Raw genomic sequence first — 112,526 nt, 5'->3', positions numbered from 1 at the left:
GCAGCGCGGCGACGGCGTGGAAGGCGCGCGGCAGCTTGTAGCGGGCGAGGCGCGCCGCGCAGTGGGCGGCGAGCGCCTCGGGCGGGACGGGCGCGCCGGCGGGGACGTAGAAGGCGGCGATGATCGAGACGCCGTCGCGGAGGGCGATCTCGGCGACGGCGGCCTCGGCGACGCCGGGGTGGAGCGCGAGGGCGGCCTCGACCTCGGCCGGGCTGACGCGGTAGCCGCCGGCGTTCATCAGTTCGCCGGCGCGGCCGAGATGGGCGATGGTGCCGGAGGGGTCCATGCGGGCGCGGTCGCCGGTGAGGAACCATTCGCCGCGCATGGCCGCCGCGGTCTCCTCCGGCCGCCGCCAGTAGCCGAGCATCAGGCCGGGGTCGCGGCGGGAGACGGCGAGGAGGCCCTCCGCGCCGCGGGGGACGGGCGTCTCGCCCGTCCCGGGCGAGGCGGAGGCGCCGCCCGTCCCGGGAGAGGCAGGTGTTCCGCCCGTCCCTGGCCAGACCGGCGTGTCGTCCCCGGGCGATGCGGGCGTCCTACCCGCGCCGGGAGAGATGGAGGCGCGGCGCGTCCGGGGAGAGGTGGGTGTGTCGCCCGTCCCGGGCGAGCCGAGGGAGCCGCCCGTCCCGGGCGTTTCGTCGTCCTCGGGGAGGATCGCCACGCGGCGGCCTTGCTGGGGGCGGCCGACGTGGCCGGGGAGGGGGGGCGAGGTGGGGGAGAAGGAGACGTAGGTGGAGATCTCGGTCATGCCGATCGCCTCGTAGACCGGCTTGCCGGTCGCGGCGGTCCAGGCGGCGGCGACGGAGGCGGGGAGCGCCTCGCCGGCGCTGAGGCCGTGGCGGAGGCGGGCGAAGCCCGCGCGCAGGGCGGGCGCGTCGAGCATCTGGCGGTAGACGCCGGGGACGGCGGCGAAGAGGGTGGCGCGGTGCGCCGCGGCGAGCGCCGGCCAGACGTGGCGGGAGGGCGGGCCGGCGTGGATCAGCGCCGTCGCGCCGGCCGCCCAGGGGTCCATCAGGCCGGCGCCGAGGGTATAGGCCCAGTTGAAGGCGCCGGCGTGCAGGACGCGGTCCTCCGCGGTCAGGCCATACCAGCCGTCCCACATCATGCGGCGGGCCCAGGCGGCGCGCTGGGCGTGGAGCACGCCCTTCGGCCGGCTGGCGCTGCCGGAGGTGTAGAGGATGTAGGCCGGGTCGTCGGGGTCGGTGGCGGCGAAGCCGGCGACCGGGGCGGCGGCGCGCAGGCGGGCGAGGTCGGGGGCGAGGAGGAGGTCGGCGCGGCCCGGGTCGGGCGGCGGGGCGACGCCGGCGCCGACGAGGATGGCGCGGGGGTCGAGGTCGTCGACGAGGGTCGCGACCTCGGGCGCGGTGAGCAGCGTGGAGGTCGGGACGGGGATGGCGCCGAGCGCGTTGGCGGCGAGGAAGAGCACGGGGAAGTCCGAGGAGTTGCCGATCCGCAGCAGCACCCGGTCGCCGGGCGCGACCCCGCGCGCCGCGAGGCCGCCGGCGGCGCGCAGCACGGCGTCGCGGAGGCGGGCGTAGCTCCAGGCCTCGGCGACCTCGCCGGGGGCGGCGAGGATCTCGAGGGCGGTCTTGCCGGGGGTCCGGTCCGCGGCCGCGAGGGCGTGGGCGGCGAGGTTGAAGGGGCGCGGGACCGGCGCGAAGGGGCCCTCGTCGTAGAGGGAGGGCAGGGTCATCGCCGGCGTCGCCGGAGGCGATCCGCGTGCGGTCGGGGGCGGCCCTGCCGCGGGTCGCCGGCAACCCGATGCATCCTCCGCCGCAGGCCCGGGCTCATCGCGCCAGCGTCCGGATGCCGGCGTCGAGGCCGGCGAGGGTGAGGGGGAACATGCGGCCGCCGAAGATGCGGGCGATCAGCTCGGTCGACTGGCTGTAGCGCCAGTGCGCCTCCGGCGTCGGGTTGAGCCAGACGGCGCGCGGCCAGGCCTCGAGCGCGCGGGCGAGCCAGACGGCGCCGGGCTCGGCGTTCCAGTGCTCGTTGGCCCCGCCCGGCTGGAGGATCTCGTAGGGACTCATCGCGGCGTCGCCGACGAAGACGGCGCGGTGGTCGGGGCCAAAGGTGCGGATCACCTCGGCCGTGGGGGTCTGCGCGTCCCAGCGGCGGCGGTTGTCGCGCCACACCCCCTCGTAGAGGCAGTTGTGGAAATAGAACGGCTCGAGGTGGCGGAACTCGGCGCGGGCGGCGGAGAAGAGCTCGGCGACCATGCGCACGTGCTCGTCCATCGAGCCGCCCACGTCGAGGAAGAGCAGGACCTTGACGGCGTTGTGCCGCTCCGGGCGGGTGACGACGTCGAGCCAGCCCTGCTCGGCGGTGCGGCGGATCGTCGTCGGCAGGTCGAGCTCGTCCGCGGCGCCCTCGCGGGCCCAGCGGCGCAGGCGGCGGAGCGCGAGCTTGATGGTGCGCGAGCCGATCTCGACGTCGTCGTCGAAGTTGCGGAACTCGCGGCGGTCCCAGACCTTGACGGCGCGGCGGTGGCGGCTGCCGTCCTGGCCGATGCGCACGCCCTCGGGGTTGTAGCCGTAGGCGCCGAAGGGCGAGGTTCCCGCGGTGCCGATCCATTTCGAGCCGCCCTGGTGGCGGCCCTGCTGCTCGGCGAGGCGCTTCCTCAGCGTCTCCATCAGCGCGTCGAAGCCGCCGAGCGCCTCGATCTCGGCCTTCTCCGCCTCGGTCAGGTGCTTCTCGGCGAGCTTGCGCAGCCATTCGGCGGGCAGCTCGATGCGGGCGACCAGCTCCTCGGCGGTCAGCTCGCCGAGGCCGGCGAAGCAGCGGGCGAAGACGCGGTCGAAGCGGTCGATGCGGCGCTCGTCCTTGACCAGGGTGGCGCGGGCGAGGTGGTAGAAGCCCTCCGGGTCGTAGAGCACCACCTCGGCCTGAAGTGCCTCGAGGAAGGCGAGATATTCACGCAGCGAGGTTCCGACGCCCTCGCCGCGCAGCTCGGCGAAGAAGCGGGTGAACATGCGCCTCAGCCCGCGCCGAGCTGGCCGAGGACGACGAGGGCGATGGTCGTCGCGAGGCCGAGCGCGATGGCGTGGACGGCGGCGTATTGCAGCTGGTCGAGCCGGTCGCCGCCGCGGACGGCGGCGCGCCGCCAGCCGAGGAGGGCGCCGAGGACGATGGCGAGGAGGATCAGCATGGGCTCAGTCCCGGTCGAGGCGCAGCGCGGCGAGCGCGGCCTGCTCGCGGGCGAGGGTGCCGTCGTCGTCGCCGAAGCCGTAGCGGGCCCAGCTCAGGCTGTCGATGCGGGTCTTGCGCGCCTCCTCGGTGCGGCCGAGCGCGAGCAGCGCCTCCGACTTGAGCGAGAGCAGGCCGGCTAGGAGGATGGCGTTCTGGCCTTGCCGCGCCGCCGGGATGTGGCGGTCGGCCAGCGTGATCGTGGTCTCGTACCTGCCGGCCGCCAGCGCCACCGCGGCGACGTGGACGCCGGCATGGGCGGTGCGCAGGTCGCCGGTCCCGAGGCGGCGGCGCGAGACGTCGTAGGCCTCGGCGAAGTAGCGCGCCGCCTCGCCCGGATCGCGACGCAGGGTCAGCCGGCCGAGGGTCAGCAGCGACACCGCGAGGCGATGGTCGGTCGGGCGCATCTCGGCGGCGATGCGGGTGGCCTGCCGCGCGGCCGAGAGCCGGTCCTCGCGGGAGGCGCGCGGGGCCTGCGCCACCTCGATCGCGCTGGCCCAGGCGCGGGATTCCGGGTGGCGGGCCTGGCGGGGGACGCCGCGGCCCTTCGGATTCTCGCGGGCGAGGATGGCGGGCAGGCGCGCGGCGACCTCGTCGCGGGTCATGCCGCTCGCCAGCTCCGGCTGGTAGAGCGCGCGCAGGACCAGCATGTCGAAGGGCGTGGCGATCGAGTGCAGGTTGTCGTCGTTCCAGATCGAGTCCGGCAGGCGGTAGAGGTCGTTGGCCGGGCCGAGCGCCTGGGTGATCTCCTCGTGCAGGCAGTCGCGGACGTCCTGGGGGATGCCGTCGTAGGGCACGAAGATCGCGGCGACGCCGAGCTCCCTCTGGTCGCCCCAGCGCAGCCGGGTCTCGCCGCGCCGGCGCAGGAAGGCGCGCCAGTTGGTCTCGCCCGGGACGATGAAGCAGGCGGCCGTCGGGAAGACGCGGGCGAGGCCGGCGGCGGTGACGCCCTCGACATGGATCTGCGCGGCCTTCGGGTCGGAGGTGAGCGCGATGTCGACGCCGGCCTCGTCGCGGAGCCGGGCGAGCAGCGCCTGGAGGTCGGGGATATAGGGGTCGAGCCCGGTGACGGAGACGCGGACCGGCGCCTCGTAGCGCAGGAGCCGGTCGAGCTTCTCGCCGCTCTCGAGCGCGAAGGTGAGGTCGAGGAAGTCCTGGGCGAGGTCGGCGTTGGAGCGGGCGACGCCGCGGGGCAGGCCGACCGGGGCGAAGCGGACCGCGGCGGGGGGCGGGCCCTCGGCGCCCGGCGTCTGCGCGCAGGCGGCCAGCGCCGCGAGGCAGGCGGCGGCGAGCAGGGATCGGACGCGGCCTCCGCGCATCGGCCGGTCCGGTCTCAGCGGCGGTACTTCACGAAGGGCGTGACGACGGCCAGGCGGTCGTAGAGGCGGCGGGCGGTGGCGTTGAAGTCCTGGGTGAGCCAGTAGACGTTGGGCTTTCCGGCGGCGTCGGCCTCGGCGTAGACCGCCTCGATCAGCTTGCGGCCGGCCCCGGTCCCGCGCGCCCCGGGGACGACGTAGAGGTCCTGGAGGTAGGTCACGTCGGCGATCTGCCAGCCATGGCGGTGGAAGATGTAGTGGACGAGGCCGACCGGCCGGTCGCCGTCGAAGGCGATCAGGCCGTGGTAGTCGGTCACCGCCGGGTCGGTCAGCCGGGCGAAGGTGGTCCGGTAGACGTCGTCGGGCAGCTCGGTCTCGTAGAAGGCGAGGTAGGCGCGCCAGAGATCGCGCCAGACGGCCTCGTCGGCGGGCGTGAGCGGGCGGATCGCGGCGGTCATGGCCGCGGTCCGGCGGCGGCGGGCGGGGCTACTTGCGCAGCCGGCGGACGTTCGAGCGGGTCTTGACGCCGTAGGGTCGCAGCGCCGCCGAGGCGATCCGCGCCGCGTCGCCGCCGCGCGCCGCCGCGACCGCGGCCTTCTCCGCCGCCGTGGCGAAGGCGGCCGGCTTCTCCATGAACATCGCCACCGCCTCGTGCGGCGTCATCGTGCCGCTGGCCATGGCCATTGTGCGGCGCAATATGACCTCGCTGGCCGCCAGGACCATGCGGGTGTAGGCTTGGCTGAAGTGGCCCCAGGCCATCAATGCGGACAGGGGATTTTGTGAACGCGACATCACCGGACTCCTTTTGCTGCGCTGCAACATAGGTACGGCGGAAGGGGATGTCATCACGCCGCGGACGCGAAAGCGGCGAAAGATCGCCGACGGGCTCTGCCATCATGACCGCTTGCTCCTTGCGAGGAAGGCGAGGCGCTCGAAGAGGTGGACGTCCTGCTCGTTCTTGAGGAGCGCGCCGTGGAGGCGAGGCAGGTTGGAGGCGGGGTCCGTGCGCAGGTCGGCGGCGTCGAGATCCTCGGCGAGGAGGAGCTTCAGCCAGTCGAGCGCCTCGGAGGTCGAGGGCTTCTTCTTCAGCCCCGGCGTCTCGCGGATCTCGAAGAAGCGGGTGAGCGCGGCGCGGACGAGGCCCGGCTTGATGCCGGGGAAGTGGACGTCGACGATGCGGGCGAGCGTCTCGGGGTCGGGGAAGCGGATGTAGTGGAAGAAGCAGCGGCGCAGGAAGGCGTCGGGCAGCTCCTTCTCGTTGTTCGAGGTGATGACCACGATCGGACGGCGTTTCGCGACGATGGTCTCGCCGGTCTCGTAGACGAAGAACTCCATCCGGTCGAGCTCCTGGAGGAGGTCGTTCGGGAACTCGATGTCGGCCTTGTCGATCTCGTCGATGAGCAGGACGACCTTCTCCCCGGCGTCGAAGGCGCGCCAGAGCGGGCCCTTGCGGATGTAGTTCGCCACGTCGTGGACGCGCGCGTCGCCGAGCTGGCTGTCGCGGAGCCGGCTGACGGCGTCGTACTCGTAGAGGCCCTGCGCGGCGCGGGTGGTGGATTTCACCGACCACTCGATCAGCGGCAGGCCGAGGGCGCGGGCGATCTGGCGGGCGAGCTCGGTCTTGCCGGTGCCCGGCTCGCCCTTGACGAGCAGCGGCCGCTCCAGCGTGATGGACGCGTTGACGGCGACGGCGAGGTCGGGGGTGGCGACATAGTCGGCGCTTCCGGCGAATCTCATTCCTTTTCCGCCCGTTGCCCCCGGTTGCTCCCGGCAGCCTAGCAGGCGCGGGGCGTTAGGCAACATCACAGATGTTCCACGTGACAACGCCGGGGAATCCCTATAACGGGTGCGCAGCCAGATCGGGGCCAGCCATTCGCCGGGTCGTGCCGGCGACGCGGGCCGGGCTCTGATTGACCAGAGGTGGCGTAACGAATGAAGCCCGAGACCAAGTTCGACGTCGAGTACCATCCCAGCGAAGACGAACCTTTCATGAATTCGCGGCAGCTGGATTACTTTCGGCGCAAGCTGCTGGCGTGGAAGGCCTCGATCCTTGCCGAGAGCAAGGGCACCATCGAGCACATGCAGGCCGGGACCCGCAACATCCCCGACATCGCCGACCGCGCCAGCGAGGAGAGCGACCGGGCGCTCGAGCTCCGGACCCGGGACCGGCAGCGCAAGGTGGTCTCGAAGATCGACGCGGCGCTGCGGCGGATCGAGGACGGCAGCTACGGCTACTGCGAGGAGACGGGCGAGCCGATCTCGCTGAAGCGCCTCGACGCCCGCCCGATCGCCACGCTGAGCCTCGAGGCGCAGGAGCGCCACGAGCGCAAGGAGAAGGTCCACCGCGACGACTGACGGCGCTTCGTCCCGAGGGGCGGCGGTCAGACGGACCAGTCCTCGACGTGGACGCCCGGCGCACGCCCGAACTCGCGCCGGTTGTTGGTGACGACCGCGAGGCCGCGGCTCGTCGCATGGGCGGCGATCAGCAGATCATAGGGCCCGATCGGGCGGCCGTCGCGCTCCAGCCCGGCGCGTAGTGCGCCGTAGGCCGCCGCTGCGGCGCAATCGAAGTCGAGCACGGCGAGGCGGGCGGCGAAAGCGTCGAGCGCGCCGCGGTTTCGCGACCGCGCCTCGGACTTCTCCACGCCGTAGTCGAGCTCGGCGAGCGTGATGCTGGAGATGCAGAGATGGGCGGCCTCGCGCTCGAACCGCGCGGCGAGCCCCGGTCCGCGGCCCTTCATGACGAAGATGCAGATATTGGTGTCGAGCATGTAGCGCAGCGTCACAGCGCGTCGCGCTCCTGCGGTCCGGGCTGGGCACGTTCGTCCATGAAGTCCGCCGCGGTGAACGGACCCTCGGCGAAGTAGCTCCGCCACCGGCGGCCCTTCGGCACGATGAGCCGCGCCTCGCCGACCACGAGGACCTCGACCTGATCGACGCCGTCGGGGAAGGCGACGGATTTCGGCAGCCGGACGGCCTGGGTGCGGTTGCTGAGGAACAGGCGGGTCAGGGCGGACAACGGGCGGCGCTCCAAGGGATATACCTTTGGTATATACGCCAGTTCTCCGTGGTCGGCAAGAAGGATGGCCCGAAACGAATTGCGCCCCCTCCGGGGGAAGAGGGGGCGCGTATCCAGACGAGAAGGTCTGAGGGTTTGCAAGCAGCCGTCCCGTCTGTGGGACGCCTCCTTCTTAACGAGTCGGTGGTTACCGAAAGCTTAACGGCATGGCGTTAACTCGCCTAAAAGGAGAAAAATCCGTGACCGGGCTCAACCGCCGCCGCCGGCGGGGCGGGTCATCGGAAAGGTCTCGCGCACGGCGGCGTAGTCGCGGTAGCCGAGGCGGGCCAGCGGCGCGTAAAGGGTGACGTCGACCATGCCGTCGACGAGGACGGCGTCGTCGATATGGACGCCCACCACCTCGCCGATGACCAGCGTGTTGCCCGCGCCGGGCAGGTCGAGGATCTTCCAGGCGCGGCATTCGAGCGACGCCGGGGCCTCGGCGACGCGGGGCGCGGCGACGACGCGGCAGGGCGCCGGCGTCAGGCCGGCATGGGCGAACTCGTCGACCCCGGCGGCGAGGCTCGCCGAGCTCGCGTTCATCGCCTCGCGCAGGCCCCAGGGCACGATGTTGGCCACGAACTCGCCGGTGGCGCGGATGTTGGTCACGGTGTCCTTGGCCTCGTCGCGGCCGGCCTTCCGTCCGGTGGACGCGTACATGACCATCGGCGGCGTCTCGGCGATGGCGTTGAAGAAGCTGTAGGGCGCGAGGTTCGCCCGGCCCCGGGCGTCGAGCGTCGAGATCCAGCCGATCGGGCGCGGCGCGACCAGCGCCTTGAACGGGTTGTGGGGCAGCCCGTGCGGGTCGAGGCCGGGGCGGTAGAACATGGGCGGGCTCGCGTCGTTTCGCGTTGGCCGGACCTTAGGGGCGTGCTAGGGGCGTGTCGAGCCGCCCCCCCTTGTCGCCCGCTCCCGCCGTTCCCCGCCATGCTCCGCATCCATACCGAGACGCCGCAGGACGGCGCCGATGTCGAGACGCTCTACGACCTCGCCTTCGCGCCGGGGCGGACGGCGCTGTCGTCCTACCGGCTGCGCGAGGGGATGCCGCACGAGGCCGGGCTGTCGCTGGTGGCGCGGGACGAGTGGGACGCGGTGGCCGGCGCGATCCGCTACTGGCGGGTCCGGGTCGGCGAGGCCGGCGCGCCGGCGCTGCTGCTCGGGCCGGTGGCGGTGCATCCGACCCGGCAGGGCGAGGGGCTCGGCGGACTGCTGATCGCCGACAGCCTGGAGCTGGCCGCCGCGCATGGCTGGTTGCGGGTGATCCTCGTCGGCGACGAGCCCTATTACCGGCGCTTCGGCTTCACCCGCGACGCGGGGCGGGCGCTGGAATATCCGCCGCCGACCAACCCCGACCGGCTGCTGGCGCGCGCGCTCGCCCCCGGCGGCCTCGACGGGGTCTCGGGCATGGTGCGGCGCTGGACGGACGAGGGCGATCGCTTTCCGCCTAGGTGAGCGAAGGACGGCGTGGTATCCTGACGGCGAATTTATCGGGGCGCATTCCCGCCCTCGGCTTTTTCGCGGTGACGCGCGCGTTCCGATGTCCGGGCTCAACCACGGGGGGCGAGTATGCATTTCCTGGATCCGCGGCCTCTGCCGACGTTCGTCTGCCTGATCGCGCTCGCGGGGTGCGGGGGCACGCCGACGCCGCGCGCGGGCGGCGCGCCGCCCGGGACGGCGATGATCGGGCTCGAATACGCGAGCACCAGCCTCGGCTTCCGCAACTCCGGCGATCTCGCGCCGGGGCGGCTCTATCTCTGGGATCTGGCGGGGGGCGATCTCGTCGATATCGAGGCCGGGATCCCGCTGAAGGTGCTGTCCTCGTCGCCGCCGGCGGACCGGGTGGCGAGCCAGGTCGAGGGGTTCACGCTCGCCGCCGGCGCGGACGTCGCCGGGCAGGCGCGCGGCGAGGTTCGCGCGGCGGTGTCGCGCGACCTGCGCCTCGACGTGACGCAGGCGAGCCGCGACGAGAACGCCGATCCGCGCGGGGCGATCTCCGCCGTCTATCGCGCCCGGCAGGCGGCCGGCGAGGATGCGTTCACCGGGTGGCGGGTGCGGGACGCGACGGGCAACCCGGATCGCTACCGCTACGTGCTGCTGGTCGATCCGGTCCGCGCCGCCAGCGAGTCGGTGCGGTTCGCCTCGCAGTCGGGCGGCTCGGCCGGGGTCGGCGTCGTCGACACGGTGGTGGGCTCGGTGGAGGTCAGCGTGCCCGCCGAGACGGCGGCGTCCTGCCGCCAGTCGACCGGCGAGCGCCCGATCTGCTTCCTCAACGCCCGGGTGCTGCGGCCCTTCCTGAACGCGGCCAACAACCTCGACTACGAGCCGGTCGCCTACTCGAAGGAGGCGCTGTCGGGCGCGTTCCGCAAGCCGTAAGCCGCCGGCGCCCCGCTCACACCACGAAGCCCATGCGCCCGAGGAGCGCCTCGAGCGCGGGGCGGGCGGTGGTGGCGCCCTCGAAGCGGGCGGCCTCGATGGCGCCGCGGGCCTCGGCGAGGTCGACCTGGCGCAGGAGCGCCTTGACCGGCCCGATCGAGGCCGGGCGCATCGAGAGCTGGCGGAAGCCGACCGCGGCGAAGGCGAGCGCCTCCAGCGGCCGGCCCGCGTCCTCGCCGCAGAACGAGACCGGCGTGCCGTGGCCGGCGCAGCGGGCGACGATGCCCTCGAGGAAGCCGAGATAACTGAGCGACAGCGCGTCGTAGCGCCGGCGCACCAGCTCGTTCTCGCGGTCGGCGGCGAAGAAGAACTGCTTGAGGTCGTTGCCGCCGACCGACAGGAAGTCCGCCATCTCGAAGAACCGCGCCGAGGCGAAGGCGAGGCTCGGGGTCTCCAGCATCGCGCCGATCTTGACGTCGGCCGAGACGGGACGCCCGAGCGCCAGCTCGCGGGCGATCTCCTTCATGACGATCTCGCGGCCGAGCTCGAACTCCACCGCCTCGGCGACGAAGGGGAACATGATGCGGAGCGGCCGGCCATGGGCGCCGCGCAGGAGCGCCTGCACCTGCATCCGCATGATCCCCGGCCGGTCGAGCCCGACGCGGATCGCCCGCCAGCCGAGCGCCGGGTTCGGCTCGTCCTGGCGCTTCATGTAGGGCAGCACCTTGTCCGAGCCGATGTCGAGCGTGCGGAAGGTGACCGGCTTCTCGCCGGCGCTGTCGAGCACGCGGGCGTAGAGCGCCGCGAGGTCGGCGCGCTTCGGCACCGTCGAGCGGATCAGGAATTGCAGTTCGGTGCGGAAGAGCCCGACCCCGAGCGCCCCGCATTTCGGCAGCGACGGCAGGTCCGCCATCAGCCCGGCGTTCATGTAGAGCTGGAGCGTCACCCCGTCGCGGGTGGTCGCCGGCCGGTCGCGCAGCGCGGCGTAGGCCTGCTGCGCGCCCGCGAGCATCTCGATCTTGTCGCGGAACGCCCGTGCCACCCCGTCCTCGGGCCGCAGGTGAACCACCGCCTGGTCGCCGTCGACGAGGATCGGGTCGCCGTTCTGCGCCTCGCGGGTGATGCGCTCGGCGTGGATGACGAGCGGGATGGCCAGCGCCCGGGCGACGATGGCGGCATGGCTGCCGACCGAGCCCTCCTCCAGCACCACGCCCTTGAGCTTGCGCCCGTAGTCGAGCAGCTCCGCCGGCCCGATGTTGCGCGCGACGAGGATGGCGTCGTCCGGGATCTCCCGCCCGGCCGCCGCGTCCATGCCCCCGAGCAGACGCAGCAGCCGGTTCGACAGATCGTCGAGGTCGTGCAGCCGCTCGCGGAGATAGGGGTCGGCGATGCGGCTCATCCGGGCGCGGGTCGCCGACTGCTCCTTCTCGACCGCGACCTCCGCCGCCAGGCCCGAGTCGATCGAGGCCTCCATCCGCCGCACCCAGCCCTTGTCGTGGGCGAACATCCGGTAGGCCTGCAACACGTCGCGGTGCTCGCCGGACTTGGTCAGGTAGTCGGCCGCCAGCATCTCGTCGACCTCCTCGCGGAGGCGCTCGATGGCGGCGTGGAGGCGGGCGTATTCCCGCGTCGGGTCGTCGCTGACGGGATTCGAGACGACGATCTGCGGCTCGTGCAGCAGCACCCGCCCCTCGGCCACGCCCTCCTGCCCGACGAGGCCGCGCACGAAGAACGGCAGCTTGTGCTGGGCGGCGATCTCCATCGCCCCCGGCCCGACGAAGGCGCCGAGCTCGGCCATCTCGGCCAGCACCATGGCGATGACCTCGAGCGCGTAGATCTCGTCGTCGGTGTATTCGCGCGCCTCGCGGTTCTGCACGACGAGGACGCCCAGCACCTCGCCGAGGCGCTGGATCGGCACGCCGAGGAACGAGGAGAACAGCTCCTCGCCGGTCTCCGGCATGTAGCGGAAGCCGCGGGTGGCCGGCGCGTCGCGGGTGTTGATCGGCTCGGCGCTGTCGGCGATGCGGCCGACGAGGCCCTGGCCGACCTTGAGCCGCGTCAGGTGGACCGACTCCGCCTTGAGCCCGAAGGTGGCGCAGAGCTCCAGCCAGTTCTCCTCGCGGCGCAGATAGACCGAGCAGACGTCGGCGACGAGGCCGTCGGCGATCAGCCGGACGATGCTGTCGAGTCGCTCCTGCCCGCCGCCCGATTCGGCCAGCGTGTCGCGCAGGCGGCGCAGCAGCACGCGGCTGTCCACGGCCTCGGAATAGGGCATCGGGCAGCGCCCCCCGTCATCACCTCGGTTCAGCTGGCCTTGTCGAGCTCGAAGGCATCATGCAGCGCCTGCACGGCCAGTTCCAGATATTTGCGGTCGATCAGCACCGAGACCTTGATCTCGGAGGTGGTGATCGCCTTGATGTTGACGCCCTCGGCGGCCAGCGCCGCGAACATGCGGTGCGCCACGCCGGAATGGCTGCGCATCCCCACGCCCACGATGGAGACCTTGGCGACGTTGTCGTTGGTCTCGATCCGCGCGAAGCCGAGCCCGGCGCTCTCGCGCGCCGCCTCGAGCGCGCGGGTGGCTCGCGGGATGTCGTCGGCCGGCACGGTGAAGGTCATGTCGGTGACCCCCTCGGCCGAGACGTTCTGCACGATCATGTCGACGTTGACGCCCGCCTCGGAGAGCGGGCCGAAGATGCCGGCGGCGATGCCGGGGCGGTCCTGCACGCCGGAGACGGTGACCTGCGCCTCGTCGCGCGCGAAGGCGATGCCGCTGACGACCCTGCTTTCCATGATCTCCTCCTCCTCGCAGACGAGCGTTCCCGGCTCGTCGCTGAAGCTCGACAGGACCTGAAGCGGCACCTTGTAGCGCATGGCGAGCTCTACCGAGCGGGTCTGCAGCACCTTGGCCCCGGCCCCGGCGAGCTCCAGCATCTCCTCGTAGGAGACGCGGGCGAGCTTCTTCGCCTTCTTGGTGATGCGCGGGTCGGTGGTGTAGACGCCGTCCACGTCGGTGTAGATGTCGCAGCGCTCCGCCTCGAGCGCCGCGGCGAAGGCGACGGCCGAGGTGTCGGAGCCGCCGCGGCCGAGGGTGGTGACGCGGCCCTCGGGCGAGATGCCCTGGAAGCCGGCGATCACCGCGTGCAGGCCCTCGCCGAACTTCTGGATGAGCCGGCCGGTCTCGATCGACTCGATGCGCGCCGCGCCATGGGCGGAGTTGGTGCGCAGCGGCACCTGCCAGCCCTGCCAGCTCCGCGCCGGGACGCCCATCTCCTGGAGCGTCAGCGCCATCAGCCCGGCGGTGACGTTCTCGCCCGAGGCGACGACGGCGTCGTACTCGCGCGCGTCGTAGAGCGTGTGGGTGTCGCGCACCCAGGCGACGAGCTCGTTGGTCTTGCCCGCCATCGCCGAGACCACGACGGCGACGTCGTAGCCGCGCTCCACCTCGCGCCGGACCTTCTCGGCGGCGCCGCGGATCCGCGCGAGATCGGCGACGGAGGTGCCGCCGAACTTCATGACGAGACGAGGCATTCCGGCGCGCCCCTCCCCGGGCAGCCTTGGGACGCGCCCCCTTTAGCGGCGCGGCGGGGGGGCCGCAAGGCGGGGGCGCCGCCGCGTAGCGCCGCCAGGGCGGCGACGCCCGCGACCGCGAGCGGGAGGCCGGCCGGAAGGGGTACCGGGGCAGGCGGCTCGGACACGAAGCCCGGGTCGGTGAAGTGCGCCGTCACGCCGGGTCCTCCGGCGATACGAAAGACGCTGTCCATCCGGATGGAGCCGTCAATCCCCGCGCCCGCCAACGTCGCCAGCGTCCCGCTGCCAGACCAGACGTAGTAGTAGGAGACGTCGTTGACCGCGACGTCGAAGACCAGCGTTCCCGAGGTCCTGCCCTGCATCCTGCGCCGGACGGGGTTCTCCGCCAGGATGTCGTAGTCGAACTGCCGGTCGTCGTAGTCGGCCAGCAGCGAGCCGGAGGCGCGGGCCGTCTTGCCGGCGCCGTTCCCGTCGGTCCGCAGGTCCCAGGTGATGACGTAGTCGAGGAGCATCCGCAGGTTGCCCGTCCCCGTGGTGAAGATCATCTCGTCGGTGCCGGCGTTGCTCATGATGCTGCCGGAGCCGGGGTCGCTCTTCGTCACGGTCGCTCGCGCCTGCCCGGATCGTCCCCGGCTCCAGGCACGGCCCGTGAGGATGAGGCCGGGATCCGTCACGCGCAGGCGGGCCGCGGCGTCGTAGTCACCCGTCGAAGAATCCGCAAACTCGGCGTCCCCGTGCGAGCCGGATGCGCTCTCGGCATAGACGCCGGCGTTGATGCTCGCCGCCAGAGCGGGCGGCGCGCCGAGGCGCGCGAAGGCGAGAAGGAAAAGCGTCGTGGCGAACATATTGGTTCTCCCGCTGAAAATAACCGGACGTTACCGCGAATCGCCGGCTTCGTGAACCGCTTGGCCCGGGGTCGCGGCCGTGGCAGGCTCGCGGAAAGACCGGGAGGGTGAGCGATGCGAGGATCGTGCGGGGCCGCCTGGCCGGCGGGGGCGGGGCGATGACCGCGGATGTAGGGGCGGCGCTGCGGGCGCTGCATCGGCCGGGGGATCCGTTCGTGCTGGCGAACGCCTGGGACCGCGGCTCGGCGCGGGTGCTTGCGGCGCTGGGGGCGCAGGCGATCGGCACGACCTCGGCCGGGTTCGCCTTCACCCGCGGGCTGCCGGACGGGGCGCGGGTGACGCTCGACGAGACGCTCGCGCATTGCGCCGAGATCGTCGCCGCGACGTCCTTGCCGGTCAGCGGCGATCTGGAGAACGGCTTCGCCGAGGCGCCGGACGGGGTGGCCGCGACGGTGCGGCGGGCGGCGGAGGCGGGGCTCGCGGGGTGCTCGATCGAGGACACCGACCTGCCGGGCGACGGGGCCTATGCGTTCTTCCTCGCCGTCGAGCGGGTCCGAGCGGCGGCGGCCGCGGCGCGGGCGCTGCCGCGCGACTTCGTGCTGGTGGCCCGCGCCGACGGGCTGATGACCGGGGCCTATGCGCTCAAGGAGGCGGTGTCGCGGGCGCGGGCCTTCACCGAGGCGGGCGCGGATTGCGTCTACGTGCCGATGCTGCCGGACCTCGCGGCGGTGGCCACGTTCTGCACGAAGGCCGGCGTTCCGGTGAACGTGCTCACCGCCGGCCCGCTCGCCGCGGCGACCCGGGCCGAGCTGGCGCAGGCCGGCGCGGCGCGGATCAGCCTCGGCTCCGGGCTGGCGCGGGTCGCCCAGGCGGCCTTCGTCGCCGCGGCCCGCGAGGTCCTCGACGAGGGCCGCTTCACTGCCCTCGCCCGGGGCGCGAAGGGCGCCGAGATCGACGCGCTGCTGGCCCGCGGGGCGGGGGAGGCGGCCGATCCGGAGTAGCGCGGGAGCGTCCCGTCGGCCCGGTACCGGAGTCAAAGGTTGCGATGTTATGAATTCGCAATGATATCAATCATATGTCCCCTTCGCGCATGCGCGGAGCTCACGTCTCAGGCGTCGTCGGCCCACAGCCCGGCGTCGAGGCCGATCGCCTCGGCGACGGAGGCGAGCCCGTCGGCGGCGAGGCGGGCGTCGAGGCCGCGGAGGATCTCGCCGACGAGCCTCAGCCCGCCATAGACGAGCCCGGTATAGAGCTGCACCGCCGTGGCGCCGGCGCGGATCTTGGCGTAGGCCTCCGCCGCCGAGGCGACCCCGCCGACGCCGACCAGCGGCAGCCGCCCCTCGGTCAGCCGGTGGACGCGGGCGAGGACCGCGGTCGACCGGGCGAAGAGCGGCGCCCCGGAGAGCCCGCCCGCCTCGCCGGCGTGCCGGCTCCGCAGCCCGTCGCGGGCGAGCGTGGTGTTGGTCGCGACGATGCCGGAGACCCCCCGCTCCAGCGCCACGGCGACGAGGTCGACGAGCTCGCCCTCGCCGAGATCCGGGGCGATCTTCAGCAGGACCGGGATCGGCCGGGGAAGGGCGGCGTTCGCCGCCATCACCCCGCCGAGGAGCGCGTCGAGCGCCTCCGCCCCCTGCAGGTCCCGCAGCCGCTCGGTGTTCGGCGAGGAGACGTTGACGGTGGCGAAGTCGACGAGCCCCCCCGCGGCGGCGAGCACCTCGGCGAAGTCGGCCGCCCGGTCGGCGCTCGCCTTGTTGGCCCCGAGGTTGAGCCCCACCACGCTCGGCGGCCGCGGCGCCGCGAGCCGGCCGGCGATGGCCGCCGCCCCGTCGTTGTTGAAGCCGAAGCGGTTGATGGCGGCGCGATCCTCGGCGAGCCGGAAGAGCCGCGGGCGCGGGTTCCCCGGCTGCGGCCTCGGCGTCGCCGCGCCGACCTCGACGAAACCGAACCCGGCGGCGAGGAGCGCGGGCAAGGCGGTCGCGTTCTTGTCGAACCCGGCGGCGAGGCCGAGCGGGTTCGGCAGCGCCATGCCGGCGAGGCTGACCGCGAGCCTCGGCGTCGTGACCGGCCCGCCCTGCGGGCCGAGTCCCGCACGCAGGGCGGCGAGCGCCAGCCCGTGCGCGCGCTCGGGGTCGAGGCGGCGCAGCCCGGCGAGCGCGACCCGCTCCAGCGCGTCCCTCACCGCAGGTCGTCCGGGAACACGTGCCCGCCGGTCCCGAGCGCCAGCGGCCGCGCCCAGACGACGTCGGCCCGCCCGAGCGCCCGGTAGAGGTGCGGGAAGAGCTGGCCGCCCCGCGAGGGCTCCCAGCGGATGGCGTTCCCCATCGCCGCCTCGTCGCAGGCGAGGAGCCAGAGCCCGTCCTCCCGGGCGAAGTGCCGCGCCGCGGTCTCGGCGACCTGCGCGGCGGTCGAGAGATGGACGTAGCCGTCGGCCCGGTCGACCGGCGCGCCCCGGGTTGCGCCCGCGGCGGCGAGCTCGGCCATCTCGGCGGCGCGGAAGAGCTTGTAGATCATAGGCTCACCCCTGCGGCGTGATCACCTTGCGCGCGTTCGCCCGCTCGATGCCGAGCCGGCGCTCGCGCCAGATGATGAAGAGCCCGGCCGCGACGATCAGCGCCGCGCCCCCGAGCGTGGCGGCGGTCGGCGTCTCCTCGAAGATCAGGTAGCCGAAGCCGAGCGCCAGCACCATGGAGACGTACTCGAACGGCGCGATCACCGAGACGTCGGCGTGCCGGTAGCTCTCGGTCAGCAGGATCTGCCCCACCCCGCCGAGAAGGCCTGCGGCGACGAGCAGCGCCGCCGCGCCGGCGTCCGGCGCCGCCCAGCCGAAGGGCAGCGTTGCGAGCGAGAGCACCGTCGCGGTCAGCGAGAAGTAGAAGACGATGGCCGAGGTCTGCTCGGTATGGACGAGCCTCCGCACGAAGACCTGGGCGAGCGCTGCGAAGACGGCCCCGAGCAGCGCCGCCATCGCGCCGACGGTCTGGAGCTTCGAGGCGCCCTCGACGTCGAGGATGGTCAGCCTCGGCGCGAGCACGATCATCACGCCGGCGAGCCCGACGAAGACCGCGGTGAGGCGGAAGGCCCGCACCGCCTCGCCGAGGAACATCGCCGCGAAGATCACGGTGAGGAGGGGCGCCGCGTAGCCGAGCGCGGTGACCTCGGGCAGCGGCAGGAGCCCGAGCGCGGTGAACCCGAGCCCCATGGCGGTGGCCCCGACGAGGCCGCGCCAGAGGTGGCCCATCGGGTTCGTGGTGTCGAGCCCGGTGCCGAGCCGCCGCGCCCAGACCAGCCAGGCGAGGATCACCGGGATCGCGAAGATCGAGCGGAAGAACACCGCCTGCCCCGGCGGCACCGCGACCGCGGAGGCCTTGATGCACATCGCCATGATGGTGAAGACGGTGACGGACAGGATCTTGAGGCCGATCCCGCGAAGGGGGTTCATCTTTGCGCTTCCGGATTGCGGCCCTACCCTAGCGGCGGGGCGGCCCTGCGCAAGGGCGCCCGCTCGGCAGCTCGACAGCGCGTCGCGGGCCGCGTCGTCACCGGGTCGGGCGGCGTGCATGCGGCAAGCAGGAGCTCGCCCAGGCAAGCGGATGCAGGCGCGGCGCACGGCAGGGATCCCGATGTCGCAGGGCGCGGACACTGCGCCGCCGCCTGGGTCTCTTCGACGCGGCCGGGGGCGGAGAGACGGCGCCGCCCGCGCAGCGGCGCCGCGCGCCGCGGGCGGAACGGTCGAGCCGGCGCGACGTCGACGCGGCGCCAGGGTCCGGCGGCTGGCGGCGGCCGTCAGGCCGGCGGCGGGCGCCGGAAACCCCCGCGTCAGACGAGGCAGCCCTCGGCCTTCGCCCAGTCGAGGGTGGCGTCGAGCGCGGCCTCCATCGGGGCGAACATCTCGTCGAGCTCGTCCTCGGTGATGATCATCGGCGGGCAGAAGGCGAGCGAGTCGAGGATCGCCCGGGTGATCACCCCGCGCTGCAGCAGCTCCGCCGCGGCGCGCGCCGCGACGCGGCCGGTCTCCGCGAAGCCGCGCGGCGACTTGTCGGGCGAGAGCTCGAGCGCGCCGATCAGCCCGAGGTGGCGCGCCTCGCCGACGAGCGGGTGCTGCGCCAGCCGGTCGAGATGCGCGGCGAAGCGCGGCGCGAGCGCGCGGACGCGGGCCGGCGCGTCGATGCGCTCGTAGATCTCGAGGGCCTTCACCCCGACGGCGCAGCCGACCGGGTGGCCGCCATAGGTGAAGCCGTGGCCGAAGGTGCCGATCCGGCCGGAGTTCGCCTCGATCGTCTCGGCCATGTCGCGGTCGATCGCCACCGCGGAGAGCGGGAAGTAGCTGCCGGTCAGCTGCTTGGCCATCGACATCGAGGTCGGCTGGTAGCCGAGCGCCTGGCAGCCGAACCACTCGCCGGTGCGGGCGAAGCCGCAGATCACCTCGTCGGAGATCATCAGCATCTCGTGCTTGCGGCAGACCTCGGCCATCGCCGGGAAGTAGCCCTTCGGCGGCACGATCACCCCGCCCGCGCCCATCACCGGCTCGGCGATGAAGGCGGCGACGGTCTCGGGGCCCTCGGTCTCCACCAGCGCGTCGAGGGCGGCGGCGAGGCGGGCGACGAAGGCCTCCTCGCTCTCGCCCGGCTCGGCCTCGCGCCAGAAATGCGGGGTGGCGGTGTGGCGGATGCGGTCGACGGGCAGGTCGAAGTCGCGGTGGTTGTTGGCGAGCCCGGTCAGCGAGGCCGAGACGATGGTGACGCCGTGGTAGGCCTTGCGGCGGGAGACGATCTTCTTCTTCTCCGGCCGGCCTCGGGCGTTGTTGTAGTACCAGGCCATCTTCACCTGGGTCTCGTTCGCCTCGGAGCCCGAGGACTGGTAGAACACCCGCGTCATTCCGGGCGCGAGCGCCTTGATCTTCTCGGCGAGCTCCACCGCCGGCTCGTGGCTCTTGCCGGTGAAGAGGTGGTAGTAGGGCAGCTTCTCCATCTGCTGGCGCGCCGTCTCGATCAGCTCGGCGTTGCCGAAGCCGAGCCCGGCGCACCAGAGGCCGGAGAGCCCCTCGATGTAGGAGCGGCCGGTCTGGTCGTAGACCCGCACCCCCTCGCCGCGCTCGATGATCTGCACCCCGGTCTCGCGGAGCGCGACGGCGTTGGCGTAGGGGTGGAGCAGCGCCTCGGCGTCGCGCATCTGGGAGTTCGACAGGGGTTTCGTCATCGCGGGCCTCGGATGCGGGTGGGGCGCCCAGCCTATCGGAGCGCCGCGGGGAGGGCAATCGAGGCGCCTGCGGCCAGGGCGATCGCTTGAAGGCCCGGCGCGTCGCGGGAGAAGGACGGAGCGCCTTTGCGCCTGTCGCTCCTCCCCGGGTGCGTCCCGCAGATTGGCGTGTCCCGGGGCGAGGGAGATGCTTGACGAGGGGCGGGCGGCGCAGGAACGTTCGCGCGCAAGCCGCAGGGGGACGAGATGAGGAAGCGCCAGTTCGGGCGGCTCGGGGATCGCGAGGTGAGCGAGGTCACGCTGGAGAGCGCCGACGCCGCGGTGGCGATCCTGAGCTATGGCTGCGTCATCCGCGACTGGCGGGTCGACGGGCCTGCCGGGACGCTGCCGATGACGCTCGGGTTTCCGACGCTCGCCGACTACGAGACGGCCTCGCGCTCGCATGGCGCCATCGTCGGGCGGATCGCCAACCGGACGAAGGACGCGACCTTCGGGCTCGACGGCAAGGTCTGGCGGCTGACGCCGAACCACGGGCCGGGAAACCGCCACCACATCCATGGCGGCGCGACCGGGCTCGGGCGCCGGGTGTGGGACATGGAGACGGAGGCGGGCGCCGAGGCGGTGCATCTGCGCTACGTGAGCCCGGACGGCGAGGAGGGCTATCCGGGGCGGGTGGAGTTCGACGTCACCTACCGGCTGGAGGGGCCGCGGCTCGTCTGCGAGATGCGCGGGCTGCCCGACCGGCCGACGCCGATCAACCTCGCGCAGCACGCCTATTTCAACCTCGGCGGCGGCGGGACGGTGCGCGACCATACGTTGTGGATCGACGCCTCCGAGTACACGCCGCTCGACGCGGAGCTGATCCCGACGGGGGAGATCGCCAGCGTGGAGGGGACGCATCTCGACTTCCGCGAGCCGCGGACGATCGAGGACTCCGATCCCGGACGGATGGGGATCGACAACAACTACGTGCTGCGCGCGGACCGCGACGCGGCGCAGCCGGCGGCCTGGGCGACGTGCCCGCGGACCGGGCGGCGGATCGAGATCCGCACCGACCAGCCGGGGCTGCAGATCTTCAACGCGGCGACCATGGTCGTGGCGGCGCCGGGACATGGCGGCGAGAAATACGGGCATTTCGCCGGGCTCTGCTTCGAGGCGCAGCATTTCCCGGACAGCCTGAACCACCCGGACTGGCCGAGCGTGATCCGCACCCCGGAGCGGCCCTACTTCCAGAGCTACGTCGTGGACATCCTGCGGCCGTGAGTTCGGCGGCATGAGCGCGGGGGCGGCTTTTTGGCGCATGAGGCGAAGCGGCGACGGGGCGAAGGCGGTATGCACCGCGGCGAGGCGGCGCGGCGCAAGGTCGGGCTGCGGGCGCATCGGAACGACGGCCGGAGCGGCCGCGGGAGCAGCGGGATGAGGACGATTGCGGCGGCCGCGCTGGCGGCGACGGCGCTCGGCGCGGGATCCGCGGCGACGGCGCAGGAGGCGGCCGGCGGCTGGCGGCTGGCGGCGACCGTCTACGCCTGGCTGCCGGCGCTCTCGAGCTCGCTCGACACCGAGGTCGGGACGCTCGACGGCGACGTCAGCTCCGGTGACGTGATCTCCAACCTCGACTTCGCCTTCATGGGCGCGCTGGAGGCGCGGACCGGCCGCTGGGGCCTGATCGGCGACCTGATCTACAGCGACATCTCCGCGGACGGCTCGACGCCGCGCGGGCTCCTGTTCACCAAGGGCGTCGCGCAATCCGAGATGACGGTGTTCTCCGGCTACGCCACCTACCGCCTGCACGAGGACGAGCGGGTGGCCTTCGACGCCGGCGTCGGTCTGCGCGGCTTCTCGGTGGACCTCGACTTCACGCTCAAGGGCAACCTCGCGCGGACGCGCAGCTTCGGCGACGACCAGAGCTGGGTGGTGCCGCTGGTCGCCGCGCGCGCCATCGTGACGTTCTCGGACCACTGGGCCGGCGAGATCATGGCCGACCTCGGCGGCACAGGGAGCGACGAGACCACGTGGCAGGCGCTGGCGATCCTGCGCTACGACATCAACGATCGCTGGTCGGCCGTCGCGGCCTATCGCTACATGGATATCGAGTACCAGATCGACGACAAGGACGCGTCGATCGAGCTCTACGGGCCGGCCATCGGCGTCACCTACCGGTTCTGAACCGGGGGCGGCCCGGGCCTTCCCCCTCCACATACCGCGTTCCACCTCGACAACGGAGATTCGAGATGCGTCTCGCTGCAATCGCGCTCGCGCTCGCGCTTGCCCCCGGGCTGACGCTCGCGCAGGACCCGCCGCCTCCGCCGCACGTGCCGCTGCAGAAGACGATCGGCGTCGGGCGGCCCGAGGTCGTGCCTTCGCTGATCGTGATGAATTCCGCCGGGGCGAGCCTCGAGGGCGGGGTGCTGACGCTGAAGGGCGTGGCGGGGAACTCGATCGTCTTCGCCGATCGGCCGGTGCGCGCCGCGGGCCATGCGACCACGGCGTCGCTGCTCGACGAGTGGAACGAGGCCTATCCGGACAGCTTCCACGTCGATCCGCCCAACGCGACGGTCTCGGTGTTCGGCGAGCGCGAGGACGCGGTCTACGACGCCGTGGTGACGCTGAAGAACCCGCGGATGGCGGGGGCGGACCTGCTCTTCGACGTCGACCTGCTCGAGGGCTCGATCGCCGGGGCCTCGGGAGCGGCCGCGGTGTTCATCGACATCATCGGCCGGCCGCTGACGCCGCTCTCCTATGCCGGCGTGGCGCGGCGGACCGGGCGGCGGGCGGCCTGGTACGGCGCGGCAGCGGCCGACGCCTCCCGCCCGGCCTGCGGCTATCCGCCGTATCCGCCCTGCTATTGACCGGAGTCGCCCCGGCCGTGAGGCGGCGCGCTCCACCCTATTCCAGCCGGGACAGGCGGGAGGCCGTGTCCGGCATCCGGTCGAGCGACGCCGCGAGGCGGCGTCGCCAGGCGGGTCCATTCTCCCGCGCGGTCGCGTAGGCCTCGGCGAGGTCATCGGGCCGTTCCTCGCCGAGCGCCTCGACGAGGAACGCCGCCTGGGCGCGGTCCTTGCGCGCGGCGAGCGCGTCGGGCCCCTCCCGGCGGCGGTCGGCCACGATGAGCTTGTGGATCGCGTATCGTTCGGGGCGCGGTATCTGCACGAGGACGCCGGCCCGGTACAGCAGCGGCGCCTGGATGGGCTCGGCGATGAGGAAGTTGAGGAAATGGAGGCTCTGGGCGCTCACGCCCAGTGCGGGCAGCGACCGGATGCCTTCCTCCTCACTGAACGAAGGAGTCAGGAACTCCACCAGTGTGGTGCGGTCGGTCTGACGCCACCGCCAGACCTTGCCGTGCTCCATCGAAGGCGCGGGCTCGAACTTGAGCTGGGAGAAGACCTGCTGGAGGGAATCGCTCACGCTGTCCCCGATGGCGACGGAGAGGCGCTCGAAGCTCGCGATGTCGATGTCGTCAGTCACCGCCGACTGGTCCAGTCCGATCCTGAGGCCAAGCTCGCCCTCGTAGAGCCGGAAGGCCTGCGTTCCGACCAGCGTGCCTCCGAGCCGGAACACGCCGGCGCGGGCCAGCGCCGAGATCGCCTGGCCGGTTCCCGCGTCCGCCATCAGGTAGCCTTCGGCGCGGAGGATGCGCATCAGGCGGGAGCGTCGCCGCTCGTTCTCCTTGAGGTCCGCGGCGAGCTCCGCGTGGCGGGCGAGGCGGGCGCGCAGGTCGGGGGCGTCCTCGCCGATGTAGCGGTCCACCACCTCGGTCCCGAGGCGGTACTGGTCGTACCAGTAGCGGCGGCTGCCGATCTGCTTCAGCTTCGGCGTTCCGCGCAGGTCGGAGACGCCGCTGTCCTTCAGCATGCGCAGCAGGTCGGTCCAGGCGGCGGCGCCCGTGGCGCTGTGGGGGCGGATCATGGGCCTTACCCTACAGGAATTTGTTTGTAGGGTAAGTCTGGCGGTGCTGTTACCCTACAAAATATCTTTCGTCGGGTAAGCACGTCAGCTCCGCCGCATGGCGCGGGGTGGGCGGCCGGTCCAGCGGCGGACGGCGCGGGTGAAGCTCGAGGCGGAGCCGTAGCCGAGCTGGACGGAGATTTCCTCGATCGGGGCGGCGGAGGCGGCGAGGCGGCGGAGCGCCAGCTCGCGGCGGGCCTCGTCGATCAGGCCGGAGACGTGGACGCCCTCGGCGGCGAGGCGGCGTTGCAGGGTGCGCGTCGACATGAAGGCGAGGTCGGCGAGGGTGGCGGTGGTGCAGTCGCCGCCCTCGAGCAGACCGGGCAGGATGGCCCGGATCGAGCCGGCGAGCGTGCCGTCGCCGCGGATGAGCGCCGGCTCGACCTGCGTGGGCGCCGGGTCGGTCGGGCGGTGGGCGCGGGCGTAGGCGGCGTCGAGCGTGGCGTCGGGCAGGACGAGCTCGACCGCCGGGCCGAGGTTCGCGACCAGCGTGGCCCTGCAATGCGGCTCGAGATGCGCGAGGCCGTGGACCGGGTGCGGTCGCATCCGGATCTCGCTCACCCGCGGGCCGCGCGCGGCGAGGCCGGCGGTGACGCTGCGCACCAGCGCCGCGACGTATTGCTGGCAGAGGTGCAGGCCCTCCTCGTCGAGGGGGGCGTGGAACACGTAGCGGACGACGGAGCCGCCTGGCGCGCGCGACAGGCTCAGCGTCTCGTGGCTGCCGTGGAGCGACATGGCGCGGGCGGCGCGGCCGAGCGCCTCGCGGGGGGTCGCCGCCTGAAGCATCGCCGCGCCGAGCAGGCCGAGGTCGAAGGCGGCGCTGTCGTCGACCACCCGCCACGGCAGGTCGGGGCCCCGCGTGCGCGCCGCCGCGACCAGCAGGCGGACCCCGGCGCGCAGGCCGATCGGGCGGCCGGGCTGGGCGATCAGGTCCGGGGGCAGGCCGGCGGCGCGGAGCCGCGCCTCGACGGCGTCGCCCTGGGCGCGCAGCCAGGCCAGGAGCGGCCTGATCGCGCCGGCGCGCACCAGCGGAAGGGTCGTGGTCACGGCGCTTTCCCGTCGGCTGCGGAAGGGACCCGCGCCCGACATGCCGGGGCGCGCCGGCCCTGTCAACGCGCCGGCGCCGCCGCCATGGGCCGAGCGGCGCGTCAGACGGCGACCAGCGCCCCCGGATGACGGCAGACATGGCCGGCGAGGCGCGCGCCGGCCTCGACAGCAGCGGCGAGCGGCGATCCGCCGAGCCGGGCGGCGAGGAGGCCCGCGTTGAACGAATCGCCGGCGGCGGTGGTGTCGCGGGCCTCGACCGGGGCGGGGCGGAAGGTGATCCGGCCCTCGGCCGCGTCCCAGGCGACGACCTCGCCGGGGCCGTTCTTGACCACCACGGTCGTCGCGCCGGCGGCGCGGAAGCGGGCGAGGGTGGCGTCGGGGTCGGCGTCGCCGAAATGCGTGGCCTCGTCCTCGAAGGAGGGCAGGAGGATGTCCGCCCCGGCGGCGGCGCGGTCCAGCGCGGCGCGCATGGCGGCGGGGTCCGGCCAGAGCCGGGGACGGATGTTCGGGTCGAAGGCGATGCGGCCGCCGGCCTTGCGCACCGCGTCGAGGGCGGCGAAGAGGGCGGGGCGGTCCGCCTCGGGGACGATCGCCACGGTGATGCCGGAGAGCAGCACCAGCGCCGCGCCGTCGAGCGCGGCGGCGAGCCGGGCGGGGTCGGCGGCGAGGCGGCGCGCCGCGGCGGCGCTGCGCCAGTAGCTGAAGCTGCGCTCGCCGTCCTTCAGGTCGATCATGTAGAGGCCGACGGTGTGGTCCGGCAGGCGGGCGACGCCCGCCGTGCCGACCCCCGCCGCCGCCATGAAGGCGAGCATCGCGTCGGAGACCGCGTCGACGCCGACGCAGGTGACGTAGTCGACCGGCCGCTCCGCCGGGAGAAGCCGGCGCAGGTACCAGGCGGTGTTGAAGGTGTCGCCGGCGAAGCCGCGGCGGTAGACGCCCTCGCCCACCGGGGCGAACTCCACCATGCATTCGCCGAGGCAGACGATGCGCTCCGTCATGCGCCCCGTCATGCGCGCTGCTCCACAAGCATTCCCGGATTCTCCTTTCGGATCTGTGCGATCGTGTCGAGTATTCGCCCGAGATGCGAGCGCATCTCCGCCGCGGCGCGCTCGGCGTCGCGGTCGGCGAGCGCCGCGAAGATGCGCAGGTGGTCGCAGTGCGCGATCCCGGCCCCCGTGGCGAGGCTCAGCCAGCGCACCCGGTCCATGTGCGCCTTGTTCTCGCGGATCAGCGCCCAGGCGAAGGCGTGGCCGGAGGCGGCGGCGATGATCTGGTGGAAGCCGTCATCGAGCGCGTGGAAGCCGATCCGGTCGTCGTCGGCCACCGCGCGCTCCTGGGCGGCGAGGTTCGCCTCCAGCGCCGTCATGATCTCCGCGTCCATCCGCCGCGCCGCGCCGCGGATCGTCTCGGTCTCGAGCGCGGTGCGGACGAAGCGCGCCTGCAGCACCGCCTCCTCGGAGACGAGGGTGACGGTGGTGGCGCGCTGCGGCTGGATCTGCACGAGGCCGATCTGGGACAGTCGGTAGAAGGCGTCGCGCACGGGCTGGCGCGAGACGCCCATCGCCCGCGACACGTCCTGCTCGGAGAGCCGCGCGCCCGGCGGCAGGTCGAGCTCGACGATGCGCCGGTAGAGCTGGTCGAAGACGAGCTCGGTGGTCGAGGGACCGCGCAGCGCCTCGATCGAGCGGAGGGACGATCCGGCCAAGAGCGACTCCCGTGTTGACGTGTGCCGACTAGCATATTAGAAGATCAGGCAACGAAGCGCAACGGGAGGGAGTCGCTTGGACGGGATCACGAAAGCCGGGCTGCTCGATCCGGATCGATTGTTTCCCGTCGGCGAGCGCGAGCGCGGAATCGCCCGTGCCCTCTACGCCGAGGTGGCCGGCCTGCCGATCGTCAGCCCGCACGGCCACACCGATCCGCGCTGGTATGCCGAGGACGAGGCCTTCCCCGATCCCGCCCAGCTTTTCGTCACGCCGGACCACTACGTGTTCCGGATGCTGTGCTCGCAGGGCGTCGCGCTCGAGGACCTGGGCGTGCCGCGGGTCGATGGCGGCCGGACCGAGACGGACGGGCGGACGATCTGGCGGCGGCTCGCCGAAAGCTACCACCTGCTGCGCGGCACGCCGTCGCGGCTCTGGCTCGACCATACCTTCGAGACGGTGTTCGGCCTCGACCGCCGCCTGTCGGCCGCGACCGCGGACCACTGCTACGACCACATCGCCGATTGCCTCGCCCGGCCGGAGTTCCGCCCCCGGGCGTTGTTCGAGCGGTTCGGGATCGAGGTCATCGCCACCACGGAGAGCGCGCTCGACGACCTGCGCTGGCACCGCCAGATTCGCGCCTCCGGCTGGAAGGGCCGGGTGGTGACCGCCTATCGCCCCGACGCGGTGGTGGACCCGGAATTCGCCGGCTTCGCGCAGAACGTCGAGCGGATGGGCGCGCTCGCCGGCGTCGACGCCACGACCTGGGCGGGCTACCTCGAAGCGCACCGCATCCGGCGGGCATACTTCAAGGCCGAGGGCGGGGCGACCAGCTCGGACCATGGCCACGCCACGGCGCGGACCGAGGACCTGCCGCAGGCCGAGGCGGCGGCGCTGTTCGCGAAGGCCCTCGCCGGCAAGGCGAGCCCGGAGGAGGCCGACGCCTTCCGCGGCCACATGCTGACCGAGATGGCGCGGATGAGCCTCGAGGACGGGCTGGTGCTGCAGATCCACCCCGGATCGGTGCGCAACCACTCGCCGGAGGTTCTCGCGAAGTTCGGCCGCGACAAGGGCTTCGACATCCCGAGCCGCACCGACTACGTGCGCGCGCTCAGGCCGCTGCTCGACGCGGTGGGGATGCGGCCCGACCTGACGGTGATCCTGTTCACGCTCGACGAATCGACCTGCGCCCGCGAGCTCGCGCCGCTCGCCGGGGTCTATCCCGCGCTGCGGCTCGGGCCGGCCTGGTGGTTCTTCGACAGCCCGGAGGGGATGCGCCGCTACCGCGAGCTGACCACCGAGACCGCGGGCTTCTACAACACCGTCGGCTTCAACGACGACACCCGCGCCTTCTGCTCGATCCCGGCCCGCCACGACATGGCCCGGCGGGTCGACTGCGCCTACCTCGCCACGCTGGTCGCCACGGGGCGGCTCGCCGAGGACGAGGCCCCCGAGGTCGCCCGCGACCTCGCCTACAACCTGGCCAGAAAGGCCTATCGACTCTAACAGGGAGAGAGAGAATGAAGCTTGCCGCATCCATCGCCGCGCTCCTCGCCGGGGCGGCCTTCGCCGGCGCCGCGGGCGCCTGCGAGGTCACGCTGCGCTCGTCGGACACCCACCCGGACGGCTACCCGACCGTCGCGGCGGTGCAGGAGATGGGCCGTCTGTTGGAGGAGAAGACCGGCGGCCGGCTCTGCGTCGAGGTGTTCCACTCCGCCCAGCTCGGCGAGGAGAAGGACACGATCGAGCAGACCCGCTTCGGCGTGATCGACCTCAACCGCATCTCGATGGCGCCGTTCAACGGCCTGATCCCCGAGACGGCGATCCTGTCGCTGCCCTACCTCTTCCGCGACGTCGACCACCTGCATGCGGTGCTGGACGGGCCGATCGGCGAGCAGATCCTCGATCTCTTCACCGCGCAGGACCTGATCGCGCTCGCCTATTACGATCCGGGCGCGCGGTCGTTCTACAACCGCGTGAAGCCGATCAAGTCGATCGACGACATGAAGGGCATGAAGTTCCGCGTCATCCAGTCCGACGTCTTCGTCGACATGGTCGCCGCCCTCGGGGCCAACGCGGTGCCGATGCCCTACGGCGAGGTCTACTCGGCGATCGAGACCGGAGTGATCGACGGGGCGGAGAACAACTGGCCGTCCTACGAGTCCTCCGGCCACTACGAGGTGGCGAAGCACTACACCCTGGACGAGCACACGATGGTGCCCGAGGTGCTCGTCATGTCCAAGGCGAGCTGGGACAAGCTCTCGCCGGAGGACCAGGAGGCCGTCCGCGCCGCGGCGAAGGAGTCGATCCCCTTCAACCGCGAGAAGTGGGCCGCCCGCGAGAAGGAGTCCGAGGAGAAGGTGCTCGCCGCCGGCGTCGAGGTGGTGCGCGACATCGACAAGGCGCCGTTCCAGGCCGCCATGGGCCCGGTCTACGAGAAGTACGCCGCGACCCCCGAGATGAAGAAGCTCGTCGAGGACATCCAGGCGACCCAGTGACGCGATCCGCGGGGGGCCGGAGGCCCCCCGCTTCCCCGGGGAGGTAGTCAATGCAGCAGCAACGCCTGCAAGGGCTGGCGCGCGCGCTCGGCGCGCTGTCGCAAGCCGCGCTCTGGATCGCGGCCGGGGGGATGATCGCCATGACGGCGATGGTCGCCTGGCAGGTCTTCGCCCGCTACGTGCTGAACGCGAGCCCGTCCTGGACCGAGCCCGCCTCGGTCATGGTGATGAGCTGGTTCATCTTCCTCGGCGCCGCCGTCGGCGTGCGCGAGAACTTCCACATGGGCTTCGACGTGCTGGTGCATTTCCTGCCGGAGAGCGCCGGCCCGTGGATGCGGGCGATCTCCGACCTCTCGGTGGTGGTGTTCGGCCTCGGCATGGTGGTCTACGGCCTCCAGCTGACCATCGACACCTGGACCGCGATCATCCCGGTGCTGCACCTGCCGGGCGGGTTCACCTACATGCCGATCGTCGCGGGAGGCGCCCTCATGGTGCTCTTCGCGCTCGAGCGGCTCGTGCTCCGCGCCGCCGGCGTGACGGTCGACCACGACCCGAACGTCGAGGACGCGCTCATCAGCGATTCGTGACGCCATGGACCTGACCATCCTCTTCGGGGTCTTCACGATCCTCATGCTCGTCGGCACGCCGATCGCGTTCTGCCTCGGCATCGCCAGCTTCGCGACCATCCTCTACCTCGGGCTGCCGCCGCTCGTGGTGTTCCAGCGCGTCGCCTCCGGCGTCTCGATCTTCACGCTGATGGCGATCCCGTTCTTCATCTTCGCCGGCGACCTGATGGTGCGCGGCGGCATCGCCTCTCGGATCGTCGCCTTCGCGGGCTCGCTGATCGGGCATGTCCGCGGCGGGCTCGGGCAGGTCAACATCGCCGCCTGCACGCTCTTCGGCGGCATCTCCGGCTCGGCGGTGGCCGAGGCGGCGGCGGTGGGCGGCATCATGATCCCGCAGATGAAGGCCCGCGGCTACGGCGCCGACTACGCGGTGAACGTCACCTCGATGGCGGCGCTGATCGCGCTCCTGCTGCCGCCGTCGCACAACATGATCATCTACTCGATCTCCGGCGGCGGGAAGATCTCCATCGCCGACCTCTTCACCGCCGGCATCATCCCCGGCCTGCTGCTGGCGCTCTCGCTCTCCGTCACCGCCTGGTTCGTCGCGGTGCGGCGTGGCTACCCCACGGAGCCCTTCCCCGGATTCCGGCGCGCCGGCGAGATGTTCGTGAGCTCGGTCCCGGGGCTCCTGCTCATCGCCATCATCTTCGGCGGCGTCCGCTCCGGCATCTTCACCGCCACCGAGAGCTCCTGCGTCGCGGTGATCTACGCGCTGCTCGTCACCGCCTTCGTCTACAAGGCGCTGTCGTGGACCGACTTCGTCCATGCCACCATGCAGGCGGTGCGCACCACGTCGATGGTGCTCCTCATCATCGGCATGGCGGGGGCCTTCGGCTGGCTGATGGCCTACCTCAAGGTCGCCCAGCTCACCGTGGCGATGATGGGGGCGATCAGCGAGGACCCGCTGATGATCCTCCTGATGATCAACGTCATCCTGCTGGTGCTCGGCACCTTCATGGACATGGCGCCGCTCATCATCATCACCACGCCGATCTTCCTGCCGGTGGTGATGAAGTTCGGCGTCGATCCCGTCCACTTCGGCGTCATCATGATCCTCAACCTCGGGATCGGGCTCAACACCCCGCCGCTCGGGCCGGTGCAGTTCGTCGCCGCCGCGGTGGGCAAGATCACCATCTGGGACGCGATGAGGTCGATCTGGCCGTTCTACGCCGCGGGCCTCGTCGTGCTGCTGATCGTGACGTATGTACCGGCCGTCAGCCTGTGGCTGCCGTCCCTGTTCCACTGAAAGGCGCATCCGATGTCCAATCCCTCCAGCGCGTATCCGGTCGTTCCCGTCGAGGGCAAGGCGACCCGCCAGGTCCTCGTGCAGAACGAGCAGCTGATGATCGTCGAGTTCAACTTCGAGGAGGGCGGCGTCGGCGCGCTGCACAGCCATCCGCACGTGCAGAGCACCTTCGTGAAGTCCGGCCGCTTCGAGTTCACCTGCGACGGCGAGACCCGCATCCTCAGCGCCGGCGACGCGCTGCTCATTCCCTCGGGCGCCGTCCATGGCTGCCGCCCGCTCGACGGGCCGGGGACGCTGGTCGACAGCTTCACGCCCCGCCGCGACGACTTCCTCTAGGCGGCGGGTCAAAGGTTTCCAGAGAGTTAGCGGGACGATGATGCCAAGCGAAAACAGATACTTGACCAAGCTAACACGTGTGTTAGCAGCGTCGTCGCGGGCCCTTTCCGGGACCTCCCGATGCTGACCGTCGAGACCCGCCGGGCCATCGACCCCGAAGCCGCCAAGGGCTTCGACACCGAGGCCCTGCGCCGCAACTTTCACGTGGGCGGCCTGTTCCGCGACGGCGAGATCCGTCTCGTCTACACCCACTACGACCGGATGATCGTCGGCGGCGCCGTTCCCGCCGGGGGCGAGCTGACGCTCGACCGCGTGGCCGAATGCGGCACGCCGTCGATCCTCGACCGCCGCGAGATGGCGGTGGTCAACATCGGCGGCCCCGGCCGCGTCACCGCCGGCGAGAGCTGGGACATGGCGCGCGGCGACGTGCTCTATCTCGGCCGCGGCGCCGGGCCGGTCACCTTCACGGGCGAGGGGCGGTTCTACATCCTGTCCGCGCCCGCCCACGCCACGCACCCGGCGCGGCTCCTGAAGCTCGCCGAGGCGACGCCGGTGCGGCTCGGCTCGGCCGAGACCTCGAACCTCAGGACGATCTTCCAGTTCGTGCATCCCGACGTCATGCCGTCGTGCCAGCTCGTCGTCGGCTACACCCGGCTGGAGCCCGGCTCGGTCTGGAACACCATGCCGGCGCATGTCCACGACCGGCGAATGGAGGCCTATCTCTACTTCGACCTCGCGCCGGAGGCGCGGGTGATGCACCTGATGGGCGAGCCCTCCGAGACCCGCTCGATGATCCTCGCCAACGAGGAGGGCGCGCTCTCCCCGCCCTGGTCGATCCATTGCGGGGCCGGGACGTCGAACTACACCTTCATCTGGGCGATGGCCGGCGACAACGTCGACTACAAGGACGTCGAGGTGGTCGGCATGGGCGATCTCCGATGAGCGATCCGTTCCGCCTCGACGGGCGCCGCGCCCTCGTCACGGGGGCCAATACCGGGATCGGCCAGGCGATCGCCCTCGGCCTCGCGCGCTCCGGCGCGACGGTGGTGGCGGCGGGGCGCTCGTCGGTCGACGAGACCCTCGGGCTGATCGCCGCCGAGGGGCTCAGCGGCGAGGGCTTCAGGCTCGCGCTCGACGATCCGGCCGCCGCGGCGGCGCGGCTCGGCGAGGCGGGCCCGGTCGACATCCTCGTCAACAACGCCGGCATCATCCGCCGCGCCGACTCGGTCGACTTCAGCGAGGCCGACTGGGACGACGTCATCGACGTCAACCTGAAGGGGGTGTTCTTCCTCTCGCAGGCCTTCGCCCGGTCGGTCTTCGTCCGCGGGGCGACGGGAGCGATCGTCAACATCGCCTCGCTGCTCTCCTTCCAGGGCGGCATCCGGGTGCCTTCCTACACCGCGGCCAAGCACGGCGTGGCGGGGCTGACCAAGCTCCTCGCCAACGAGTGGGCGGCGAAGGGGATCAACGTCAACGCCGTGGCGCCGGGCTATATCGCCACCAACAACACCGAGGCGCTTCGGGCCGATGCGGCGCGCAACCAGGCCATCCTCGACCGCATCCCGGCGGGGCGCTGGGGCGAGGCCTCGGACATCGCCGGGGCGGTGGCCTTCCTCGCCTCTCCCGCGGCCCGCTACATCCATGGAGCGATCCTCAATGTCGACGGCGGCTGGCTCGCGCGCTGAGCTTCCCCTCCTCGCCCCCCCGGCCGCGCGGCCGGCCCCGGGCGTCGTGCATCTCGGGCTGGGGGCGTTCTTCCGCGCCCATGGTGCGATCTATCTCGAGGAGGCGATGGCCGCCTCGGGCGGCGACTGGGGGGTGACCGGGGTCAGCCTGGTGCGGCCCGACCAGCGCGACCGGCTGGCGCCGCAGGGCTGCGCCTATACCGCGGTCGAGCTCGGGCCCGAGGGCGAGGCGATCCGGGTCGTCGGCGTGGTGCGCGAGGTGCTGGTCGCCCGCGAGGATCCGGAGGCGGTGCTGGCGCGGATGGCCGATCCGGCGACGCGGATCGTCACGCTGACCGTCACCGAGAAGGGCTATTGCCACGAGCCCTCGACCGGGGCGCTGAACCGCGCCCATCCCGACATCGTCCACGACCTCGCCCACCCCGAGGCGCCGCGCTCGGCGCCGGGGTTCCTCGTCCGCGCGCTGGGGCGGCGGCGGGGCGCGGGGGGGCGGCCGTTCACGGTGCTCTGCTGCGACAACCTGCCGGAGAACGGGCGTGTGGTGCGGGGCGTCGTGCTGGAGCTCGCCGGGGCCGTCGATCCGGGGCTCGCCGGGTGGATCGCGGCGGAGGGCGCCTTCCCCTCGACCATGGTCGACCGGATCGTGCCGGCGACCCGGGAGGAGGACATCGAGCGGCTGGCGGAGCGGACGGGCGTGCTCGACCGGGCGCCGGTGATGCACGAGCCGTTCCGGCAGTGGGTGGTCGAGGACCGCTTCGTCGACGGCGACCGGCCGGACCTCGGCGCGGTCGGGGTCGAGTTGGTCGGGGACGTGACGCCCTACGAGCACATGAAGCTCCGGATGCTGAACGGCACGCATTCCTCGCTCGCCTATCTCGGCTACCTCGCCGGGCACGAGACCATCGCGGAGACGGTGGCGGACCCGGTCTTCGCCGGCTTCGTCCGCGGGCTCTGGGCCGGGGAGATCATTCCGGCGCTGACGCCGCCGCCGGGGGTGGACCTCGGGGGCTATGCGGCGGCGCTGTTCGAGCGCTACGCCAATCCGGCGATCCGGCACCGGACGTGGCAGATCGCCATGGACGGCAGCCAGAAGCTGCCGCAGCGCATCCTCGGGACCATCGCCGAGAGCCTGGCGGCGGGCAGGCCGGCGCCGGGCCTGATCCTCGCGGTGGCGGCGTGGATGCGCTACGTCGGCGGGGTCGACGAGAAGGGGGCGCCGATCGAGGTGAGGGATCCGCTGGCCGAGCGGCTGCGCGCCCTCTCGGACGGGGCCGAGTGGCCGGAAGCCAAGGTCGCGGCGCTGCTCGGGGTCCGCGAGGTGTTCGACCCGGCGCTTGCCGGGAACCCGGCCTTCCGCGCTGCCCTGACCGAGGCCTATGCAACCCTGGTCTCCCGCGGCGCCCGCGCCGCCGCGGAGGCGGCGACCCGCCCGGCCTGAGGGCCGGGCGTGGCGTGAGGGGGCTGTCTGCGCCACGTGTTCACGCGTGAACACTGACTAAGCCATTGATTTCACATAGTTAGTTACATTATATTATAACGAAATTACGCTGCATGACGCCTGTCTTGTCCTGCTGACTCCACGAGGCCCCGAGCGACCGAAGCGGGCTTGCCCGCGAGGCCACGGCGCGACAGGCGAAAGCATTGCTTTCGCCGCGCCGACGGCTGGAGCGCGGTTGCGCGCGGAAGCCGTGAGGGGCGCAGATTTCTCCGGAAGCGCGCAATCCGTCCGTGAGCGCCCCGGCGAGCGCGGAATCGCGCTCGCCCCCCGAGGGGCGATCGCGGACGGATTTGCCACGGGTCAAATCCGTCTGGCATCGGCGTCGCGACCTGCTTCCGGCCGGGCTTCGGCTCTACTGTCGTGCAGTGTGTAACGAAATATAGGCACCCTCATGGCCAATCGCCCGCGACACTGCCGGACGAGCCCGAGCGGAGGTGAACGGGCGACATCTCGCGTGGCGATGCGTCGCCGCCGGTCGACCCTGGCCGCCGCCATCGTGGAGCGTGACCGCGCCTGCGGGAGGCGGCGGGCGTCGCTCTTGCGCCGGCCTCGCCTTATATTACGCCTTCCCGAACACGAAGGCGGCCCAGAGCAGGGCGATGACCAGGGCGCCCCAGACCGGGGTGGAGAAGAAGAACAGCCAGGCGAGGAAGATCCAGCCGGCGCCGAGGAGCGAGATGAACAGGCGGTCGCCGCGGGTGGTGTCGAGGCCGAGGGCGCCGTGGCGGGGCGCGCCGCCCGGGTTGCGCCATTCGAGGAGGCCCATCAGGGCGACGAGCGCGAACACGCCGCAGAAGAAGGCGAGGGTCGCCGGGGTCCATGCCATCCAGAACCCGTCGAAGAGCGGGCGCGTCCAGAACGGCGGCTCCGGCTGCGCCTTGCCGACGTTGCCCCAGCCGGACTTGACCTGGGCGAGCGCGGCGCCGGGCAGCGCGGCGAGGAGCGCGGGCAGGAGGGCGGCGCGGCGGCGGGCCATCACACCCGCCCCAGGGCGAAGCCCTTGGCGATGTAGTTGCGCACGAACCAGATGACGATCGCGCCGGGGATGATCGTCAGCACCCCGGCGGCGGCGAGGAGGCCGAGCTCGTAGCCGGAGGTCGAGGCGGTGCGGGTCATCACCGCGGCGATCGGCTTCGCCTGCACCGAGGTGAGCGTCTTGGAGAGCAGCATCTCCACCCAGGAGAACATGAAGCAGAAGAACGCCGCGACGCCGATCCCCGCCTTGATGTTCGGGATGAAGATCGTGAGGAAGAAGCGCGGGAAGGAGTAGCCGTCGACATAGGCGGTCTCGTCGAGCTCCTTCGGCACGCCCGACATGAAGCCCTCGAGGATCCAGACGGCGAGCGGGATATTGAAGAGGCAATGCGCCAGCGCCACGCCGAGATGCGTGTCGAAGAGCCCGATCGCGTAGTAGAGCTGGAGGAAGGGGAGCGCGAACACCGCGGCGGGGGCCATGCGGTTGGTGAAGAGCCAGAAGAACAGGTGCTTGTCGCCGAGGAAGCGGTAGCGCGAGAAGGCGTAGGCGGCGGGCAGCGCCGCCGCCACCGAGATGACGGTGTTGATGGTGACGTAGCTGATCGAGTTGATGTAGCCCGAGTACCAGGTCGGGTCGGTGAAGATCGTGCGGTAGGAGGCCGTCGTCCAGACCTGCGGCCAGGGCGAGAAGCCGGAGAGGATCTCGTTCGTCGTCTTGAACGACATGATGACCAGCCAGTAGATCGGCAGCATCAGGAACAGGATGTAGGCGGTCACGGCGAGGGCGCGGAGCTTCATCGGCCTGCCTCAGTTCGGCTCGTCGCGCGTCATCACGGCGTAGAAGATCCATGAGACGAGGAGGGTGATCAGGAAGTAGATGAGTGACATCGCGGCGGCGCGGCCGAGGTCGAACTGGCCGAGCGCGATCTTGACGAGGTCGATCGAGAGCAGCGTCGTCGAGTTGCCCGGGCCGCCGCCGGTCAGCACCGAGACCTCGGTGTAGATGTTGAACGAGTCCATGAAGCGGAGCAGCACGGCGATGGTCAGCACGCGCTTCATCTTCGGCAGCTGGATGTGGCGGAACACCGCCCAGGGCCGCGCGCCGTCGATCTTGGCCGCCTGGTAGTAGGCGTCGGGGATCGAGACGAGGCCGGCATAGGCGAGGAGCACGACCAGCGAGGTCCAGTGCCAGACGTCCATCAGGATGATGGTGAACCAGGCGGCGAGCGGGTTCTGGGTGTAGTTGTAGGGGATGCCGAGCCAGTTGTTGATCCCGTAGCCGAGGAGGCCGATGTCGGGCAGGGCGAAGATGTTCCACATCGCGCCGACGACGTTCCACGGGATGAGGAGCGGCAGCGCCATCAGGACGAGGCAGACGGAGACCCAAGGGCCGCTGCGCGGCATGGCGAGCGCGATGGCGACGCCGAGCGGCACCTCGATCGCGAGGATCAGGCCGGTGAACAGGAGCTGGCGGCCGAGGGCGGCGTGGAAGCGCGGCGAGGTCATCACGTCCTCGAACCAGCGCAGGCCGGACCAGAAGAACACGTTGTTGCCGAAGGTCTCCTGCACCGAGTAGTTCACCACCGTCATCAGCGGCACGAGCGCGTTGAAGGCGACGAGGAGCAGGACGGGCAGGACGAACCACCAAGCGTGCTGGTTGATGGTCTTCATCGTGCCTCTCCCGCCAGCCAGCCGTCGACGTAGATGCGGGTCTGGTCCGGACGGAAGGCGAGCCGGGCCGGTCCGGGCGCGATGCGGCGGTCCTCGTCGACGATGGCGTTGACGCGCATGTCGCCGGCGACCGCCTCGACGATGCGGCGGCGGCCGATGTCGGCGACCCGCAGGATCTCGGCCGGGAGGCCGGGGGCGCCGGGGTCGCCGACGGCGACGAACTCGGGGCGGACGCCGATCTCGGTGCGCCCCGAGGGGCTGCCGGCGACGCGGTTGGCGGTGGCGACCGGGTGGCCCATCAACGTCGCCGCGCCGCCGGCGACGGCGCAGGGCAGCACGTTCATGCCGGGCGAGCCGATGAAGTGGCCGACGAAGGTGTGGGCGGGGCGCTCGAAGAGGTCGACGGGAGAGCCGACCTGCACGACCTCGCCGTCCTGCATGACGACGACCTGATCGGCGAAGGTCAGCGCCTCGGTCTGGTCGTGGGTGACGTAGATCATCGTCGCGCCGACGCGCTGGTGCAGCTCCTTGAGCTTGGAGCGGAGCTGCCATTTCAGGTGGGGGTCGATGACGGTGAGCGGCTCGTCGAACATGATGACGTTGACGTCCTCGCGGACGAGGCCGCGGCCCATGGAGATCTTCTGCTTGTTGTCGGGCGAGAGGCCGGCGGCGCGGCGGGAGAGCATCGGCCCGAGCTCGAGCAGCTCGGCGATGGCGCGGACGCGGGCGTCGACGGTCGCCTGCGGCACGCCGCGGTTGCGCAGCGGGAAGGCGAGATTGTCGTAGACGGTCATCGTGTCGTAGATGACCGGGAACTGGAACACCTGGGCGATGTTGCGCTCGGTCGGCGGCGCGTGGGTGACGTCGCGGCCGTCGAAGAGGACGCGGCCCTCGGAGGGGATGACGAGGCCGGAGATGATGTTGAGGAGCGTCGTCTTGCCGCAGCCCGAGGGGCCGAGCAGCGCATAGGCGCCGCCGTCGCGCCAGGCGAGGTCGATCTCCTTCAGCGCGTAGTCCTGCGGGCCCTTCGGGTGCGGCCCGTAGGCGTGGCGCAGGGCCTCGAGGCGGATCTCGGCCATCAGGCGACCCTTCTGCCGTCGGGGGCGAAGTAGAGCCCGTGGCGGACGTCGAGCCAGAAGCGGTGCGGCTCGCCGACGCGGTAGGGGTGGACGCCGTCGGACTGGGCGACCCAGACGCCGTCGCCGGCCTGGAAATGTGCGACGGATTCGGAGCCGGAGAGCTCGGTGATGCGGACGGTTCCGGTCAGCGGGGCCTGCGTCTCGGCGGTGCGGGCGGGGGCGACGAAGTGCGGGCGCAGGCCGAAGGTGTAGCTGCCGTCGGCGAGGGCGGCGGCGGGGCCCTCGGCGGGCCAGCGCACGTCGTCGAGGAGGACGATCTCGCCGCCGCGCTTGGTCACTGGCGCGGCGTTGATCGGCGGGTCGGAGAAGACGCGGGCGGTGACGAGGTCGCGGGGCGCGCGGTAGGTCTCGGCGGTGGGGCCGAACTGGGTGACGCGGCCCTCGTGCATCGTGGCGGTGTGGCCGCCGAGCATGAGGGCCTCGGAGGGTTCGGAGGTGGCGTAGACGACGATGGCGCCGCGGCCGGCGAAGAGGCGGGGCAGCTGGTCGCGCAGCTCCTCGCGGAGCTTGTAGTCGAGGTTGGCGAGCGGCTCGTCGAGGAGGACGAGGGCGCTGTCCTTGACGATGGCGCGGGCGAGCGCGGTGCGCTGCTGCTGGCCGCCGGAGAGCTCGTGCGGGCGGCGGGCGAGCATCGGGCCGAGATGCAGCAGCTCGGCGGTCTCTCGGACGCGGCGGTCTACCTCGGCGCGGGGGACGCCGGCGACGCGCAGCGGCGAGGCGATGTTCTCGAACACCGTCATGTTCGGGTAGTTGATGAAGAACTGGTGGACGAGGCTGACGTTGCGCTTGCGGGGCGTGACGCCGGTCACGTCGCGGCCATCGAAGCGGATCGTGCCGGTCGTGGGCGTCTCGAGCCCGGCCATCAGCTTGATGAGCGTGGTCTTGCCGGCGCCGGTCGCGCCGAGGAGCACGTTGAAGCCGCCGGGGGCGAGGGTCAGCGTGGTCTCGTGGATATGCGTCTCGGCGCCGACGCGCCGGGCGACGCCGACGAGCTCAAGCGTCATGGCAGCCGCGCCGGGACGGGGGCGCCGTGCAGGGGGCGCGCCGGGGCCGTGCGGGGAGGGCTGATGACCGGCATGGCGCGGGGGCCTCGCGTGAGGGGCGGCCGCCGGGAGGTCCGGCGGCCGCGGGTCGCTGTCAGTTGGCCTTGGGCTCGGCCTCGGCCCAGATCTTGACCATCTCTTCGTAGCTGATGGTCTCGCCCACGGGCTTCTCGTTCTCGAGCTTGGCCTTCGGGCCGTCGGGCTTGCCGATCCACTCGGCCGGGTCGACCTCCGGGTTGAGCCGCGGGCCGCAGCCGCCGTAGACGCCCGACGCCTCGTCGGCCTGCTGCATGCGGGCCATGGTGTCGTCCATCTCCTGCGCCAGCGCGTCCATCGCCTCCTGCGGCGTGGCCGAGCCCGAGTTCACGTTGCCGATCTGCTGCCACCAGATCTGCGCGAGCTTCGGGTAGTCGGGGACGTTGATGCCGGTCGGCGACCAGCGCACCCGGTCGGGCGAGCGGTAGAACTCGACGACGCCGCCGAGCTTGGGCGCGCGCTCGGTGAAGCTCTCGTCGCGGATCGTGCTGTCGCGGGCGAAGGTCAGGCCGACATGGCTCTTCTTGGTGTCGACGGTCTTCGAGGTGACGAACTGCGCGTAGAGCCAGGCGGCCTTTGCGCGGTCGTCGGGGGTCGAGCGCAGGATCGTCCACGAGCCGACGTCCTGGTAGCCGACCTTCTGGCCTTCCTGCCAGTAGGGGCCGTGCGGCGAGGGCGCGGCGCGCCAGAGCGGGTTGCCGTCGGCGTCGACGGTGTTGTTGCCCTCGGACTGCGGCTTGACCATGTCGGCGAGGAAGGCGGTGTACCAGAAGATCTGCTGGGCGACGTTGCCGACGGCCAGCGCGGGCAGCGACTGGTAGAAGTCGTAGGACGCGGCGCCCGGAGGCGCGTACTTGCGCAGCCACTCGTCCCACTTGGCGATGGCGAAGACCGCCGCCGGGCCGTTGGCCTCGCCGCCGCGCGAGGTCTTGGACCCCTCGGGGTTGCAGGAGCCCGCCTCCATGCGGATGCCCCATTCGTCGATCGGGATGCCGTTCGGCTCGCCCTTGGAGCCGACGCCCGCCATGGAGAGCCAGGCGTCCGTCATGCGCCAGCCGAGGTCGGGCGCGCGCTTGCCGTAGTCCATGTGGCCGAAGATCTGCGTGCCGTTGATCTCCTTCACGTCATTCGTGAAGAACTCGGCGATGTCCTCGTAGGCCGACCAGTTGATCGGCACGCCGAGGTCGTAGCCGTACTTTTCCTTGAACTGCGCCTGGTACTCGGGGTTGTCGAACCAGTCCTTGCGGAACCAGTAGAGGTTCGCGAACTGCTGGTCGGGCAGCTGGTAGAGGTTGCCGTCCGGTCCGGTGGTGAAGCTCTTGCCGATGAAGTCGTCGAGGTCGAGCGTCGGCGAGGTGACGTCCTTCCACGGGCCGGCCATCTGCTCGGTCAGGTTGTAGGTCTGCTGAAGGCGCGAATGCGTGCCGATCAGGTCGCTGTCGTTGACGTAGCCGTCGTAAAGGTTGCGGTTCGTCTGCATCTGCGTCTGGACCGCCTGCACCACCTCGCCCTCGCCGAGCAGCTGGTGGTTCACCTTGATGCCGGTGATCTCCTCGAAGGCCTTGGTCAGCACGGTCGATTCGTAGCTGTGCGTCGGGATCGTCTCCGACAGGACGTTGATCTCCATGCCCGCCATCGGCTTGGCCGCGTCGATGAACCACTGCATCTCGGCGACCTGCTCGTCGCGGCTGAGCGACGACGGCTGGAACTCGCTGTCGATCCACTTCTCGGCCGCCGCCATGTCCGCGAGGGCCGCCGGCGCGCCGGCGATCAGGGCGATCGCAGCCACGGCCGACATCAGAGGCTTTCGCATTCTCTCCTCCCAGTGAGCACGGGCGCCGGTGTGCTCCGACATCTCCGTGCCGGCAGTTCATTCGAAACCGCTTGACCGGTCAAGTGAAAAGTTTGACTTTCAGTCGCGCCCATCGCGAGAGCATTCAAGCATGCAGCTGAGCGAACGCCAGACGGAGATCCTCCAGCGCGCCCGCGCGCAGGGCCGCGTCGAGGTCGAGGCGCTCGCCGCCGATTTCGCCGTGACCACGCAGACGATACGGCGCGACCTCAACGAGCTGAGCCAGAGCGGGCTCCTCGCCCGGGTCCACGGCGGCGCGGTGTCGAACGCCCGCGTCTCCAACGTCGGCTATGCCGAGCGCCGGGTCGTGTCGGCGCCGGAGAAGCGGCGGATCGGCGAGCGCTGCGCCGGGATGATCCCGGACGGCTGCTCGGTGATCCTCAACATCGGGACGACGACGGAGGAGGTGGCGCGCGCGCTGACCGGCCACCGCGACCTCGTCGTCATCACCAACAACCTCAACGTGGTGCAGATCCTCTCCGGCACGCCGGCCAAGGACATCATCCTGACGGGCGGCATCGTGCGCCAGCAGGACGGGGCGATCGTCGGCGACGAGGCGGTGGAGTTCATCCGCAAGTTCAAGGCGGATTTCGCGGTGATCGGCTGCTCGGCGCTCGACGAGGACGGGGCGATCATGGACTACGACCTGCGCGAGGTGGCGGTCAGCCGCGCCATCGTCGAGAACGCGCGGCGCACCATCCTCGTCTGCGACCGGCTGAAGTTCGAGCGCACCGCGCCGATCCGCATCTGCTCCGCCGCGGACATCCACGCCTTCGTCACCGACGCCGCCCCGCCGCCCGCCTTCGCCGAGGTGTGCCGCAACGCCGGCGTGGCGATCGAGGTGGCCGACGAGGCCGGGGGCGAGGGCGAGGCGGCGTGATGCGGGTGGACCTCCTCGTCGTCGGCGGCGGCGTCAACGGCTGCGCCATCGCCCGCGACGCGGCCGGGCGCGGCCTCGCCGTGGCGCTGGTCGAGCAGGGCGACCTGGCGCAGGCGACCTCCTCGGCGTCGACCAAGCTGTTCCACGGGGGGCTGCGCTATCTCGAGCACTACGAGTTCCGGCTGGTGCGCGAATCGCTGATGGAGCGCGAGGTGCTGCTGCGGGCGATGCCGCACATCTCGCGGCCGCTGCGCTTCGTGCTGCCGCACCATGCCGGGCTGCGTCCGGCATGGCTCCTGCGGCTCGGGCTCTTTCTCTACGACCATCTCGGGGGCCGGCGGATCCTGCCGCCGACGCGCACGCTCGATCTGCGGGCCGACGCGGCGGGCGCGCCGTTGCGCCCGGAGTTCGTGCGGGGGTTCGAGTATTCCGATTGCTGGGTCGATGACGCGCGGCTGGTAGTGCTGCTCGCCCGGGACGCCGCCGTGCGCGGAGCCGTCATCCGGACCCGCACGCCGTTCCTGCGGGCGCGCCGCGAGGGCGGGGGGTGGCGGGCCGAGATCGCGGGGCCGGCCGGGACGGAGACGATCGCCGCGGCCGCCATCGCCAACGCCGCCGGGCCCTGGGTGGAGGACGTGGCGCGCGACGGGCTCGGGATCGCGCCGCGGCGAGCGGTGCGGCTGGTGCGCGGCAGCCATATCGTCGTGCGGCGGCTGTTCGAGCACGACCGCGCCTACATCTTCCAGCAGGCGGACGGGCGGATCGTCTTCGCCATCCCCTACGAGGGCGATTTCACCCTCATCGGCACCACCGACGTGGAGCATGACGGGGCCCCGGGGGAGCCGTTCTGCACCGGGGCGGAGCGCGACTACCTGCTGGCGGCCGCCTCGGGGTATTTCGCCGCGCCGGTGACGGCGGCGGACGTGGCCTGGAGCTATTCCGGGGTGCGGCCGCTCCTCGACGACGGGGCGGCCTCGGCGAGCGCGGCGACGCGCGACTACGTGCTGGAGATCGACGGCGGCGAGGGGCGGGCGCCGGCGCTGAGCGTGTTCGGGGGCAAGATCACCACGCATCGAAGGCTGGCGGAGGCGGCGATGGCGCGGCTGCGCCCGCATTTCCCGGCGATGGGGGCGGACTGGACCGCCGCCGCGGCGTTGCCGGGCGGGGATTTCCCGTGGGACGGCGGGGCGGCGCTCGTGGCGGGGCTGCGCGCGGCGCATCCGTTCCTCGGGGCGGCGGAGGCTGCGCGGCTGGCGCGGCTCTACGGGACCGAGGCGGCGGTCCTGCTCGGGGGCGCGCGGGCGGCGGCGGAGCTCGGCGAGGACTTCGGCGGCGGGCTGACCGAGCGCGAGCTCGACTGGCTGGTCGAGCGGGAATGGGCGGCGACCGCCGAGGACGTGCTGTGGCGGCGGACGAAGCTCGGGCTGCGGCTCGACGCGGGGCAGGCGGAGCGGGTCGGCTCGTGGCTGGCCGCGCGGCTCGCGGGCGGTGTCGAGGCGCGGGCGGCGCGGCAGGGCTGACGCGCGCGGCGATCCCTCGCAGGCCGGACGCCGGCTCCCTCGGCGCGCGTTCCTTTCTTCCTTCCTCCCTTGACCTATCGTGCAGGTTCCCCCGCCCGGAGGGCGGGGGGAAGGGGGGTGGGCGAACGGCGCGCAACGGCGCGCAGGGGCCCCGCGCGCGCTTGCGCGCGTGGGGAGACTGACTCCGGGGCGCAAAGGCGCCCCGGCGATCCTCGAGGACCATCCGCCGGCCCGACGAGGGCCCGGCGCGCGCGCAGGGTTGACGGGGCGGCGGGAATCGTGCTCCCGACAGCCGACAGCGCGGCTTGGGGGACATGCCGATGAGCGCCGAGGGGCCGAGACGGGCGATGACGCCGGCGGCGGTCCGCGCCCGCAAGGGGGGCGAGCCGCTGGTCTGCCTGACCGCCTACACCACGCCGATGGCGCGCATCGTCGACGCCCATGCCGACGTGATCCTGGTGGGCGACAGCCTCGGGATGGTGGTGCATGGGCTGCCCTCGACGCTCGGGGTGACGCTCGAGATGATGGTCCTGCACGGACGGGCGGTGATGCGGGCGGCGCCGAAGGCGCTGGTCGTCGTCGACCTGCCGTTCGGCGCCTACGAGGCCGGGCCGGCGCAGGCCTTCGCCGCCGCGGCGCGGGTGATGGGCGAGACCGGCTGCGCGGCGGTGAAGCTCGAGGGCGGCGTGGCGATGGCGGAGACGATCGGCTTCCTCGTCGCCCGCGGCGTGCCGGTGATGGCGCATGTCGGGCTGATGCCGCAGCAGGTGAACGCCGTGGGCGGCTACCGGGTGCAGGGCCGCGGCGCCGACGCCGAGCGGGTGCTGGCCGACGCGCGCGCGGCGGCGGAGGCGGGGGCCTTCGCGGTGGTGCTGGAGAAGGTGGCCGAGCCGCTCGCCCGGCGGATCACCGAAGCGGTGGCGGTTCCGACGATCGGGATCGGGGCCTCGGCGGCCTGCGACGGGCAGATCCTGGTGGTCGACGACATGCTCGGGATCTTCACGGCGTTCCGCCCCTCGTTCGTGCGCCGCTATGCGGAGCTCGGGGCGGCGGCGGAGGCGGCGGTGGCGGCCTATGCCGCCGACGTGCGGGCGCGGGCGTTTCCCGGGCCCGAGCACGTGTTTCCCGACGCATGAGCGCGCCGCCGCCGATCGTGCGCACGGTCGCCGCGTTGCGCGCGACGGTCGCGGCGTGGAAGGCGGGGGGCGCGCGGGTGGGGGTCGTCCCGACCATGGGCGCGCTGCACGAGGGGCACATGAGCCTCGTGCGCGCGGCGAAGGCGGGGGCGGACCGGGTGATCGTGACGCTGTTCGTCAACCCGCGGCAGTTCAACAGCCCGTCCGACCTCGCCGCCTATCCGCGGACCGAGGCGGCGGACGCGGAGAAGCTCGCGCCGCTGGCGGTGGACATGCTCTATGCGCCGGAGCCGGGGGAGATGTACCCGGAGGGGTTCGCGACCGCGGTCTCGGTCGCGGGGGTGTCGGAGGGGCTGTGCGGCGCCGCCCGGCCGGGGCATTTCGACGGGGTCGCCACGGTGGTGGCGAAGCTCCTGATCCAGACCGGGGCCGACCGCGCCTTCTTCGGCGAGAAGGACTACCAGCAACTGCTCGTGGTGCGGCGGATGGCGCGGGACCTCGACCTGCCGGTCGAGATCGTCGGCTGCCCGACGGTGCGCGAGGCGGACGGGCTGGCGCTCTCCTCCCGCAACGTCCGCCTCTCCGAGGCGGGCCGCCGGAAGGCGCCGGCGCTCGCCCGCGCGCTCCACGACGCCGGGATGAGGATGCGCACGGTCGGGATGGCGGAGCAGGCGCTGCCCGAGGCCGAGGCGGCGATCCTCGCGGCGGGGTTCGAGAAGGTGGAGTATCTCGAGCTGCGGCGGGCCGACGACCTCGGCCCGCTCGGCGAGGGGACCTCGGGGCGCCTGCTCGTCGCCGCGTGGCTCGACGGGGTCCGGCTCATCGACAACATGCCGGTGGCGATCATGCCGGCGCGGCTCCTGCGGGAGCGCGCCAGGAGGGGCCGGTAGCGCCGCGCCAGGGCCGTGGAGCCTTGGGTGTTCACGCGTGAATATTCATCAAGCCATTGATTTTATTGAATCGGGTTTGTGAACAGCGCGCCCGGCCCACACTGCACGACACCTGTCTGCTCTGCCGGATCCACGGGGCGCGCGCGCCGAGCGACCGAAGCGGGCTTGCCCGCGAGGCCCGGCGCGACAAGCGAAAGCACGGCTTTCGCCGCGCCGACGGCTGGAGCGCGTTGGCGCGGAGGCCGTGGGGGGTGAAGATTTCTCCGTCGCGCGCAATCCGTCCGTGATTGCCCCGGCGAGCGCGGAATCGCGCTCGCCCCCCGAGGGGCGATCGCGGACGGATTTGCCACGGGTCAAATCCGTCTGGCGTCACCGTCGCGGCCTGCTTCCGGCCGGGCTTCCCCTCCACTGTCGTGCAGTGTGAGCCCGGCCACATTGCACGACGCTTGTCTTGTCCCGCACGATACGGCGCCATGGCCGTGCGCCCTCATGGACAAGCCCGAGCAGATGCGAGCGGGCAGCATCTCGGTCATGTTGGCGGCGCCGTATTCTGCGGCGCCGTTCGACTCACTTCCGCCTTCCTACCCCAACCGCTCCGTGTCGAGCCGGCGGGAGCCGCCGAACCTGCACGCAGCGATCAGGCGAACCTCGTGTCAGGCCTCGGCGTGCTCCCTCGCGCCGTTCTCCTGCGCGAGCCGGGCGGGAAGGGCGTTGGCCCAGGCGCTGATCGTGCCGGCGCCGAGGCAGACCAGCATGTCGCCGGGACGGCACTCGGCCTTGACGAAATCGACGAGCGCCGCCTCGCCGGCAAGCGGCAGGGCGCGGCGGTGGCCGTGGGCGATCAGGCCGCCGACCAGGGTGTCGCGGCTGACGCCCTCGATCGGGGCCTCGCCGGCCGAGTAGACGTCGGTGATCGCCACCACGTCGGCGTCGTTGAAGGCGGCGCAGAACTGGGTGAAGAGGTCGCGCAGCCGGGTGTAGCGGTGCGGCTGGTGGACGCAGACCACCCGCCCCTTGGTCGCCTGCCGCGCCGCCTTGAGCACCGCGGCGATCTCGACCGGGTGGTGGCCGTAGTCGTCGATGATGGCGACGCCGTGCCACTCGCCGACGCGGGTGAAGCGGCGGCTGACCCCCTCGAACCCGGCCAGCGCCTCGCGGATCGCGTCCTTGGAGATGCCGAGGTGGCGGGCGACGGCGATGGCGGCGAGCGCGTTCGAGACGTTGTGGTCGCCGGTCATCGGCAGGATCACGCCCTCGATCACGGCGCCTTCCGCGTTCAGCGCCACGTCGAAGCGGGCGGAGCCGTTCTCGAAGGTGAGGTTGCGCGCCTGCACGCCGGCCTGCGGGTTGAAGCCGTAGGTGACGATCCGCCGGTCGGAGATGCGGCCGACCAGCGCCTGCACCTCGGGGTGGTCGATGCAGCAGACGCCGAGCCCGTAGAACGGCACCGAGGACACGAAGGCGTCGAAGGCGGCCTTGACCTTCTCGAAGTCGCCCCAGTGGTCGAGATGCTCGGGGTCGATGTTGGTCACGATGGCGATCTCGGCCGGCAGGCGGTTGAAGCTGCCGTCGCTCTCGTCGGCCTCGACCACCATCCAGTCGCCGGCGCCGATGCGGGCGTTCGAGCCGTAGGCGCGGATGACGCCGCCGTTGATGACGGTCGGGTCCATGCCGCCGCCGTCGAGGAGGGCGGCGACCATCGAGGTCGTGGTGGTCTTGCCGTGGGTGCCGGCGACCGCGACGCAGGACTTGAGCCGCATCAGCTCGGCCAGCATCTCGGCCCGGCGCACCACGGGCAGGTTGCGGGCGCGGGCGGCGTCGAGCTCGGGGTTGCCGGGCTTGATGGCGGTGGAGATGACGACGACCCTGGCGTCGCCGAGGTTCTCGGCGCGCTGGCCGATGAAGATGCGCGCGCCCTTCTCCGCGAGGCGGTCGGTGATCGGCGAGGCCCTGGAGTCGGAGCCCTGCACGTCGAAGCCGTGGTTCAGCAGCACCTCGGCGATGCCGGACATGCCGATGCCGCCGATCCCGGTGAAGTGGATCGCGCCGATGTCGTGGGGCAGGCGGGTCTGTCCGTTCATGCTCGGTCCTCTCCTGGGCCTCTTGCGGGGCGCCTGCTTGTCACGCGCGCGCCGGTCAGGCGCGCTTCTCCCGCGGCGCGCCGAGCCGCGCCCGGCCGGCGGCGAGGCGCTCGACCAGCTCGGCGAGCTCCAGCGTCGCGTCGGGGCGGCCGCGGCCGCGGCTGGCCTCGGCCATCGCCGTGGCCCCCTCCGGGTCGGAGAGGATCGCCGAGATGTGGCCGGCGAGCAGCTCCGGGGTCAGCGCGTCCTCGCGGATCATGAAGGCGCCGCCGGCCTGCACCAGCCCGGCGGCGTTGGCCGCCTGGTGGTCGTCGGCGGCGAAGGGGTAGGGGATCAGGATCGCCGGCCGGCCGATCACGGTGATGTCGGCGATCGAGCCCGCGCCGGCGCGCGAGATCACCAGCGTCGCCTCGGCGAGCCGCTGCGGCACGTCCTCGAAGAAGCCGCGCAGGTCGGCGGCGACGCCGAGCCCGGCATAGGCGTCCTGCGCGCGGGCCATGTCCTCGGGGCGCACCTGCTGGGAGATGCGCAGCCGGGCGCGCAGCTCCTCCGGCAGGAGGGCGACGGCGGCGGGCACGACGCGGGCGAAGGCGCCGGCGCCCTGGCTGCCGCCGATGACCAGCATCCCCATCGGGTGCGGGCCGGGCGGCAGGTAGGGGGCCTCGGCCTGGGCCAGCACGTCCTCGCGCACCGGGTTGCCGAGGTGGAAGGCGCGTGCGTCCTCCGGCAGCGGCGTCGGCCAGACCCCGCAGACCACGGCGTCGACCCGGGTGGCGAAGCTGCGGTTGACGCGGCCGAGGACGCCGTTCTGCTCGTGGATCAGCCGCGGCGCGCCGAGGATCGTCGCGGCGATCATCGCGGGGAGCGCCGGGTAGCCGCCGAAGCCGGCGACGCAGGCGGGGCGGTCGCGGCGCATCGACCAGAGCGTCGAGAGCGTGCCCCAGGCGATGGCGAAGGGGGCGGCGATCCTCGCGAGGAGGCCGCCCTGGGCGAAGGTGGCGGCGGCGGTGACCTGGCGCTCGACGGCCGGGGGGAAGCCGCCGGCGTAGCGGGCGCCGCGGGCGTCGGTGGCGAGCTTCACCCGCCAGCCGCGCGCCAGCATCTCCTCGGCGAGCGCCTGGGCGGGGAACATGTGGCCCCCGGTGCCTCCGGCGGCGATGACGAGGAGCGGCGCGGCCACGTCAGCGGGTCCCGAGGATGTCGTCGATGTCGTGCTGCGGCCGCTTGCGCGTCAGCGCCAGCAGCACGCCGAGGCCGAGGCCGGCGGCGATCAGCGACGAGCCGCCGTAGGAGATGAGCGGCAGGGTCATGCCCTTGGCGGGCAGGAGGCGGACCGCGACGCCCATGTTGATGAGCGACTGCATGCCGAGGAGCACGGCGAGGCCGGTGCCGGCGAGGCGGATGAACGGGTCGCGCTCGCCGACGAGGCGCAGCAGCGAGCGGACGACGACGGTGAGGTAGAGCGCCATGATGACGACGCAGAGGATGAGGCCGAACTCCTCGGCGGCGACGGCGATGATGAAGTCGGTATGGGCGTCCGGCAGGATCCACTTCACCTGGCCGTTGCCGGGGCCGACGCCGAGGAAGCCGCCCTCCTGGATGGCGTTGGTGGCGTAGCCGATCTGGGTGCGCGGATCGACCTCGGAGGCGAGGAAGCCGTCGATGCGGCGGGCGACGTGCTCGGAATTGTGGTAGGCGAACCAGCCCGCGCCGATCACCCCCGCGCCGACGCCGCCGAGCAGGAGGACCGGCGCGCCGGCGGCGAAGTACATGAGCCCCCAGGTGGCGATGATCAGGCCGGCCTGGCCGAAGTCGGGCTGGAGGGCCAGCGTCGCGGTCAGCGCCACGGCGACGACGAAGGAGAGGAGGCGTCCCGGCGGGCCGGAGACGTCGTAGGAGGCGGCCATCAGCCAGGCGGCGAAGATGGCGAAGGAGGGCTTCAGGAACTCCGAGGGCTGCACGGAGACGAAGCCGAGCGAGTACCAGCGGATCGCGCCCTTGCCGAAGTCGGTGCCGAGCGCCGGCAGGAGCGCGAGCGCGACGACGGAGCCGGCGAAGGCGAGGACGCCGAGCCGGCGCAGGGTGGCCGGCGACAGCATCGAGACGACGACCATCGTGGCCAGCGCCATGGCGCCGAAGGCGGCCTGGCGGGTGACGTAGTGGAAGGCGGGGAGGCCGTTCTTCACCGCGAGCGGCGGCGAGGCGGCGAGGCCGAGCAGCATCCCGGCGAGGAAGAGGCCGAGGATGGCGGCGAGCGACCAGCGGTCGACGGTGCGCCACCAGTGCGGCAGGATCGGCTCGCCCGGCTTCGCCGGGGCCGCGCCATAGACCATCTCGGTCAAGGGAGCCTGCCCTCCATTCCGCCTGCACCGCCTCTCGCCGGCCGGATTGTCTCCGGTCCGGGCTCGTTGCGGCGCAGTCTAGTCGGAATGCGCGGGAAAGGCCAGCCTTTCGCGAATCGGTCGGGGGCGCGGGGTCAGAAGACGTTCATCAGGTAGAGGATGATGATTATGGGGATCGGGATGCCGATCATCCAGGCCAGGACGCCCTTCATGTCAGACCTCTTGGGTTGCCGATTGGTTGCAGATCGGCGGGACAACGCCGATCCGGCGCGCCGGGTTCCATCGCTGCGCCGCCGGGCGCCGCGGCGGCGGGTTCAGGGGGGGCAGGGGGTCTGCGCCGCCTCAGAAGCCGTGGTTGACGGCCTCGACGTTGTTGCCGTCCGGGTCGAGGACGAAGGCGCCGTAATAGGTCGGGTGGTAGTCGGGCCGCAGGCCGGGCGCGCCGTTGTCGGTCCCGCCGGCGGCGAGGGCGGCGGCGTGGAAGGCCCGCACGGCGGCCTGGTCGGCGGCGGCGAAGGCGACGTGGATCGGCCCGGAGCGCGGGCCATGCGCGCCGACCCAGAAGAACGGCTTGCCGTTCGCGCCGTAGCCGACGCCGACGGGCTCGCCCTCGTCCGGGAAGGCCATCACCCGGCCGATCCCGAGCGGGGCGAGCGCCGCGTCGTAGAAGGCGAGCGAGCGCTTGAGGTCGGCGACGCTGATTCCGGTGTGGTCGATCATGGCGGGAGCCTAGACCCGCCGGCGCCCGCGGGGAAGGGGACGGGCTTTCGCGCGGGGGCCGGCGGACCTATCCTCGGGGGAGCGGAGGACGAAGATGGCAAGGCTGACCTGCCTCGACTGCGGCCAGGCGAACCGCGTGCCGGACGACCGGCTGGGCGCCTGGCCGAAATGCGGGGTCTGCGGCGCGCCGCTCGTCGACGGGCGGGTGCGGGCGATCGACCCGGGCGTCCTCGACAAGGCGATGCGCGACGACCTGCCGCTCGTCGTCGACTTCTGGGCGGCGTGGTGCGGCCCGTGCCGGATGATGGCCCCCGAGTTCGCCAAGGCCGCGGCCGCGCTGCGCCCGCGCGTCCGCTTCGCCAAGCTCGACACCGAGGCGCACCCGGCGGTCTCGGCCCGCTTCGCCATCCGCGGCATCCCGCTGCTGATCGCCTTCCGCGCCGGCCGCGAGCTCGCCCGCCAGGCCGGCGCCCAACCCGCCGCCGCCATCGAGGCCTGGGCGAGAGGCCTCGCCGAGGCGCCCCGTTCCTAGCCAGGCAGGGCGGTCAGCAGTGATAGCGGCATTGCGCGACCTCGATCGCCATGGTGGTGATGCGGCGGGACCCGGAAGCCGGCGAGATCGCCCCGGAGCGGCTCCGGCTTGCCGGTTCGCTCGAAGGGATGGCGCAGGGAGCCTGCCGCCTCGCCGGCCGGCGCCGGCGCGCTACGTCGGAAGGGGTCGGAAGGGGTCGGACGGGGGAGACGATGAGCGAGAGGTTCAGGATCGGCGACCATGTCGCGTGGAACTCCGAGGCGGGCCGGGTGTCGGGGACGGTCATCGCCATCCATACCAGCGACTTCGACTACAAGGGCCATGTCCGCCACGCCTCGGAGGACGAGCCGCAGTATGAGATCAGGAGCGACCGGACCGACCATGTCGCCGCCCACAAGGGCGGGGCTCTGACGCTGATCCGCTGACGCCGGGGCGTGGCGCTCCCGTTCTTCACCATCGGCCATTCCAACCGCAGCCTCGCGGACTTCGTCGATCTCCTCGAGGCCGCCGGGGTCGGGTTCGTCGCGGATGTGCGGACGGTGCCGCGGTCGCGCGCCAATCCGCAGTTCAACCGGGACAGCCTCCCCGGGTCGCTGGCCGCCGTCGGCCTCGGCTACGAGCACATGGCGGCGCTCGGCGGCCTCCGCGGCAAGGCGGCGACGCCGCCGGAGGTCAACGGCCTCTGGCTCAACCAGAGCTTCCACAACTATGCCGACTATGCGCTGACGGCGCCGTTCGCGGTCGGACTCGACGCGCTGATCGCCTGCGGCCGCGAGCGCCGCACGGCGGTGATGTGTGCCGAGGCCGTCTGGTGGCGCTGCCACCGCCGCATCGTCGCCGATCATCTGATCGCCCGCGGCGAGACGGTGTTCCACATCCTCGGCGAGGGCGGGCCGGAGGCCGCCCGGCTGACGCCGGGGGCGGTGATCCGGCCGGACGGGACCGTCGTCTACCCCCCCGGTTGAATCCTACTGGTCGAGGAAGCTCCTGAGCTTCCGGCTCCTGCTCGGGTGCTTCAGCTTCCGGAGCGCCTTCGCCTCGATCTGGCGGATGCGCTCGCGGGTGACGCTGAACTGCTGGCCGACCTCCTCCAGCGTGTGGTCGGTGTTCATGCCGATGCCGAAGCGCATCCGCAGGACGCGCTCCTCGCGGGGGGTGAGGGAGGCGAGGACGCGGGTGGTGGTCTCCTTCAGGTTGCCCTGGATGGCGCTGTCGAGCGGCAGGATGGCGTTCTTGTCCTCGATGAAGTCGCCGAGCTGCGAATCCTCCTCGTCGCCGATGGGCGTCTCGAGGCTGATCGGCTCCTTGGCGATCTTCATCACCTTGCGGACCTTCTCGAGCGGCATCTGCAGCTTCTCGGCCAGCTCCTCGGGCGTCGGCTCGCGGCCGATCTCGTGCAGCATCTGGCGGCCGGTGCGGACCAGCTTGTTGATCGTCTCGATCATGTGGACCGGGATGCGGATCGTGCGGGCCTGGTCCGCGATCGAGCGGGTGATCGCCTGGCGAATCCACCACGTCGCGTAGGTCGAGAACTTGTAGCCGCGGCGGTACTCGAACTTGTCGACGGCCTTCATCAGGCCGATGTTGCCTTCCTGGATCAGGTCGAGGAACTGCAACCCGCGGTTCGTGTACTTCTTGGCGATGGAGATCACGAGGCGGAGGTTCGCCTCGACCATCTCCTTCTTGGCCTGCCGGGCCTCCTTCTCGCCCTTCTGCACCTGCGCGACGATGCGGCGGAACTCGGAGATGTCGAGGCCGACATACTGGCCGACCTCGGCCATCTCGTGGCGGATCTCCTCGACCTTGTCGCGGTAGCGGGAGGCGAGCTGGTCCCAGCCGCGCGAGCGCAGCCGGCCGACGCGCTCCAGCCAGCCGGGCTCCAGCTCGGCGCCGCGGTATTCCTGCAGGAACTCCTGCCGGCTGACCCGGGCCTGGTCGGCGAGCTTCACCATGCCGCCGTCGAGCGACATGATCTTGCGGTTGATGCCGTAGATCTGGTCGACGAGCTGGTCGATGCGGTTGTTGTGCAGGTGCATCGAGTTGACGAGCTCGACGATCTCGCCGCGCAGGCGCTGGTACTCGCGCTCCTGGGTGGAGGTGAAGCTCTCGTCCTGGTTCAGGGTCGCCGACATGCGGCTGTCCTGCATCTCGGCGAGGCGGGAATAGTCGGAGGCGATGCGGTCGAGCGTCTCCAGCACCTGCGGCTTCAGCGCCGCCTCCATGGCGGCGAGCGACAGGGCGCCGGCCTCCTCGTCCTCGTCGGGCTCCTCCTCGCGCACGGGAGCGCCGCCGACGTCGGTGATGTCGAGGTCGGGGTCGTCCTCGTCCTGCGCCTGCGCGGCGCGGGCGGGCTCGGGGCGGGCCGAGGGCTGGGGCCGCGGCGCCTCGGCGCGCGGCTCGGCGGGCTCCGCGCCCGGCAGCACGACCTCGACGTCGTCGGCCTCCATCGACTGGCCGAAGGTGGTCTCGAGGTCGATCACGTCGCGCAGCATGATCGCCTCGTCGAGGAGCTCGTCGCGCCACACCGTGATCGCCTGGAAGGTGAGCGGGCTCTCGCAGAGCCCGGCGATCATGGTGTTGCGCCCCGCCTCGATGCGCTTGGCGATGGCGATCTCGCCCTCGCGGGACAGGAGCTCGACCGAGCCCATCTCGCGCAGGTACATGCGGACGGGATCGTCGGTGCGGTCGAGCGCCTCGCCGGCGACGGCGGGCATGGCGAGCTCGCGGGAGCCCGATTCCGGCTCGGCCTCGGCGGCGGCGGGCCGCTCCTCCTCCTCGCCCTCCTCGGCGTCGATGACGTTGATGCCCATCTCGTTGAGCATCGCCATCACGTCCTCGATCTGCTCCGAGTTCACCTGGTCCTGGGGCATGACCTCGTTGAACTCGTCGAGCGTGATGTAGCCGCGCGCCTTCGCTGTCGCGATCATCTTCTTGACCGCGGCCTGGCTCATGTCGAGCATCGAGCCCGGGGGCTCGGCCCCTTCCTCAGGCTTCTTGCCGTCGTCTTTTCCGGCCATGGGGAGGCTCCTGATGCACGCCTAGGTTGCGCAAGCCCGGGCGGCTTTCGTTTTCGCGGACGAATCAGTGATTCGCAATGCGGTTCAGGGGTGACGCTTTCTCCAGATCTGTCCGTCGATCATGTTTTGCAACCCCTGGCTCAGCGCGGATTCGTCCTCCGATTCGGAAACAGCCTCCGCGAGGGGACGGGTGACGGCCGCGTGGGCGGCCTCGGCGGCCTCGCGCAGGCGCCACGTGACGCCCTCGTCGGCGGTCCCCGCGACGGCGCGCTCGGCGTCGCGGGTCTCGGCGGCCCGGCCCCCGGCGGCGGCGTGGCGGTCGAGCGCCTCGGCGACGGCGCGCTCGGCGAGGGCCGGGTCGGCGAGGTGGCGCGCCGCGGGCAGCGTGCCGGTGGCGCGGAGCCGCGGGCGCGGGTCGAAGCCGAGGCGCGCCGCCACGGCGGCGGCGGGGTCGTCGGGCGCGCGGGCGAGGGCGGCGAGGAGCGCGTCGCGGATGCCGGCGAGATCGGCGCAGAGGAACTCGATGCGGTCGAGGGCGTGCTCGAAGCGCGCCGCGATCGCCGGGTGGGCGAGGCAGCCGGCGAGGATCAGCGTCTCCTGCATCCGCGCCTCGGCCTCGGCGGCGGCCTCCGGGCGGGCGAGCAGCGAGGCGCGCGTCGTCGGCCCGGCCCCGACCGGCGGCGGGGGCGGCGCGCCGCGCTTGCCGCCGGGGCCGCGAGGCGCGCGCGCCGCGCGGGCCGACGCAGGGCGCGGGGCAGGGGCGAAGAGCGCGGCGCGGCGGGCGCGGATCTCGGCCTGCCAGTGGGCGCGGAGCGAGGGGTCGGCGATGCGGGCGAGGTGGGCGCGCAGGCGGGCGTCGAGCGCGGCGCGGCGCTCGGGGCTGTCGAGCGCCCCCGCCTCGGCGGTCTCGCGCTCCCAGAGCAGGTCGACCATGGGGCGCGACGCGGCGAGCAGCGCCTCGACCGCGGCGGCGCCCCCGGCGCGGGCGACGTCGTCGGGGTCCTGCCCCGGCGGCATCAGCGCGAAGCGCAGGCCCTTGCCGGCGGCGAGGAGCGGCAGCGCGAGGTCGACGAGGCGCTGCGCCGCGCCCTGCCCGGCGGCGTCGCCGTCGAGGGCCACCACCGGCTCGTCGGCGACCCGCCACATCAGCTGGAGCTGGTCGGCGGTGATCGCGGTGCCGAGCGGCGCGACGACATGGCCGATCCCCGCCTGCGTGAGCGCGATCGCGTCCATGTAGCCCTCGACGACCACGAGCCCGCCCGCCTTGCCGGCGGCGGCGCGGGCGGGGCCGAGGTTGTAGAGGTTGCGCCCCTTGTCGAAGAGCGGCGTCTCCGGGCTGTTGAGGTACTTGGCGCGGGCGTCGGCGGCCATGGCGCGGCCGCCGAAGGCGATGGCGCGGCCGCGGCCGTCGCGGATCGGGAAGAGGATGCGGTCGCGGAAGAGGTCGTAGGGCTCGCCGCCCTCCTCGGGCCGGCGGCAGAGCCCGGCCTCGACCAGCACGGCCGGCGTGAAGCCCTTGCCGGTCAGCGCGCGGAAGAGCGCGTGGCGGTCGCGGCCGGCATAGCCGAGCTCGAAGCGGCCCTGCGTCTCCGCCGTGACGCCGCGGCGCTCGAGATAGGCGCGCGCCTCGCCTGCGGCGGCGGCGGCGAGGCTCATCCGGTAGAAGCGGACCGCGGCCTCCATCGCCTCGGCGAGCCCGGCGCGGACCGTCTCGCGGGCGGCGGCCGCGGGGTCGCGGGCGGGCATCGCCATGCCGGCCTCGGCCGCGAGGCGCTCGACGGCCGCCATGAAGTCGAGGTTCTCGCTCTCGCGCAGGAAGGTGACCGCGTCGCCCTTCGCGTGGCAGCCGAAGCAGTAGTAGAACCCCTTGGCGTCGTCGACGTGGAACGAGGCCGACTTCTCCTGGTGGAACGGGCAGGCGGCCCAGAAATCCCCCTTGGCGGCGTTGGTCTTGCGCGGCTCCCAGGAGACCTTCCGCCCGATCACCCGCGCCAACGAGACGCGGCCTCGGAGCTCGTCGAGGAAGCCGGGCGGGAGGGACATCGCCGCAATATCGGGTCGGGGGCGGCGCTTGGCAAGGATTCGTCAGGGCGCGCCCGGGCCGATTTCCAGCGCGGCGATCTCCGCGCCGCCGCCGGCGTCGAAGACGCGGATGCGCTCGCGGCGCCCGGCGTCCACCGTCACCACCGCGACCCAGCCGGCGCCGAAGGTCACCGCCTGGGCGCTCTCGCCGGCGGGCAGCGACAGCGCGGGCGGCAGCAGCGGCTGCGCGGGGGAGAGCGCCGACAGGCGGATGACAAGGAGCGCGACCACCGTTATGACGCCCAGGATCAGGGTCAGGGTGAGCCCGGTCACCAGCCGGCGCAGCCGGCGCAGGCCCGGGGGCTCGGCGCCGCCGTCGTCGCTGCCGGAGGTCGAAGCCGACATGTCGCTGCCTTCCCAAACGCTGCGCATCGTCGTGCCGGATCTGCCCGGCGAAAGGCTTGATAAGGCCTTGGCGGCCGGGGCGCCAGACGGGCTGGGGCTGAGCCGCACCCGGCTGCAGCGGCTGATCGAGGAGGGGGCCGTGCGCGCCGCCGACACCGGCGCGCCGCTCCGCGACCCCAAGCTGCGCGTGGCGGGCGGCGAGGCGGTCGACGTGGCGCTGCCGCCGCCTGCCCCGACGCTCGCCGAGGCCGAGGACATCCCCGTCGCCGTCGCCTACGAGGACGAGGACCTGATCGTGATCGACAAGCCCGCCGGGCTCGTCGTCCATCCCGCGCCGGGGGCCGAGGCCGGCACGCTCGTCAACGCGCTCCTGCACCATTGCGGCGCCAGCCTCTCCGGCGTCGGGGGGCGCATCCGTCCGGGCATCGTCCACCGCATCGACAAGGACACCTCCGGCCTCCTCGTCGCCGCCAAGAACGACGCCGCCCATCAGGGGCTCGCCGCGCAGTTCGCCGCCCACACGCTGGAGCGGCGCTACCTGGCGGTCACCTGGGGCGCCCCCGACCCGGCCGACCCGCGGCTCGCCGGCCTGCCCGGGATCGCCTGGGAGCCGGGCGGCGTCCTGAGGCTCGATACCCGCGTCGGCCGGAACCCGGCCGACCGCAAGCGCATGGCGGTGCTCGCCGAGGGCGGCAAGCACGCCGTGACGCGCGCCCGCGTGCTGGAGCGCTTCGGCCCGCCCGGCGCGCCGCAGGCCGCGCTGGTCGAGTGCCGGCTGGAGACCGGCCGCACCCACCAGATCCGCGTGCATCTCTCGTATGCCGGGCACCCGCTCGTCGGCGACGCCGTCTATGCGCGGCGGCGCAGCTCGTCCGATCCGGTGCTGGCGGGCTTCCCGCGGCAGGCGCTGCACGCCGCCTCGCTGGGATTCCGCCATCCGCGAACCGGCGCAGATATGCGCTTCGAGGCCGATCCGCCCGCGGATCTCGCGGAACTGTTAACGCATTTGCGACGGAACGGGGGCCCTGGGGCGTTTAAGGTTTCGTAGAGAGACCTATACTATGCGTTAAGAGGCGGGGGGTCCGAGCCCGCCCGGAGGGAGTTCCGTGAGCTACGCCAAGTTGCCGGCGCCGTCGCCCGAGCAGGGGCTGTCGCGCTATCTGTCCGAGATCCGCAAGTTTCCGATGCTCGAGCCCGAGCAGGAATACATGCTCGCCAAGGCCTGGGTCGACCACGGCGACAAGGAGGCCGCGCACCAGCTGGTGACGAGCCACCTGCGCCTCGCCGCCAAGATCGCCATGGGCTATCGCGGCTACGGCCTGCCGACGGCCGAGGTGATCTCCGAGGCCAATGTCGGGCTGATGCAGGCGGTCAAGCGCTTCGACCCGGAGAAGGGCTTCCGCCTCGCCACCTACGCGATGTGGTGGATCCGCGCCTCGATCCAGGAGTACATCCTGCGGTCGTGGAGCCTCGTGAAGATGGGCACCACCGCGGCGCAGAAGAAGCTCTTCTTCAACCTGCGCAAGGCCAAGAACAAGATCGGCGCCATCGAGGAGGGCGAGCTGCGCCCCGAGAACGTGGCGCGGATCGCCCACGACCTCAACGTCTCCGAGGACGAGGTCATCTCGATGAACCGCCGGATGTCCGGCGGCGACAGCTCGCTCAACGCCCAGATCAAGGGCGACGGCGAGGGCACGGCCGAGTGGCAGGACTGGCTCGAGGACGAGGACGCCGACCAGGCGATGGCCTATGCCGAGCGCGACGAGCTGGAGAACCGGCAGGCGCTGCTCCTCGAGGCGATGGCCGGCCTCAACGAGCGCGAGCGCCACATCCTGACCGAGCGCCGGCTCAAGGACGAGCCGGTGACGCTGGAGGACCTCAGCAAGGAATACGACGTCAGCCGCGAGCGCATCCGCCAGATCGAGGTGCGCGCCTTCGAGAAGCTGCAGAAGCGCATGCGCGAGCTCGCGGCCGAGCGCGGCATGGTGCCGACGGTGAACTGACGCCTGCGCCTGCGCGCGCCTTGGGCCGATGCGCCGGCGCTCGTAGCGTCGCGTGTCCTTGGGCGGGGGTGCGCCGAGAAGCAGGCCGACACGTTCTGGCGCGTGGCGCGCTGCACCCTCGACGGTGGCGAGGAGAGCGACCTCCAGCTCCTGCTTCCGCCAGCGGGCGCCCCGGCGATGGTCTACGGCGACCGGGAGGCGGGCACACGCACGGTCCCAAACGTCCAGGTGCGCCTCGGCGCGATCCAGGCCCTCGAACGGATCGCGCAGGACAGCGACCGCGACCACATCCGGGGGACAGAGATCCCCTGCGCCTATCTCCGCGAGAACGCGCCGGAGCGCGCCGCCCGCGGATTTTGACGCTGCGGCGTCCGAGCTGGCGTCGATAGAGGAGGTTCGCGCCGAACTTCCCTGCGGCGCCGGCAATCCCCCCCGCGAGACCGGCACGTCGTGACCGATCGACAAGCCGCGGCCGGAGGGACATCCGCCCGGGCCGCGAGCGGCTCGCCGGCGTCCCGCCGCCGCATCGGTCTTGCGCCCGGGCCGCGGCTTCGCCTAAGACCGAGCCGGATCCCCGAGTAGAAGAGGCGCGGCGTAGATGAGCGAGACGGATGTGATCTTCGCGGACCGGATGCTGTCGCTCGGCCTCGCGCGCGTGTCCGAGCAGGCCGCGATCGCCGCGGCCAAGCTGATCGGGCGCGGCGACGAGAAGGCCGCCGACCAGGCCGCGGTCGACGCGATGCGGACGCAGCTGAACCTCCTCGACATCCAGGGCGTCGTCGTCATCGGCGAGGGCGAGCGCGACGAGGCGCCGATGCTCTTCATCGGCGAGGAGGTCGGCTCGGGCAAGGGGCCGGCGGTCGACATCGCGCTCGACCCGCTCGAGGGCACCACGCTCACCGCCAAGGACATGCCGAACGCGCTCGCGGTGATCGCCATGGGCCCGCGCGGCTCGATGCTGCATGCGCCCGACGTCTATATGGAGAAGCTCGCGGTCGGGCCCGGCTACGCCGTCGACGTCGTCAGCCTCGACATGACCCCCACCGAGCGGATCGCGGCGCTGGCGAAGGCCAAGGGCGTCGACGCCAGCGGGATCATGGTCTGCGTGCTGGAGCGGCCGCGGCACGAGAAGCTCGTCGCCGAGATCCGCGCCACCGGCGCGCGCATCCGCCTGATCACCGACGGCGACGTCGCCGGCGTCATCCACTGCGCCGAGCCGGAGACGACCGGCATCGACATGTACATGGGCTCCGGCGGCGCCCCCGAGGGCGTGCTGGCCGCCGCGGCGCTCAAGTGCATGGGCGGGCAGATGTGGGGCAAGCTCCTGTTCCGCAACGACGCCGAGCGCGAGCGCGCCCGCAAGGCCGGGATCGAGGATCTCGACCGCATCTACACCCGCGACGAGATGGTGACCCAGGACGTCATCTTCGCCGCGACCGGGGTGACCGACGGCTCGGTGGTCAAGGGCGCCAGCCGCGACGGCGAGTGGCTGGAGACCGAGACCATCCTGATGCGCTCCAAGACCGGGTCGCTGCGCCGGATCATCTACCGCCAGCGCAACCAGTGACCGAAGGGCGGTCCCGGCGGGGGCCGATCGTCTTCATGGCGGTCTGGCTCGTGCTCTGGACCGCAGCGATCCTGATCGTGCTGTGGATGCTCGGGGGCGCCCTTCTCTCGGGCGACCTCGGGCTGGCGCCGTTCCTGCTGATCTGGCTCGGCGTCGCCGCGATCGGCCTCTGGTCCGGCGTCCGCCGCCTGCAGCGGCTGATGCGGATCCTGCCGGAGCCCGGCCCCGCCCCGGTCCCCGACCGCCACGTCTGGCGCGACGATCTGCCGCAGGGCCCCCGGGAAAAGTGACGGCCGCCCCGAGGGGCAGCCGCCTTCGGCCCGAAGGGCGCGCCCGCGGTCAGACCAGCGTGTCGCCGTCCCAGAACCTCACGGTCGCGAAGTCGATGATCGAGAAGTCCAGCTCGTTGAAGGTCCAGTCGTTGTTGTCGTTGGCGCCCACGGCTTTGAACGCCTGGATCTCGGTCAGAACGTCGGCATCGTCCGCCTGAGCTTCCGTCAGGTAGAAGTTCAGGACGTCGCCGGCGTTTCCGCCGCCGTCGTAGGTGACATGGCCCTTGCCGGCGCTGTTCGTATGCACCGTATCGCGGTTCACGCTCCCGACCGTCCTCACCGTGTCGATGCCGATCAGCAAGGTGTCCTGCAGGAAGAATTCGTCGCCCGACGCCGACCCGCGGAGCTCCACGCCCGCGAAGCCGTTGGCGTTAATCTCCTCGATGCCTTTCAGCAATCCGCTGACCGCGAGATGACCGTCCCTGACCGCGAGGATGCGGTCGTGGTCGCCGGCGCCGCCGGTGTCCTCGATCCGGGCGCCCTGCTGCGCCAGCAGATAGGTGTCGCTGCCGTTCTGGCCGTCCAGCCGGGCGAGGCCCACCGAGCCGAATCCCGAGAAGCCGACGATCAGGTCGTCGCCATCCCCGCCGTTGAAGGTGCTCTGGTTGGCTCCCCGAAGCCAGATGTCGTTGCCGGCGGTCCCGTCCTTGGTGTCGTTGCCGGAGACGGTCGCGAAGATCACGTTGGCGGCCGTCGGCGCGACCTGGACAAGCTCCCCGTCATGCCCGATGTAGCCGAGCTTCACGGCGTTGGCGTCGAGCTTCACCGGCGAGCGGTTGTCGCCGATGTTCTGGATACGCAGGCCGAAACCATCGAAGGCCGTGTCAAAAGTGAAGCCGTTGATGGAGACGTTGTTCGGCGCCGAGAGAAGCTGCTCGAGGTCGGTCCGCAGGCCGTTGCCGGCGCCGAGCTGGGTGAAGTCGCCGAGGCTGACGGTGATCCTGTCATACGGGACGGAGTTGCCGCCGTCGTAGGTGATCACGCCGCCGCCGACGTCGTGATGCTCCCTGGCGGTGATGAAGATGTCGCTGTTGTTGGCCCCCTTCACGAGGTTTACGCCGACGAGCGTGGTGTGGGTGAAGTCGGGCTGGATGCCCGTGCCGTTCGTCGCGATCTCGCCGGCGCCGGCCGCGTCGAGGAACTCGATGTGCTCGATGCCGCGCAGGTGGCCGCCGAGGCTGAACCTGGTCCCGTCGACGACGAACATCTGGTCGAGCCCCGTATCGGGGGTCGCGGTGTCGGCCGTGTCGTTGATCCGTCCGCCGCGGTCGCCGACCACGACGATGGTGTCGTCGCCGGCGCCGGTGACGAAGCGGTCCACGCCGCCGGTCGCATGGACGATGAGGTCGTCGCCCGCCCCGGCGAGGTAGGTGTCGAGGTTGTTGGTCGTGCTGATCAGCACGTCGTTTCCGGCCGTGCCGGAGATCGTGCCGATCGCGAGCTTGACGTTGGCGAGCGGCGCCGTGGCCAGCGCGCCGGCCAGGGTGAACCAGCCGTAGCTCAGCCCCTGCTCGAAGTCCTCGACCCTCAGCCCGAGGCTGTCGTCGAAGGTGAAGCCGCTGTCGAAATCCGCCGTGCGCGACTCGCTGATGTCCTTGATCAGTCCCCTCGTGGGACCGAAGCCCGAACCGGAGAAGTCGTCCGGCGCGAGGGTCACGGTCACCTTGTCGTTGCCGCCGCCGCCGTCATAGACGAGGCCGTCGATGCGCGACAGCGAGGTGACGATGGTGTTGTGGCCCACGCCCTGCCCGGCCACATCGTTGTCGCCCCGCACGAGCGTCACATCCTCGAAGGCCGTGCGGCTGAAGTCGAGGACGGTGGAGGCGTAGCCCCGGATCGCATCGGCCTTGATGACCTCGATGCTGTTGGCGGGGCCGAAGCTGTTCATCAGGCCGAGCTCGCCGGCCCACTCGATCCTGTCCGTGCCCTCGCCGCCGTGGAACTGGTCGAAGCCGTCGCCGCTCTGGCCCACGAAGCGGTCGTCGCCGCCTGCGCCGTGGAGGGTGTCGTTGCCGCCGCCGCCGCGGACGATGTCGGCCGCGCTCGTGCCGATGACGGTGTTGTGCCCGGCGCCGCCGTTGATCTCGCCTGCGGGGCCGAGATCCAGCGTGACGCCGGTGAAGTCGAGGATATTGTTCGAGCCGTTGCCCAGGATCCCGCTCGCGGTGATCTTCTCGACGCCGTTGGCGGGGCCGAAGCTGGCGGCGAAGCCGACGATGCCGTTCCAGCGGATCTCGTCGAACCCGTCGCCGCCGAAGAACTGGTCGAACCCGTCGCCGGCGTCGCCGACGAAGAGGTCGCCGCCGCCCTCGCCGCGGAGGGTGTCGTTGCCGCCGCCGCCGCGGATGATGTCAGCCGCGCTCGAGCCGATGATGGTGTTGTGCCCGGCGCCGCCGTTGATCTCGCCTGCGGGGCCGAGATCCAGCGTGACGCCGGTGAAGTCGAGGATATTGTTCGAGCCGTTGCCCAGGATCCCGCTCGCGGTGATCTTCTCGACGCCGTTGGCGGGGCCGAAGCTGGCGGCGAAGCCGACGATGCCGTTCCAGCGGATCTCGTCGAACCCGTCGCCGCCGAAGAACTGGTCGAACCCGTCGCCGGCGTCGCCGACGAAGACGTCGTCGCCGCCCTCGCCATTGAGCGTGTCGTTCCCGGTTCCCCCGCGAACCTCGTCGGCGCCGTCGCCGGCGTTTACCGTGTCGTGACCGCCCTTCGCGTCGATGATGTCATCGCCCGAAACGTCGACGTTGAAAATGGGTCCGGGTATCTGGTCGTTCCCGTTGGTCCCGTTGATTGTAGCCATAGTCCACCCCTTCGGTCTTCAAGAATGCATTGCGCAACTATCCACAACCATGCGCACGGCGAAATCCGCTGCGCATTGGTCATGGCGACGACCCTTCTCGTCGCATTAACTCGATATTAGGATACTCGCGTTGGTGTCAACGGAATTAAAGATGGAGTAAATTTCCACGAGAGCGAAAAATCCTCGCAACCACGATCCGATCAAATGCGTTCCCGAAGAAGTCCAACATCTTGGCGAGCGGAGCGCATCCCGCCGCCACTCGGCGCTGGCCTCCGGCGTCCGGTGCGGGCATGACGGCGCCATGTCCGATCCCGCCTTCCTGCATGTCGATCGCTCCGCAACCGGCCGCCGCTGGGAGGGCCCCGACCCGCGGACCGAGCGTCTCGGCGCCGCGATCGCGCAGGCGGCCAGCCTGCCGGAGATCGTCGGCCGGGTGCTGGCGGCCCGCGGCGTCGCGCCGCACGAGGCGCAGGCGCATCTCGCCCCCACCCTGCGCGACCTGATGCCCGACCCGTCGCGCCTCCGCGATATGGACGCGGCGGCGGCGCGCATCCACCGGGCGGCGCGCCGGGGCGAGCGGATCGCGGTCTTCGCCGACTACGACGTCGACGGCGGGGCCTCGGCGGCGCTGATCCTGACCTGGCTGCGGGCGCAGGGCCGCGACGCGACGCTCTACGTCCCCGACCGCATCGACGAGGGCTACGGGCCGAACGTCCCCGCGATGGCCGCGCTCGGCCGGGCGCACGACCTGATAATCTGCGTCGACTGCGGCACGCTCAGCCACGAGCCGGTGGCCGCCGCGGCCTGCGACGTGATCGTCCTCGATCACCACCAGGCCGCCGCGACGCTGCCGGCGGCGCTCGCCGTGGTGAACCCCAACCGCCAGGACGAGACGGGCGAGCTCGGCCATCTCTGCGCCGCCGGCGTGGTGTTCCTGACCCTCGTCGCGGTCAACCGGCTGATGCGGGCCGAGGGCGCGCCGGGGCCCGACCTCATGCCGCTCCTCGACCTCGTGGCGCTGGCGACGGTCGCCGACGTGGCCCCCCTCGTCGGCCTCAACCGCGCCTTCGTCCGCCAGGGCCTCGCACTGATGCGCGGCCGGCTGCGCCCGGGCGTCGCCGCGCTCGCCGAGGCGGCGGGGCTCGTCACGGCGCCCGGCGTGCATTCGCTCGGCTTCGTGCTCGGGCCGCGGGTCAACGCCGGCGGCCGCGTCGGCGCGGCCGACCTCGGCGCGCGGCTCCTCGCCACCGCCGATCCGCACGAGGCCGCGGCGCTCGCCGAGCGGCTCGACCAGCTGAACCTGGAGCGCAAGGCGATCGAGGCCGAGGTGCTGGCCCGCGCCCTGGCGGCGGCCGAGGCGAACGGCGTCGACGGCCCGCTGGTCTGGGCCGCCGGCGACGGCTGGCACCCCGGCGTCGTCGGCATCGTCGCGGCGCGGCTCAAGGAGGCCTTCGGCCGCCCGGCGCTGGTCGTCGGCTTCGCCGGCGAGGCCGGCAAGGGCTCGGGCCGCTCGATCGCCGGCGTCGACCTCGGCGCCGCGGTGGCCCGGCTCGCCGCCGAGGGGCTGATCGAGAAGGGCGGCGGGCACCGCATGGCGGCCGGCGTCAGCCTCGCCCGCGGCCAGCTCGCCCCGGCGATGGAGCGGCTCGCCGCGCTCGTCGCCCGCGCCGCCGCGGCCCCGGAGACCGGCCGGCCGCTGCGGGTGACCGGGCTCGTCCCCCCCGCCGCCGACCTCGCGCTCGCCGAGGCGATCCTCGCCGCCGGCCCCTACGGCGCCGAGGCCCCGGCCCCGCGCGTCGTCGTCGCCGAGGCGCGGCTCGCCGGGCTGCGCCGCATGGCCGGGGGGCATCTCGGCCTCACGCTCGCCGACGGCGCGGCGCGGCTCGACGCGGTGGCGTTCCGCGCCGCCGAAGGCCCGCTCGGCGCCTTCCTCGCCGCCGCCGTCGGCGCCCGCGTCCACCTCGCGGGGCGCCTCGAGCTCGACGACTGGGGCGGCCGCCGCCGGGTGAAGCTGCATATCGAGGACGCCGCGCCGGCAGGCGGCGCCGCGGCGTGAGCCGCCCCGAGAATGCCCTTGATCGACCGGGAGGCCCGCCTTACACAGCGCGCCAGCGCCTCCGGTCCCTTCGTCTATCGGTTAGGACGTCAGATTTTCAATCTGAAAAGACGGGTTCGACTCCCGTAGGGACTGCCACTTGCCCCTGCCGGGGAGAGGCGCTATGTGAGCGCGGCCGTGGCCCCTTCGTCTATCGGTTAGGACGCCAGATTCTCAATCTGGAAAGACGGGTTCGACTCCCGTAGGGGCTGCCACCCGCCGCGCGCGCCTCGGCCGCGGCGCCCTCCACCCCCTGCCGGACCCCGTCCCGCCGCCCGGCGCGGCCCTTCCGCCGTCATTGACAGGCTTCCGGCCTGTGGTAACGATTTAACTGCCAGGGGGTGGGCGCAAACCCAAGCCCGAGAGACGGGCGACGGCCGGTCGGCGGCCACCCTCCCACGGCGGGGAAAGCGGCGGAAAAGCCGCGATTGGGAGGACAAACCATGACAGCATCCGGCGCCCGCAGGCGTCTTCTCGGCGTATGCATCTCCACCGCCGTCCTCTCGGCCATCGCCGGCGCGGCGGCGGCCGCCCCCGAGGTCGTGGCCGGTCCCGCCTCGGACCCGGAATGCATGGTGCCCTGGGCCAGCGACACGCAGTTCTTCCAGTTCCCGAAGAAGGAAGGCCCGTACCGGGTGGCGCTCGCCAACGGCTACATCGCCAACACCTGGCGCATCCAGATGATCCAGACCGCCAAGGCCTACGCGGCGCAGCCCGAGGTCGCGGCGCAGCTCAAGGAGTTCAAGGTCGTCTCCACCGGCGAGGACGTGCCGGCGCAGATCTCGGCGATCAACAACTTCATCGACTCGGGCTACGACGCCATCGTCGTCAACGCCCAGAACCCGACCGCCTTCGGCCCGGTCATCAAGCGCGCCAAGGAGGCGGGCGTCGTCCTCGTCGCCTTCGACAACATCCTCGACACCACCGACGCGATCAACGTCAACGTCGACCAGAAGGGCCTCGGGCAGCTCTGGGGCGCCTGGCTCGCGACCCACATCCCCGAGGGCGGCAAGGTGCTCGAGGTCCGCGGCGTCGCGGGAACCTCGGTCGACACCGACCGCCACGACGGCGTCCACGAGGCGCTCGCCGCCACCGGCAAGACCTGGGAGGTGACCGAGGTCATGGGCAAGTGGGACGACCCCACCGCCCAGAAGGCCACCGCCGACGCCATCGCCACCAACGGCCCCTTCGTCGGGATCACCGGCCAGGGCGGCGACACCGGCATCGTGCAGGCGATGCTCGACGCCAAGCACCCGATGGTGCCCTTCGGGGGCGAGACCGAGAACGGCTTCCGCAAGTTCTGCGCCCAGTACGCCGCCGACGGGCTGAAATGCTCCTCGGCCGGCACCGGCCCGGCGCAGGTGGCGGTGGCGATCAAGGTCGCGCTCGCGGCGCTCGACGGCCAGGTGGTGCCGCAGTCGGTCCGCCTGCCCACCGCCATCGTCGAGGACCCGAACTTCGTCGAGAACCAGGACTACTACCCGGCGGAATCGGACAACTTCTTCGTCGGCAACTCCTTCCCGACCTGCGACATCAACTTCACTGCGCAGGAGATCATGGGCCAGACCAAGGAGAACCAGTAGCCGCCCCCGGGGCCGCCGCCCGGCGGCCCCGCCGGCAACCCCGCCGGCAACCCCGAGGGTCGCCCGCGGGGCGGCCCGACCAGCAGTCCCGAGGGCCGCCTCCGTCGCGGTCCCTCCTCCGCCCGCCCGAGGGGAGCGAGCCCATGCCCGACCAGCCGCTCCTTCGCATGGAGGGCGTGTCCCGGCGCTACGGCGGCGTCGTGGCGCTCGCCGACGCCGAGCTCGCCGTCCGCGCCGGGGCGATCCACGCCGTCCTCGGCGAGAACGGCGCCGGCAAGTCGACGCTGATCAAGATCATGTCCGGCGTCGTGCAGCCCGACGCCGGCACGATGACGCTCGACGGCCGCGCCGTCTCCTTCCCCTCGCCGGCCGCGGCCAGCGACGCCGGCATCGTCTGCGTCTTCCAGGAGCTGTCGCTGATCCCCGACCTGTCGGTCGCCGACAACATCGTCATCCGCCGCCCGCCCACCCGCCTCGGCATGATCGACCGCCGCGCCCAGCGCCGGCTGGCCGAGGCGGCGCTCGCGAGCGCCGGCGCCGCCGACATCCACCCGCTGGCGCTGGTCAAGGACCTGCCGCTGTCGCGCCGGCAGATGGTCGAGATCGCCAAGGCGCTCGCGCAGCGCCCGCGCATCCTCATCCTCGACGAGGCCACCTCGGCGCTGACCGCGGCGGACGTCGACAAGGTGTTCGGCGTGCTGAAGCGGCTCCGCGACGCGGGGCTGGCGCTCGTCTACATCTCGCACCGGATGCACGAGATCGAGGCGCTGGCCGACGAATGCACCGTGTTCCGCAACGGCCGCAACGTCGCCACCTACGCCGCCGGCGCGCGCACCGACCAGGAGGTGGTCGAGATGATGATCGGCCGCGAGTACAGCCACGTCTTCCCGCCGCGCCGGCCGCGCGTCGGCCTGCCGGAGACCGTGCTCGCCGCGCGCGGGCTCGCCACCGACCGGCTGCGCGACGTCTCCTTCGAGGTGGGCCGCGGCGAGGTCGTCGGCCTCGGCGGGCTCGACGGGCAGGGCCAGCGCGAGCTGCTGCTCGGGCTCTTCGGGGTGCTGCGCGACCTCCGCGGCGGCGTCGAGGTCGAGGGCCGCCCCGAGCGCATCGCGAGCCCGGTCCGCGCCCGCGGCCTCGGCATGGCGCTGATCCCCGAGGACCGCAAGACCGAGGGCCTGATGCTGCCGATGACGGTCGGCGAGAACCTCGGCTTCGCCGCCTTCGATCGCATCGCGCCGCGCGGGATCGTCGACCGCGCCGCCGAGGCCGGGCTGATCGACGAGATGACGAAGCTCCTCGCCATCAAGGCCGCGAGCCCCGACGTGCCCGTAGGCGCGCTCTCCGGCGGCAACCAGCAGAAGGTGGTGATCGCCAAGTGGCTGGCGAACCGCCCGCGCATCATCCTGCTCAACGACCCGACCCGCGGCATCGACGTCGGCACCAAGCAGGAGATCTACCAGCTCCTCCGCCGCCTCGCCGACGCGGGCGCGGCGATCCTCTTCTACTCGACCGACTACGCCGAGCTGATCGGCTGCTGCGACCGCGTGCTCGTCATGTACGACGGCGCGGTGATCCGCGAGCTCGCCGGCCACGAGATCACCGAGCGCGCCCTGATCGCCAGCGCCCTCAACATCCCGGAGACCGCGGCATGACCCCTGCGCCTGCTCCCCTCGCCCAGAGGTCGCGCCCGGCGGCCCGGCGCGCCAGCATCGCCGGCGCCTGCCTGCCCGTGCCGGATGAAGCCGGCATCCAGCCGACCGAAGCGGGCTCTGCCCGCGAGGCCACGGCGCGACAAGCGAAAGCACGGCTTTCGCCGCGCCGACGGCTGGAGCGCGTTGGCGCGGAGGCCGTGGGGGGTGAAGATTTCCCCGTCGCGCGCCATCCGTCCGTGATCGCCCCGGCGAGCGCGGCGACGCGCTCGCCCCCCGCAGGGGCGATCGCGGACGGATTTGCCACGGGTCAAATCCGTCGGGCTTCGAGGTCACGCCCTGTTCCGACCCGATCCGCCGTTTCAGCCGGGATCTGCGATCGCCCCGAGTCCGGCGCGCCGATGCCCTCCGCAGACCCCGGCGGCTCCGGCCTCCGGCGCCCGAGCCCGGCCCGGCCGGGCGCCTCCGGCGACCGGACGGCCCCTAGACCTGCCCGGAAGCTCGAAATGGCAAGCCGGATTCCAGCCGCATTCCAGCCCGTTTCCAGCTCCGAAAAACCCAAGCCTTCCCGCTACTTCTCCCCCAAACCCAAGACAGCGCCAATTCCACCGGGAGTCGCCCCGTGAGGGACTGGCGCTACTGGCTCGCCGAGAGCCGCGGCGCGCTGATGGCGGTCGCCATCTTCGCCGTCATGTTCGTGATCTACGTCTCCAACCACCCCGCCGGCTTCACCGCCAACGTGGTGCAGACCGCCTCGAACAAGGCCACCCTCCTCGCCTTCGTCGCCGTCGCCCAGGCCCTCGTCGTCATCACCGCCGGCATCGACCTCTCCGTCGGCATGGTCCTCGTGCTGACAAACTGCCTCGCCTCCTGGCTCGTCGTCGGAACCCCGTTCCAGACCGGCCTGGGCGTTCTCGCCGTCCTCGGCGCCGGCCTCGCCTGCGGCGCGCTCAACGGCCTGATCGTCATCTACGGCCGGCTCCAGCCGATCGTCACCACCATCGCCACCAGCGCGATCTTCTACGGCCTCGCGCTGCTGCTGCGCCCCTTCCCCGGCGGCTCGGTCAACGAGGGCCTCGCCGACGCGCTCACCGGCCGCGTCCTCGGCGTCGTCCCCGCGGCGCTCGTCGGGCTCGGGCTCGCCACCCTGGCGATCTGGGTCCCGTTCAGCCGCTCCGTCCTCGGCCGCGCCGCCTACGCCGCCGGCTCCTCCGAGGTCGCCGCCTACATGTCCGGGATGCCGATCCGCCGGGCGAAGTTCGCCGCCTACACCCTCGCCGGCCTCTTCGCCTCGCTCGGCGGGCTCTTCCTCACCTTCTACTCCTACACCGGCGAGGCCGCCTACGCCTCCGGCAACGCCTATACCCTCTACTCGATCGCCGCGGTGGTCCTCGGCGGCGTCGCCCTCTCCGGCGGCCGCGGCAGCGCCGTGGGCGCGATCTTCGGCGCGCTCGCCTTCCGCACCATCGGCGATCTGCTCTTCGTCTTCGACCTCGACCCGCTCTGGCAGCCGCTCTTCCAGGGCGTCGTGCTGGCGCTCGCGGTCAGCCTCGGCGCCTTCGGCCTCCTCCGCGTCCGCAACCGTCTGGACTGGTTCGAATAATGCGCGACGCCGCCCCCGCCGGCCTGCGCGCCCGCCTGCCCGGTCCGCTCCGCCGGGCCGATCCCGCGGTGCTGATCTCGTTCGGCTGCATCCTGCTCCTGCTGCTCCTCGGCAGCCTCTACTCCCCGAACTTCCTCTCTTTCCCCTACCTGATGCAGCAGCTGAAGGTCGCCTCCTTCCTCGGCGTCATCGCCACCGGCACGATGCTCGTCATCCTGCTCGGCCATATCGACCTCTCGGTGCCCTGGGTGGTCTCCACCGGCGCGATGATGGCGAGCGCGGCCGCCGCCTACGGGCTCACCGGCGAGATCCTCTCCGTGCCGTTCGGCGTCCTCTGCGGCGCGCTGATCGGCCTCGTGAACGGCCTCGGGGTGGCCTACCTGCGCATCCCCTCGATGATCGTGACGCTCGCCACCAACGCCGTCGCGCAAGGCCTGATGGTCGTCTACACCGGCGGGTTCTCGCCGCAGGACAGCGCCTCGCCGGCGATGCGCTGGCTCGCCACGGGCTTCCTCGTCCCCGGCGTCCCCAACTCGGTGCTCGTCTGGATCCTGATCGGAGCGGGCGCGGTCTTCGTGCTGACCCGGACCACCTTCGGCCGCGCCGTCTACGGCATCGGCAACCGCGAGCGCGCCGTCTATCTCTCCGGCGTTGACACCCGCCGCGTGGTGCTCCTCGCCTTCGTGATCGCCGGCGCCCTCAGCGCCTTCGGCGGCGTGCTCCTCGCCGGCTACGCCTCCAAGGCGGCGCAGTCGATGGGCGACGCCTACCTGCTGCCCGCCATCGCCGCGGTCGTCCTTGGCGGCACGCACGTCCTCGGCGGCCGCGGCTCGTACCTCGGCACCGTGGCCGGCGTCATCCTGATCACGCTCCTGCAATCCATCCTCTCGGTGATGCAGATCGAGGAAGCCGGCCGGCAGTTGATCTACGGCGCCGTGATCATCGGGATGCTCCTCCTCTACGGCCGTCAGCCCGCCTGATCCCGGCCGCGAGGCCACCAAATTTTCATTCCTGATTGAATCCAGCGTCTTGACCCCTGTCGCACCGTGCGACATTTCTCCGCGCCGGTCAGCGGCGCCGGGAGGGCTTCGCGGCGTTGAGGGCGACGGCGGCGCGGATCAGGGCGCGGAAGGCCTCCGGGTCGGGGTCGTCGCCCTCGCGGAGGTCGATGGCGCGGCGGACGGAGCCGTCGAGGCTGGCGTTGAAGAGCCCGGACGGGTCGGGCAGCGCCGCTCCCTTCGCGAAGGTGAGCTTGACGACCGCCTTGTAGGTCTCGCCGGTGCAGAGGATGCCGTCGTGCGACCAGACCGGCACGCCGCGCCACTTCCATTCCTCTACCACCTCGGGGTCAGCTTCCCGGATCAGCGCCCGGACACGCGCGAGCATGGCGCCCCGCCAGTCCGCCAGCCCGGCGATGCGGGCGTCGATGCGCTCCGAGGCGGTGGGCTCCCCCGCCATCGTCACATCCGCTCGCCAGGGAGGCGGCTCGCCTGCCGGACCCAGTCACCGAGCTGGCCCGCGTCGATCTCCTCGCCCTCGTGGATGTGGAGGTAGCGGACCTCCGGGTGCTTCGAGGCGACCGGCGGCGGCGGGTCCAGGCGCGCGCCGCGGTGGAAGGCGACCTTCACGTAGCGCTCGAAGCAGTGGAAGCTCAGGAACCAGGTCTCGCCGTCCATGCCGTAAAGCGGCGAGTTCCACTTCACCGCCTTGCGGACGCCGGGGACGGCGGCGACGATGAGCGCATCGAGCCGGCGGCCCACCGTCTGCTTCCAGCCCGGCATGGCGGCGATGTAGGCCTGCACCGGGGCGTCGCCGTGGCCCTTCGGGATCTGCGGGTTGCCGCCGGAGAGGAGGCGCGGCCCGGCCATCAGAACCGGTAGAACTGCGAGGCGTAGGGCGCGACGAAGCCCGCCTCGGCGGCGAGCCGGATCGCCTCGCCGACCGCGCCCTGGCTGCGGAACGGGCCGATGAACACCCGCCGGCCGAGGCCCGGGGCCCCGATGCTGGTCGCGCGGATCCCGAGCCCCTCGAAGAAGGCGACGGCGCGCGCCGCCTCGGCGTCGCTCGTCACCGTGCCGGCATGGACGCTGCCCGGATAGGGCGCCGGCGGGCCGCTGTCGGCGAGCCGCCAGCCCGCCGCCTTGCGGGCGGCGGCGACGGCGTCGAGGCGGGCGAGGTCGTCCGGCCGGGTCGTGCAGCCGTTCTGCACGAGGAGCTGGCGGTACTGGAAGAGCGGCCACGGCGTGCGCTCGCGTCCCGTCCAGGGGTCGCGCGCCTCGTTGGGCATGGCGTTGGCGTAGATGTCGAACTGCCGGAACAGCCCGACGCAGGCCGAGCGGTCGCGGCTCTGCGGCGGGATGCCGCCGGCGCAACCGGCCAGCGTCAGGGCCGCCAGCGCGAGGGCGGCGGCGCGGCGCATCAGAAGAGCTTCGGGTAGGGCCCGACGAAGCCGGCCTCGACCGCGACCGCCAGCGCCTCGGCGAGGCCGCCCTCGGTGGCGAACGGCCCGATGAAGATGCGCCGGCCGAGATAGGGCGCGCCCTGGCTGCGGACCCGGTAGCCGAGGGCGGAGAAGAACTGCCGCGCCTGCAGCTCCTCGGAGAAGCCGCCGACGATGCCGACCATCACCGCGATCGGGCGGATCGGCGCGCCGTGCTCGCCCTTGAGCTTGCCCCGGAGCTCGCGCTCGACGGTCGGCATCAGCGCGACGTCGTCCCAGTTCGTGATGCAGTTTCCGGCGCGCAGGCGCTGGATGGCGCGGCTGATCGCCGGCGCGATCGAGCCGTAGCGGCCCCAGTCGGTGTTGGAGAAGGTGGTGGTGGCGGTGTCGTAGGCGCGGAAGCGGTTCACGCAGGTCTGGTCGACGCCCGGCGAGGCCGCGGCCGCGGCGCCGGCGGCCAGCGCGGCGAGAAGGGTGAGGACGGCCTTGCGCATGCGCGGCGACTCCTTGTCGAGCCCGGGCGCCGAGTGTAAGCCCCGCGCCGACCCCGGACAACGACCTCTGCGCAGGAGCGTTCCCCCCATGGAGAAGTCATCCGCCCAGACGCGCGACTGGATCGCGACCGCGCGCACGCTGAGCGAGGCGCTGCCGTATCTCCAGCGCTACGACGGCGCGACGATCGTCATCAAGCTCGGCGGCCACGCCATGGGCTCGGCCGCGGCGATGGACGAGTTCGCCCGCGACGTGGTGCTGATGAAGCAGTGCAACGTCCATCCGGTCGTTGTCCATGGCGGCGGGCCGATGATCAACGACATGCTGAAGCGGCTGGCGATCTCGTCGAGCTTCGTCGACGGCAAGCGGGTGACCGACGAGGCCACCGTCGAGGTGGTCGAGATGGTCCTGTCGGGCCGGATCAACAAGGGGATCGTCGCGGCGATCAACCGGCAGGGCGGCAAGGCGGTCGGGCTCTCGGGCAAGGATGCGAGCCTGATGGTCTGCGAGAAGGACCTCGGCGGCGGCGGGGTGGACCTTGGCTTCGTGGGCAAGCCGGTGGAGATGCACCCGGAGGTGCTGCGGATCTTCCTCGGCTCGGACTTCATCCCGGTGGTGGCGCCGCTCGGGGTGGGGCGGCGGGGCGAGACCTACAACGTCAACGGCGACACCGCGGCCGGGGCGATCGCGGCGGCGATGAAGGCGGACCGGCTGCTGCTGCTGACCGACGTCGCCGGAGTGAAGGACGCCGCGGGGGTGGTGCTGACCGACCTGACCGCCGAGGAGGCGCGCGGGCTGATCGCCTCCGGGGTGATCTCGGGGGGGATGATCCCGAAGACCGAGACGGCGCTCGCCGCCGTGGAAGGGGGCGTGACCGCGGCGGTGATCCTCGACGGGCGGGCGCCGCATGCGGTGCTGCTCGAGCTCTTCACCGCCCATGGCGCGGGCACGCTGATCCGGAGCTGAGGCGGTTGCGCTGGGCCGGGGTGGCCGGGGCGGCGGCGGCCGAGGGGCTGGTCGCCGGCGGCGGGCTGCATCCCGGGCCGGAGGACGGGGCGCCGGAGGGGACGGGGACGATCGTGCTCCTCTGCCCGGACGGGCGGGGGTTCTGGGACCGCTTCCGCGCCGGGCCGGAATTCGGGGATGGGCGGCCGGATCCGCTGGACCGCTGGTCGCGCCGGGTGATCGGGGGGCTCGCGGCGCGGCTGGGGGCGACGGCGCTCTTTCCGTTCGGCGGGCCGCCCTGGCGGCCGTTCACCCGCTGGGCGCGGGCGAGCGGGATGGCCTGGGAGGCGCCGGTGGGCCTGCTGGTCCATGCCCGGCTCGGGCTCTTCGTCTCGTATCGCGGGGCGCTCGCCTTCGCGGCGCGGCTCGACTTGCCGGCCCCGGCGGCGCGGCCCTGCGACGCCTGCGCGCGGCCCTGCCTGACCGCCTGCCCGGCGGGGGCGATGACCGGGGCGGGCTACGACATCGCCGCCTGCCACGGGTTTCTGGACGGGGCGGAGGGGGCGGACTGCCTCGGGCGGGGTTGCGCGGTGCGGCGCGCCTGCCCGGTGGGGGCGGGGCTGCGGGCGGCGGAGCAGTCGGCGTTCCACATGGCTTCGTTCCACCGGGGGTGAGCGGTTTTGGGGCGTCCCACAGTGTGACACGGATCAAATGTTTGAAATGTATCGTTTTTTCGCGCGCTGCACGACGGTGGAGAGGGTCCCGGCCCGAAGGTTGGCCGCAACGCCCGAAGCCAGACGGATTTGACCCGCGGCAAATCCGTCCGCGATCGCCCCGCGGGGGGCGAGCGCGATCCCGCGCTCGCCGGGCGCTCACGGACGGATTGCGTGGTTCGGTGAAATCGGCGCCCCTCACGGCTTCCGCGCCACCGCGCTCCAGCCGTCGGCGCGGCGAAAGCCTTGCTTTCGCTTGTCGCGCCGTGGCCTCGCGGGCAAGCCCGCTTCGGTCGGTCGACGGTTCTTTGTCCTGCGGGCGGGCAGAGTCGTGAAGTTGGCCGGTCCGGCGGTGACGCCAAGGCCCTCCTGGCGATTGTCCTTGCATCCCGCCGCGCGCGGGCCTATATCGCCCTCATCAGCGGCAGGTTGATCCTCTCGGGTCCCTTCCACCGGAAAGTTCAACGGGCCGCGCGCCCGTTTTTTCGTTCCGGAGTCCGCCTTGGCCGACCTGATCGCCAAAGCCGCCATCGACAAGCGCCTCGCCGGCATCGTCCAGCCCACCATCGAGGGCATGGGCTTCGAGCTGGTGCGGCTGCGGCTGATGGGCGGCAAGCGCAGCACGGTGCAGATCATGGCCGAGCGGCCCGAGGGCTGGATCGAGGTCGACGACTGCGCGCGGATCAGCCGGGCGGTGTCCGCCGTGCTCGACGTCGAGGATCCGATCAGCGGCGAGTACGTGCTGGAGGTGTCCTCGCCCGGCATCGACCGGCCGCTGACCCGGCTCAAGGACTTCGAGCGCTACGAGGGCTACGAGGTCAAGATCGAGACCGCGGAGGCCATCGACGGGCGGAAGCGCTTCAAGGGCGTGCTGGCGGGGGTGCAGGACGGCGAGGTGCTGGTGGAGATCCCGGAGGGGACCATCGGCCTCTCCTTCGACCTCCTCGCCGACGCGAAGCTGGTGCTGACGGATGCGCTGATCGCCGAGAGCCTCGCGGGGCGCAAGGCGGCCGGGTTCGAGCCCGGAGAGATAGACGAGAGCCAGTTCGACGAGATCGAAGTGGACGACGAGGAGACAACCCGTGACGAGGACGAGGAAGTGAAATGAGCGTGACCTCCGCCAACCGGCTCGAGCTCCTGCAGATCGCCGATGCGGTCGCCCGGGAGAAGATGATCGACCCGGCGCTCGTCATCGAGGCGATGGAAGACAGCCTCGGCAAGGCCGCGCGGTCGCGCTACGGCGCCGAGTACGACATCCGCGCGAAGATCGACCCGAAGTCGGGCGAGCTGCACATGACGCGGTATCGCCACGTGGTCGAGGAGGTGGAGAACTTCTTCACCGAGATCACGCTGGAGGACGCGAAGGCGATCAAGCCGGACGCCGGGATCGGCGACTACCTGACCGACAGCCTGCCCCCGATGGATTTCGGCCGCATCGCCGCGCAGTCGGCGAAGCAGGTGATCATGCAGAAGGTCCGCGAGGCCGAGCGGCTGCGCCAGTACGAGGAGTTCAAGGACCGCGCCGGGACGATCATCAACGGCATCGTCAAGCGGACGGAATACGGCAACGTCATCGTCGACGTGGGCCGGGGCGAGGCGATCCTGCGCCGCGACCAGCTGATCCAGCGCGAGGCCTTCCGCAACGGCGACCGGGTGCGGGCCCTGGTGCGCGACGTGCGGCACGAGACGCGGGGGCCGCAGATCTTCCTGAGCCGGACGGCGCCGGAGTTCCTGGCGGAGCTCTTCAAGATGGAGGTGCCGGAGATCTACGACGGCGTCATCGAGATCAAGGCGGTCGCCCGCGACCCGGGCAGCCGGGCGAAGATGGGCGTCATCTCCTACGACAACTCGATCGACCCGGTCGGCGCCTGCGTCGGCATGAGGGGCTCCCGCGTGCAGGCGGTGGTGGCCGAGCTCCAGGGCGAGAAGATCGACATCATCCCGTGGAACCAGGACCCGGCGACGTTCCTCGTGAACGCGCTGCAGCCGGCCGAGGTGTCCAAGGTCGTGTTCGACGAGGACAGCGAGCGCATCGAGGTGGTGGTGCCCGACGAGCAGCTGTCGCTGGCGATCGGGCGGCGCGGGCAGAACGTGCGGCTGGCGAGCCAGCTCACCGGGTTCGACATCGACATCCTGACCGAGGCGCAGGAGAGCGAGCGGCGGCAGGCGGAGTTCGCCGAGCGCACGCAGCTCTTCATGGAGACGATGAACGTCGACGAGATGGTGGCGCAGCTGCTCGTGGCCGAGGGCTTCGCCAACCTGGAGGAGATCGCCTATGTCGATCTCGACGAGCTGACCTCGATCGACGGCTTCGACGAGACCACGGCCGAGGAGTTGCAGGCCCGGGCGCGGGAGAGCCTCGACGAGATCAACGCGCGCGCCATCGAGCGGGCGAAGGAGCTCGGGGTGCAGCAGGACCTGTTCGACTTCGAGGGGCTGACCCCGCAGATGATCGAGCGGCTGGCCGAGGACGGCGTCCTCAACCTCGAGGAGTTCGCGCGCTGCGCCGACTGGGAGCTCGCGGGCGGGTTCACCACGAACGCCGAGGGCAAGCGGGTGAAGGACGAGGGCCTGCTCGAGAAGTTCGACATGAGCCTCGAGGAGGCGCAGACGCTGATCATGAACGCCCGCGTGCAGCTCGGCTGGGTCGATCCGTCCGAGCTGGAGGCGGAGGCGGAGGCCGCCGAGGGCGAGGCGGCGGAAGGCGAAGAGGAGAAGGACGCCTGAGGGACGACGACGTGACGCGCGGCGGCCGGCCGAAGGACCGCGAGGCGCCCGAGCGGCGCTGCATCGTGACGCGCGCGAGCGCGCCGCAGGCCGGGCTCGTGCGTTTCGTGATCGCGCCGGACGGCGCGGTCGTGCCGGACCTCGCCGGAAAGTTGCCCGGCCGTGGCCTCTATGTCACGGCCGACGCGAAGGCCCTTGCGGCGGCGGCGGCGAAGGGCCATTTCGCCAAGGCGGCGCGCCGGCAGGTCTCGGCGCCCGCGGATCTCGCGGCCCTGGTCGAGGACGGCCTGGCGCGGCGGGTGGTCGAGTTGATCGCGCTGGCCCGCAAGGCGGGGCAGGCGGTCGCGGGGCTCGAGAAGGTCAAGGAGGCGCTGGTCGGGGGCAAGGCCGCGCTCCTCGTTCAGGCGTCGGACGGATCAGCGCGCGGCAAGGCCGCGCTGCGGCCGCCGGCGGGCGGGAGCAGCCATGTGACCTGCCTCACCGCGGACGAATTGGGTTTGGCATTCGCCCGCGATAGTGTGATACATGCCGCCGTGCTCGAGGGGGGCCTCGCGAAACGCATCGGCGACGAGGCCCGACGGCTTGCAGGCGTCAGGGGCAGCCTCTACTACGACGCGCCGTCGGCGGACGGCGCCATGGACGATTCGGCGGACGATCGAACGGCGGGGGAACGCCTCCGCGCGGAAAGGCAGACGACGGAATGACGGACATCAAGGACAGCGACCGCAGCCGGGGCAAGCCGCTCGGACTGCGCGGCGCCGGCGGAACGGAGACCCACCACGTGAAGCAGAGCTTCAGCCACGGCCGCACCAAGTCGGTGACGGTCGAGACGAAGCGCAAGCGGGTCGTCGTGCCGAAGCCGGGCGCCGCCCAGGCCACGGCCGCCAATCCGCGCGGCGCCGTCGCCCAGAACCTGTCCGAGGCCGAGTTCGAGCGGCGGCTGAAGGCCGTCGAGGCCGCCAAGGCCGCCGAGGCCGAGCGCGTCCGCAAGGAGCGCGAGGCGACCGCGGCCCGCGACGCCGAGCTGGCGCGGCTGCGCGCCGAGAAGGACGCCGCCGAGCGCGAGGAGCGCGAGCGCGAGATCCGCGAGCAGCGCGCCGCCGCCGCCGCCGAGGAGGCCGCGGCCGCCGCGGCGAAGGCCGCCGCCAGCGCCGCCGCGCGGCCCGCCCCCGCGGCGGCGCGCGGCGCGGCCCCGGCGCCCGTCGACACCGCCGCGGCGCAGGCGCAGGCCGCCCGCGCCGAGGCCGGACGTGCGCCGGGCGGCGGCGGGGCCAAGAAGGCGACGCTGAAGGCCGTCGTCGACGAGAAGAAGCCGACGCGCGCCAAGGACGACGAGCGCCGCCGCGCCGGCAAGCTCACCATCGCCAACGCCACCGACGAGGAGGGCCGCCAGCGCTCGCTCGCCGCGATGCGCCGCCGCCAGGAGCGCGACAAGCGCCGGATGACGGGCGGCCACGGCGAGCGCGAGAAGGTGGTGCGCGAGGTGCAGGTGCCGGACGCGATCACGGTGCAGGAGCTCGCCAACCGCATGGCGGAGCGGGTCGCCGCCGTGGTGAAGGCGCTGATGCAGAACGGCATCATGGCGACGCAGAACCAGACCATCGACGCGGACACCGCGACGCTGATCGTCGAGGATTTCGGCCACAAGGTGGTGCGCCGGTCGGAATCGGACGTCGAGGACGTGATCGTCCAGGCCTCCGGCGACGACGAGGCGAACCAGCAGCCGCGCGCCCCGATCGTGACGATCATGGGCCATGTCGACCACGGCAAGACCTCGCTCCTCGACGCGATCCGCAAGACCAACGTGGTCTCGGGCGAGGCGGGCGGCATCACCCAGCACATCGGCGCCTATCAGGTGCGGACCGAGGGCGGGCAGCTGATCACCTTCCTCGACACGCCGGGCCACGCCGCGTTCACCTCGATGCGCGCCCGCGGCGCGCAGGTGACGGACATCGTCATCCTGGTCGTGGCGGCCGACGACAGCGTCATGCCGCAGACGATCGAGGCGATCAGCCACGCCCGCGCCGCCGGCGTGCCGATGATCATCGCGATCAACAAGATCGACCGCCCGGCCGCCGATCCGCGCAAGGTGCGCACCCAGCTCCTCCAGCACGAGGTGGTGGTCGAGGAGATGGGCGGCGAGACGCTCGACGTCGAGGTCTCGGCCGTCACCGGCAAGGGGCTCGACACGCTGCTCGAGGACATCGCGCTGCAGGCCGAGCTGCTCGACCTCAAGGCGAACCCGGACCGTCTGGCCGAGGGCGCCGTCATCGAGGCGAAGCTCGACGTCGGCCGCGGGCCCGTGGCCACGGTGCTGGTGCAGAAGGGCACGCTCAGGCGCGGCGACATCTTCGTCGTCGGCGAGCAGTGGGGCAAGGTGCGCGCGCTCATCAACGACAAGGGCGAGCGCGTCGACGCGGCCGGCCCCTCGGTTCCGGTCGAGGTGCTCGGCCTCAACGGCACGCCTGAGGCGGGCGACGTGCTGAACGTCGTCGCCGACGAGGCGAAGGCCCGCGAGATCGCCGACTACCGCGCCCGCCTCGCCCGCGACAAGCGCGCGGCGGCCGGCTCGGCGACGACGCTCGACCAGCTCCTGGCGAAGGCCAAGGCCGACAAGGACGTCAAGGAGCTGCCTGTCGTCGTGAAGTCCGACGTGCAGGGCTCCGCCGAGGCGATCGTGCAGGCGCTGGAGAAGATCTCCACCGACGAGGTGCGCATCCGCGTGCTGCATTCGGGCGTGGGCGCGATCACCGAGTCGGACGTGACGCTGGCCGAGGCCTCGGGCGCGCCGATCATCGGCTTCAACGTCCGCGCCAACGCGCCGGCGCGCGAGAGCGCGAACCAGAAGGGCGTCGAGATCCGCTACTATTCGATCATCTACGACCTCGTGGACGACGTGAAGAAGGCGGCCTCGGGCCTGCTCAGCCCGGAGATCCGCGAGAAGTTCGTCGGCTATGCGCGGATCAAGGAGGTCTTCAAGATCACCGGCGTCGGCAAGGTCGCGGGTTGCGTGGTCACCGAGGGCGTGGCGCGCCGGGCCGCGGGCGTCCGCCTGCTGCGCGACAACGTGGTGATCCACGAGGGCAAGCTGAAGACGCTGAAGCGCTTCAAGGACGAAGTGCGCGAGGTGCTGGCCGGGCAGGAATGCGGCATGGCCTTCGAGAACTACGACGACATCCGCGAGGCGGACGTCATCGAGATCTTCGAGACCGAGAAGGTCGAGCGCACGCTCGCCTGACGCGGTCTGGCCTGACGATCCGGATGACCGGCAGCCCATCGGGCTGCCGGTTTTCGTTTCGGCGGTCCCGCCGCGCGTGGGTGTTCACGCGTTAAGATCACCCAAGTCATATGGAGCCGGCAAGCCCGCCCGGCCACCACGACCCTTCGGCCTCGGCGTCGTCGAACTTGGGCTGAAGTTCGGGCGGCCGGCCGAAGGGGGTAGTCGGAGGGCGATCTTGCGGAGGCGGCGCGCGCCGGGACGGCGCCGCAGCGGAGTTTTTTGCGCTGCGGCGCGCTCGGCTTCGCTTTGTGTCGCAAATTGGTCGCAAACCCGCACCGGCGCGGGGCGCGATGGGCGCAGTCTGGGCGCGGTCCGTCCGGCCGCCCATGCCAAGGCCGGGCCGCCATTCTCCACCCCAGCAGCCAGGGAACGATTGCATGAACAAGCCCAAGCGCCTTGCCGACATCGACCCGCTGGTGTTCTGGCCATCGGTCGCGATCGCCGGCAGCTTCGTTCTCTGGGGCACGCTCGGCCCCGACAGCCTCGCCACCGTCGCCGGCGCCGTCCTGTCGTTCATCATCGACGGGTTTGGATGGACCTTCGTGGTCTCGACCGCGGTCTTCCTCGCCTTCGCGGTGTTCCTCGCCGCCAGCCGCTTCGGCAATGTCAAGCTCGGGCGCGACGACGAGGAGCCGGAGTTCACTACCGTCTCCTGGGTCTGCATGATGTTCAGCGTGGGCATGGGCATCGGGCTGATGTTCTGGGGCGTCGCCGAGCCGATCTCGCACTTCGCCAAGCCCCCGCACGGCCTCGCGGCGCCTCAGAGCCGCGAGGCCGCGCTCCTCGCCATGCAGTATTCCTACTTCCACTGGGCGCTGCACCCTTGGGCGATCTACGCCGTGACCGGGTTGGCCATCGCCTATTTCAGCTTCCGGCGCGGGTTGCCGGTGCTGATCTCGAGCGCGTTCACGCCGCTGCTCGGCGACGCCGCGCGCGGGCCGCTCGGCAAGGCGATCGACACGCTCGCGATCATCGCGACGCTCTTCGGCACCGCGACCTCGCTCGGGCTCGGGGCGCAGCAGATCAACAGCGGCATGAACTTCCTGTGGGGCACCGGCGAGTCGAACGGGATCGCGCTCACCATCATCGCCGTCCTGACGGTGATGTTCATCCTGTCGGCCGTCTCCGGCGTCGGCAAGGGCATCCAGTTCCTCAGCAACTTCAACATGGTGCTCGCCGTCCTGCTCCTCGTCTTCCTGTCGCTGGTCGGGCCGACGACCTTCATCCTCAACACCCTGCCCGAGGCGCTCGGGGACTATCTCTCGAACCTCGTCAGCATGTCCTTCAAGACCGCCGCCTTCAGTGACGGCGACTGGCTGGCCGGCTGGACCATCTTCTACTGGGCCTGGTGGGTGAGCTGGGCGCCCTTCGTCGGCGTCTTCATCGCCCGCATCTCGCGCGGGCGGACGATCCGCGAGTTCGTCATCGGCGTGCTGCTGATCCCGAGCGTGGTGACGTTCATCTGGTTCACCATCATGGGCGGCGCGGCGCTCTATTCGGAGCTCGCCGGCGCGGGCGGCCTCGTCGAGGCGGTGGAAACCCAGGGCGCGCCGATCTCGCTCTTCGCGCTGCTCGACCAGTATCCGATGGCGGGGCTCACCTGTTTCGTGGCGATGTTCCTCGTGGCGATCTTCTTCGTCTCCGGCGCGGATGCGGGCTCGGTGGTGATGGGGATGCTGTCGGAGCGCGGCACGACCGAGCCGGCGAGCCGCGTCGTCGTCCTCTGGGGCGTCATGGCCGGCGCCTCGGCCTCGGTGCTCCTCGTCATGGGCGGGCTCGGCGGGTTGCAGACCGCGGCGATCATCGCGGCGGCGCCCTTCCTCGTCGTCATGGGGGGGCTTTGCGTGTCGCTCTGGCACGCGCTGATGGACGAGCTCGAGGGACAGGGCGTCGAGCGGGGCGGCCGGCGGGAGACCGGTGCCGATACGGTGACGAAGTAGCCTGATCGACCCCGTGTCGATCGGGACGCGCCGGCCCTCACGAGGGCCGGCGTGCCCCGATCCCAAGCAAGGGCCTTCGGAGGGGCCCCTCGCCCTCCGCGCAGGCGCTCCGGGAATACGTGACGCTGGCCGCGCGGGGCGCGGCCTTCTCTATTTCGGGCGGACGGCGGCGAAGCCGCGGCCGAGGGCGCGCCAGCCGGCGAAGGCGAGGATGAGCGCGCCGGCGGCGGCGACGTGGAAGGGCGCGGCGAGCGCGGCGGCATGGGGCAGGACGGTTCCGGCGGCGCGGACGATCAGGCCGGAGAGGAGGAGGCCGACCGGCATCATCCCCCAGGCGAGCAGCCGGTAGAGGCTGTTGACCCGGCCGAGCAGGCGGTCGGGGATGGCGCGCTGGCGGTACGACACCGAGACGACGTTCCAGACGAGGCCAGTGAACTCGAAGGCCATGAGCGCCAGCGCCAGCGCGAGCGGCCCCGGGGCGAGGGCGATGGCGACGAAGGCGGGGGCCGAGGCGAGCAGCATCCATTGCGCCGTCGGCCCCGGCCCTAGCCGGGCGACCACGCGCGCCCCGGCGAGGCTGCCGGCGATGCCGCCGAACGCGCCGGCGGCGAGGACGAGGCCGTAGGCGCGCGCCCCCATGCCGAGGTTCTCCTGCACGTGGAGCACCAGCGCGATCGACACCATCTGGAAGAACAGGTTCCAGAACCCGGTCAGCCAGGCGAGCGTGCGCAGGAGCGGCGCGGCGCGCAGGAACGCGAAGCCCTCGCCGAGCTCGCGCCGCCAGGCGCGCGGCGCCTCGGCGGCGGGGCGGAAGCGGCCGGCGATGCTGGCGACCGCCAGCGCCGCGGCGGCGTACGCGGCGGCGTTGGCGGCGAAAGGCGCGGGCGCGGCGATGGCGACGAGGAAGGCGCCGAGGGCCGGGCCGACGAGGGCGTTGCCGACGAGCTCGACGCTCCAGAGCCGGCCGTTGGCGCGCTCGAGCCGGTCGTGAGGCACGAGGCTCGGCAGCATGGTTTGGGCGGCGTTGTCGCGGAACACCTCGCCCGCGCCGACCAGCGCCGCCGCCGCGACCAGCGCGGCGAAGGCGGAGGGCACGGCGAGCCCGCGGTCCGGCGCCGGCGGCAGCGGCAGCGCCGCCCAGAGCGCGAGCGCCGCGGCGGCGAAGGCGGCGGCGCGGACGATGTCCATCGCGAGGATCAGCCGCCGGCGGTCGACGCGGTCGGCGACGACGCCCGCCGGCAGCGCGAACAGCGCCCAGGGCAAGCGCAGCGCGACGGCGACCAGCGAGATGAGCAGCGGGTCGCGGGTCAGCAGCGAGGCGACCCAGGCCCAGGCGACGGTCGCGACGCCGTCGCCGAGATTGGTGAGCCCGCTCGCCGCGCCGAAGCGGGCGAGCGGCGTCACCGGCGTGCCGACGTCGGACTCGGGAGCGACGGGATCAGGAGTTGAAGATCGCGAGGAAGATCAGGACGGCCGCCGCCGCGCCGAAGACGTAGACCCAGAAGCGGGCGAAGTTCTCGAACATCTTCTGGTGCTCGGCGACGTCTGCCGAGCCGTGGACGTGCGCGGGGGCGTGTCCGTGGGCGTGCTGGTGGGCGGGGGCATGGGCGTGGCTGTGGTCGGCCAAGTCTCGGCTCCTTCGTCTGGCGCTCCCCGCGGGGATTCCCGATCTTCTAGCTTGGCCGCGGCGGGCTGTCAGGCCCCTAATCGGCGCCAGCGCCAGACGCCCTTGGCGTCGGCGGCGCGCTCGACCAGTCCGAGGGCGCGGGCGTGGTTGAGCCGGCCCACCGCCTCGGCGAGGGCGAGGCCGTACTCGCCCGCGCCGATGGGGCGGCGGTAGAGGGCGTCGAAGCACTCCGCCGCGGAGCGGGGCGCGTCGAGCGCGGCGAGCAGGCGCTCGCCGGCGTCGGCGCTGTCGGCGAGGAGGGCCGCGAGGCGGCGGCTGGGGTCGAGGAAGGGCCGGCCGTGGCCGGGGAGGGTGAGCTGCTCCGGCCGGGCGAGGTCGGCGAGGCGGCGGCAGCTCTCGTTCCACGCCCCGACCGGGTCGGCGTCGGGCTCGCTGGCGTAGACGCCGAGGTTCGGGGTGATGCCGGGCAGGATCTGGTCGCCGGCGAGGACGAGGTCGTGGTCGATCCCCCAGAGCGTCGCGTGCTCCGGCGCGTGGCCGTCGCCGATGGCGACGCGCCAGCGCCGGCCGCCGGCGTCGATCTCGTCGCCCTCGGCGATGCGGCGGAAGCCGAGGGGCAGCGGCGCGATCATGTCGGCGTAGTTGACCGGCCGGCTCCCGGCGCGCGCGGCGAGGAGGTCGGGCGCCATGCCGGCGGCGCGCCAGAAGGCGAGGGCCTCGGGCGTCGGGCGGTCCTGCACGTCGAGGCTGAGCATCCGCGCGTAGAGCCAGGCGGTGCGGGTGATCCAGGTCTCGGCGCCGAGGGCCGCGCGGAACCAGCCGGCGAGCCCGACATGGTCGGGGTGGTGGTGGGTGACGATCAGCCGGCGGACGGGGCGCCCGGCGAGCGGGCCGATCAGCAGCGCGCCCCAGGCGGCGCGGGTGGGCGGGTCGTCGAGCCCGGCGTCGACGATCGTCCAGCCGTCGCCGTCGTCGAGGGCGTAGACGTTGACGTGGTCGGGCCTGGCGAAGGCGGGCAGGCGCAGCCAGAGCACGCCCTCGGCGACCTTGACCGCCGCGCCGGGGGCGGGCGGCTCGAAGGGGAAGCGCAGGTGTCCGGGGGCGCCGTCCTCCATCACGCGCCCAAGTCGATGGCGTAGAGCCCCGCCGCGCCCTCGCTGGCGGCGGCGCAGAGGGCGGCGACCTCGGGCAGGTTGCGGCGCAGGTGGAAATCGCACAGCGCCGCCCAGCCGCCCGGGTCCGCGGCGGCGGCGCGAACGAGGTAGTGCCCCCCGAGGGTCAGCGCGAAGGCGCGCAGGTAGGGGACGGCGCCGGCGAAGCGATCGTCCGGCGCGGCGGCGAGCATCCAGTCGGTGGCGATCGCGAGCGCGTCGGCGGCGGCGGCGAGGCGGCCCTCGGGCTCCTGCGCCGCGGTCGCGGCGATCTCGGCGAGGAGCGCGCGCGCCGCGACGCCGCCGTCGGCGAGCTTGCGGCCGACGAGGTCCATCGCCTGCACGCCGTTGGTGCCCTCGTAGATCGGGGTGACGCGGACGTCGCGGTAGAACTGCGCGACGCCGGTCTCCTCGATATAGCCCATGCCGCCATGGACCTGCACCGCGAGCGCGGCGACCTCACAGCCGACATCGGTGCCGAAGGCCTTGGCGATCGGAGTGAGCAGCGCGCCGCGGGCCGCCCAGGCGGGATCGCCGGTGGCGGCGGCCATGTCGAGCGAGAGGGCGCAGTCGAGCGCGATCGCCCGCGCCGTCACCGTCGCCGCGCGCATCGCGGCGAGCATCCGGCGGACGTCGGGAAAGCCGGCGATGCCGGGCTCGTCCGCGTCGGGCGAGCGGCCCTGCCGGCGCTCGCGGGCATAGGCGAGGGCCGCCTGATACGCGGCTTCGGCGACGCCCACCCCCTGCACGCCGACGCCGAGGCGGGCGTTGTTCATCATGGTGAACATCGCCGCCATGCCGCCATGCGGCGCCCCGACCAGCCAGCCGGTCGCGCCCTCGTAGGACATCACGCAGGTCGGGCTGCCGTGGAGGCCGAGCTTGTGCTCGAGCGAGACGACGCGCAGCGCGTTGGCGCGGCCCGGCTCGCCGTCGGCGTCGGGAATGCGCTTCGGCACGAGGAAGAGCGACAGGCCCCGGGTGCCGGGCGCGGCGTCCGGCAGGCGGGCGAGGACGAGGTGGCAGACGTTCCCGGCGACGTCGTGGTCGCCCCAGGTGATGAAGATCTTCTGCCCGGTGACCAGCCACGTCCCGTCCGGCCCCGGCTCGGCGCGCGAGCACACCGCGCCGACGTCGGTGCCGGCCTGCGGCTCGGTCAGGTTCATCGTGCCGGTCCAGGTCCCGGAGACGAGCTTCGGCAGGTAGAGCGCCTGCAGCTCCGCCGAGCCGTGCTTCTCCAGCGCCTCGATCGCGCCCTGGCTGAGCAGCGGGCAGAGCGACAGCGCGAGGTTGGCCGCCGAGGCCATCTCGCCGACGCAGGTGGCGAGCGTCAGCGGCAGGCCCATGCCGCCGTGCTCGGGGCTGGCGGCGAGGCCGACCCAGCCGCCCTCGGCATAGGCGCGGTAGGCCTCCGCGAAGCCCGGCGAGGTGCGCACCACGCCGTTCTCCAGCCGCGCCGGGGTCTCGTCGCCGGCGCGGCGGGTGGGGGCGAGCGCGGTCTCGGCGAGCTTGCCCGCCTCGGCGAGGATCGCGTCCACCGTCTCGGGCGTCGCCTCGGCGAAGCGGTCGGTCCCGGTCAGCCGCCCGGCGTCGAGGACCGGGCCGAGCAGGAAGCGCATCTCGGCGACAGGGGCTCGGTAGGCCATCGGCGTCTCTCCGGCGCGTCTTTCCGCTTCCGGCGCCGCTCCCGCGCCGCTAAGAGGGGCCGCCGCCGCGGGAGCCTAGGCGAGCGGGCGGGCGGGAACAAGCGAGACGCCGCGTCATGACGGACCGCAACGCCGTCCTTCTTCCGGCCGACCCCGACGGGGTGCGGGCCGCCGCCCACCTGCTCGCCGCGGGCGCGCTGGTCGCCTTTCCGACCGAGACGGTCTACGGCCTCGGCGCGGACGCCCGCAGCGATCGCGCCGTCGCCGGAATCTTCGCCGCCAAGGGGCGGCCGGCGTTCAATCCGCTGATCGTCCACGTCGCCGGCGTCGCCGCCGCCGCGCCGCTGGCCGAGCTGGGGCCGGAGGCGCTGGCGCTCGCGGAGCGGTTCTGGCCCGGCCCGCTGACGCTGGTGGTCCCGCGCCGGCCCGACGCGGGCCTCGCCGCGGCGGTGACGGCCGGCCTGGGGAGCGTGGCGCTGCGCGCGCCCGCGCATCCGCTGGCCCGGGCGCTGCTCGACGCCTTCGGCGGGCCGCTGGCCGGCCCCTCGGCCAATCCCTCGGGCACGGTCAGCCCGACGACGGCGGCGCATGTGCTGGAGGGCCTGGGCGGGCGCATCGCCGCGGTGCTCGACGGCGGACCCTGCCCGGTCGGGGTCGAATCGACCATCGTCGGCCTCGCCGACGGCGCGCCGCGATTGCTGCGGCCCGGCGGCCTGCCCGTCGAGGCGATCGAGGCGGCGCTCGGCCGGCCGCTCGCGGGGGCGGGGCAGGGGATCACCGCCCCGGGCCAGCTCGCCTCGCACTACGCGCCCCGCGCCGCGCTCCGGCTCGGGGCCGCCGCGCCGGAGCCGGACGAGGCCTGGCTCGGCTTCGGGCCGGGGCCGGTGGGCGACCCGGGGCTCAACCTCTCCGAGGCCGGCGACCTCGACGAGGCGGCGGCGCGCCTCTTCGCCTGCCTGCGCGATCTCGACGCGCTGGCCGCCGCCGCCGGCCGCGCCCGCATCGCGGTGGCGCGGATCCCCGAGGCGGGTCTCGGCCGCGCCATCAACGACCGCCTGCGCCGCGCCGCCGCCCCGCGCGGGTGACGGCGCGGGTGCGGGTTGCGACGGCCGGCGCAGAGCGGGCGGCGCCCGCATTTCGGGTGAAGCCGCGGACCGGGATGAATGGGCCGCGACGGTGAAGCCACACGGATTTGACCTGTGGCAAATCCGTCCGCGATCGCCCCTCGGGGGGCGAGCGCGATTCCGCGCTCGCCGGGGCGACCACGGACGGATTGCGCGCTTCCGGAGAAATCTCGACCCCTGACGGCCTCCCCGCCACCGCGCTCCGGCCGTCGGCGCGGCGAAAGCCGTGCTTTCGCTTGTCGCGCCGTGGCCTCGCGGGCAGAGCCCGCTTCGGTCGGCGGCCCAGCGGCTCACCAAACCCCTTGGGAAGGCGGACAGGTGTATGCCGAACTGTTCGGAGCGGTTCGGGGGCGACGGAACCTCGAAGTGAAAACCGCCTCGCGAGATGCGCTGCCTCGCCGCCCGAAGCCGCGCGCTTTCCGTTTCTTCCGCGACGTGATACCCCGCCGCTTCGCCCCGGGGACCCGCACATGGACATCACGCTCTACGACACCCGCACCCGCGCCAAGGTCCGGCTGGACCCGGTCGTCCCGGGCAAGGCGTCGATGTATGTCTGCGGCCCCACCGTCTACGACCGCGCCCATATCGGCAACGCCCGTCCGGTGGTGGTGTTCGACACGCTCTTCCGCCTGCTCCGCCACGTCTGCGGCGCAGGGAACGTCACCTACGTGCGCAACATCACCGACGTCGACGACAAGATCATCGCCCGCGCCCGCGAGAGCGGCCGCGAGATCGGCGCGATCACCGCCGAGACGACGCGCTGGTATCACGAGGACATGGACGCCCTCGGCGCGCTCCGCCCGACCTTCGAGCCGCGCGCGACCGAGCATATCGGCGGCATGATCGCCATGATCGCGCTCCTGATCGAGCGCGGCCACGCCTACGCCGCCGAGGGGCACGTGCTCTTCTCGGTCGGCAGCTACGCGGACTACGGCAAGCTGGCGCGGCGGTCGCTCGAGGACATGCGCGCCGGCGCCCGGGTCGAGGTGGCGCCCTACAAGCGCGACCCGATGGACTTCGTGCTGTGGAAGCCGTCGGGCGAAGGCACGCCCGGCTGGGACTCGCCCTGGGGCCGCGGCCGCCCCGGCTGGCACATCGAGTGCTCCGCCATGGCGCGGGCCTTGCTGGGCGGAACCTTCGACATCCACGGCGGCGGCGTGGACCTCGCCTTCCCCCACCACGAGAACGAGCTGGCGCAGTCCGCCTGCGCCCACCCGGATGAGGGCTTCGCCCGCATCTGGATGCACAACGGGATGCTGAACGTCGAGGGCGAGAAGATGTCGAAGTCTCTCGGCAACTTCTTCACGGTCCGTGACCTTCTCGACCGGAAAATCGCGGGAAAAGTGATCCGCTTCGTGCTTTTGTCGACGCACTACCGCCAGCCGATCGACTGGACGCAGAAGAAGACCGCCGAGGCCGAGACGATCCTGCGCGGCTGGGCGACCGGCCTGACCGACGTCGAGGAGGATGCCGACCCCGCCCCCGAGGTCGTGGAGGCGCTGGCCGACGACCTGAACACGCCGGCGGGGATCACCGCCTTGCATCAGCTTGCCCGGAGCGGCCGCCTTGCCGAGTTGCGGGCCTCGCTCGCGCTCCTCGGCTTCGACCTTCGGGCGGATGCGGGCACGGCGCTCGGACATCTCGGCGCGCTCAAAGCCGAGTACGAGCCGGCGGTGCGGGAGCTTCTGGAGTTGCGCCGCGAGGCGCGGACGGCGCGTGACTTCCGTAGGGCGGACGAGCTTCGGGACGGGCTGGTCGCGGCCGGCGTGAAGGTGATGGACCGCCCGGACGCGCCCAGCGACTGGGATCTCGGTCCCGATTTCGATCCGGCGAAGCTGGAGGGCCTGAGAAAATGAGCGAGCTAGCCGAGACGCTCGCGCCCGCGGGCGCGGACGCCGCAGCCAGGGAACGGCTCTATCTCTACGACACCACGCTCCGCGACGGGCAGCAGACGCAGGGCGTGGATTTCTCCGTCGAGGACAAGACGCGGATCGCGCGGGAGCTCGATGCGCTCGGCGTCGACTACGTCGAGGGCGGCTGGCCGGGGGCCAATCCGACCGACAGCGGGTTCTTCGAGGCGGCGCCGCGGCTCGACCGGGCCACGATGACCGCCTTCGGGATGACCAAGCGCGCGGGGCGGTCGGCGGCGAACGACGACGTGCTGGCGGCGGTGCTGAACGCCGGCACCGGCGCGGTCTGCCTCGTCGGCAAGACCCATGTCTTCCATGTCGAGACGGCGCTCGGGATCACGCTCGACGAGAACCTCGCGAACATCCGCGAGAGCGTCGCCCATGCGGTCGGGCAGGGGCGCGAGGTGCTGTTCGACGCGGAGCACTTCTTCGACGGCTACCGGGCGAACCCGGGCTATGCGGTCGACTGCCTCAAGGCGGCGCTGGCGGCGGGGGCGCGCTGGGTGGTGCTCTGCGACACCAACGGCGGCACGCTGCCGGGCGAGGTCGGCGCCGTCACCGCGGCGGCGATCGCCGCCGGCGTCCCCGGCGAGCGGCTGGGCATCCACACCCATGACGACACCGGCAACGCCGTGGCCTGCTCGCTCGCCGCGATCGACGCCGGGGCGCGGCAGGTGCAGGGGACGCTGAACGGGCTCGGCGAGCGCTGCGGCAACGCCAACCTGACCACGCTGATCCCGACGCTGCTCCTCAAGGAGCCCTACGCCAGCCGCTTCGAGATCGGCGTCACCCGCTGCAAGCTCGCCGGGCTGACCCGGGCGAGCCGCGCGCTCGACGAGATCCTGAACCGCGCGCCCGATGCGAGCGCGCCTTATGTCGGGGCCTCGGCCTTCGTCCACAAGGCGGGGCTGCACGCCAGCGCGGTGCTGAAGGACCCGGCGACCTACGAGCATGTCGAGCCGAAGCTCGTCGGCAACGCCCGGCTGATCCCGATGTCGAACCAGGCGGGGCTCTCGAACCTGCGCAGCCGGCTCGGCAAGGCAGGGATCCACGTCGAGGCGGGCGATCCCCGGCTCGCCGCGATCCTGACCGAGGTGAAGGCGCGCGAGGACCGCGGCTACGCCTATGACAGCGCCTCGGCCTCGTTCGAGCTCCTCGCGCGCGAGATGCTCGGCATCCTCCCGCGGTTCTTCGACGTCGAGCGCTACCGGGTGACGGTGGAGCGGCGGCGGAACGCGCGCGACGAGACGATCACCGTCTCCGAGGCGGTGGTGGTGGCGCGCTTCGGCGACCAGCGGGTGATGAGCGTCTCCGAGAGCCAGGACCCGCTGACCCATGCCGACCAGGGCCCGGTCAACGCGCTCAGCCGCGCGCTCGCCAAGGATCTCGGGCCGTATCAGGCCTGTATCGAGGACATGAAGCTTGTCGACTTCAAGGTGCGCATCACCTCCGGCGGCACCGAGGCGGTGACGCGCGTCCTCATCGACAGCGAGGACGGGCAGGGCCGGCGCTGGTCGACGGTGGGGGTGAGCGCCAACATCGTCGACGCGAGCTTCCAGGCGCTGCAGGACGCCATCCTGTGGAAGCTGGTCTCCGAGGGGGCGCCGCCGGCGTGAGCGTCCCCACGAGCGCGGCATGAGCGCCCCGTGACGGCGGCGGACTGCGCGGCGCTGGTCGCGCGCGGCGACCCGGAGCGGTTCCGCACCGCGCAGGCGGCCCCCGCCGGCCCGGCCCGCGACGGGCTGATGGCGCTCTACGCCTTCAACCTGGAGCTGGCGCGCGCCGCCTGGGCCGCCTCCGAGCCGCTGCTCGGGCAGATCCGCCTGCGCTGGTGGGACGACGCCTTGGGCGAGATCTTCTCCGGGGCGCCGCCGCGGGCGCACGAGGTCTGCGCCCCCCTCGCCGCGACGATCCGCGCCTCCGCCCTGCCCGAGGCGCCGCTCCGGGCGATGGCGGCGGCGCGGGAATGGGATTGCGACCGCGAGGATTTCGCCAACGAGGCCGCGCTCGCGGCCTATCTCGAGGACACCGGCGGCGGGCTGATGTGGCTCGCCGCCCGTCATCTCGGCGCGCCGGAGGCCGCGGAGGCGACGGCCCGCGCCGCCGGTCGCGCCGCCGCCGCGGCGGCGTTCCTGCGCGCCGCGCCCCGGCTGCGCGCGCTCGGGCGCCGGCCGCTGCCCGAGGGCGCGGCGACGGCGGAGCGGCTGGCGCGCGCCGCCCTCGGCTGGCTGGCCCGCGCCCGCGCCGGGCGGCGGGCGCTCCCCGCCGCGGCGCTGCCGGCGCTCCTGCCCGCGGCCCCCGCCGGGCCGGTGCTGCGCGCCGCGCTCCGCCGCCCGGCGCTGGCGATCGAGGGCGGGCTCGACCCGTCCGAGTTCGCGCTCCGCGGCCGCGTCGCGCTCGCCGCGCTGACGGGGCGATGGTGAGCGCGCGACGGAGAGGCGCAGCCCCGCGGCCCGGTGGCGATCGGCCAAGCCGGCGTGCGCCGGCGACGGGAGGGGCAGGGATGCATCGCGGCAGGGAGGGGCTCGAGGCGGCGCTGGCCGGGGTGCTGGCCGCGCCCAAAGGACGAGATCGCCGTCGGCGGCGACCGCGCACGAAAGCTCGGCCCCCGGGCGGAAGCGCGGCAGCGGGCCTCCCGGAAGGCGCGGTGCAGCGCAAGGCCCGATCTGCCGCCCGGCATCGTCCGGCGCGGCGTACGCAAGGCCGGCGTACGCAAGGCCCGAACGGCCGGCGCTCCGCCGCCTCGATCCGCCGCCCGGCGGCCTCCGGCGCGCGTCGCTCCCGCGGTCCTGACCACCCCGTGACCCGCGCGCGGCCCTCGCCGCGTTGACAGGCGACAAGCGCCGAACCAAACCTCGCGGACCCCGAGCGAGGAACCCTGTGCCCATGATCCTGCTGAGCGTCATCGTCGCCGCCCTGACGGCCGGCATGGCCGCGACCCACGTCGCGAGCCCCGAGGCGATCCCGCAATACGTGATCTGGTCCGGCGTCGTCATGGCGCTGCTCACCTGGCGCGCCGCGGGGATCATCACCTACCTGCGCATGTTCGTCGCCGGCTACGCCGTCGCCTTCGCCGCCTTCGCGCTCGGCTTCATCGTCTTCGGCAACGGCGGCCTGCCGGAATGGACGCCGGGCTGGATGCAGACGCTTCAGCCGAAGCCCTTCCTCGCGCTCGCCTTCACCGTCTTCGCGGGCGCCGTCATGGTCATGGCGCGGCTGCCGCTCATCCACGAGACGATCGGCCTCTCCGAGCACTACTTCTCCAGCCGCGATCCCAGCCGGCTGCGCTACCTCCCGGTCCTGCCGCTCAGCGAAGGGGCCATCGGCCGCGCGTTCCTCCTAGTGATCATCCTGATCAACTTCGTCCAGACCTACCTGCTCATCCTCTTCAACACCTGGCAGGGGGCGCTCTTCGACAGCTTCCAGAACATGGACGAGGCGGCGTTCTGGCTCCTCGTCACCACCTTCCTGTTCCTCGCCGGCCAGTGGGTGGTGTTCTCGGTCGTCGAGTATCTGCTCGGCCAGTACATGCTGATCCGCTGGCGGCGGCACATGTCGCGCGAGTACGTCGCCGACTGGCTGGAGGACGAGCGCCACTACCGCATCCAGTTCGTCGGCGAGATCGCCGACAACCCCGACCAGCGCATCTCCGAGGACATCCGCACCTACGTCACCAACACCTACTCGATCTCGTCCTCGCTGTTCTCGACCTTCCTCTCGCTCGCCGCCTTCGTGCAGCTGCTCTGGGACCTCTCGGGGCGCTTCCGCGTCGAGGAGGGCCATCCCTTCCTGGAGTGGCTGACCGCCGTCCCCGGCTTCCTCGTCTGGGTCTGCATCGCCTACGCGGCCCTGGCCACCGTGGTCGGGCACCTGATCGGTCGGCCGCTGATCCAGAAGAACTACAACAAGGAGCGCACCGAGGCCGACTTCCGCTTCGGCATGGCCCGGATGCGCGAGTTCAGCGAGCAGGTGGCGCTCCTGCGTGGCGAGGAAGCGGAGAAGGCCGCCCTCTACGCCAAGTACGACCGCCAGGTCGAGGCGACCTACAGCCTCGTGCGCACCACCCGCGACCTGCGCATCTTCAGCTTCTCGATCAGCCAGATGACCGACGTGCTGCCCTACGTGCTGGTCGCGCCCGCCTATTTCGCCGGGGTGGGCTCGCTCGGCGGGCTGCAGCAGACCGCGGGGGCGTTCTCGCGGGTGCAGTCGGGCTTCTCGATCTTCCTCGATCTCTACGAGACGCTGGCGCTCTACAAGGCGGCGGTCAACCGTATCAACGGCTTCCGCCGGGCGCTGGTCGAGGCCCGCGCTATCGCCGGGGCGCAGCCGATCGCGCTCGGCGCGGCGGCCGGAGACGCCTTCACCGTCGCCGACCTGACGCTGCGGCTGCCCGACGGCCACGCCATCGCCCGGGTGCCGGAGCTCAGCCTCGCGCGGGGCGAGAGCGCGATCGTCACCGGCCCCTCCGGGTCGGGCAAGTCGACGCTGTTCCGCGCGCTGGCGGGGATCTGGCCCTTCGGCAGCGGCCAGGTGGGCGCGCCGCGCGACGAGAGCGTCATGCTGTTGCCGCAGCGCGCCTACCTGCCGCTCGGCACGCTGCGCGGCGCGCTCGCCTATCCGGCCCGGCCCGACAGCGTCGAGGGGGCGGAGATCGAGGCGGCGATGCGCGCCGTCGGCCTCGGCCACCTCGTCCCGCGGCTCGACGAGACGGCGCTGTGGAGCCAGGCGCTCTCCGGCGGCGAGCAGCAGCGCGTCGCGGTGGTGCGGGCGCTCCTCGCGCGACCGGACTGGCTCTTCCTCGACGAGGCGACCGCGGCGCTCGACGAGCCGATGGAGGAGGCGGTCTACCGCATCCTGCGCGAGCGGCTGCCCGGGACGACCATCGTCTCGATCGGCCACCGCAGCACGCTCCTCGCCTTCCACCGCCGCCATCTCGACATGGAGCCCGACGCCGCCGGCGTCTTCGTCCCCCGCGACGTCCCCCCCGACGCGGCCGCGGCCCCGGCCTGACGGAACCCGGTTTCGCCGGCTCCTCCATAAACAAAAACGCGGATACGACCCTTTCGCGCGTGTGCGAGGCTACCGCGCCGGAGCCAGGGCCTAGAGCTTCATCCCGCAGGCCGAGGCGGCCTGGCGGATGGCGGCGCCGGAGCCGGCGAGCGGGAAGCTCGCCGTGCCGGCCCGGGTGCGGACCTGCGCCCCGCCGCCGGCCATAAGCGAGCGCAGGAGCGGCGCCGAGGCGGCGGTGTAGAGGATGCCCTTCTCCGCGACGAACGGCAGGGCGACGCCCCGCCCGTCGATCGCGACGCCCACGTCCTCGGCGCTCCGCCCCATGCCGGCGATCGCCAGCAGGCCGTGGCCGCCGACCTGGCAGAGGAAGCTGAGCGACCTCCCCCCGGGTATCTCGACCCCCGCATACTGCGCGGTCCCCGGCCGTCCCCCCGCGGTCCACGCCGCCTTCGGAGCCGGCGCCGCCGCCCGCGGCTGCGCCGCCTGCGGGGCCACGCACATCCGCTCCACGCAGTCGTTGTATTGCCGGCTGTCCGCCCCCGGCGAGTTGGCGAGGCACTGCCAGACGCAGCGCTGCTCCTCCTCGGGGCTCATCTGCTGCGCCCACGCCGGCGCGACGGCCGCCAGAACCCCGAGCCCGAGCCCGAACATGAGCGCAACCCCGCGCCCGGCGGCCGATCCGGCCATGTCTGGATCCCCCCTGCTGTCCCCGCGCCCGAGCTTTCCCCGAAACGCCCGACCGCGCAAGCCTCTCACCCGTTCCGCCGCGCAAGCGCCACGCGGGCGGCGGCGTCGGCGGGCACGGCCACGAGCGCCTCCTCCGGCGCGGGAACCATCAGCCGCGCCGCGCCCCTCCCCGCCTCGCCGAGCCAGAGGGCGAAGTCGCCGGGCGCGATCACCACCGGCATCCGGTCGTGGATCGCCGCAAGCCTCGCATTGGCCGGGCAGGTCACGATGGCGCAGGTCGGGATGCGCTCGCCGGGTCGGCCCCACGCCTGCCAGACGCCGGCGAAGGCGATCGGCCCGCCGGCCCGCGGGCGGATCGACCACGGGACGCGGGCGCCCTTCCCGCCGCTCCACTCGTAGAACCCGTCGGCCGGGATCAGGCACCGCCGCTCGCGTGCGGCCTCGCGGAAGGCGGGCGCCGTCGCCAGCGTCTCGGCCCGCGCGTTGATCAGGAGCGGCGGCTGCTTCGGCGCGCTGCGCCACGGCGGCGGCAGCCCCCATCGCATCGCCTCGATGCGCCGTCCCCCCGCGACCGGGACGACCGCCGGGATCGCCTCCGTCGGGCTGACGTTCAGCCGCGCCTCCTCCGGGCCGAGCGGCCCGATGTCCGCCTCGAAGAGGCACGCCATCGCGTCGAAGGAGGAGGTGATCATGTAGCGCCCGCACATGGCCCCAGCCTTACCCGCCGCCGCCGCCGCTGGCGATGGGCCTCCGGCGCGATCGTCCCGAGGAGAGTCCGGAGGAGGCGGGGCTTTTCCTCGGCGGGGGCGGGGGCTAGAAGGTTCGCCCACGCCCTGACGCCGCCGATCCCGAGGCCAAGCAATGGAAAAGACCTTCGACGCCGCCGCCGAGGAGCCGCGGATCAGCGCGCTGTGGCGCGAGGCCGGGGCCTTCGCGGCCGGCGCCCATGCCCGGCCGGGGGCGGAGGCGTTCGCGATCCTGCTGCCGCCGCCGAACGTCACCGGCAGCCTGCACATGGGCCACGCCTTCAACCACACGCTGATGGACATCCTGACGCGGTGGAAGCGGATGCGGGGCTTCGACACGCTGTGGCAGCCCGGGCTCGACCATGCCGGCATCGCCACGCAGATGGTCGTCGAGCGCGAGCTGGCGAAGGCGGGGAACGCCAGCCGGCGCGAGATGGGCCGCGAGGCCTTCGTCGCGAAGGTCTGGGAGTGGAAGGCGCATTCGGGCGGCACGATCCTGCGCCAGTGCGAGCGGCTGGGGGATTCGTTCGACCTCTCGCGCAACGCCTTCACCATGTCGGGCGCGCCGCAGGCGCCAGCGGGCGAGGAAGGGAACTTCCACGACGCGGTTTTGCGGGCCTTTGTCACACTTTACGAGCGCGGGCTCATCTTCCGTGGCAAGCGGCTCGTCAACTGGGATCCGCATTTCGAGACGGCCATCTCCGATCTCGAGGTCGAGCAGGTCGAGGAGAAGGGCAGCCTGTGGCGGCTGCGCTATCCACTGGAGGGGGGCGCGACCTACGAGCATCCGGTCGCCTTCGACGAGGACGGCAGGCCGACGGCGTTCGAGACGCGGGACTATCTCGTCGTCGCCACCACGCGGCCGGAGACCATGCTCGGCGACACCGGGGTGGCGGTGCATCCGGAGGATCCGCGCTATGCGGGCCTCATCGGCAGGACCGTGCGGCTGCCGCTGGTCGGGCGGTCGATCCCGATCGTCGCGGACGCCTATGCCGATCCGGAGAAGGGGACCGGCGCGGTGAAGATCACCCCGGCGCACGACTTCAACGACTGGGAGGTCGGCAAGCGGGCGGGGCTCGCGGCGATCAACGTCATGGACACCCGGGCGCGCATCGCGCTCCGGGACAACGCGGATTTCTGGCGCGGTATCGACGGCGGCGACGAGCTCGCCGACCTCGACGGCGCCGACCGCTACGAGGCGCGCGAGACCATCGTGGCGCTGGCGAAGGATCAGGGCTGGCTCGACGGCGTCGACGCCGAGACCCATGCGGTGCCGCATGGCGACCGCTCCAAGGTGGCGATCGAGCCGTTCCTGACCGACCAGTGGTACGTCGACGCCGAGAAGCTCGCCGGGCCGGCGATGGCGGCGGTGCGCGAGGGGCGGACGCGGATCCTGCCGGAGAACCAGGAGAGGGTCTATTTCCACTGGCTGGAGAACATCGAGCCCTGGTGCATCTCGCGCCAGCTCTGGTGGGGGCACCAGATCCCGGTCTGGTACGGCGACTGGGTCGACCCGCAGGGCCGCCTGCCGCACGAGAGCGGCGATGAGCCTCCCACGGACGAGCCGCATGTCTTCGCCGGACAGCAGGGCCGGCTGGTCCGCGCCTTCTGCGCCGCCAGCCGCGACGCGGTGCGCGAGGATGCCGAGGCTTGGTATCGCGCCCGCATGGGCGAGCGGGTCATCGTCCGCTTCGAGGGCGAGGAGGGCGACGTCGCCGGTGAGTTCCCCGAGGAGGCCGACGCCGCCTTCGTCATGCTGCGGCGCGACCCCGACGTGCTCGACACCTGGTTCTCCTCCGGCATCTGGCCTCTCGGCACGCTGGGCTGGCCGGAGGAGACGGAGGATCTGCGGCGCTACTATCCGACCTCCGTCCTCGTCACCGGCTTCGACATCCTGTTCTTCTGGGTCGCCCGGATGATGATGATGCAGCTCGCCCTCGTCGGCGAGGCGCCGTTCCGCGACGTCTACGTCCACCCCCTCGTCCGCGACGAGAAGGGCAAGAAGATGTCGAAGTCGCTCGGCAACGTGCTCGACCCGCTGGAGCTGATCGACGAGTACGGGGCCGACGCGGTGCGCTTCACGCTCGCCGCCATGGCCGCCATGGGGCGCGACCTGAAGCTCTCGAAGGACCGGATCGCCGGGTATCGCAACTTCGGCACCAAGCTCTGGAACGCGGCGCGGTTCGCGGAGATGAACGAATGCCGCCCCGTTCCGGGCTTCGACCCGATGGGCGTGCAGCTGACGGCGAACCAGTGGATCGTCGGCGAGACCGGGCGGCTCCGCGTCGCGCTCGACGCGGCGCTGGAGGAGTATCGCTTCAACGACGCCGCGGCGGCGCTCTACGCGCATGTCTGGGGCAAGGTCTGCGACTGGTACGTGGAGTTCGCCAAGCCCCTCCTCGCCGATCCGGCGGCGGCGGCGGAGACGCGGGCGACGATGGCCTGGGCGCTGGAGCAGTGCCTGATCCTGCTGCACCCGATCATGCCCTTCGTCACCGAGGCGCTGTGGGGGCAGACGGGCGCGCGCGACGGCGCGCTGGCCCTGGCCGACTGGCCGGCGTTCGGGGCGGAGCTGATCGACGCCCAGGCCGACGCGGAGATGAACGCCGTGATCGGGCTCGTCGAGGAGATCCGCTCGGTGCGGGCGCAGATGCACGTGCCGGCCGGCGCGAAGGTGACGCTCGTCACCGTCGACGCCGCCGATCCGGCGTGGCTCGAGCGCAACCGCGCGCTGGTTTCGCGGCTGGCGCGGGTGGAGCGGTTCGAGCGCGCGGCCGAGGCGCCGCGGGGGGCGGTGACGCTGACCGCGGGCGGCGTCGCCTTCGCGATCCCGCTCGCCGAGGTGATCGACATCGCCGAGGAGCGGGCGCGGCTGGGGAAGACGATCGAGAAGCAGGAGCGCGAGGCGGCGGGCCTGCGCGGCAAGCTCGGCAACGCGGGCTTCGTGGCGCGGGCGCCGGAGGAGGTCGTCGACGAGGCCCGCGCCCGGCTGGAGGCGCTGGAGGAGGAGATCGCCATCCTCGCCGCCGCGCGCGACCGTCTCGCGGGTCTGTAAGGCCCCTCTCCTACGTCAGGGGCGGGCCCCCCTCGCGCACGCCAACGGCGCGGGGCCGGGCTGTCGAGACCCTCGCCTTCCCGCCGCGCGAGGAAGCGAGGGCGATCTGAAGGGATTCCTCTCCCTCCTGCCGCGCCAGGGGCGCGCGGGGTCGGTCTGTGGGGACCCCGCCCTCCCGCCTGATGCGCGCGGCGGGCCCGCCCACGGAACCGCGCTCAGGGGCTCGGGGTCGCGGCCTCGATCTCGTCGGCGATGCGGGTCCAGGCCTCGACGGGCTGGGCGCCGGAGACGGCGTAGCGGCCGCCGAGGAGGAAGGTGGGGACGCCGGTCACGCCCATGGCGCGGGCGGCCTCGGCCTCTGCCGCCACCTCGGCGCGGTCGGCGTCGCCGGCGAGGAGGCGGGCGATCGCCGCGCCGTCGAGGCCGGCGGTCGCGGCCGCGCCGCTGAGGACGGCGGGGTCGGAGACGTCCTCGCCGGCCTCGAAGTAGCGGCGGAAGAGCTCCATGGCCACCGCGGTCTGCCGGCCCTCGGCGGCGGCCCAGCGGATGACGCGGTGGGCGTCGAGGGTGTTCGGGGCGCGGCGGATCGCGGCGAAGTCGAAGGCGAGGCCGACGGCGTGGCCGGCCTCCTCCAGCCGGGCGTGGACCGGCGCGACCCGGGCGAGGTCGCCGAACTTCGCCGTCATGTGCGCGGCGCGGTCGCGGCCCTCGGGCGGGATGTCGGGGTCGAGCTGGTAGGGCTTCCACGACAGCGCGAAGGGGCTCGCGCCCCGCGCCTCCAGCGCGCGCAGGAGCTGGGCGGCGCCGAGGTAGCACCAGGGGCAGACGACGTCGGAGATGATCTCGAGGCGGGTCATGCCGGCGGCGCCGCGAAGTAGTCGGCGAGGATGCGGGCGTGGACCCGCTTCATCGTCTCGATGTCGGCGACGGCGACGCGCTCGTCGGTCTGGTGCATGGTCGGCGCGTGAAGGCCGACCTCGACCACCGGGCAGTGGTCCTTGACGAAGCGGGCGTCGGAGGTGCCGCCGGTGGTGGAGAGCGCCGGCGTGATCCCGGTCTCGGCCGCGACCGAGCGGACGACGAGGTCGGTGAACGGCCCGGGCTTCGTCAGGAAGCTCTCGCCGGAGACCTCGAAGCGGACGGCGAGCCCGGTGCGGAACTCGGCGGCGACGCGGTCGGCCTCCTCCTCGATCCACGTGGAGAGCGAGGCGGAGCTGTGGGCGTCGTTGAAGCGGATGTTGAGCGTGGCGTGGGCCTCGGCCGGGATGACGTTCGAGGCCGGGTTGCCGACGTCGACGGTGGTCAGCGCCAGCGTCGAGGGGCCGAAATGCTTCGTGCCGCCGTCGAGCTTGCGCGCGGCGAGGCGGTCGAGCAGGCGGACGAGGGCGGGCAGCGGGTTCAGCGCCTTCTCGGGATAGGCGCTGTGGCCCTGCTTGCCGTAGGCGGCGATGCGCGCGGTGAGCGAGCCGCGCCGGCCGATCTTGATGGCGTCGCCGGTGCGCTCGGCGGAGGTGGGCTCGCCGACGATGCAGTGGTCGAGCGCCTCGCCGTTCGCCGCCATCCAGTCGAGGATCGCCACGGTGCCGTCGACGGCGGCGGCCTCCTCGTCGCCGGTGATCAGGAGGGCGATGGAGCCCGCCGGGGGCGTGGCCGTGACGAAGTCGATCGCGGCGGCGACGAAGGCGGCGACGCCGGACTTCATGTCGGCGGCGCCGCGGCCGTAGAGCCAGCCGTCGGCGGTCTCGGCGGCGAAGGGCGGGTGGCGCCAGGCCTTGGGGTCGCCGGTCGGGACGACGTCGGTATGGCCGTTGAAGCCGAGGACGGGGCGGGCGTCGCCCCAGCGGGCGTAGAGGTTGGCGACGCCGCCGCGGTCGCAGCGGACAGCGCGGAAGCCGGCGGCCTCGAGGCGCGCGGCGAGGAGCGCGAGCGCGCCGCCTTCCTCCGGGGTCACGGAGGGGCAGCGGATCAGCTCGGCGGTGAGCGCGACGGGATCGGTCATGGCTGCCTCATCGGATGCGCGCGGACCCTAGCGCGGGCGCTCCGGCGCGGCAACGTCGCGGCGGGGTATCCGTGGCGGGGGATCGGGACGGAGCGGCGGGCGGCAAGGGCCTATCACGCGTGTTATGGTAGTTATGTTATTGAAAATACAGACTTATCACAGGAGGGGGTCCGTGAGGGCCCCTTGGGGCTTGCGGAGCAAGGATCCGGCGAGGGCGGGGCTTCCCGGGGTTGGCGTGGCCGTCAACCTTCATTGCCATCGCGCACACTGCACGACACCTGTCTGCTCTGCTGGATCCACGGGGCGCGCGCGCTGGCCGACCGACCGACCGACCGAAGCGGGCTTGCCCGCGAGGCCCGGCGCGACAGGCGAAAGCACGGCTTTCGCCGCGCCGACGGCTGGAGCGCGTTGGCGCGGAAGCCGTGAGGGGCGCCGATTTCTCCGGGAGCGCGCCATCCGTCCGTGAGCGCCCCGGCGAGCGCGGAATCGCGCTCGCCCCCCGCAGGGGCGATCGCAGACGGATTTGCCACGGGTCAAATCCGTCTGGCGTCACCGTCGCGGCCAGCCTCGGGGCCGGGCTTCCTCTCCACTGTCGTGCAGTGTGGCCATCGCGTAAAGGGATTCAAAATACATCATATAATTCAATCAGTTGATCAGGGTTGCGCGTGCGCAACCCTGTGTCGCCGCGTCTCCCGCGTCAGAACGTCGGGGGCGTGTTGATCCACAGGAGCACGGTCTCGCCGTCGCTGGCGTTTCGCCAGGCGTGGTGGCGGCGGCTCTCGAAGTAGATCGAGTCGCCGGGGTCGAGCTCGTGGCGGTCGGCGCCGTCGAGGGTCACCTCCAGCCGGCCGGACAGGATGTGGAGGAATTCCTCGCCGTCATGGGCGTAGGCGCCCTCGCTCCCGGCGCCGGGGGCGAGCACGAAGCGGTGGCAGTCCATCTGGCGCAGGCCCTCGGCGAGGAGCTGCACGGTGACGCCGGGGACGGTCGCCGGCCAGGTGCGCCAGGTTCGGGCGCGGACCACCTCGGTCGCCGGGCCGGGCGAGAGCGACAGGGCCGAGACGGTGGTGTCGTAGAAGGCGGCGATGCGGTGGAGCGCGCCGAAGCTGACGCCGCGGGAGGTGCGCTCCAGCGTCGAGAGGGCGGAGGGGGCGACGCCGACCTCGGCGGCGACCTTCTCCAGCGTCAGCCCGGCGGCGTGGCGGAGCGCGCGCAGGCGGCGGCCGAGCGCCTCGCCGGTCTCGGGGGCGTCGGGGCCGGGCTCGTCGGCCGGGCCGGCGAGGGCCGCGCGAATCGCCCGGGGCGCGAGCCCGCCCTCGCCGCGCATCCAGGCGACGCGGCGGGCGCGCTCCAGGTCGTCCTCGGCGTAGCGGCGCTGGCCGCTCGCGGTGCGGCGGGGCGCGAGCAGGCCCTGCATCTCCCAGAGCCGCAGCGTCGAGGCGGAGACCCCGATCATCCGCGCCACGTCGGAGACGCGGTAGACGCCGGCCCCGCGCGCGCCATCTTCGACGGTCTGGTGCGCGCTGTCGTCCATGTGCCTCCGCCGCCGGCCGGGATGCCTCTTGCATTCCTACAGAAACAATGTAGGAAATGCACGATCAAATTCCCTGCAATCCGAATGTAGGTTTTCCCGGAGGATTCGCATGACCACCGCCCTCGCCGACCGCCGCGCCGCCGCCATCGCCCGCGGGGTGGGCGTGACGACGCAGATCTACGCCGACCGCGCCGAGAACGCCGAGATCTGGGACAAGGAGGGGCGGCGCTACATCGACTTCGCCGGCGGGATCGCGGTGCTGAACACCGGGCACCGGCACCCGAAGGTGATGGAGGCGGTGAAGGCGCAGCTCGACCGGTTCACCCATACCTGCCACCAGGTCGTGCCCTACGAGAACTACGTGGCGCTGGCCGAGCGGCTGAACCGGCTGACGCCGGGGGACTTCGACAAGAAGACCATCTTCGTCACCACCGGCGCCGAGGCGGTGGAGAACGCGGTGAAGATCGCGCGCGCCTATACGGGCCGGCAGGCGGTCGTCGCCTTCGGGGGCGGCTTCCATGGCCGGACCTTCATGGGCATGGCGCTGACCGGCAAGGTCGCGCCCTACAAGCTCGGCTTCGGGGCGATGCCGGGCGACGTGTTCCACGCGCCCTTCCCGGCCGAGACGCAGGGGGTGGGCGTCGAGGACGCGCTCGCGGCGCTGCGGCGGCTCTTCGCGGCGGACGTCGATCCGGCGCGGGTGGCGGCGATCATCCTCGAGCCGGTGCAGGGCGAGGGCGGGTTCAACCCGGCCCCGACGGCCTTCATGACGGCGCTGCGCGAGATCTGCGACCAGCACGGGATGCTGCTGATCGCCGACGAGGTGCAGACCGGGTTCGCGCGGACCGGCAAGCTCTTCGCGATGGAGCACCACGGCGTCGCGCCGGACCTGATGACGATGGCCAAGAGCCTCGCCGGGGGCTTCCCGCTCGCGGCGGTGACCGGGCGGGCCGAGGTGATGGACGCGCCGGCCCCGGGCGGGCTCGGCGGCACCTATGCCGGCAACCCGATCGCGGTGGCCGCCGCCCATGCCGTGCTCGACGTCATCGAGGAGGAGGGGCTCTGCGAGCGGGCCGAGGTGCTCGGCGCCCGGCTGAAGCAGCGCCTCGCCTCGCTGGCCGACCGCGTGCCGGAGATCGCCGAGGTGCGCGGCCCCGGCTTCATGAACGCGGTCGAGTTCAAGGACCCCGCCACCGGCGCGCCCGCGCCCGCCTTCACCGACAAGGTGCGGCGCGCGGCGCTCGACCGGGGGGTGATCCTGCTGACCTGCGGCGTCAACGGCAACGTGGTGCGCTTCCTCGCTCCGATCACCATTCAGGACGACGTCTTCACCGAGGCGCTCGACATCATCGAGGACTCGATCCTCGCCGCCCGCGCGGCGTGAGCAAGCCGCGCGTGGACGGGGGGTGTTCATGCGTGAAAATTCGCTAAGTGGTTGATTTCTCGCGATCCGGCCCCGCGGGGCCGGATCGGCCCCGATCGGCCCGAGATCATTGCACAGTCATCAGCGCCGCATTTCGCGGCGCCGTTCGACTCACTTGAAGCTTGCGCCCTCCCTGCCCCGACCGCTCCGCGTCGGGCAGGTTGACATGCGCATGTCAACCTGCGGGCGCCGTCGGGAGGCGAGACGGCGCCGCCGGCTCTTCGCCGCCGCCGCCGCCGTCGTGTATCGCGGGATCGCGCTCAGACCTTCTCGACCGCCAGCGCGATGCCCTGGCCGCCGCCGATGCACATGGTGATGAGGCCGAGCTTGCCGCCGGTGCGCTCCAGCTCGTAGAGCGCCTTCACCGTCAGGATCGCGCCGGTGGCGCCGAGCGGGTGGCCGAGGGCGATGGCGCCGCCGTTCGGGTTCACCTTGGCCTCGTCGAGGCCGAGGCCGCGGTTGACCGCGATCGCCTGCGCCGCGAAGGCCTCGTTCGACTCGATCACGTCGAACTGGTCGGCGGTCATCCCGAGCTTCTTCAGGAGCTTGCCGACCGCGGCGATCGGGCCGACGCCCATGGTGCGGGCCGGCACGCCCTCGACGGCGTAGCCGAGGATGCGCGCCATCGGCTTCAGGCCGGCCTTCTCCGCCGCCTCGCCGCGGGCGACCACCACGGCGGCCGCGCCGTCGTTGAGGCCGGAGGCGTTGCCGGCGGTTACTGTGCCGTCCTTCTTGAAGGCGGGCCGGAGCTTGGCCAGCGCCTCGAGCGTCGTCGCCTTGGGGTGCTCGTCGGTGGCCCAGGCGACCATGTCGCGCTTCACCTTGACCTCGATCGGGATGATCTGGCTCGCGAAGTTTCCGCCCTTGATCGCCGCGGCGGCGCGGTTCTGGCTCTCCAGCGCGAAGGCGTCCTGGTCCTCGCGGGTGATCTGGGTCTCGGCGGCGACGTTCTCGGCGGTGACGCCCATGTGGCCGGTGCCCATCGGGCAGGTCAGCGCGCCGACCATCATGTCGATCGCCGCGGTGTCGCCCATCTTCTGGCCCCAGCGCGCGGAGGGGAGCGCGTAGGGCGAGCGCGACATGCTCTCGACCCCGCCGGCGAGCGCGAAGTCGCAGTCGCCGAGCGCCAGCACCTGGTAGGCCGAGGCGATCGCCTGCGCGCCCGAGCCGCAGAGGCGGTTGACGTTCATCGCGCCGGCGCTGTCGGGGATGCCGGCGTCGAGCGCGGCGACGCGGCTCACGTACATGTCGCGCGGCTCGGTGTTGATGACGTGGCCCAGGAAGACCTGGCCGATCTGGCCGCCCTCGACGCCGGCGCGCTCGAGCACCGCCCTGGCCACGGCGGCGGCGAGCGCGGTCGGCGGCGTGCCGGCGAGGCTGCCGCCGAAGCCGCCGATGGCGCTGCGGCCCGCGCCCAGGATGACGATGTCTTCGCTCATGTCCGACTCCCTCCTCGATTTGCGCGGGACCCTTGCGCGTCGTTGCGCGGGGCGCAACCCCTGCGACGCATCGTTTCGAGCCGGTCGCTTTCAAAGCGCCGCCGTTCGTGTATAGTTCGCACATGGACGCGGCGGCTGCGCTGCGAGGAGCATTCGTGAAGGTACTGATCGTCGAGCATAACCGGGATCTGGCGCGCATCTGGGCCGGGTTCCTCGGGAGGCAGGGCATGGCCTGCGTCCTCGCGGGCGCGGCCGAGGAGGCCTATGACGCGCTGCGCGCGGAGGGCTTCGACGCGCTGGTGCTCGACATGGAGCTCGACGGCGGCGAGGCGATCGCGGTGGCGGACTTCGCCACCTATCGCAATCCGGAGATCCCGATCATCGCGGTGACGGCGCGGGGGTTCTTCTCGGACAGCGCCATCTTCGAGCTGGTGCCGAACGCGCGCGGGCTGCTGCGCGCGCCGCTGCGGCTCGAGGACATGGCGGCGCTGGTGGAGCATTACGCCGCCCGCTCGGCGGAGGCGGCGCGCAAGGCGGGCGGCGCCTGAGGCCTTTGCGGCGCCGGCGGAGACCGGCCGGCCGCGGCGGGAAACCGGCCGCAGCGCGTCGGACGCCAGAGAGAGAAATGGTGCGGTCGAGAAGACTCGAACTTCCACGGGGGTTAGCCCACAGCGACCTCAACGCTGCGCGTCTACCAATTCCGCCACGACCGCACTGCCGGGGCTCGTAGCAGAGCCCCGGCAGGGCCTCAAGGGCCAAAACGCCGGCGAAGGCCGGCTGAGTTCGAGCCGGCCTTCGCCGTCGGCATGACGAAGGTCGGCACCGCGCCGGCGGGCGCTGCGGCGTCGCTCAGGACCTCGCCGCCGCCGGAGACGGTCAGCGCGGCGTTGAGGAGCGCGACCCGCTCCGGCGCGCCGGGCGCGACGACCGGGGTCGCCCCCGCCTCCATCGCCGCGATGGCGTCGCCGAGCCAGACCTCGCCGCGGTCGGCGCGACGGGCGACGCCGAAGCCCTGCATCAGGTGATGCCCGACATGCTCGCCATAGGCGGCCTCGCCGGCGGCGGCCAGCACCAGCGCCGAGCCGAGCGCCAGCTCGGCGTTGTCGGTGCGGTAGCCGACGCCGAGGCAGATGCGGGCGTTGGCGGCGATCTGCGCCGGCGGCGCGCCGGTCTCGACGATGAAGTCGCGCACCGCCGCGGTCACCTCGGCCGCGGGCTCGCCCGCGAGCTGCGCGACATAGGGCCGCATCGCCGGGGCGAAGGCCTCGCAGCGGGCGCGGATCTCGGCGGCGGGCACGCCCTGCACCGTGGCGGCCAGGCGCTCGCCGTCCTCGATCGCGTAGGTGCGGGCGAGGCAGAACTGCTCCTCCAGCGCGAAGCCGGGGTCCTTGAGCGTGGCGACGGTGACGAAGCCGCCGTTCGTCGAGGTGACGAGGCTCACCCGGTTGCAGGCGCTCGCCATCGAGGCGTCGGGCGCGGTCGCGGTCATGAAGTTCGGCAGGCCGCCGCCGGACGCGGCCGCCTCGACGACGGGCGCCTCGGGCGCGGGCGCCGCCTCCGGCGCGGGCGCGGCGAGCTCGGGCATGGGCGCCGCCGGGGCGGGCGCGGGGGCCGGCGCGGCGGGCGCGGCGGCGATCGGCGCGGCGGCTATCGCGGCGACGGGGGCGGCGACGAGCGGGGCGGCGGCCATCACCGTGGCCCCGGGCGCGGCGCCCGCGCCGGGCATCGGCACGCCCATCATCTCGTCGCGGTAGCCGAGCAGCAGCCCGCGCGTGCCCTGGCCGTAGGCGGCCATCATCTGCTGGTTCTGCGGTCCGCCGACCAGCGCGCGGTTGTAGGCGGCGATCAGCTGGGCGCGGTCGTAGTCCGAGAGGTAGCCGGTGGCGGGCAGCCCGACGAAGGACTGGTACTGCGCCACCGCCGAGCGGGAGTTGCGGCCCATGACGCCGTCGGGCGTGCCGGCCGGGAAGCCGAAATGGTTGAGCGCGACCTGCGCCTGGCGGTTCTGCTCGCGCTCGTAGGTGTTGACGACGGGCGCGTGGCGGACCACCGTGCGCGTCTGCGGCTCGCGGACGATCACCGTCTCGCGGCGCTGCGTGGCGGCGTTGCCGATCGCGCTGCCGACGATGCCGCCGACGAGGCCGCCGACGAAGGCGCTGCCGTCGGCGCGCGCCATCGGCGCGACGGGCAGCGCCACGGCGAGCGCAAGAATGCTGGAAAGCAGTTTGGGTTGAATACGCACGACACCCCCTCCGTATCCCGACTCAAAGCGGAATCCTGGCATGAAACGCCGGGATCACAAAGTCGGGACTTGCCGCGAGGTGAATGGAGCCCCAGCGTGGAGTGGCGGACGAGCCCCGGGCTCACGCCCTATCCCGAGGCGCTGGCCGGGATGGAGGCGCGCGTCGAGGCGATCCTCGCGGGCGCGGCGCCGGAGCTGGTGTGGCTCGTGGAGCATCCGCCGCTCTACACGGCCGGCACCTCGGCCGATCCGGCGGACCTGCTGGCGCCGGACCGGTTCCCGGTCTACGCGGCGCGGCGGGGGGGCGAGTACACCTATCACGGGCCCGGGCAGCGGGTCGCCTACGCGATGCTCGACCTCAACCGGCGGGGCCGCGACGTGCGCGCCTATGTCTGGCGGCTGGAGGAATGGGTGATCCGGGCGCTGGCCGCGTTCAACGTGACCGGCGAGCGGCGGCCGGGGCGGGTGGGGGTCTGGGTGGCGCGGCCGGACCGGCCGCCGGCGCCGGACGGCAGCCCGGCCGAGGACAAGATCGCCGCGATCGGCGTGCGGCTGCGGCGCTGGGTGGCGTTCCACGGGGTGGCGATCAACGTCGAGCCCGACCTCGGGCATTTCTCCGGGATCGTGCCCTGCGGCATCCGCGGCCACGGGGTGACCAGCCTCGTCGACCTCGGCCTGCCGGTGACGATGCCCGACCTCGACCTGGCGCTGCGCGAGAGCTTCGCCGGGGTGTTCGGGGCGGCGACTGGGGGCCGGTGACGAGGGCGGGCCCGGACCTCGCGCGCAGCGAGAGGTTCCCCGGGCCGGCGCCCGCGGCCTGAGCGGTCAGGCCCCGAGCTCGCGGAAGAGGCCGAGCCGGCGCAGGGCGAGCTTCTCGGCCTCGAGGAGCAGCATCAGCCCGACCCCCAGCCCGAGGACCAGCGCGCCGTCGGCGAAGGACACGGGCCGGGTGTCGAAGATCGCCTGGAGGAAGGGCGCATAGGTGAAGGCGAGCTGCGCCGCGACGACGACGGCGATCGCCGCGAGCACCGGCGGCGTCCCCAGCGCGCCGCGCCAGGTCAGCGAGCGCATGTGCAGGTAGCGCACGTTGAAGAGATAGAAGATTTCCGCCGCCACGACCATGTTGACGACCAGCGTCCGGGCGTATTCCAGCTCCTCCCCGCGCCAGAGCGCCAGGAAGAACACGAGGAGCGCCGCCCCCGCCATCAGCGCGGAGACCAGCACGACCCGCCAGACGAGGAACGGCGACAGGATCGGCGCCCGCGCGTCGCGGGGCGGGCGCGCCATCACCCCGGGCTCGGGCGGCTCGAAGGCGAGGACGAGCCCGAGCGTCGCCGTCAGCACGAGGTTCACCCACAGGATCTGCGTCGGGCTCATCGGCAGGGCGAAGCCGGCGAGGATCGCCGCCACCACCGCCAGCGCCTCGCCGCCGTTGGTCGGCAGCGTCCACGAGATCACCTTGCGCACGTTGTCGTAGACGGTGCGGCCTTCGGCCACCGCGGCGACGATCGAGGCGAAGTTGTCGTCGAGGAGCACCATCTCCGCCGCCTCGCGCGCCGCCTCGGCGCCCTTGCGGCCCATGGCGGCGCCGACGTCGGCCTGCTTCAGCGCCGGCGCGTCGTTCACCCCGTCGCCGGTCATCGCCACGATGGCCCCGTCGGACTGCAGGGCGCGCACGATCCTGAGCTTGTGCTCCGGGCTCGTCCGCGCGAACACCGCCACCCCCGGCGCCGCCGCGGCCAGCGCGGCGTCGTCGAGCGCGTCCACCTCCGCGCCGGTCATCGCCGCCATCCGGTCGTCGAGGCCGAGCTGGCGGCCGATGGCGACGGCGGTCCCGACATGGTCGCCGGTGATCATCTTCACCGCCACCCCGGCGGAGCGGCACTCGGCGATCGCCGCCACCGCCTCGGGACGCGGCGGATCGAGGAAGCCCATCAGCCCGAGGAACTCCACCCGCCCCGCCACCTCCTCCGGCGCGAGCCGCCCCGGCGCGGCGTCGAGCCGGCGGGCGGCGAAGCCGAGCACCCGCTCGCCCCCGGCGGCGAGATCGCGGATCCGCGCCTCCCACGGGCCCCCGGCCGCGCCGGCGAGCCCCAGCACCACCTCCGGCGCGCCCTTGACGAGGACGAGCCCCTCGCCCCCCGGCCCCGCATGCAGCGTCGCCATGTAGCGATGCGCCGCGTCGAAGGGGATCTCGTCGCGCCGCGCCCACTCCGCCCGCGCCCCGGCCGGGTCGAGCCCCGCCTTCATGGCGAGCGCGACCAGCGCCCCCTCCATCGGGTCGCCGACCGCGACCCAGGCGTCGCCCTCGCGGCGCAGCGTCGCGTCGTTGCAGAGGAGCCCGCAGGCGAGGATCGGCCCGAGCGCCGCGACGGCGCCGTCGCCGCCCGCCAGCGCGCCCACGGGCTCGTAGCCAGACCCCGCCACCTCCACCGCATGGCCGGGCACGATCACGTGGCGGACGGTCATCTCGTTCCGGGTGAGCGTGCCGGTCTTGTCGGTGCAGATCACCGAGACGGCGCCGAGCGTCTCCACCGCCGGCAGCCGGCGCACCACGGCCTTGCGCGCCGCCATGCGCCGGACGCCGATCGCCATGGTGATGGTCAGCACGGCCGGCAGGCCCTCGGGCACCACGCCCACGGTCAGCGCCACCACGGCGATCAGCGCCTCCACCCAGCCGAAGCCGCGCGCCAGCACCGCGAAGAGCAGAAGCGCCGCGGCCGCCGCCAGCACCACCCGGGTGAACACCGCCGCGAAGCGCTCGATCTGCTTCAGGAGCGGCGTCTCCACCGGCGCGACCTCCTGCAGCATCCGGCTGATCCGGCCGATCTCGGTGCGCGGCCCCGTGGCGACGACGACGCCGGTCCCCTGGCCGGTGGCGACCAGCGTGCCGGAGAAGGCCATGCCCTCGCGGTCGCCGAGGGGCGCGTCGGCGGCGACGGCCGCCTCGCGCTTCGCCGCGGTGACCGACTCGCCGGTCAGCAGCGCCTCGTCGATGCTGAGCCCGCGCGCCCGCAACAGGCGCAGGTCGGCCGGCACCCGCTCGCCCGCCTCGATCAGCGCCACGTCGCCGGGGACGAGATCCTCGACCCGCACCACCTGCCGCGCCCCGTCGCGCAGCACCGCGGCATGGGGGGCGATCAGGTCGCGGATGGCGCGGAGCGACTGCTCGGCGCGGCCCTCCTGCACGAAGCCGACGATGGCGTTGACCACCACGACGAGCAGGATCACCCCGGCGTCGACGAGGTGGCCGAGGAGCGAGGCCGCCGCCGCGCCGGCCAGCATCACGTAGATCAGCGCGTTGTCGAACTGCGCGAGGAAGCGCCACAGCGGATGCGCCGGCGGCGCGGCGGGAAGCGCGTTCGGCCCGACCTCGCCGAGCCGGCGCGCCGCCTCGGCCGCCGTCAGGCCTTCGGCCCGCGAGCCGGCGCCCGCCAGCGCCTCGGCGCCCTCGATCGCGTGCCAGTCGGGATGACGCTCGTCCATGCTTCCTCCGGGCAGCCCCCCTTGGGCCTACCGGCTGCGGCGGGGAATTTGAAGGCTGGCGTCCGGCGGGGGAAGCGGCAAGACTGCCCGCCGACGCGCCGCCAACCGGGAGCACCGCCAATGCGCATCGAGCCGGTCTTCCTCTTCGACATGGACGGAACGCTCGTCGACAGCGTCTACCAGCACGTGCTGGCGTGGAAGGCGGCGCTCGACGCCGAGGGGATCGGCCTCTCGGTCTGGCGCATCCACCGCCGCATCGGCATGTCCGGCGGGCTCTTCATGAACCAGCTGGTGCGCGAGCTCGGCGGCACGGTCGAGCCCGAGCGGGTGGAGCGGCTGCGCGTGCTCCACGCCGAGGCCTATCACGGCTTCGCCGGGCAGATCCGGCCGCTGCCGGGGGCGCGGGAACTCCTCGACTGGCTGGGCGCGGCCGGGATCCCCTGGGCGATCGCCACCAGCGCGCGGATGGAGACGGCCGGCGTCAACCTCGCGGTGCTCGGGCTCGACCCGGCGACGACGCCGATCGTCACCCGCGACATGGTGCGCTACGCCAAGCCCGATCCGGACCTGTTCCTCGCCGCCGCCGCGAAGCTCGGCGCGCCGATCGAGACGGCGGTGGTGGTGGGCGACGCGGTCTGGGACATGCTGGCCGCGGTGCGGGCGCGGGCGCTGGGCGTCGGCCTGCTCTCCGGCGGCTACGGCGCGGCCGAGCTGCGCGAGGCGGGCGCGATGCGGGTCTTCGACGACCCGGCCGACCTCCTCGAGCACATCGACGAGGTCGGCGGCCGCCGCTGAGCAGGGCAGGGCCGCCGCCCGAAGCAGGCCGCCCGTCGCCATCCGCCGCCGCGGCGCCTCTCGCCCCTTCTTCCTTCTTCCTTCTGCCCTTCCCCTATCGGGCAGGTTCCCCCGCCCCTTGGGGGGCGGGGGGAAGGGG

Annotated in this window: 100 protein-coding genes and 3 tRNA genes (1 of these 103 running past the window's edge); 51 read left to right on the top strand and 52 right to left on the bottom strand. The window is 72.6% G+C overall.

Annotated features, from left to right (window positions below; genetic code table 11):
- The 7 genes from KBB57_RS03275 to KBB57_RS03245 all read right to left on the bottom strand — a co-directional run.
- On the bottom strand, positions 1-1,690 hold the 5' portion of the coding sequence (locus KBB57_RS03275) for a class I adenylate-forming enzyme family protein (RefSeq protein WP_290746733.1). 56 nt of this gene lie to the left of the window's left edge; 1,690 of the gene's 1,746 nt are visible here — the first part of the coding sequence; the start codon lies at positions 1,688-1,690; its stop codon lies beyond the left edge, outside the window.
- A gap of 94 nt (positions 1,691-1,784) precedes the next feature.
- Positions 1,785-2,969, bottom strand: coding sequence for a VWA domain-containing protein (locus KBB57_RS03270; protein ID WP_290746730.1), 1,185 nt, complete (start codon positions 2,967-2,969; stop codon positions 1,785-1,787).
- A gap of 5 nt (positions 2,970-2,974) precedes the next feature.
- Positions 2,975-3,145, bottom strand: a complete 171-nt coding sequence (locus tag KBB57_RS03265; RefSeq protein ID WP_290746727.1) for a hypothetical protein — start codon at positions 3,143-3,145, stop codon at positions 2,975-2,977.
- 4 nt (positions 3,146-3,149) lie between these two features.
- Positions 3,150-4,502: a DUF2927 domain-containing protein gene (locus KBB57_RS03260; RefSeq protein WP_290746724.1), complete on the bottom strand. Its 1,353-nt coding sequence runs from the start codon at positions 4,500-4,502 to the stop codon at positions 3,150-3,152.
- Positions 4,503-4,516: 14 nt separating this feature from the next.
- The gene (locus KBB57_RS03255; RefSeq protein ID WP_290746722.1) at positions 4,517-4,957 is read right to left on the bottom strand and encodes a GNAT family N-acetyltransferase; all 441 of its coding nucleotides are present in this window, start codon (positions 4,955-4,957) and stop codon (positions 4,517-4,519) included.
- A 28-nt stretch (positions 4,958-4,985) separates the two neighbouring features.
- Positions 4,986-5,195: a hypothetical protein gene (locus tag KBB57_RS03250; protein WP_290746718.1), complete on the bottom strand. Its 210-nt coding sequence runs from the start codon at positions 5,193-5,195 to the stop codon at positions 4,986-4,988.
- Positions 5,196-5,393: 198 nt separating this feature from the next.
- Positions 5,394-6,236: a MoxR family ATPase gene (locus KBB57_RS03245; RefSeq protein WP_290746715.1), complete on the bottom strand. Its 843-nt coding sequence runs from the start codon at positions 6,234-6,236 to the stop codon at positions 5,394-5,396.
- Between the two features lie 195 nt (positions 6,237-6,431).
- On the opposite strand from KBB57_RS03245, the gene dksA reads away from it, so the two are divergent.
- Entirely contained in the window at positions 6,432-6,854 is a 423-nt protein-coding gene (dksA, locus tag KBB57_RS03240; RefSeq protein WP_290746712.1) for an RNA polymerase-binding protein DksA, read from the top strand.
- A gap of 26 nt (positions 6,855-6,880) precedes the next feature.
- Here dksA and vapC read toward each other — a convergent pair whose 3' ends face one another.
- The 3 genes from vapC to KBB57_RS03225 all read right to left on the bottom strand — a co-directional run bounded on the left by vapC (position 6,881) and on the right by KBB57_RS03225 (position 8,385).
- Positions 6,881-7,285 carry a tRNA(fMet)-specific endonuclease VapC gene (gene vapC / locus KBB57_RS03235; protein ID WP_290746710.1) on the bottom strand — a complete coding sequence of 135 codons (405 nt, stop codon included), beginning with the start codon at positions 7,283-7,285 and terminating at the stop codon, positions 6,881-6,883.
- Positions 7,282-7,518 (bottom strand): type II toxin-antitoxin system VapB family antitoxin, encoded by a 237-nt coding sequence (vapB, locus tag KBB57_RS03230; protein ID WP_290746705.1) that lies wholly within the window; start codon positions 7,516-7,518, stop codon positions 7,282-7,284. The genes vapC and vapB overlap by 4 nt, the downstream gene beginning before the upstream one ends.
- A 249-nt stretch (positions 7,519-7,767) precedes the next feature.
- Positions 7,768-8,385: a flavin reductase family protein gene (locus KBB57_RS03225; RefSeq protein WP_290746698.1), complete on the bottom strand. Its 618-nt coding sequence runs from the start codon at positions 8,383-8,385 to the stop codon at positions 7,768-7,770.
- A 99-nt stretch (positions 8,386-8,484) separates the two neighbouring features.
- Between KBB57_RS03225 and KBB57_RS03220 the strand changes: the two genes are divergently transcribed.
- Positions 8,485-9,009, top strand: coding sequence for a GNAT family N-acetyltransferase (locus tag KBB57_RS03220; protein ID WP_290746695.1), 525 nt, complete (start codon positions 8,485-8,487; stop codon positions 9,007-9,009).
- Positions 9,010-9,123: 114 nt separating this feature from the next.
- On the top strand, positions 9,124-9,930 hold the full coding sequence (locus KBB57_RS03215; RefSeq protein ID WP_290746692.1) for a hypothetical protein: 807 nt from the start codon (positions 9,124-9,126) through the stop codon (positions 9,928-9,930).
- Between the two features lie 16 nt (positions 9,931-9,946).
- Here the strand turns inward: KBB57_RS03215 and ptsP are convergent, their stop codons facing one another.
- The 3 genes from ptsP to KBB57_RS03200 are packed head-to-tail and all read right to left on the bottom strand — an operon-like array spanning position 9,947 to position 14,306.
- Positions 9,947-12,205 (bottom strand): phosphoenolpyruvate--protein phosphotransferase, encoded by a 2,259-nt coding sequence (gene ptsP / locus KBB57_RS03210; protein WP_290746689.1) that lies wholly within the window; start codon positions 12,203-12,205, stop codon positions 9,947-9,949.
- A 29-nt stretch (positions 12,206-12,234) separates the two neighbouring features.
- Positions 12,235-13,461: an aspartate kinase gene (locus tag KBB57_RS03205; RefSeq protein WP_290746687.1), complete on the bottom strand. Its 1,227-nt coding sequence runs from the start codon at positions 13,459-13,461 to the stop codon at positions 12,235-12,237.
- Entirely contained in the window at positions 13,443-14,306 is an 864-nt protein-coding gene (locus tag KBB57_RS03200) for a hypothetical protein (protein ID WP_290746683.1), read from the bottom strand. Before KBB57_RS03200 ends, KBB57_RS03205 begins: the two co-directional genes overlap by 19 nt.
- A 158-nt stretch (positions 14,307-14,464) precedes the next feature.
- Here KBB57_RS03200 and KBB57_RS03195 point away from each other — a divergent pair, with 158 nt between their 5' ends.
- A complete protein-coding gene (locus KBB57_RS03195; RefSeq protein WP_290746680.1) occupies positions 14,465-15,307 on the top strand; it encodes an isocitrate lyase/phosphoenolpyruvate mutase family protein in 843 nt (280 codons plus the stop codon).
- Positions 15,308-15,414: 107 nt separating this feature from the next.
- On the opposite strand, the gene KBB57_RS03190 is transcribed toward KBB57_RS03195, so the two are convergent.
- From KBB57_RS03190 to KBB57_RS03175, 4 genes are all read right to left on the bottom strand, one after another.
- Positions 15,415-16,485, bottom strand: a complete 1,071-nt coding sequence (locus tag KBB57_RS03190) for a quinone-dependent dihydroorotate dehydrogenase (RefSeq protein ID WP_290746677.1) — start codon at positions 16,483-16,485, stop codon at positions 15,415-15,417.
- Positions 16,482-16,817: a DUF952 domain-containing protein gene (locus KBB57_RS03185; protein ID WP_290746674.1), complete on the bottom strand. Its 336-nt coding sequence runs from the start codon at positions 16,815-16,817 to the stop codon at positions 16,482-16,484. Before KBB57_RS03185 ends, KBB57_RS03190 begins: the two co-directional genes overlap by 4 nt.
- Before the next feature lie 4 nt (positions 16,818-16,821).
- Entirely contained in the window at positions 16,822-17,745 is a 924-nt protein-coding gene (locus tag KBB57_RS03180) for a DMT family transporter (RefSeq protein WP_290746671.1), read from the bottom strand.
- A gap of 377 nt (positions 17,746-18,122) precedes the next feature.
- A complete protein-coding gene (locus KBB57_RS03175; RefSeq protein ID WP_290746669.1) occupies positions 18,123-19,502 on the bottom strand; it encodes an aminotransferase in 1,380 nt (459 codons plus the stop codon).
- Positions 19,503-19,748: 246 nt separating this feature from the next.
- Between KBB57_RS03175 and KBB57_RS03170 the strand changes: the two genes are divergently transcribed.
- From KBB57_RS03170 to KBB57_RS03160, 3 genes are all read left to right on the top strand, one after another.
- Entirely contained in the window at positions 19,749-20,765 is a 1,017-nt protein-coding gene (locus tag KBB57_RS03170) for an aldose epimerase family protein (protein ID WP_290746666.1), read from the top strand.
- 153 nt (positions 20,766-20,918) lie between these two features.
- Entirely contained in the window at positions 20,919-21,668 is a 750-nt protein-coding gene (locus KBB57_RS03165) for a hypothetical protein (protein ID WP_290746664.1), read from the top strand.
- A gap of 65 nt (positions 21,669-21,733) precedes the next feature.
- Positions 21,734-22,351: a hypothetical protein gene (locus tag KBB57_RS03160; protein WP_290746661.1), complete on the top strand. Its 618-nt coding sequence runs from the start codon at positions 21,734-21,736 to the stop codon at positions 22,349-22,351.
- Between the two features lie 37 nt (positions 22,352-22,388).
- Here the strand turns inward: KBB57_RS03160 and KBB57_RS03155 are convergent, their stop codons facing one another.
- The 4 genes from KBB57_RS03155 to KBB57_RS03140 all read right to left on the bottom strand — a co-directional run bounded on the left by KBB57_RS03155 (position 22,389) and on the right by KBB57_RS03140 (position 26,199).
- Positions 22,389-23,408, bottom strand: a complete 1,020-nt coding sequence (locus KBB57_RS03155; RefSeq protein ID WP_290746658.1) for a GSU2403 family nucleotidyltransferase fold protein — start codon at positions 23,406-23,408, stop codon at positions 22,389-22,391.
- Between the two features lie 84 nt (positions 23,409-23,492).
- Complete coding sequence (locus tag KBB57_RS03150) at positions 23,493-24,494, bottom strand: helix-turn-helix domain-containing protein (RefSeq protein WP_290746655.1); 1,002 nt, start codon at positions 24,492-24,494, stop codon at positions 23,493-23,495.
- 101 nt (positions 24,495-24,595) lie between these two features.
- Positions 24,596-25,504, bottom strand: a complete 909-nt coding sequence (locus tag KBB57_RS03145; protein WP_290746653.1) for a sugar kinase — start codon at positions 25,502-25,504, stop codon at positions 24,596-24,598.
- A complete protein-coding gene (locus tag KBB57_RS03140) occupies positions 25,501-26,199 on the bottom strand; it encodes a GntR family transcriptional regulator (RefSeq protein WP_290746650.1) in 699 nt (232 codons plus the stop codon). The genes KBB57_RS03145 and KBB57_RS03140 overlap by 4 nt, the downstream gene beginning before the upstream one ends.
- A 76-nt stretch (positions 26,200-26,275) precedes the next feature.
- On the opposite strand from KBB57_RS03140, the gene uxaC reads away from it, so the two are divergent.
- From uxaC to KBB57_RS03100, 8 genes are all read left to right on the top strand, one after another.
- Complete coding sequence (uxaC, locus tag KBB57_RS03135; RefSeq protein ID WP_290746647.1) at positions 26,276-27,703, top strand: glucuronate isomerase; 1,428 nt, start codon at positions 26,276-26,278, stop codon at positions 27,701-27,703.
- 14 nt (positions 27,704-27,717) lie between these two features.
- Complete coding sequence (locus tag KBB57_RS03130) at positions 27,718-28,695, top strand: TRAP transporter substrate-binding protein (protein ID WP_290746644.1); 978 nt, start codon at positions 27,718-27,720, stop codon at positions 28,693-28,695.
- Positions 28,696-28,745: 50 nt separating this feature from the next.
- A complete protein-coding gene (locus tag KBB57_RS03125) occupies positions 28,746-29,282 on the top strand; it encodes a TRAP transporter small permease (RefSeq protein ID WP_290746641.1) in 537 nt (178 codons plus the stop codon).
- 4 nt (positions 29,283-29,286) lie between these two features.
- A complete protein-coding gene (locus tag KBB57_RS03120) occupies positions 29,287-30,567 on the top strand; it encodes a TRAP transporter large permease (protein ID WP_290746638.1) in 1,281 nt (426 codons plus the stop codon).
- 12 nt (positions 30,568-30,579) lie between these two features.
- Complete coding sequence (locus KBB57_RS03115; RefSeq protein ID WP_290746635.1) at positions 30,580-30,903, top strand: cupin domain-containing protein; 324 nt, start codon at positions 30,580-30,582, stop codon at positions 30,901-30,903.
- 120 nt (positions 30,904-31,023) lie between these two features.
- Positions 31,024-31,845, top strand: a complete 822-nt coding sequence (gene kduI, locus KBB57_RS03110) for a 5-dehydro-4-deoxy-D-glucuronate isomerase (protein ID WP_290746631.1) — start codon at positions 31,024-31,026, stop codon at positions 31,843-31,845.
- Positions 31,842-32,588, top strand: a complete 747-nt coding sequence (gene kduD, locus KBB57_RS03105) for a 2-dehydro-3-deoxy-D-gluconate 5-dehydrogenase KduD (RefSeq protein WP_290746629.1) — start codon at positions 31,842-31,844, stop codon at positions 32,586-32,588. Before kduI ends, kduD begins: the two co-directional genes overlap by 4 nt.
- The gene (locus KBB57_RS03100; RefSeq protein WP_290746627.1) at positions 32,560-34,026 is read left to right on the top strand and encodes a mannitol dehydrogenase family protein; all 1,467 of its coding nucleotides are present in this window, start codon (positions 32,560-32,562) and stop codon (positions 34,024-34,026) included. Before kduD ends, KBB57_RS03100 begins: the two co-directional genes overlap by 29 nt.
- A 619-nt stretch (positions 34,027-34,645) precedes the next feature.
- Here the strand turns inward: KBB57_RS03100 and KBB57_RS03095 are convergent.
- The 6 genes from KBB57_RS03095 to KBB57_RS03070 all read right to left on the bottom strand — a co-directional run bounded on the left by KBB57_RS03095 (position 34,646) and on the right by KBB57_RS03070 (position 40,763).
- Positions 34,646-35,062: a DUF2160 domain-containing protein gene (locus KBB57_RS03095; RefSeq protein ID WP_290746626.1), complete on the bottom strand. Its 417-nt coding sequence runs from the start codon at positions 35,060-35,062 to the stop codon at positions 34,646-34,648.
- Complete coding sequence (locus KBB57_RS03090) at positions 35,062-35,859, bottom strand: carbohydrate ABC transporter permease (RefSeq protein WP_290746624.1); 798 nt, start codon at positions 35,857-35,859, stop codon at positions 35,062-35,064. The genes KBB57_RS03095 and KBB57_RS03090 overlap by 1 nt, the downstream gene beginning before the upstream one ends.
- Before the next feature lie 9 nt (positions 35,860-35,868).
- Complete coding sequence (locus tag KBB57_RS03085; protein WP_290746621.1) at positions 35,869-36,732, bottom strand: carbohydrate ABC transporter permease; 864 nt, start codon at positions 36,730-36,732, stop codon at positions 35,869-35,871.
- Complete coding sequence (locus KBB57_RS03080) at positions 36,729-37,811, bottom strand: ABC transporter ATP-binding protein (RefSeq protein ID WP_290746618.1); 1,083 nt, start codon at positions 37,809-37,811, stop codon at positions 36,729-36,731. The genes KBB57_RS03085 and KBB57_RS03080 overlap by 4 nt, the downstream gene beginning before the upstream one ends.
- Complete coding sequence (locus tag KBB57_RS03075) at positions 37,811-38,875, bottom strand: ABC transporter ATP-binding protein (RefSeq protein ID WP_290746616.1); 1,065 nt, start codon at positions 38,873-38,875, stop codon at positions 37,811-37,813. Before KBB57_RS03075 ends, KBB57_RS03080 begins: the two co-directional genes overlap by 1 nt.
- A gap of 133 nt (positions 38,876-39,008) precedes the next feature.
- On the bottom strand, positions 39,009-40,763 hold the full coding sequence (locus tag KBB57_RS03070) for an ABC transporter substrate-binding protein (protein ID WP_290746612.1): 1,755 nt from the start codon (positions 40,761-40,763) through the stop codon (positions 39,009-39,011).
- Positions 40,764-40,893: 130 nt separating this feature from the next.
- Between KBB57_RS03070 and KBB57_RS03065 the strand changes: the two genes are divergently transcribed.
- The 4 genes from KBB57_RS03065 to panC all read left to right on the top strand — a co-directional run bounded on the left by KBB57_RS03065 (position 40,894) and on the right by panC (position 45,228).
- Positions 40,894-41,682: a DeoR/GlpR family DNA-binding transcription regulator gene (locus KBB57_RS03065; RefSeq protein ID WP_290746610.1), complete on the top strand. Its 789-nt coding sequence runs from the start codon at positions 40,894-40,896 to the stop codon at positions 41,680-41,682.
- Positions 41,682-43,202: a glycerol-3-phosphate dehydrogenase gene (gene glpD, locus KBB57_RS03060; RefSeq protein WP_290746608.1), complete on the top strand. Its 1,521-nt coding sequence runs from the start codon at positions 41,682-41,684 to the stop codon at positions 43,200-43,202. Before KBB57_RS03065 ends, glpD begins: the two co-directional genes overlap by 1 nt.
- Positions 43,203-43,522: 320 nt before the next feature.
- A complete protein-coding gene (panB, locus tag KBB57_RS03055; protein ID WP_290746605.1) occupies positions 43,523-44,338 on the top strand; it encodes a 3-methyl-2-oxobutanoate hydroxymethyltransferase in 816 nt (271 codons plus the stop codon).
- Positions 44,335-45,228, top strand: a complete 894-nt coding sequence (gene panC, locus KBB57_RS03050) for a pantoate--beta-alanine ligase (protein ID WP_290746600.1) — start codon at positions 44,335-44,337, stop codon at positions 45,226-45,228. Before panB ends, panC begins: the two co-directional genes overlap by 4 nt.
- 653 nt (positions 45,229-45,881) lie before the next feature.
- On the opposite strand, the gene murC is transcribed toward panC, so the two are convergent.
- The 4 genes from murC to KBB57_RS03030 form a co-directional block, all read right to left on the bottom strand.
- Positions 45,882-47,309, bottom strand: a complete 1,428-nt coding sequence (gene murC / locus KBB57_RS03045) for a UDP-N-acetylmuramate--L-alanine ligase (protein WP_290746597.1) — start codon at positions 47,307-47,309, stop codon at positions 45,882-45,884.
- Between the two features lie 55 nt (positions 47,310-47,364).
- Positions 47,365-48,489: a UDP-N-acetylglucosamine--N-acetylmuramyl-(pentapeptide) pyrophosphoryl-undecaprenol N-acetylglucosamine transferase gene (locus KBB57_RS03040; protein WP_290746594.1), complete on the bottom strand. Its 1,125-nt coding sequence runs from the start codon at positions 48,487-48,489 to the stop codon at positions 47,365-47,367.
- Position 48,490: 1 nt separating this feature from the next.
- Complete coding sequence (locus KBB57_RS03035) at positions 48,491-49,651, bottom strand: putative peptidoglycan glycosyltransferase FtsW (RefSeq protein WP_290746591.1); 1,161 nt, start codon at positions 49,649-49,651, stop codon at positions 48,491-48,493.
- Between the two features lie 342 nt (positions 49,652-49,993).
- Positions 49,994-50,371 carry a VOC family protein gene (locus tag KBB57_RS03030; RefSeq protein WP_290746588.1) on the bottom strand — a complete coding sequence of 126 codons (378 nt, stop codon included), beginning with the start codon at positions 50,369-50,371 and terminating at the stop codon, positions 49,994-49,996.
- Between the two features lie 94 nt (positions 50,372-50,465).
- Between KBB57_RS03030 and trxC the strand changes: the two genes are divergently transcribed.
- The 3 genes from trxC (at position 50,466) to KBB57_RS03015 (ending at position 51,868) form a co-directional block, all read left to right on the top strand.
- The gene (trxC, locus tag KBB57_RS03025) at positions 50,466-50,903 is read left to right on the top strand and encodes a thioredoxin TrxC (RefSeq protein ID WP_290746585.1); all 438 of its coding nucleotides are present in this window, start codon (positions 50,466-50,468) and stop codon (positions 50,901-50,903) included.
- A gap of 212 nt (positions 50,904-51,115) precedes the next feature.
- A complete protein-coding gene (locus tag KBB57_RS03020) occupies positions 51,116-51,328 on the top strand; it encodes a DUF2945 domain-containing protein (RefSeq protein WP_290746583.1) in 213 nt (70 codons plus the stop codon).
- Positions 51,329-51,337: 9 nt separating this feature from the next.
- Entirely contained in the window at positions 51,338-51,868 is a 531-nt protein-coding gene (locus tag KBB57_RS03015) for a DUF488 family protein (RefSeq protein WP_290746580.1), read from the top strand.
- 3 nt (positions 51,869-51,871) lie between these two features.
- Here the strand turns inward: KBB57_RS03015 and rpoD are convergent, their stop codons facing one another.
- The 3 genes from rpoD to KBB57_RS03000 form a co-directional block, all read right to left on the bottom strand.
- Positions 51,872-53,920, bottom strand: a complete 2,049-nt coding sequence (rpoD, locus tag KBB57_RS03010) for an RNA polymerase sigma factor RpoD (protein WP_290746577.1) — start codon at positions 53,918-53,920, stop codon at positions 51,872-51,874.
- A gap of 84 nt (positions 53,921-54,004) precedes the next feature.
- Positions 54,005-55,963: a DNA primase gene (dnaG, locus tag KBB57_RS03005; RefSeq protein ID WP_290746574.1), complete on the bottom strand. Its 1,959-nt coding sequence runs from the start codon at positions 55,961-55,963 to the stop codon at positions 54,005-54,007.
- A 42-nt stretch (positions 55,964-56,005) separates the two neighbouring features.
- Positions 56,006-56,347, bottom strand: coding sequence for a DUF6476 family protein (locus tag KBB57_RS03000; protein ID WP_290746571.1), 342 nt, complete (start codon positions 56,345-56,347; stop codon positions 56,006-56,008).
- On the opposite strand from KBB57_RS03000, the gene KBB57_RS02995 reads away from it, so the two are divergent.
- From KBB57_RS02995 to KBB57_RS02975, 5 genes are all read left to right on the top strand, one after another.
- Positions 56,346-57,395, top strand: coding sequence for a pseudouridine synthase (locus KBB57_RS02995; protein WP_290746568.1), 1,050 nt, complete (start codon positions 56,346-56,348; stop codon positions 57,393-57,395). The genes KBB57_RS03000 and KBB57_RS02995 overlap by 2 nt on opposite strands.
- 58 nt (positions 57,396-57,453) lie before the next feature.
- Positions 57,454-58,350 (top strand): RNA polymerase sigma factor RpoH, encoded by an 897-nt coding sequence (gene rpoH, locus KBB57_RS02990; RefSeq protein ID WP_290746565.1) that lies wholly within the window; start codon positions 57,454-57,456, stop codon positions 58,348-58,350.
- A gap of 102 nt (positions 58,351-58,452) precedes the next feature.
- A complete protein-coding gene (locus KBB57_RS02985) occupies positions 58,453-58,710 on the top strand; it encodes a hypothetical protein (protein WP_290746562.1) in 258 nt (85 codons plus the stop codon).
- A gap of 238 nt (positions 58,711-58,948) precedes the next feature.
- Entirely contained in the window at positions 58,949-59,917 is a 969-nt protein-coding gene (glpX, locus tag KBB57_RS02980; protein ID WP_290746559.1) for a class II fructose-bisphosphatase, read from the top strand.
- Positions 59,918-59,952: 35 nt separating this feature from the next.
- On the top strand, positions 59,953-60,207 hold the full coding sequence (locus tag KBB57_RS02975) for a hypothetical protein (protein ID WP_290746556.1): 255 nt from the start codon (positions 59,953-59,955) through the stop codon (positions 60,205-60,207).
- 49 nt (positions 60,208-60,256) lie between these two features.
- Here the strand turns inward: KBB57_RS02975 and KBB57_RS02970 are convergent, their stop codons facing one another.
- Positions 60,257-63,049: a calcium-binding protein gene (locus KBB57_RS02970; RefSeq protein WP_290746553.1), complete on the bottom strand. Its 2,793-nt coding sequence runs from the start codon at positions 63,047-63,049 to the stop codon at positions 60,257-60,259.
- A 301-nt stretch (positions 63,050-63,350) separates the two neighbouring features.
- On the opposite strand from KBB57_RS02970, the gene recJ reads away from it, so the two are divergent.
- From recJ to KBB57_RS02935, 7 genes are all read left to right on the top strand, one after another.
- Positions 63,351-65,105 carry a single-stranded-DNA-specific exonuclease RecJ gene (recJ, locus tag KBB57_RS02965; protein WP_290746550.1) on the top strand — a complete coding sequence of 585 codons (1,755 nt, stop codon included), beginning with the start codon at positions 63,351-63,353 and terminating at the stop codon, positions 65,103-65,105.
- Between the two features lie 63 nt (positions 65,106-65,168).
- Positions 65,169-65,243, top strand: a tRNA-Glu gene (locus tag KBB57_RS02960).
- A 41-nt stretch (positions 65,244-65,284) separates the two neighbouring features.
- Positions 65,285-65,359 (top strand) — tRNA-Glu (locus KBB57_RS02955).
- A 228-nt stretch (positions 65,360-65,587) separates the two neighbouring features.
- Positions 65,588-66,727, top strand: a complete 1,140-nt coding sequence (locus tag KBB57_RS02950; protein WP_290746547.1) for a sugar ABC transporter substrate-binding protein — start codon at positions 65,588-65,590, stop codon at positions 66,725-66,727.
- Positions 66,728-66,870: 143 nt separating this feature from the next.
- A complete protein-coding gene (locus KBB57_RS02945; protein WP_290746544.1) occupies positions 66,871-68,379 on the top strand; it encodes a sugar ABC transporter ATP-binding protein in 1,509 nt (502 codons plus the stop codon).
- A gap of 619 nt (positions 68,380-68,998) precedes the next feature.
- Positions 68,999-69,979 (top strand): ABC transporter permease, encoded by a 981-nt coding sequence (locus tag KBB57_RS02940; protein ID WP_290746540.1) that lies wholly within the window; start codon positions 68,999-69,001, stop codon positions 69,977-69,979.
- Positions 69,979-70,959: an ABC transporter permease gene (locus tag KBB57_RS02935; protein WP_290746537.1), complete on the top strand. Its 981-nt coding sequence runs from the start codon at positions 69,979-69,981 to the stop codon at positions 70,957-70,959. The genes KBB57_RS02940 and KBB57_RS02935 overlap by 1 nt, the downstream gene beginning before the upstream one ends.
- Positions 70,960-71,047: 88 nt before the next feature.
- Here the strand turns inward: KBB57_RS02935 and KBB57_RS02930 are convergent, their stop codons facing one another.
- From KBB57_RS02930 to KBB57_RS02915, 4 genes are read right to left on the bottom strand one after another with little or no spacing between them, the layout of a single operon-like run.
- Positions 71,048-71,437: a DUF1801 domain-containing protein gene (locus KBB57_RS02930; RefSeq protein ID WP_290746534.1), complete on the bottom strand. Its 390-nt coding sequence runs from the start codon at positions 71,435-71,437 to the stop codon at positions 71,048-71,050.
- 2 nt (positions 71,438-71,439) lie between these two features.
- Positions 71,440-71,847, bottom strand: a complete 408-nt coding sequence (locus tag KBB57_RS02925; RefSeq protein ID WP_290746531.1) for a DUF1801 domain-containing protein — start codon at positions 71,845-71,847, stop codon at positions 71,440-71,442.
- A complete protein-coding gene (locus KBB57_RS02920; RefSeq protein WP_290746528.1) occupies positions 71,847-72,398 on the bottom strand; it encodes a hypothetical protein in 552 nt (183 codons plus the stop codon). Before KBB57_RS02920 ends, KBB57_RS02925 begins: the two co-directional genes overlap by 1 nt.
- Positions 72,398-72,913 carry a hypothetical protein gene (locus KBB57_RS02915; protein WP_290746525.1) on the bottom strand — a complete coding sequence of 172 codons (516 nt, stop codon included), beginning with the start codon at positions 72,911-72,913 and terminating at the stop codon, positions 72,398-72,400. The genes KBB57_RS02920 and KBB57_RS02915 overlap by 1 nt, the downstream gene beginning before the upstream one ends.
- A gap of 88 nt (positions 72,914-73,001) precedes the next feature.
- On the opposite strand from KBB57_RS02915, the gene argB reads away from it, so the two are divergent.
- From argB to KBB57_RS02880, 7 genes are all read left to right on the top strand, one after another.
- On the top strand, positions 73,002-73,877 hold the full coding sequence (gene argB / locus KBB57_RS02910; RefSeq protein WP_290746522.1) for an acetylglutamate kinase: 876 nt from the start codon (positions 73,002-73,004) through the stop codon (positions 73,875-73,877).
- Positions 73,878-73,882: 5 nt separating this feature from the next.
- Positions 73,883-74,530: a ferredoxin gene (locus KBB57_RS02905; RefSeq protein ID WP_290746520.1), complete on the top strand. Its 648-nt coding sequence runs from the start codon at positions 73,883-73,885 to the stop codon at positions 74,528-74,530.
- A 541-nt stretch (positions 74,531-75,071) separates the two neighbouring features.
- Entirely contained in the window at positions 75,072-75,677 is a 606-nt protein-coding gene (rimP, locus tag KBB57_RS02900) for a ribosome maturation factor RimP (RefSeq protein WP_290746517.1), read from the top strand.
- Complete coding sequence (nusA, locus tag KBB57_RS02895) at positions 75,674-77,296, top strand: transcription termination factor NusA (protein ID WP_290746514.1); 1,623 nt, start codon at positions 75,674-75,676, stop codon at positions 77,294-77,296. Before rimP ends, nusA begins: the two co-directional genes overlap by 4 nt.
- 11 nt (positions 77,297-77,307) lie before the next feature.
- Positions 77,308-78,000, top strand: coding sequence for an RNA-binding protein (locus KBB57_RS02890; RefSeq protein ID WP_290746511.1), 693 nt, complete (start codon positions 77,308-77,310; stop codon positions 77,998-78,000).
- Positions 77,997-80,534 carry a translation initiation factor IF-2 gene (gene infB / locus KBB57_RS02885; RefSeq protein ID WP_290746508.1) on the top strand — a complete coding sequence of 846 codons (2,538 nt, stop codon included), beginning with the start codon at positions 77,997-77,999 and terminating at the stop codon, positions 80,532-80,534. Before KBB57_RS02890 ends, infB begins: the two co-directional genes overlap by 4 nt.
- A 419-nt stretch (positions 80,535-80,953) precedes the next feature.
- The gene (locus KBB57_RS02880; protein WP_290746505.1) at positions 80,954-82,516 is read left to right on the top strand and encodes a BCCT family transporter; all 1,563 of its coding nucleotides are present in this window, start codon (positions 80,954-80,956) and stop codon (positions 82,514-82,516) included.
- A gap of 150 nt (positions 82,517-82,666) precedes the next feature.
- Here the strand turns inward: KBB57_RS02880 and KBB57_RS02875 are convergent, their stop codons facing one another.
- The 4 genes from KBB57_RS02875 to KBB57_RS02860 all read right to left on the bottom strand — a co-directional run bounded on the left by KBB57_RS02875 (position 82,667) and on the right by KBB57_RS02860 (position 86,937).
- The gene (locus KBB57_RS02875) at positions 82,667-83,920 is read right to left on the bottom strand and encodes an MFS transporter (RefSeq protein ID WP_290746502.1); all 1,254 of its coding nucleotides are present in this window, start codon (positions 83,918-83,920) and stop codon (positions 82,667-82,669) included.
- 34 nt (positions 83,921-83,954) lie between these two features.
- A complete protein-coding gene (locus KBB57_RS02870) occupies positions 83,955-84,143 on the bottom strand; it encodes an aa3-type cytochrome c oxidase subunit IV (RefSeq protein ID WP_290746499.1) in 189 nt (62 codons plus the stop codon).
- 68 nt (positions 84,144-84,211) lie between these two features.
- Entirely contained in the window at positions 84,212-85,258 is a 1,047-nt protein-coding gene (locus KBB57_RS02865) for an MBL fold metallo-hydrolase (protein ID WP_290746496.1), read from the bottom strand.
- A complete protein-coding gene (locus tag KBB57_RS02860; protein ID WP_290746493.1) occupies positions 85,258-86,937 on the bottom strand; it encodes an acyl-CoA dehydrogenase in 1,680 nt (559 codons plus the stop codon). The genes KBB57_RS02865 and KBB57_RS02860 overlap by 1 nt, the downstream gene beginning before the upstream one ends.
- A gap of 116 nt (positions 86,938-87,053) precedes the next feature.
- Between KBB57_RS02860 and KBB57_RS02855 the strand changes: the two genes are divergently transcribed.
- From KBB57_RS02855 to KBB57_RS02835, 5 genes are all read left to right on the top strand, one after another.
- A complete protein-coding gene (locus KBB57_RS02855; protein ID WP_290746490.1) occupies positions 87,054-88,022 on the top strand; it encodes an L-threonylcarbamoyladenylate synthase in 969 nt (322 codons plus the stop codon).
- A gap of 509 nt (positions 88,023-88,531) precedes the next feature.
- Positions 88,532-89,917, top strand: coding sequence for a cysteine--tRNA ligase (cysS, locus tag KBB57_RS02850; protein ID WP_290746487.1), 1,386 nt, complete (start codon positions 88,532-88,534; stop codon positions 89,915-89,917).
- Positions 89,914-91,587 (top strand): citramalate synthase, encoded by a 1,674-nt coding sequence (cimA, locus tag KBB57_RS02845; RefSeq protein ID WP_290746485.1) that lies wholly within the window; start codon positions 89,914-89,916, stop codon positions 91,585-91,587. The genes cysS and cimA overlap by 4 nt, the downstream gene beginning before the upstream one ends.
- A 30-nt stretch (positions 91,588-91,617) precedes the next feature.
- A complete protein-coding gene (locus KBB57_RS02840) occupies positions 91,618-92,394 on the top strand; it encodes a squalene/phytoene synthase family protein (RefSeq protein ID WP_290746482.1) in 777 nt (258 codons plus the stop codon).
- A 463-nt stretch (positions 92,395-92,857) separates the two neighbouring features.
- Positions 92,858-94,981 carry an ABC transporter ATP-binding protein/permease gene (locus KBB57_RS02835; protein ID WP_290746479.1) on the top strand — a complete coding sequence of 708 codons (2,124 nt, stop codon included), beginning with the start codon at positions 92,858-92,860 and terminating at the stop codon, positions 94,979-94,981.
- 90 nt (positions 94,982-95,071) lie between these two features.
- On the opposite strand, the gene KBB57_RS02830 is transcribed toward KBB57_RS02835, so the two are convergent.
- Positions 95,072-95,668, bottom strand: coding sequence for a hypothetical protein (locus KBB57_RS02830; RefSeq protein ID WP_290746476.1), 597 nt, complete (start codon positions 95,666-95,668; stop codon positions 95,072-95,074).
- 65 nt (positions 95,669-95,733) lie between these two features.
- Positions 95,734-96,375, bottom strand: a complete 642-nt coding sequence (locus KBB57_RS02825) for an SOS response-associated peptidase (RefSeq protein WP_290746473.1) — start codon at positions 96,373-96,375, stop codon at positions 95,734-95,736.
- Between the two features lie 154 nt (positions 96,376-96,529).
- Here KBB57_RS02825 and KBB57_RS02820 point away from each other — a divergent pair, with 154 nt between their 5' ends.
- A complete protein-coding gene (locus KBB57_RS02820; RefSeq protein ID WP_290746470.1) occupies positions 96,530-99,469 on the top strand; it encodes a valine--tRNA ligase in 2,940 nt (979 codons plus the stop codon).
- A gap of 215 nt (positions 99,470-99,684) precedes the next feature.
- Here the strand turns inward: KBB57_RS02820 and KBB57_RS02815 are convergent, their stop codons facing one another.
- From KBB57_RS02815 to KBB57_RS02805, 3 genes are all read right to left on the bottom strand, one after another.
- Positions 99,685-100,326: a DsbA family oxidoreductase gene (locus tag KBB57_RS02815; protein WP_290746467.1), complete on the bottom strand. Its 642-nt coding sequence runs from the start codon at positions 100,324-100,326 to the stop codon at positions 99,685-99,687.
- Complete coding sequence (gene dapE / locus KBB57_RS02810) at positions 100,323-101,468, bottom strand: succinyl-diaminopimelate desuccinylase (protein WP_290746464.1); 1,146 nt, start codon at positions 101,466-101,468, stop codon at positions 100,323-100,325. Before dapE ends, KBB57_RS02815 begins: the two co-directional genes overlap by 4 nt.
- 697 nt (positions 101,469-102,165) lie before the next feature.
- Positions 102,166-103,002 (bottom strand): cupin domain-containing protein, encoded by an 837-nt coding sequence (locus tag KBB57_RS02805; RefSeq protein ID WP_290746461.1) that lies wholly within the window; start codon positions 103,000-103,002, stop codon positions 102,166-102,168.
- Positions 103,003-103,111: 109 nt separating this feature from the next.
- On the opposite strand from KBB57_RS02805, the gene KBB57_RS02800 reads away from it, so the two are divergent.
- Positions 103,112-104,386, top strand: a complete 1,275-nt coding sequence (locus KBB57_RS02800; protein ID WP_290746457.1) for a 4-aminobutyrate--2-oxoglutarate transaminase — start codon at positions 103,112-103,114, stop codon at positions 104,384-104,386.
- A gap of 299 nt (positions 104,387-104,685) precedes the next feature.
- Here the strand turns inward: KBB57_RS02800 and bktB are convergent, their stop codons facing one another.
- A complete protein-coding gene (bktB, locus tag KBB57_RS02795; RefSeq protein WP_290746455.1) occupies positions 104,686-105,864 on the bottom strand; it encodes a beta-ketothiolase BktB in 1,179 nt (392 codons plus the stop codon).
- A 155-nt stretch (positions 105,865-106,019) separates the two neighbouring features.
- On the opposite strand from bktB, the gene KBB57_RS02790 reads away from it, so the two are divergent.
- Positions 106,020-106,412 (top strand): response regulator, encoded by a 393-nt coding sequence (locus KBB57_RS02790; protein ID WP_290746452.1) that lies wholly within the window; start codon positions 106,020-106,022, stop codon positions 106,410-106,412.
- Positions 106,413-106,490: 78 nt separating this feature from the next.
- On the opposite strand, the gene KBB57_RS02785 is transcribed toward KBB57_RS02790, so the two are convergent.
- Positions 106,491-106,577: transfer RNA gene (locus KBB57_RS02785), tRNA-Leu, on the bottom strand.
- Positions 106,578-106,612: 35 nt separating this feature from the next.
- Positions 106,613-108,106, bottom strand: coding sequence for a peptidoglycan-binding domain-containing protein (locus KBB57_RS02780; RefSeq protein ID WP_290746450.1), 1,494 nt, complete (start codon positions 108,104-108,106; stop codon positions 106,613-106,615).
- Between the two features lie 69 nt (positions 108,107-108,175).
- On the opposite strand from KBB57_RS02780, the gene lipB reads away from it, so the two are divergent.
- The gene (gene lipB, locus KBB57_RS02775; RefSeq protein WP_290746447.1) at positions 108,176-108,865 is read left to right on the top strand and encodes a lipoyl(octanoyl) transferase LipB; all 690 of its coding nucleotides are present in this window, start codon (positions 108,176-108,178) and stop codon (positions 108,863-108,865) included.
- A gap of 66 nt (positions 108,866-108,931) precedes the next feature.
- On the opposite strand, the gene KBB57_RS02770 is transcribed toward lipB, so the two are convergent.
- The gene (locus tag KBB57_RS02770; RefSeq protein ID WP_290746444.1) at positions 108,932-111,592 is read right to left on the bottom strand and encodes an HAD-IC family P-type ATPase; all 2,661 of its coding nucleotides are present in this window, start codon (positions 111,590-111,592) and stop codon (positions 108,932-108,934) included.
- Positions 111,593-111,712: 120 nt separating this feature from the next.
- On the opposite strand from KBB57_RS02770, the gene KBB57_RS02765 reads away from it, so the two are divergent.
- The gene (locus KBB57_RS02765; protein WP_290746440.1) at positions 111,713-112,387 is read left to right on the top strand and encodes an HAD family hydrolase; all 675 of its coding nucleotides are present in this window, start codon (positions 111,713-111,715) and stop codon (positions 112,385-112,387) included.
- Positions 112,388-112,526: the final 139 nt, after the last annotated feature.

Source organism: Amaricoccus sp. (assembly GCF_017993425.1).
Classification (GTDB): domain Bacteria; phylum Pseudomonadota; class Alphaproteobacteria; order Rhodobacterales; family Rhodobacteraceae; genus Amaricoccus.
Note: the sequence above shows the minus strand (reverse complement) of the source record. Positions and strands in the feature narration are given on the sequence as shown.

What these genes read in the sequence shown, in the direction of transcription:
- KBB57_RS02920 (WP_290746528.1), bottom strand. Translation starts at nt 72,398, where the DNA reads ATGCGCCGCGCCGCCGCCCTCGCGCTGGCGGCCCTGACGCTGGCCGGT.
- bktB (WP_290746455.1), bottom strand. Translation starts at nt 105,864, where the DNA reads ATGAGCGAAGACATCGTCATCCTGGGCGCGGGCCGCAGCGCCATCGGC.
- KBB57_RS03130 (WP_290746644.1), top strand. Translation starts at nt 27,718, where the DNA reads ATGAAGCTTGCCGCATCCATCGCCGCGCTCCTCGCCGGGGCGGCCTTC.
- KBB57_RS03220 (WP_290746695.1), top strand. Translation starts at nt 8,485, where the DNA reads ATGCTCCGCATCCATACCGAGACGCCGCAGGACGGCGCCGATGTCGAG.
- KBB57_RS02800 (WP_290746457.1), top strand. Translation starts at nt 103,112, where the DNA reads ATGACCACCGCCCTCGCCGACCGCCGCGCCGCCGCCATCGCCCGCGGG.
- KBB57_RS02925 (WP_290746531.1), bottom strand. Translation starts at nt 71,847, where the DNA reads ATGGCCGGGCCGCGCCTCCTCTCCGGCGGCAACCCGCAGATCCCGAAG.
- KBB57_RS03145 (WP_290746653.1), bottom strand. Translation starts at nt 25,504, where the DNA reads ATGACGGGGCGCATGACGGAGCGCATCGTCTGCCTCGGCGAATGCATG.
- KBB57_RS03095 (WP_290746626.1), bottom strand. Translation starts at nt 35,062, where the DNA reads ATGGCCCGCCGCCGCGCCGCCCTCCTGCCCGCGCTCCTCGCCGCGCTG.
- KBB57_RS03165 (WP_290746664.1), top strand. Translation starts at nt 20,919, where the DNA reads ATGAGGACGATTGCGGCGGCCGCGCTGGCGGCGACGGCGCTCGGCGCG.
- kduI (WP_290746631.1), top strand. Translation starts at nt 31,024, where the DNA reads ATGCTGACCGTCGAGACCCGCCGGGCCATCGACCCCGAAGCCGCCAAG.
- cysS (WP_290746487.1), top strand. Translation starts at nt 88,532, where the DNA reads ATGGACATCACGCTCTACGACACCCGCACCCGCGCCAAGGTCCGGCTG.
- rpoD (WP_290746577.1), bottom strand. Translation starts at nt 53,920, where the DNA reads ATGGCCGGAAAAGACGACGGCAAGAAGCCTGAGGAAGGGGCCGAGCCC.
- dapE (WP_290746464.1), bottom strand. Translation starts at nt 101,468, where the DNA reads ATGACCGATCCCGTCGCGCTCACCGCCGAGCTGATCCGCTGCCCCTCC.
- KBB57_RS03075 (WP_290746616.1), bottom strand. Translation starts at nt 38,875, where the DNA reads ATGACGCTTGAGCTCGTCGGCGTCGCCCGGCGCGTCGGCGCCGAGACG.
- KBB57_RS02930 (WP_290746534.1), bottom strand. Translation starts at nt 71,437, where the DNA reads ATGGCGGGGGAGCCCACCGCCTCGGAGCGCATCGACGCCCGCATCGCC.
- KBB57_RS03160 (WP_290746661.1), top strand. Translation starts at nt 21,734, where the DNA reads ATGCGTCTCGCTGCAATCGCGCTCGCGCTCGCGCTTGCCCCCGGGCTG.
- KBB57_RS02830 (WP_290746476.1), bottom strand. Translation starts at nt 95,668, where the DNA reads ATGGCCGGATCGGCCGCCGGGCGCGGGGTTGCGCTCATGTTCGGGCTC.
- KBB57_RS03155 (WP_290746658.1), bottom strand. Translation starts at nt 23,408, where the DNA reads ATGATCCGCCCCCACAGCGCCACGGGCGCCGCCGCCTGGACCGACCTG.
- KBB57_RS03085 (WP_290746621.1), bottom strand. Translation starts at nt 36,732, where the DNA reads ATGAAGACCATCAACCAGCACGCTTGGTGGTTCGTCCTGCCCGTCCTG.
- KBB57_RS02975 (WP_290746556.1), top strand. Translation starts at nt 59,953, where the DNA reads ATGGCGGTCTGGCTCGTGCTCTGGACCGCAGCGATCCTGATCGTGCTG.
- KBB57_RS03065 (WP_290746610.1), top strand. Translation starts at nt 40,894, where the DNA reads ATGCAGCTGAGCGAACGCCAGACGGAGATCCTCCAGCGCGCCCGCGCG.
- KBB57_RS03120 (WP_290746638.1), top strand. Translation starts at nt 29,287, where the DNA reads ATGGACCTGACCATCCTCTTCGGGGTCTTCACGATCCTCATGCTCGTC.
- dksA (WP_290746712.1), top strand. Translation starts at nt 6,432, where the DNA reads ATGAAGCCCGAGACCAAGTTCGACGTCGAGTACCATCCCAGCGAAGAC.
- KBB57_RS03175 (WP_290746669.1), bottom strand. Translation starts at nt 19,502, where the DNA reads ATGACGAAACCCCTGTCGAACTCCCAGATGCGCGACGCCGAGGCGCTG.
- KBB57_RS02880 (WP_290746505.1), top strand. Translation starts at nt 80,954, where the DNA reads ATGAACAAGCCCAAGCGCCTTGCCGACATCGACCCGCTGGTGTTCTGG.
- KBB57_RS02950 (WP_290746547.1), top strand. Translation starts at nt 65,588, where the DNA reads ATGACAGCATCCGGCGCCCGCAGGCGTCTTCTCGGCGTATGCATCTCC.
- dnaG (WP_290746574.1), bottom strand. Translation starts at nt 55,963, where the DNA reads ATGTCCCTCCCGCCCGGCTTCCTCGACGAGCTCCGAGGCCGCGTCTCG.
- KBB57_RS03125 (WP_290746641.1), top strand. Translation starts at nt 28,746, where the DNA reads ATGCAGCAGCAACGCCTGCAAGGGCTGGCGCGCGCGCTCGGCGCGCTG.
- KBB57_RS03225 (WP_290746698.1), bottom strand. Translation starts at nt 8,385, where the DNA reads ATGTTCTACCGCCCCGGCCTCGACCCGCACGGGCTGCCCCACAACCCG.
- KBB57_RS02995 (WP_290746568.1), top strand. Translation starts at nt 56,346, where the DNA reads ATGTCGCTGCCTTCCCAAACGCTGCGCATCGTCGTGCCGGATCTGCCC.
- KBB57_RS03205 (WP_290746687.1), bottom strand. Translation starts at nt 13,461, where the DNA reads ATGCCTCGTCTCGTCATGAAGTTCGGCGGCACCTCCGTCGCCGATCTC.
- KBB57_RS02970 (WP_290746553.1), bottom strand. Translation starts at nt 63,049, where the DNA reads ATGGCTACAATCAACGGGACCAACGGGAACGACCAGATACCCGGACCC.
- KBB57_RS02815 (WP_290746467.1), bottom strand. Translation starts at nt 100,326, where the DNA reads ATGACCCGCCTCGAGATCATCTCCGACGTCGTCTGCCCCTGGTGCTAC.
- KBB57_RS03265 (WP_290746727.1), bottom strand. Translation starts at nt 3,145, where the DNA reads ATGCTGATCCTCCTCGCCATCGTCCTCGGCGCCCTCCTCGGCTGGCGG.
- KBB57_RS02935 (WP_290746537.1), top strand. Translation starts at nt 69,979, where the DNA reads ATGCGCGACGCCGCCCCCGCCGGCCTGCGCGCCCGCCTGCCCGGTCCG.
- glpD (WP_290746608.1), top strand. Translation starts at nt 41,682, where the DNA reads ATGCGGGTGGACCTCCTCGTCGTCGGCGGCGGCGTCAACGGCTGCGCC.
- ptsP (WP_290746689.1), bottom strand. Translation starts at nt 12,205, where the DNA reads ATGCCCTATTCCGAGGCCGTGGACAGCCGCGTGCTGCTGCGCCGCCTG.
- KBB57_RS02945 (WP_290746544.1), top strand. Translation starts at nt 66,871, where the DNA reads ATGCCCGACCAGCCGCTCCTTCGCATGGAGGGCGTGTCCCGGCGCTAC.
- trxC (WP_290746585.1), top strand. Translation starts at nt 50,466, where the DNA reads ATGGCAAGGCTGACCTGCCTCGACTGCGGCCAGGCGAACCGCGTGCCG.
- KBB57_RS02805 (WP_290746461.1), bottom strand. Translation starts at nt 103,002, where the DNA reads ATGGACGACAGCGCGCACCAGACCGTCGAAGATGGCGCGCGCGGGGCC.
- KBB57_RS03245 (WP_290746715.1), bottom strand. Translation starts at nt 6,236, where the DNA reads ATGAGATTCGCCGGAAGCGCCGACTATGTCGCCACCCCCGACCTCGCC.
- KBB57_RS03090 (WP_290746624.1), bottom strand. Translation starts at nt 35,859, where the DNA reads ATGAAGCTCCGCGCCCTCGCCGTGACCGCCTACATCCTGTTCCTGATG.
- KBB57_RS03215 (WP_290746692.1), top strand. Translation starts at nt 9,124, where the DNA reads ATGCATTTCCTGGATCCGCGGCCTCTGCCGACGTTCGTCTGCCTGATC.
- KBB57_RS03270 (WP_290746730.1), bottom strand. Translation starts at nt 2,969, where the DNA reads ATGTTCACCCGCTTCTTCGCCGAGCTGCGCGGCGAGGGCGTCGGAACC.
- KBB57_RS02825 (WP_290746473.1), bottom strand. Translation starts at nt 96,375, where the DNA reads ATGTGCGGGCGCTACATGATCACCTCCTCCTTCGACGCGATGGCGTGC.
- KBB57_RS03185 (WP_290746674.1), bottom strand. Translation starts at nt 16,817, where the DNA reads ATGATCTACAAGCTCTTCCGCGCCGCCGAGATGGCCGAGCTCGCCGCC.
- murC (WP_290746597.1), bottom strand. Translation starts at nt 47,309, where the DNA reads ATGAACGGACAGACCCGCCTGCCCCACGACATCGGCGCGATCCACTTC.
- KBB57_RS02835 (WP_290746479.1), top strand. Translation starts at nt 92,858, where the DNA reads ATGATCCTGCTGAGCGTCATCGTCGCCGCCCTGACGGCCGGCATGGCC.
- KBB57_RS03020 (WP_290746583.1), top strand. Translation starts at nt 51,116, where the DNA reads ATGAGCGAGAGGTTCAGGATCGGCGACCATGTCGCGTGGAACTCCGAG.
- KBB57_RS03170 (WP_290746666.1), top strand. Translation starts at nt 19,749, where the DNA reads ATGAGGAAGCGCCAGTTCGGGCGGCTCGGGGATCGCGAGGTGAGCGAG.
- kduD (WP_290746629.1), top strand. Translation starts at nt 31,842, where the DNA reads ATGAGCGATCCGTTCCGCCTCGACGGGCGCCGCGCCCTCGTCACGGGG.
- infB (WP_290746508.1), top strand. Translation starts at nt 77,997, where the DNA reads ATGACGGACATCAAGGACAGCGACCGCAGCCGGGGCAAGCCGCTCGGA.
- KBB57_RS03180 (WP_290746671.1), bottom strand. Translation starts at nt 17,745, where the DNA reads ATGAACCCCCTTCGCGGGATCGGCCTCAAGATCCTGTCCGTCACCGTC.
- KBB57_RS03195 (WP_290746680.1), top strand. Translation starts at nt 14,465, where the DNA reads ATGACCGCGGATGTAGGGGCGGCGCTGCGGGCGCTGCATCGGCCGGGG.
- KBB57_RS03080 (WP_290746618.1), bottom strand. Translation starts at nt 37,811, where the DNA reads ATGGCCGAGATCCGCCTCGAGGCCCTGCGCCACGCCTACGGGCCGCAC.
- KBB57_RS03200 (WP_290746683.1), bottom strand. Translation starts at nt 14,306, where the DNA reads ATGTTCGCCACGACGCTTTTCCTTCTCGCCTTCGCGCGCCTCGGCGCG.
- nusA (WP_290746514.1), top strand. Translation starts at nt 75,674, where the DNA reads ATGAGCGTGACCTCCGCCAACCGGCTCGAGCTCCTGCAGATCGCCGAT.
- KBB57_RS02770 (WP_290746444.1), bottom strand. Translation starts at nt 111,592, where the DNA reads ATGGACGAGCGTCATCCCGACTGGCACGCGATCGAGGGCGCCGAGGCG.
- KBB57_RS03070 (WP_290746612.1), bottom strand. Translation starts at nt 40,763, where the DNA reads ATGCGAAAGCCTCTGATGTCGGCCGTGGCTGCGATCGCCCTGATCGCC.
- KBB57_RS02915 (WP_290746525.1), bottom strand. Translation starts at nt 72,913, where the DNA reads ATGCGCAAGGCCGTCCTCACCCTTCTCGCCGCGCTGGCCGCCGGCGCC.
- KBB57_RS02865 (WP_290746496.1), bottom strand. Translation starts at nt 85,258, where the DNA reads ATGGAGGACGGCGCCCCCGGACACCTGCGCTTCCCCTTCGAGCCGCCC.
- glpX (WP_290746559.1), top strand. Translation starts at nt 58,949, where the DNA reads ATGAGCGAGACGGATGTGATCTTCGCGGACCGGATGCTGTCGCTCGGC.
- KBB57_RS03260 (WP_290746724.1), bottom strand. Translation starts at nt 4,502, where the DNA reads ATGCGCGGAGGCCGCGTCCGATCCCTGCTCGCCGCCGCCTGCCTCGCG.
- cimA (WP_290746485.1), top strand. Translation starts at nt 89,914, where the DNA reads ATGAGCGAGCTAGCCGAGACGCTCGCGCCCGCGGGCGCGGACGCCGCA.
- KBB57_RS03115 (WP_290746635.1), top strand. Translation starts at nt 30,580, where the DNA reads ATGTCCAATCCCTCCAGCGCGTATCCGGTCGTTCCCGTCGAGGGCAAG.
- panB (WP_290746605.1), top strand. Translation starts at nt 43,523, where the DNA reads ATGAGCGCCGAGGGGCCGAGACGGGCGATGACGCCGGCGGCGGTCCGC.
- KBB57_RS02855 (WP_290746490.1), top strand. Translation starts at nt 87,054, where the DNA reads ATGACGGACCGCAACGCCGTCCTTCTTCCGGCCGACCCCGACGGGGTG.
- argB (WP_290746522.1), top strand. Translation starts at nt 73,002, where the DNA reads ATGGAGAAGTCATCCGCCCAGACGCGCGACTGGATCGCGACCGCGCGC.
- KBB57_RS03000 (WP_290746571.1), bottom strand. Translation starts at nt 56,347, where the DNA reads ATGTCGGCTTCGACCTCCGGCAGCGACGACGGCGGCGCCGAGCCCCCG.
- KBB57_RS03255 (WP_290746722.1), bottom strand. Translation starts at nt 4,957, where the DNA reads ATGACCGCCGCGATCCGCCCGCTCACGCCCGCCGACGAGGCCGTCTGG.
- KBB57_RS03100 (WP_290746627.1), top strand. Translation starts at nt 32,560, where the DNA reads ATGTCGACGGCGGCTGGCTCGCGCGCTGAGCTTCCCCTCCTCGCCCCC.
- KBB57_RS02820 (WP_290746470.1), top strand. Translation starts at nt 96,530, where the DNA reads ATGGAAAAGACCTTCGACGCCGCCGCCGAGGAGCCGCGGATCAGCGCG.
- KBB57_RS02860 (WP_290746493.1), bottom strand. Translation starts at nt 86,937, where the DNA reads ATGGCCTACCGAGCCCCTGTCGCCGAGATGCGCTTCCTGCTCGGCCCG.
- recJ (WP_290746550.1), top strand. Translation starts at nt 63,351, where the DNA reads ATGTCCGATCCCGCCTTCCTGCATGTCGATCGCTCCGCAACCGGCCGC.
- KBB57_RS02765 (WP_290746440.1), top strand. Translation starts at nt 111,713, where the DNA reads ATGCGCATCGAGCCGGTCTTCCTCTTCGACATGGACGGAACGCTCGTC.
- KBB57_RS03030 (WP_290746588.1), bottom strand. Translation starts at nt 50,371, where the DNA reads ATGATCGACCACACCGGAATCAGCGTCGCCGACCTCAAGCGCTCGCTC.
- panC (WP_290746600.1), top strand. Translation starts at nt 44,335, where the DNA reads ATGAGCGCGCCGCCGCCGATCGTGCGCACGGTCGCCGCGTTGCGCGCG.